General features: G+C 62.4%; 115 protein-coding genes and 3 tRNA genes (2 of these 118 only partly in view). 67 read left to right on the top strand and 51 right to left on the bottom strand.

Going from position 1 to position 111246, the window contains the following annotated elements; all coding sequences use genetic code 11:
* Window positions 1-228, bottom strand: the beginning of a protein-coding gene (locus NKI18_RS15430) for an MFS transporter (RefSeq protein WP_352621029.1). Its footprint begins 1194 nt before the window's first position; the window shows 228 of its 1422 coding nt (coding positions 1-228); the start codon lies at window positions 226-228; its stop codon lies beyond the left edge, outside the window.
* Window positions 229-523: 295 nt separating this feature from the next.
* On the opposite strand from NKI18_RS15430, the gene guaB reads away from it, so the two are divergent.
* From guaB to NKI18_RS15415, 3 genes are read left to right on the top strand one after another with little or no spacing between them, the layout of a single operon-like run.
* Window positions 524-2026 carry an IMP dehydrogenase gene (guaB, locus tag NKI18_RS15425; RefSeq protein WP_352458563.1) on the top strand — a complete coding sequence of 501 codons (1503 nt, stop codon included), beginning with the start codon at window positions 524-526 and terminating at the stop codon, window positions 2024-2026.
* 31 nt (window positions 2027-2057) lie between these two features.
* Complete coding sequence (locus tag NKI18_RS15420) at window positions 2058-2597, top strand: hypothetical protein (protein ID WP_352621079.1); 540 nt, start codon at window positions 2058-2060, stop codon at window positions 2595-2597.
* A 28-nt stretch (window positions 2598-2625) separates the two neighbouring features.
* Window positions 2626-3045 carry an MAPEG family protein gene (locus NKI18_RS15415; protein WP_352621031.1) on the top strand — a complete coding sequence of 140 codons (420 nt, stop codon included), beginning with the start codon at window positions 2626-2628 and terminating at the stop codon, window positions 3043-3045.
* 12 nt (window positions 3046-3057) lie between these two features.
* Here NKI18_RS15415 and rnd read toward each other — a convergent pair whose 3' ends face one another.
* Both rnd and NKI18_RS15405 read right to left on the bottom strand, forming a co-directional pair.
* Window positions 3058-4209, bottom strand: a complete 1152-nt coding sequence (rnd, locus tag NKI18_RS15410) for a ribonuclease D (protein WP_023674454.1) — start codon at window positions 4207-4209, stop codon at window positions 3058-3060.
* 73 nt (window positions 4210-4282) lie between these two features.
* Window positions 4283-5530: an MFS transporter gene (locus NKI18_RS15405; RefSeq protein WP_352621034.1), complete on the bottom strand. Its 1248-nt coding sequence runs from the start codon at window positions 5528-5530 to the stop codon at window positions 4283-4285.
* 391 nt (window positions 5531-5921) lie between these two features.
* Between NKI18_RS15405 and NKI18_RS15400 the strand changes: the two genes are divergently transcribed.
* From NKI18_RS15400 to aspS, 4 genes are all read left to right on the top strand, one after another.
* Window positions 5922-7190, top strand: a complete 1269-nt coding sequence (locus NKI18_RS15400; protein ID WP_352906901.1) for an ABC transporter substrate-binding protein — start codon at window positions 5922-5924, stop codon at window positions 7188-7190.
* 68 nt (window positions 7191-7258) lie between these two features.
* Complete coding sequence (locus NKI18_RS15395; RefSeq protein WP_352621081.1) at window positions 7259-8131, top strand: carbohydrate ABC transporter permease; 873 nt, start codon at window positions 7259-7261, stop codon at window positions 8129-8131.
* Window positions 8132-8150: 19 nt separating this feature from the next.
* The gene (locus NKI18_RS15390; protein ID WP_353019978.1) at window positions 8151-8975 is read left to right on the top strand and encodes a carbohydrate ABC transporter permease; all 825 of its coding nucleotides are present in this window, start codon (window positions 8151-8153) and stop codon (window positions 8973-8975) included.
* A gap of 214 nt (window positions 8976-9189) precedes the next feature.
* Window positions 9190-10980, top strand: a complete 1791-nt coding sequence (aspS, locus tag NKI18_RS15385) for an aspartate--tRNA ligase (RefSeq protein WP_352621083.1) — start codon at window positions 9190-9192, stop codon at window positions 10978-10980.
* 74 nt (window positions 10981-11054) lie between these two features.
* On the opposite strand, the gene NKI18_RS15380 is transcribed toward aspS, so the two are convergent.
* The gene (locus tag NKI18_RS15380; protein WP_352621039.1) at window positions 11055-12269 is read right to left on the bottom strand and encodes an aq_1923 C-terminal domain; all 1215 of its coding nucleotides are present in this window, start codon (window positions 12267-12269) and stop codon (window positions 11055-11057) included.
* Window positions 12270-12640: 371 nt separating this feature from the next.
* Here NKI18_RS15380 and parC point away from each other — a divergent pair, with 371 nt between their 5' ends.
* Window positions 12641-14893, top strand: coding sequence for a DNA topoisomerase IV subunit A (gene parC, locus NKI18_RS15375; RefSeq protein WP_352621041.1), 2253 nt, complete (start codon window positions 12641-12643; stop codon window positions 14891-14893).
* 249 nt (window positions 14894-15142) lie between these two features.
* Window positions 15143-16363 (top strand): AI-2E family transporter, encoded by a 1221-nt coding sequence (locus tag NKI18_RS15370; RefSeq protein WP_352621043.1) that lies wholly within the window; start codon window positions 15143-15145, stop codon window positions 16361-16363.
* Here the strand turns inward: NKI18_RS15370 and NKI18_RS15365 are convergent.
* The 3 genes from NKI18_RS15365 to NKI18_RS15355 form a co-directional block, all read right to left on the bottom strand.
* Entirely contained in the window at window positions 16351-17247 is an 897-nt protein-coding gene (locus tag NKI18_RS15365; protein ID WP_352621045.1) for a DMT family transporter, read from the bottom strand. The two genes, NKI18_RS15370 and NKI18_RS15365, sit on opposite strands and share 13 nt — an antisense overlap.
* A gap of 122 nt (window positions 17248-17369) precedes the next feature.
* On the bottom strand, window positions 17370-18134 hold the full coding sequence (locus NKI18_RS15360; RefSeq protein ID WP_352621047.1) for an arginyltransferase: 765 nt from the start codon (window positions 18132-18134) through the stop codon (window positions 17370-17372).
* A 138-nt stretch (window positions 18135-18272) separates the two neighbouring features.
* Window positions 18273-18743: an RDD family protein gene (locus NKI18_RS15355; protein WP_352449281.1), complete on the bottom strand. Its 471-nt coding sequence runs from the start codon at window positions 18741-18743 to the stop codon at window positions 18273-18275.
* A gap of 211 nt (window positions 18744-18954) precedes the next feature.
* On the opposite strand from NKI18_RS15355, the gene sthA reads away from it, so the two are divergent.
* From sthA to NKI18_RS15340, 3 genes are all read left to right on the top strand, one after another.
* Entirely contained in the window at window positions 18955-20343 is a 1389-nt protein-coding gene (sthA, locus tag NKI18_RS15350; RefSeq protein ID WP_352456568.1) for a Si-specific NAD(P)(+) transhydrogenase, read from the top strand.
* A gap of 26 nt (window positions 20344-20369) precedes the next feature.
* On the top strand, window positions 20370-21701 hold the full coding sequence (locus NKI18_RS15345; RefSeq protein WP_353019975.1) for an MFS transporter: 1332 nt from the start codon (window positions 20370-20372) through the stop codon (window positions 21699-21701).
* Between the two features lie 72 nt (window positions 21702-21773).
* Complete coding sequence (locus NKI18_RS15340; protein ID WP_352621051.1) at window positions 21774-22151, top strand: VOC family protein; 378 nt, start codon at window positions 21774-21776, stop codon at window positions 22149-22151.
* A gap of 46 nt (window positions 22152-22197) precedes the next feature.
* Here the strand turns inward: NKI18_RS15340 and NKI18_RS15335 are convergent, their stop codons facing one another.
* On the bottom strand, window positions 22198-22854 hold the full coding sequence (locus NKI18_RS15335) for an alpha/beta hydrolase (protein WP_352621053.1): 657 nt from the start codon (window positions 22852-22854) through the stop codon (window positions 22198-22200).
* Window positions 22855-23069: 215 nt separating this feature from the next.
* Between NKI18_RS15335 and NKI18_RS15330 the strand changes: the two genes are divergently transcribed.
* Window positions 23070-24245: an OpgC family protein gene (locus tag NKI18_RS15330; protein ID WP_352621055.1), complete on the top strand. Its 1176-nt coding sequence runs from the start codon at window positions 23070-23072 to the stop codon at window positions 24243-24245.
* 22 nt (window positions 24246-24267) lie between these two features.
* Here the strand turns inward: NKI18_RS15330 and NKI18_RS15325 are convergent, their stop codons facing one another.
* A complete protein-coding gene (locus NKI18_RS15325) occupies window positions 24268-25347 on the bottom strand; it encodes a LacI family DNA-binding transcriptional regulator (RefSeq protein WP_352621057.1) in 1080 nt (359 codons plus the stop codon).
* A 371-nt stretch (window positions 25348-25718) separates the two neighbouring features.
* Here NKI18_RS15325 and NKI18_RS15320 point away from each other — a divergent pair, with 371 nt between their 5' ends.
* Window positions 25719-25862: a hypothetical protein gene (locus tag NKI18_RS15320; protein WP_023674473.1), complete on the top strand. Its 144-nt coding sequence runs from the start codon at window positions 25719-25721 to the stop codon at window positions 25860-25862.
* A gap of 69 nt (window positions 25863-25931) precedes the next feature.
* Here the strand turns inward: NKI18_RS15320 and NKI18_RS15315 are convergent, their stop codons facing one another.
* Together NKI18_RS15315 and NKI18_RS15310 are read right to left on the bottom strand one after the other, a co-directional pair.
* The gene (locus tag NKI18_RS15315; protein ID WP_023674474.1) at window positions 25932-26303 is read right to left on the bottom strand and encodes a DUF423 domain-containing protein; all 372 of its coding nucleotides are present in this window, start codon (window positions 26301-26303) and stop codon (window positions 25932-25934) included.
* A gap of 53 nt (window positions 26304-26356) precedes the next feature.
* Window positions 26357-27616, bottom strand: a complete 1260-nt coding sequence (locus tag NKI18_RS15310; protein WP_352621059.1) for a multidrug efflux MFS transporter — start codon at window positions 27614-27616, stop codon at window positions 26357-26359.
* 197 nt (window positions 27617-27813) lie between these two features.
* Between NKI18_RS15310 and NKI18_RS15305 the strand changes: the two genes are divergently transcribed.
* Together NKI18_RS15305 and NKI18_RS15300 are read left to right on the top strand one after the other, a co-directional pair.
* Window positions 27814-28476 (top strand): GntR family transcriptional regulator, encoded by a 663-nt coding sequence (locus NKI18_RS15305; protein ID WP_352571474.1) that lies wholly within the window; start codon window positions 27814-27816, stop codon window positions 28474-28476.
* A gap of 123 nt (window positions 28477-28599) precedes the next feature.
* Window positions 28600-28830: a DUF982 domain-containing protein gene (locus NKI18_RS15300; protein ID WP_502900703.1), complete on the top strand. Its 231-nt coding sequence runs from the start codon at window positions 28600-28602 to the stop codon at window positions 28828-28830.
* A gap of 51 nt (window positions 28831-28881) precedes the next feature.
* Here NKI18_RS15300 and NKI18_RS15295 read toward each other — a convergent pair whose 3' ends face one another.
* A complete protein-coding gene (locus NKI18_RS15295) occupies window positions 28882-29040 on the bottom strand; it encodes a hypothetical protein (RefSeq protein ID WP_352621063.1) in 159 nt (52 codons plus the stop codon).
* A gap of 113 nt (window positions 29041-29153) precedes the next feature.
* Complete coding sequence (locus tag NKI18_RS15290; protein ID WP_352621065.1) at window positions 29154-30197, bottom strand: aldo/keto reductase; 1044 nt, start codon at window positions 30195-30197, stop codon at window positions 29154-29156.
* Window positions 30198-30515: 318 nt separating this feature from the next.
* On the opposite strand from NKI18_RS15290, the gene ppk2 reads away from it, so the two are divergent.
* A complete protein-coding gene (ppk2, locus tag NKI18_RS15285; protein WP_352621085.1) occupies window positions 30516-31397 on the top strand; it encodes a polyphosphate kinase 2 in 882 nt (293 codons plus the stop codon).
* Between the two features lie 49 nt (window positions 31398-31446).
* Here ppk2 and NKI18_RS15280 read toward each other — a convergent pair whose 3' ends face one another.
* The 4 genes from NKI18_RS15280 to NKI18_RS33395 form a co-directional block, all read right to left on the bottom strand.
* Complete coding sequence (locus NKI18_RS15280; RefSeq protein ID WP_352621067.1) at window positions 31447-32094, bottom strand: dihydrofolate reductase family protein; 648 nt, start codon at window positions 32092-32094, stop codon at window positions 31447-31449.
* Window positions 32095-32494: 400 nt separating this feature from the next.
* On the bottom strand, window positions 32495-33526 hold the full coding sequence (gene hemB / locus NKI18_RS15275; RefSeq protein WP_352501508.1) for a porphobilinogen synthase: 1032 nt from the start codon (window positions 33524-33526) through the stop codon (window positions 32495-32497).
* 87 nt (window positions 33527-33613) lie between these two features.
* A complete protein-coding gene (locus NKI18_RS33400; protein ID WP_502900702.1) occupies window positions 33614-33952 on the bottom strand; it encodes a hypothetical protein in 339 nt (112 codons plus the stop codon).
* Window positions 33953-33978: 26 nt separating this feature from the next.
* A complete protein-coding gene (locus tag NKI18_RS33395; RefSeq protein WP_502900701.1) occupies window positions 33979-34437 on the bottom strand; it encodes a DUF8605 domain-containing protein in 459 nt (152 codons plus the stop codon).
* A gap of 145 nt (window positions 34438-34582) precedes the next feature.
* Between NKI18_RS33395 and NKI18_RS15265 the strand changes: the two genes are divergently transcribed.
* From NKI18_RS15265 to NKI18_RS15250, 4 genes are all read left to right on the top strand, one after another.
* Window positions 34583-35626 carry an enoyl-CoA hydratase/isomerase family protein gene (locus tag NKI18_RS15265; protein ID WP_352621069.1) on the top strand — a complete coding sequence of 348 codons (1044 nt, stop codon included), beginning with the start codon at window positions 34583-34585 and terminating at the stop codon, window positions 35624-35626.
* Window positions 35623-36045 (top strand): DUF6163 family protein, encoded by a 423-nt coding sequence (locus tag NKI18_RS15260; protein ID WP_352621071.1) that lies wholly within the window; start codon window positions 35623-35625, stop codon window positions 36043-36045. Before NKI18_RS15265 ends, NKI18_RS15260 begins: the two co-directional genes overlap by 4 nt.
* A 202-nt stretch (window positions 36046-36247) precedes the next feature.
* Complete coding sequence (gene ldtR / locus NKI18_RS15255; RefSeq protein ID WP_023674486.1) at window positions 36248-36763, top strand: transcriptional regulator LdtR; 516 nt, start codon at window positions 36248-36250, stop codon at window positions 36761-36763.
* A 329-nt stretch (window positions 36764-37092) separates the two neighbouring features.
* On the top strand, window positions 37093-38346 hold the full coding sequence (locus tag NKI18_RS15250) for a L,D-transpeptidase family protein (protein ID WP_352621073.1): 1254 nt from the start codon (window positions 37093-37095) through the stop codon (window positions 38344-38346).
* Here NKI18_RS15250 and NKI18_RS15245 read toward each other — a convergent pair.
* Window positions 38343-38480 (bottom strand): hypothetical protein, encoded by a 138-nt coding sequence (locus tag NKI18_RS15245; RefSeq protein ID WP_352621075.1) that lies wholly within the window; start codon window positions 38478-38480, stop codon window positions 38343-38345. The two genes, NKI18_RS15250 and NKI18_RS15245, sit on opposite strands and share 4 nt — an antisense overlap.
* Here NKI18_RS15245 and NKI18_RS15240 point away from each other — a divergent pair.
* The 13 genes from NKI18_RS15240 (at window position 38475) to NKI18_RS15180 (ending at window position 50979) form a co-directional block, all read left to right on the top strand.
* Window positions 38475-40121 (top strand): Na+/H+ antiporter, encoded by a 1647-nt coding sequence (locus NKI18_RS15240; RefSeq protein WP_353019969.1) that lies wholly within the window; start codon window positions 38475-38477, stop codon window positions 40119-40121. The genes NKI18_RS15245 and NKI18_RS15240 overlap by 6 nt on opposite strands.
* A gap of 116 nt (window positions 40122-40237) precedes the next feature.
* On the top strand, window positions 40238-41551 hold the full coding sequence (gene glyA / locus NKI18_RS15235) for a serine hydroxymethyltransferase (protein ID WP_352449301.1): 1314 nt from the start codon (window positions 40238-40240) through the stop codon (window positions 41549-41551).
* A 72-nt stretch (window positions 41552-41623) separates the two neighbouring features.
* Window positions 41624-42208: an invasion associated locus B family protein gene (locus tag NKI18_RS15230; RefSeq protein WP_352456579.1), complete on the top strand. Its 585-nt coding sequence runs from the start codon at window positions 41624-41626 to the stop codon at window positions 42206-42208.
* Window positions 42209-42360: 152 nt separating this feature from the next.
* A complete protein-coding gene (gene nrdR, locus NKI18_RS15225; RefSeq protein ID WP_023674492.1) occupies window positions 42361-42870 on the top strand; it encodes a transcriptional regulator NrdR in 510 nt (169 codons plus the stop codon).
* 2 nt (window positions 42871-42872) lie between these two features.
* Window positions 42873-44003, top strand: coding sequence for a bifunctional diaminohydroxyphosphoribosylaminopyrimidine deaminase/5-amino-6-(5-phosphoribosylamino)uracil reductase RibD (gene ribD, locus NKI18_RS15220; protein WP_352619238.1), 1131 nt, complete (start codon window positions 42873-42875; stop codon window positions 44001-44003).
* Window positions 44004-44033: 30 nt separating this feature from the next.
* Window positions 44034-44651: a riboflavin synthase gene (locus NKI18_RS15215; RefSeq protein WP_352619236.1), complete on the top strand. Its 618-nt coding sequence runs from the start codon at window positions 44034-44036 to the stop codon at window positions 44649-44651.
* A gap of 130 nt (window positions 44652-44781) precedes the next feature.
* A complete protein-coding gene (ribH, locus tag NKI18_RS15210) occupies window positions 44782-45276 on the top strand; it encodes a 6,7-dimethyl-8-ribityllumazine synthase (RefSeq protein ID WP_352619234.1) in 495 nt (164 codons plus the stop codon).
* Entirely contained in the window at window positions 45273-45773 is a 501-nt protein-coding gene (nusB, locus tag NKI18_RS15205; RefSeq protein WP_352449306.1) for a transcription antitermination factor NusB, read from the top strand. Before ribH ends, nusB begins: the two co-directional genes overlap by 4 nt.
* Entirely contained in the window at window positions 45770-47008 is a 1239-nt protein-coding gene (locus NKI18_RS15200; RefSeq protein ID WP_353019966.1) for an MFS transporter, read from the top strand. Before nusB ends, NKI18_RS15200 begins: the two co-directional genes overlap by 4 nt.
* 159 nt (window positions 47009-47167) lie before the next feature.
* On the top strand, window positions 47168-48079 hold the full coding sequence (gene osmF, locus NKI18_RS15195) for a glycine betaine ABC transporter substrate-binding protein OsmF (protein WP_352575899.1): 912 nt from the start codon (window positions 47168-47170) through the stop codon (window positions 48077-48079).
* Between the two features lie 43 nt (window positions 48080-48122).
* Window positions 48123-49298, top strand: a complete 1176-nt coding sequence (locus tag NKI18_RS15190; protein WP_352575901.1) for an ABC transporter permease — start codon at window positions 48123-48125, stop codon at window positions 49296-49298.
* A complete protein-coding gene (locus NKI18_RS15185; RefSeq protein WP_023674500.1) occupies window positions 49295-50233 on the top strand; it encodes an ABC transporter ATP-binding protein in 939 nt (312 codons plus the stop codon). The genes NKI18_RS15190 and NKI18_RS15185 overlap by 4 nt, the downstream gene beginning before the upstream one ends.
* Window positions 50230-50979: an ABC transporter permease gene (locus NKI18_RS15180; protein ID WP_352575903.1), complete on the top strand. Its 750-nt coding sequence runs from the start codon at window positions 50230-50232 to the stop codon at window positions 50977-50979. Before NKI18_RS15185 ends, NKI18_RS15180 begins: the two co-directional genes overlap by 4 nt.
* A 27-nt stretch (window positions 50980-51006) precedes the next feature.
* Here NKI18_RS15180 and NKI18_RS15175 read toward each other — a convergent pair whose 3' ends face one another.
* Window positions 51007-51240: a hypothetical protein gene (locus NKI18_RS15175; RefSeq protein ID WP_352575904.1), complete on the bottom strand. Its 234-nt coding sequence runs from the start codon at window positions 51238-51240 to the stop codon at window positions 51007-51009.
* 79 nt (window positions 51241-51319) lie between these two features.
* On the opposite strand from NKI18_RS15175, the gene NKI18_RS15170 reads away from it, so the two are divergent.
* Window positions 51320-51820, top strand: a complete 501-nt coding sequence (locus tag NKI18_RS15170) for a DUF2165 family protein (protein ID WP_352575906.1) — start codon at window positions 51320-51322, stop codon at window positions 51818-51820.
* 254 nt (window positions 51821-52074) lie between these two features.
* Window positions 52075-54216, top strand: coding sequence for a sodium-translocating pyrophosphatase (locus NKI18_RS15165; protein ID WP_352575908.1), 2142 nt, complete (start codon window positions 52075-52077; stop codon window positions 54214-54216).
* A 124-nt stretch (window positions 54217-54340) separates the two neighbouring features.
* Here the strand turns inward: NKI18_RS15165 and NKI18_RS15160 are convergent, their stop codons facing one another.
* A complete protein-coding gene (locus NKI18_RS15160) occupies window positions 54341-54874 on the bottom strand; it encodes an outer membrane protein assembly factor BamE (RefSeq protein ID WP_023674505.1) in 534 nt (177 codons plus the stop codon).
* Window positions 54875-54988: 114 nt separating this feature from the next.
* On the opposite strand from NKI18_RS15160, the gene NKI18_RS15155 reads away from it, so the two are divergent.
* The 7 genes from NKI18_RS15155 to NKI18_RS15125 all read left to right on the top strand — a co-directional run bounded on the left by NKI18_RS15155 (window position 54989) and on the right by NKI18_RS15125 (window position 59923).
* Window positions 54989-55528, top strand: coding sequence for a ubiquinol-cytochrome C chaperone family protein (locus NKI18_RS15155; protein WP_023674506.1), 540 nt, complete (start codon window positions 54989-54991; stop codon window positions 55526-55528).
* A gap of 40 nt (window positions 55529-55568) precedes the next feature.
* Window positions 55569-56117, top strand: a complete 549-nt coding sequence (locus tag NKI18_RS15150) for a YceD family protein (RefSeq protein WP_352619228.1) — start codon at window positions 55569-55571, stop codon at window positions 56115-56117.
* Window positions 56118-56240: 123 nt separating this feature from the next.
* Window positions 56241-57311, top strand: a complete 1071-nt coding sequence (plsX, locus tag NKI18_RS15145; RefSeq protein WP_352449317.1) for a phosphate acyltransferase PlsX — start codon at window positions 56241-56243, stop codon at window positions 57309-57311.
* A 9-nt stretch (window positions 57312-57320) separates the two neighbouring features.
* On the top strand, window positions 57321-58292 hold the full coding sequence (locus tag NKI18_RS15140) for a beta-ketoacyl-ACP synthase III (protein ID WP_023674509.1): 972 nt from the start codon (window positions 57321-57323) through the stop codon (window positions 58290-58292).
* Window positions 58293-58395: 103 nt separating this feature from the next.
* Window positions 58396-58719, top strand: coding sequence for an integration host factor subunit alpha (locus NKI18_RS15135; RefSeq protein ID WP_352525270.1), 324 nt, complete (start codon window positions 58396-58398; stop codon window positions 58717-58719).
* 245 nt (window positions 58720-58964) lie between these two features.
* Window positions 58965-59507, top strand: a complete 543-nt coding sequence (locus tag NKI18_RS15130) for a MerR family transcriptional regulator (protein WP_023674511.1) — start codon at window positions 58965-58967, stop codon at window positions 59505-59507.
* Window positions 59508-59581: 74 nt separating this feature from the next.
* On the top strand, window positions 59582-59923 hold the full coding sequence (locus NKI18_RS15125; RefSeq protein WP_353019962.1) for a hypothetical protein: 342 nt from the start codon (window positions 59582-59584) through the stop codon (window positions 59921-59923).
* 126 nt (window positions 59924-60049) lie between these two features.
* Here the strand turns inward: NKI18_RS15125 and NKI18_RS15120 are convergent, their stop codons facing one another.
* On the bottom strand, window positions 60050-60241 hold the full coding sequence (locus NKI18_RS15120; RefSeq protein WP_023674514.1) for a hypothetical protein: 192 nt from the start codon (window positions 60239-60241) through the stop codon (window positions 60050-60052).
* Between the two features lie 317 nt (window positions 60242-60558).
* Between NKI18_RS15120 and NKI18_RS15115 the strand changes: the two genes are divergently transcribed.
* Both NKI18_RS15115 and NKI18_RS15110 read left to right on the top strand, forming a co-directional pair.
* Complete coding sequence (locus tag NKI18_RS15115; RefSeq protein WP_023674515.1) at window positions 60559-60837, top strand: helix-turn-helix domain-containing protein; 279 nt, start codon at window positions 60559-60561, stop codon at window positions 60835-60837.
* Between the two features lie 119 nt (window positions 60838-60956).
* On the top strand, window positions 60957-61415 hold the full coding sequence (locus NKI18_RS15110; RefSeq protein ID WP_352681610.1) for a YbaK/EbsC family protein: 459 nt from the start codon (window positions 60957-60959) through the stop codon (window positions 61413-61415).
* 38 nt (window positions 61416-61453) lie between these two features.
* Here the strand turns inward: NKI18_RS15110 and NKI18_RS15105 are convergent, their stop codons facing one another.
* From NKI18_RS15105 to NKI18_RS15075, 7 genes are all read right to left on the bottom strand, one after another.
* The gene (locus NKI18_RS15105) at window positions 61454-61648 is read right to left on the bottom strand and encodes a hypothetical protein (RefSeq protein ID WP_023674517.1); all 195 of its coding nucleotides are present in this window, start codon (window positions 61646-61648) and stop codon (window positions 61454-61456) included.
* A gap of 148 nt (window positions 61649-61796) precedes the next feature.
* Window positions 61797-62030 carry a hypothetical protein gene (locus tag NKI18_RS15100; RefSeq protein ID WP_352449320.1) on the bottom strand — a complete coding sequence of 78 codons (234 nt, stop codon included), beginning with the start codon at window positions 62028-62030 and terminating at the stop codon, window positions 61797-61799.
* A 790-nt stretch (window positions 62031-62820) separates the two neighbouring features.
* Window positions 62821-62897 (bottom strand) — tRNA-Pro (locus tag NKI18_RS15095).
* Between the two features lie 36 nt (window positions 62898-62933).
* Window positions 62934-64223 carry an O-antigen ligase family protein gene (locus NKI18_RS15090; protein ID WP_353019960.1) on the bottom strand — a complete coding sequence of 430 codons (1290 nt, stop codon included), beginning with the start codon at window positions 64221-64223 and terminating at the stop codon, window positions 62934-62936.
* Window positions 64220-65755 (bottom strand): undecaprenyl-phosphate glucose phosphotransferase, encoded by a 1536-nt coding sequence (locus NKI18_RS15085; RefSeq protein WP_352575920.1) that lies wholly within the window; start codon window positions 65753-65755, stop codon window positions 64220-64222. The genes NKI18_RS15090 and NKI18_RS15085 overlap by 4 nt, the downstream gene beginning before the upstream one ends.
* Window positions 65756-65871: 116 nt before the next feature.
* Complete coding sequence (locus tag NKI18_RS15080; protein WP_352619215.1) at window positions 65872-66996, bottom strand: glycosyltransferase family 4 protein; 1125 nt, start codon at window positions 66994-66996, stop codon at window positions 65872-65874.
* A 12-nt stretch (window positions 66997-67008) separates the two neighbouring features.
* Window positions 67009-67572, bottom strand: a complete 564-nt coding sequence (locus tag NKI18_RS15075) for a polysaccharide biosynthesis/export family protein (RefSeq protein ID WP_254817578.1) — start codon at window positions 67570-67572, stop codon at window positions 67009-67011.
* Window positions 67573-67827: 255 nt separating this feature from the next.
* On the opposite strand from NKI18_RS15075, the gene NKI18_RS15070 reads away from it, so the two are divergent.
* Window positions 67828-70077 carry a GumC family protein gene (locus tag NKI18_RS15070; RefSeq protein WP_353019957.1) on the top strand — a complete coding sequence of 750 codons (2250 nt, stop codon included), beginning with the start codon at window positions 67828-67830 and terminating at the stop codon, window positions 70075-70077.
* Window positions 70078-70100: 23 nt separating this feature from the next.
* Here the strand turns inward: NKI18_RS15070 and NKI18_RS15065 are convergent, their stop codons facing one another.
* Window positions 70101-71330 carry a GNAT family N-acetyltransferase gene (locus tag NKI18_RS15065; protein ID WP_352619211.1) on the bottom strand — a complete coding sequence of 410 codons (1230 nt, stop codon included), beginning with the start codon at window positions 71328-71330 and terminating at the stop codon, window positions 70101-70103.
* A gap of 90 nt (window positions 71331-71420) precedes the next feature.
* Between NKI18_RS15065 and NKI18_RS15060 the strand changes: the two genes are divergently transcribed.
* Window positions 71421-72479 carry a polysaccharide deacetylase family protein gene (locus tag NKI18_RS15060; protein WP_352619209.1) on the top strand — a complete coding sequence of 353 codons (1059 nt, stop codon included), beginning with the start codon at window positions 71421-71423 and terminating at the stop codon, window positions 72477-72479.
* On the opposite strand, the gene NKI18_RS15055 is transcribed toward NKI18_RS15060, so the two are convergent.
* The gene (locus NKI18_RS15055) at window positions 72476-72703 is read right to left on the bottom strand and encodes a DUF2842 domain-containing protein (protein ID WP_023674629.1); all 228 of its coding nucleotides are present in this window, start codon (window positions 72701-72703) and stop codon (window positions 72476-72478) included. The genes NKI18_RS15060 and NKI18_RS15055 overlap by 4 nt on opposite strands.
* A gap of 151 nt (window positions 72704-72854) precedes the next feature.
* Between NKI18_RS15055 and NKI18_RS15050 the strand changes: the two genes are divergently transcribed.
* On the top strand, window positions 72855-73949 hold the full coding sequence (locus NKI18_RS15050) for a COX15/CtaA family protein (protein WP_352491886.1): 1095 nt from the start codon (window positions 72855-72857) through the stop codon (window positions 73947-73949).
* On the opposite strand, the gene NKI18_RS15045 is transcribed toward NKI18_RS15050, so the two are convergent.
* Genes NKI18_RS15045 through speB form a run of 3 tightly spaced genes read right to left on the bottom strand, consistent with a single transcriptional unit; the run spans window position 73939 to window position 76742 of the window.
* Entirely contained in the window at window positions 73939-74778 is an 840-nt protein-coding gene (locus tag NKI18_RS15045) for an aminoglycoside phosphotransferase family protein (RefSeq protein WP_352619206.1), read from the bottom strand. The genes NKI18_RS15050 and NKI18_RS15045 overlap by 11 nt on opposite strands.
* Window positions 74779-75705, bottom strand: a complete 927-nt coding sequence (gene argC, locus NKI18_RS15040; protein ID WP_352619204.1) for an N-acetyl-gamma-glutamyl-phosphate reductase — start codon at window positions 75703-75705, stop codon at window positions 74779-74781.
* A gap of 29 nt (window positions 75706-75734) precedes the next feature.
* On the bottom strand, window positions 75735-76742 hold the full coding sequence (speB, locus tag NKI18_RS15035) for an agmatinase (protein ID WP_352619202.1): 1008 nt from the start codon (window positions 76740-76742) through the stop codon (window positions 75735-75737).
* A 287-nt stretch (window positions 76743-77029) separates the two neighbouring features.
* On the opposite strand from speB, the gene NKI18_RS15030 reads away from it, so the two are divergent.
* On the top strand, window positions 77030-78088 hold the full coding sequence (locus NKI18_RS15030) for a glycerophosphodiester phosphodiesterase family protein (protein WP_352619200.1): 1059 nt from the start codon (window positions 77030-77032) through the stop codon (window positions 78086-78088).
* A gap of 355 nt (window positions 78089-78443) precedes the next feature.
* On the opposite strand, the gene NKI18_RS15025 is transcribed toward NKI18_RS15030, so the two are convergent.
* Complete coding sequence (locus NKI18_RS15025; RefSeq protein WP_352619198.1) at window positions 78444-79322, bottom strand: aldo/keto reductase family oxidoreductase; 879 nt, start codon at window positions 79320-79322, stop codon at window positions 78444-78446.
* A 94-nt stretch (window positions 79323-79416) separates the two neighbouring features.
* Here NKI18_RS15025 and NKI18_RS15020 point away from each other — a divergent pair, with 94 nt between their 5' ends.
* Complete coding sequence (locus NKI18_RS15020; RefSeq protein WP_352614137.1) at window positions 79417-80325, top strand: LysR family transcriptional regulator; 909 nt, start codon at window positions 79417-79419, stop codon at window positions 80323-80325.
* An 88-nt stretch (window positions 80326-80413) separates the two neighbouring features.
* Here NKI18_RS15020 and NKI18_RS15015 read toward each other — a convergent pair whose 3' ends face one another.
* The 4 genes from NKI18_RS15015 to NKI18_RS15000 form a co-directional block, all read right to left on the bottom strand.
* Entirely contained in the window at window positions 80414-80944 is a 531-nt protein-coding gene (locus NKI18_RS15015; protein ID WP_352619195.1) for a hypothetical protein, read from the bottom strand.
* 224 nt (window positions 80945-81168) lie between these two features.
* The gene (rpsI, locus tag NKI18_RS15010; RefSeq protein WP_023674644.1) at window positions 81169-81651 is read right to left on the bottom strand and encodes a 30S ribosomal protein S9; all 483 of its coding nucleotides are present in this window, start codon (window positions 81649-81651) and stop codon (window positions 81169-81171) included.
* 1 nt (window position 81652) lies between these two features.
* A complete protein-coding gene (rplM, locus tag NKI18_RS15005; protein ID WP_023674645.1) occupies window positions 81653-82117 on the bottom strand; it encodes a 50S ribosomal protein L13 in 465 nt (154 codons plus the stop codon).
* Window positions 82118-82331: 214 nt separating this feature from the next.
* Window positions 82332-82796 carry a PaaI family thioesterase gene (locus tag NKI18_RS15000; protein WP_352619193.1) on the bottom strand — a complete coding sequence of 155 codons (465 nt, stop codon included), beginning with the start codon at window positions 82794-82796 and terminating at the stop codon, window positions 82332-82334.
* Window positions 82797-82947: 151 nt separating this feature from the next.
* Here NKI18_RS15000 and NKI18_RS14995 point away from each other — a divergent pair, with 151 nt between their 5' ends.
* From NKI18_RS14995 to NKI18_RS14975, 5 genes are all read left to right on the top strand, one after another.
* Window positions 82948-83769, top strand: coding sequence for an enoyl-CoA hydratase (locus NKI18_RS14995; protein ID WP_352619191.1), 822 nt, complete (start codon window positions 82948-82950; stop codon window positions 83767-83769).
* Window positions 83770-83778: 9 nt separating this feature from the next.
* A complete protein-coding gene (locus NKI18_RS14990) occupies window positions 83779-84201 on the top strand; it encodes a VOC family protein (RefSeq protein ID WP_352619189.1) in 423 nt (140 codons plus the stop codon).
* 74 nt (window positions 84202-84275) lie between these two features.
* Complete coding sequence (locus NKI18_RS14985; protein WP_352619187.1) at window positions 84276-84797, top strand: CoA-binding protein; 522 nt, start codon at window positions 84276-84278, stop codon at window positions 84795-84797.
* A gap of 151 nt (window positions 84798-84948) precedes the next feature.
* Window positions 84949-86229, top strand: coding sequence for an O-acetylhomoserine aminocarboxypropyltransferase (locus NKI18_RS14980; protein WP_023674650.1), 1281 nt, complete (start codon window positions 84949-84951; stop codon window positions 86227-86229).
* Between the two features lie 5 nt (window positions 86230-86234).
* Window positions 86235-86585 (top strand): cupin domain-containing protein, encoded by a 351-nt coding sequence (locus NKI18_RS14975; RefSeq protein WP_352619185.1) that lies wholly within the window; start codon window positions 86235-86237, stop codon window positions 86583-86585.
* Between the two features lie 139 nt (window positions 86586-86724).
* Here NKI18_RS14975 and NKI18_RS14970 read toward each other — a convergent pair whose 3' ends face one another.
* Window positions 86725-87972 carry a cytochrome P450 gene (locus tag NKI18_RS14970; RefSeq protein ID WP_352619183.1) on the bottom strand — a complete coding sequence of 416 codons (1248 nt, stop codon included), beginning with the start codon at window positions 87970-87972 and terminating at the stop codon, window positions 86725-86727.
* Window positions 87973-88069: 97 nt separating this feature from the next.
* On the opposite strand from NKI18_RS14970, the gene NKI18_RS14965 reads away from it, so the two are divergent.
* A complete protein-coding gene (locus NKI18_RS14965) occupies window positions 88070-89173 on the top strand; it encodes an NAD(P)/FAD-dependent oxidoreductase (protein ID WP_352619181.1) in 1104 nt (367 codons plus the stop codon).
* Window positions 89174-89177: 4 nt separating this feature from the next.
* Here NKI18_RS14965 and NKI18_RS14960 read toward each other — a convergent pair whose 3' ends face one another.
* A complete protein-coding gene (locus NKI18_RS14960; protein ID WP_352619179.1) occupies window positions 89178-89768 on the bottom strand; it encodes a hypothetical protein in 591 nt (196 codons plus the stop codon).
* A 347-nt stretch (window positions 89769-90115) separates the two neighbouring features.
* Here NKI18_RS14960 and NKI18_RS14955 point away from each other — a divergent pair, with 347 nt between their 5' ends.
* From NKI18_RS14955 to NKI18_RS14940, 4 genes are all read left to right on the top strand, one after another.
* Window positions 90116-90745 (top strand): ATP-dependent Clp protease proteolytic subunit, encoded by a 630-nt coding sequence (locus NKI18_RS14955; protein ID WP_023674655.1) that lies wholly within the window; start codon window positions 90116-90118, stop codon window positions 90743-90745.
* A 304-nt stretch (window positions 90746-91049) separates the two neighbouring features.
* Window positions 91050-92324, top strand: a complete 1275-nt coding sequence (gene clpX / locus NKI18_RS14950; protein ID WP_006332719.1) for an ATP-dependent Clp protease ATP-binding subunit ClpX — start codon at window positions 91050-91052, stop codon at window positions 92322-92324.
* A gap of 280 nt (window positions 92325-92604) precedes the next feature.
* Complete coding sequence (lon, locus tag NKI18_RS14945; protein ID WP_352619243.1) at window positions 92605-95016, top strand: endopeptidase La; 2412 nt, start codon at window positions 92605-92607, stop codon at window positions 95014-95016.
* A gap of 196 nt (window positions 95017-95212) precedes the next feature.
* Window positions 95213-95485 carry an HU family DNA-binding protein gene (locus tag NKI18_RS14940; protein WP_023674657.1) on the top strand — a complete coding sequence of 91 codons (273 nt, stop codon included), beginning with the start codon at window positions 95213-95215 and terminating at the stop codon, window positions 95483-95485.
* Window positions 95486-95572: 87 nt separating this feature from the next.
* On the opposite strand, the gene NKI18_RS14935 is transcribed toward NKI18_RS14940, so the two are convergent.
* A complete protein-coding gene (locus NKI18_RS14935) occupies window positions 95573-96595 on the bottom strand; it encodes an aldo/keto reductase (protein ID WP_352465572.1) in 1023 nt (340 codons plus the stop codon).
* Window positions 96596-96778: 183 nt separating this feature from the next.
* Between NKI18_RS14935 and hxlB the strand changes: the two genes are divergently transcribed.
* Together hxlB and NKI18_RS14925 are read left to right on the top strand one after the other, a co-directional pair.
* A complete protein-coding gene (gene hxlB, locus NKI18_RS14930) occupies window positions 96779-97345 on the top strand; it encodes a 6-phospho-3-hexuloisomerase (protein ID WP_353019951.1) in 567 nt (188 codons plus the stop codon).
* Window positions 97346-97350: 5 nt separating this feature from the next.
* Window positions 97351-98094 carry a creatininase family protein gene (locus NKI18_RS14925; protein WP_352619176.1) on the top strand — a complete coding sequence of 248 codons (744 nt, stop codon included), beginning with the start codon at window positions 97351-97353 and terminating at the stop codon, window positions 98092-98094.
* Window positions 98095-98144: 50 nt separating this feature from the next.
* On the opposite strand, the gene NKI18_RS14920 is transcribed toward NKI18_RS14925, so the two are convergent.
* The 3 genes from NKI18_RS14920 to NKI18_RS14910 all read right to left on the bottom strand — a co-directional run bounded on the left by NKI18_RS14920 (window position 98145) and on the right by NKI18_RS14910 (window position 101990).
* On the bottom strand, window positions 98145-99062 hold the full coding sequence (locus NKI18_RS14920) for a carbohydrate ABC transporter permease (RefSeq protein WP_352449354.1): 918 nt from the start codon (window positions 99060-99062) through the stop codon (window positions 98145-98147).
* A 13-nt stretch (window positions 99063-99075) separates the two neighbouring features.
* On the bottom strand, window positions 99076-100197 hold the full coding sequence (locus NKI18_RS14915) for a carbohydrate ABC transporter permease (protein ID WP_292654234.1): 1122 nt from the start codon (window positions 100195-100197) through the stop codon (window positions 99076-99078).
* Window positions 100198-100325: 128 nt separating this feature from the next.
* On the bottom strand, window positions 100326-101990 hold the full coding sequence (locus NKI18_RS14910) for an ABC transporter substrate-binding protein (RefSeq protein WP_352619174.1): 1665 nt from the start codon (window positions 101988-101990) through the stop codon (window positions 100326-100328).
* A 293-nt stretch (window positions 101991-102283) separates the two neighbouring features.
* Here NKI18_RS14910 and NKI18_RS14905 point away from each other — a divergent pair, with 293 nt between their 5' ends.
* Genes NKI18_RS14905 through rbsK form a run of 3 tightly spaced genes read left to right on the top strand, consistent with a single transcriptional unit; the run spans window position 102284 to window position 104772 of the window.
* Window positions 102284-103342 carry an ABC transporter ATP-binding protein gene (locus tag NKI18_RS14905; protein ID WP_352456634.1) on the top strand — a complete coding sequence of 353 codons (1059 nt, stop codon included), beginning with the start codon at window positions 102284-102286 and terminating at the stop codon, window positions 103340-103342.
* A gap of 31 nt (window positions 103343-103373) precedes the next feature.
* Window positions 103374-103826, top strand: a complete 453-nt coding sequence (locus NKI18_RS14900; RefSeq protein ID WP_352495329.1) for an RbsD/FucU family protein — start codon at window positions 103374-103376, stop codon at window positions 103824-103826.
* Window positions 103827-103830: 4 nt separating this feature from the next.
* On the top strand, window positions 103831-104772 hold the full coding sequence (gene rbsK / locus NKI18_RS14895) for a ribokinase (protein ID WP_352619171.1): 942 nt from the start codon (window positions 103831-103833) through the stop codon (window positions 104770-104772).
* A 235-nt stretch (window positions 104773-105007) separates the two neighbouring features.
* Here rbsK and NKI18_RS14890 read toward each other — a convergent pair.
* Window positions 105008-105084: transfer RNA gene (locus NKI18_RS14890), tRNA-Asp, on the bottom strand.
* Between the two features lie 214 nt (window positions 105085-105298).
* Between NKI18_RS14890 and NKI18_RS14885 the strand changes: the two genes are divergently transcribed.
* Window positions 105299-105374: transfer RNA gene (locus NKI18_RS14885), tRNA-Val, on the top strand.
* Window positions 105375-105679: 305 nt separating this feature from the next.
* Window positions 105680-106006 (top strand): hypothetical protein, encoded by a 327-nt coding sequence (locus NKI18_RS14880; RefSeq protein ID WP_352619169.1) that lies wholly within the window; start codon window positions 105680-105682, stop codon window positions 106004-106006.
* Between the two features lie 195 nt (window positions 106007-106201).
* Here the strand turns inward: NKI18_RS14880 and NKI18_RS14875 are convergent, their stop codons facing one another.
* From NKI18_RS14875 to NKI18_RS14850, 6 genes are all read right to left on the bottom strand, one after another.
* Window positions 106202-106858 (bottom strand): GNAT family N-acetyltransferase, encoded by a 657-nt coding sequence (locus NKI18_RS14875; RefSeq protein ID WP_352619167.1) that lies wholly within the window; start codon window positions 106856-106858, stop codon window positions 106202-106204.
* Complete coding sequence (locus NKI18_RS14870; protein WP_352619165.1) at window positions 106855-107634, bottom strand: SDR family NAD(P)-dependent oxidoreductase; 780 nt, start codon at window positions 107632-107634, stop codon at window positions 106855-106857. Before NKI18_RS14870 ends, NKI18_RS14875 begins: the two co-directional genes overlap by 4 nt.
* The gene (locus NKI18_RS14865; RefSeq protein ID WP_352449360.1) at window positions 107631-108626 is read right to left on the bottom strand and encodes an ABC transporter permease; all 996 of its coding nucleotides are present in this window, start codon (window positions 108624-108626) and stop codon (window positions 107631-107633) included. Before NKI18_RS14865 ends, NKI18_RS14870 begins: the two co-directional genes overlap by 4 nt.
* A 162-nt stretch (window positions 108627-108788) precedes the next feature.
* Complete coding sequence (locus NKI18_RS14860) at window positions 108789-109829, bottom strand: sugar ABC transporter substrate-binding protein (RefSeq protein ID WP_352449361.1); 1041 nt, start codon at window positions 109827-109829, stop codon at window positions 108789-108791.
* Between the two features lie 39 nt (window positions 109830-109868).
* On the bottom strand, window positions 109869-110633 hold the full coding sequence (locus tag NKI18_RS14855) for an ATP-binding cassette domain-containing protein (RefSeq protein ID WP_023717343.1): 765 nt from the start codon (window positions 110631-110633) through the stop codon (window positions 109869-109871).
* A protein-coding gene (locus tag NKI18_RS14850) for an ROK family transcriptional regulator (RefSeq protein WP_352619162.1) crosses the window boundary here: on the bottom strand, window positions 110630-111246 show its 3' portion. The gene runs 550 nt beyond the window's last position; 617 of the gene's 1167 nt are visible here — the last part of the coding sequence; its start codon lies off the right edge, out of view; the stop codon is at window positions 110630-110632. The genes NKI18_RS14855 and NKI18_RS14850 overlap by 4 nt, the downstream gene beginning before the upstream one ends.

The following is a 111246-nucleotide window of genomic DNA, read 5'->3' as shown; positions in this document are numbered from 1 at the left end:
GATCGCGGCACGGAAGACATTCTTGGCGCCGAAGCGGTCGGCCATCCAGCCGCTGATCGGAATGAAAATCGCCAGCGATACAAGATAGGCGGTCAGCGCCAGCTTGAGCGCGATCGGGCTGGTGTGGATGTCGATGGCGATCGCCGGCAACGATGTCGCAATGACGGTCGAATCCATGTTTTCCATGAATAGAGCGACCGCCAGGATAAGCGGAATGGTGCGGTTCACGATGGATCCGGCCTTGAAATATGCGTCGCGATTGCTTGCCGGCCCTGGGGGCCAAACCGACAGGTAGGGCGGTTATCATGGCTTGGCCCGGATGTCGCATTAATTTGCTGTCACGTTTGTGCGACCGCAAGTCTCGCAGCCCCTGGGGCAAAATGCAGCTTCGCCACTACACAACCATCGGCTTTTCAACGGCGACGGGACGTGTTACGAGCCAGCGCCAATCCTGAAAGGGAAGAAGACGAGTCGGCGCTGTCCATCCAGGGCGAGCGCCTTTCCTGCATTCCGAGGGCTGGCCATGGCAAAAATCATCGAGACGTCCACCGGCGCATTGGCGCTGACCTTTGACGACGTGCTGCTGCAGCCGGGTCATTCCGAGGTCATGCCCGGCGAGACCGACATCCGCACCCGCATCGCCGGCGACATCGACCTCAACGTGCCGATCCTGTCGGCCGCCATGGACACGGTCACAGAGGCGCGGCTCGCCATCGCCATGGCCCAGGCCGGCGGCATTGGCGTCATCCACCGCAATTTCTCGCCGGCCGAACAGGCCGAGCAGGTGCGGCAGGTGAAGAAGTTCGAGTCCGGCATGGTGGTCAACCCGGTCACCATCGGTCCCGAGGCGACGCTTGCCGATGCGCTGGGTCTGATGCGCACCTACAGCATTTCGGGCATTCCGGTGGTCGAGAACGGCGGCACCGGCGGCCACACGGTCGGCCGGCTCGTCGGCATCCTGACTAACCGCGACGTCCGCTTCGCGTCCGATCCGGCGCAAAAGGTCTATGAGCTGATGACCCGCGAGAACCTGATCACGGTCAAGGAGAACGTCGATCAGGACGAGGCCAAGCGGCTGCTCCATCAGCACCGCATCGAGAAGCTTGTTGTGGTCGATCGGGACGGCAATTGCGTCGGGCTGATCACGGTCAAGGACATCGAGAAGTCGCAGCTCAACCCGCACGCCACCAAGGATGCGCAGGGGCGCTTGCGCGCCGCCGCCGCCACCAGCGTCGGCGATGACGGTTTCGAACGGGCCGAGCGCCTCATCGACGCCGGCGTCGACCTTCTCGTGATCGACACCGCGCACGGTCATTCGCAGCGCGTTCTGGATGCGGTGACGCGGGCCAAGAAGCTGTCCAACTCGGTTCGCATCCTGGCCGGCAACGTCGCCACCGCGGAAGGCACCTTGGCGCTGATCGATGCCGGCGCCGACGCGGTCAAGGTCGGCATCGGACCAGGCTCCATCTGCACCACCCGCATCGTCGCCGGCGTCGGCGTGCCGCAGCTCTCGGCGATCATGTCGGCGGTCGAGACGGCGCAGAAATCCGGCGTTTCGGTTATTGCCGATGGCGGCATCAAATATTCGGGCGATCTCGCCAAGGCACTGGCCGCCGGCGCAAGTGCTGCGATGATCGGCTCGCTGCTGGCCGGCACGGACGAGAGCCCGGGCGAGGTCTATCTGCACCAGGGCCGCTCCTTCAAAGCCTATCGCGGCATGGGCTCGGTCGGCGCCATGGCACGCGGCTCCGCCGATCGTTACTTCCAGGCCGAGGTGCGCGACACGCTGAAACTGGTCCCGGAAGGCATTGAAGGGCAGGTGCCGTACAAAGGACCTGTGTCTGGCGTGCTGCACCAGCTTGCAGGCGGCCTGAAAGCCGCTATGGGTTATGTCGGTGGCCGCGACCTTGCCGATTTCCGCGAGCGCGCCACTTTTGTGCGGATATCCAATGCCGGACTTCGTGAAAGCCACGCCCATGACGTCACGATTACCCGCGAAAGCCCGAATTATCCTGGCGGAGCCTGATCGCCATGCGCTTTGGCGCAATCTGGCGGCAATGATCCTGCGGCTGTCGCGCCACGCGGCCGCACTCTGTGTCGTCACCGTGGCGGTTTTCATCATCATGACGGCGATGGAGTTCCTCTATTTTCGCCAATTGAGCGGCGGTCTGCCGTCGCTCGACATGCGCTATACCGGTTTCACCCCGGATGAGGGCATGGCCTGGCTAACAGCCCTCGGCCGGCGCGGCAGCGAAATTATTCTCGTCTGGCATTACCTGACCTTCGACCTGCTTTTTCCGGCGCTGCTATCGCTGACGATGGTCAGCCTGATCCTGGCCACGGGCCGGCGGCTGAAGAATTTCCGTGCACTGCCTGCGCAAACCCAGTCGATATTCGCGGTTGTGCTGGTGCTGCCCTACCTGCTTACCGACTATGCCCAGAATATCGCCGTGGCTCGTCTTTTGTCCGATTTTCTGTCGGCCAATCCGGATTCACTATCCTTCGCCTCGGCGCTGATCGTCACCAAATTCGCCCTACTGGCGATACCAGTGACTGTCATTGCGGCTTTCACTCTGATGGCTCAGAAACGGCCTTGAAGGCTGGGTGACAACGACAGGGGGCGTCTTGAACCAGACCGCGATCTTCTGGCCGATCCTGGCGCAGGTGCTGCTGGTCTATATCGTCTATATCGTAATGGGCCGGCGCCGCTATGGTGCGGTCAGGTCGGGCGAAGCCAAGACCGGCCAGTTCAAGACGCGCTCGACGGAGCCTGGGTCCAGTATCACCGTCGCCGACAATCTGAGCAACCAGTTCGAACTGCAGGTGCTTTTCTACGTCTTATGCTTGACGCTGCACGTGACCAATGGCGTCAATTATCTGACCTTGGCTCTGATGTGGATCTTTGTCGTCTCCCGCTATCTTCACGCGTCGGTCCACTTGACCAGGAATCGGCTAATCCTGCGCAGCAGGGCATTCTACCTGGGCGCGGTAGTTCTTGCACTTGGCTGGATATGGCTAGCGCTGCATCTGCTCGGCTTGGTCTGAGCAAGCTCAAGGCTACAAATCGAACACAGCGATCTTGCGCTTGTCGAACCTGATGGCGAGTTCACCGCGCACCAGCTTGAGCGCGGCCTCGCCGAAGACGGCGCGCCGCCAGCCTTGCAATGCCGGCACGTCGGCTTCCTCGCCCTCGGCAGCGATGCGGTCGATGTCGTCACTGGAGGCGAGTACCTTGGATGCGACGCCCTCCTTTTCGGCAACGATCCGCAGCAGCACCTTCAGCAACTCCGCCGCGGCGCTCGACCCCTCCGGCGGCTGGAAGCTCTTCGGCAGCTTCGGCATCTCTTCCCTGGGCAGGGCAAGGGCAGCGTTTACCGCGCCAAGCAGTGCCGTCGCCGTCGACGAGCGCTCCCAGCCCTTTGGCGTGGTACGCAGCTTGCTCAGCGCCGCAGCGTCGCGCGGCGCCTGCTGCGCCACTTCGTAGATCGCATCGTCCTTGAGCACCCGGCCGCGCGGCACGTCGCGCTCGCGCGCTTCGCGTTCGCGCCAGGCGGCCACCGCCTGCACGATCGCCAGTTCCTGCGGCTTGCGCAGCCGCATCTTGAGCCGCTTCCAGGCATCCTCGGGATGCGGATCGTAGGTCTCGCGCGAGGTCAGCACGTCCATCTCCTCGTTCAGCCAGTGGGCGCGGTTTTCCCGCACCAGCTCGGCGCTGAGATGCTTGTAGACCTCGATCAGGTGGGTGACGTCGGCGAGCGCGTAGTCGAGCTGCTTTTCGGACAGCGGACGGTGGCGCCAGTCGGTGAAGCGCGAGGACTTGTCGAGCCGCGCTCCGGTGATGCGCTGCACCAGCTGGTCGTAGGAGACGCTGTCGCCGAAGCCGCAGACCATTGCCGCGACCTGGGTGTCGAACACCGGATGCGGCACCAGATCGCCGAGATGCACGATGATTTCGATGTCCTGGCGCGCCGCATGGAAGACTTTGACGATCGCCTCGTTGGCCATCAGCCTGAAGAACGGTTTCAGGTCGATGTCGGGCGACAGCGGATCGATCAGCGCGGTCACCCCGGGCGCTGCCATCTGGATCAGGCACAGGATCGGCCAGAAGGTCGTTTCGCGAATGAATTCGGTATCGACGGTGACGAATTCCGCCTTTTCGAAAGCGGCAATAGCGGTCTCGAGTTCTTTCTGGGTGGTGATGACGTGCATCAAATCGCTTTTGGCAAGGGATAGGGTCTCTTTCAATTTCAGCCGCGCGCGCTTTCGTCAAGCGCAAGCACCTCTATCCAGGCTTTGCGGGTTCATCGGGATCGGCATTCCGCTTCGCCAACCGGGCAAAAACCGTCGAAGTGCGCAACAGCGCCGTAAAACGGCTGCGATGGGTGGCCGGCACGGCGGAGCGCGCCCGCATCCGGTAAAGGATGACGGCCACGAAGATCGCATAGACGGTGGCGCTGAACACGAACAGCGCGCTCGGCCCGAAAAATTGCATCACCGTCGAGGCTGCGAACGGCCCGCCGATGGCGCCGAAGGAATAAAACAGCATCAAGGCAGCGTTGATCAGCACGAACTCGCCCTTGTCGGCGCGGTCGTTGGAATGCGCCGCTGACAACGAATAGAGCGGCATGGCGAAGCAGCCGAAGATGAAGACGAGCAGGAAGTTGAGAAACGGGCTGCCGCCTGCCACGAATGCCAGCGCCAGTGCCGCCACCATCGCACAGCACGTCGTCATCAGCAGCACCGAGCGCCGGTCCCAGCGGTCGGAGAGATAGCCAAGCGGGTATTGGATGATGGCGCCGCCGAAAATGCCGACGCTGACGAAGGTGACGACGTCGGCGACCGACATGCCGATCTGCTCGGCATAGACCGGCGACAGGGTGCGGAAGGCGCTGTTTGTGACGCCGACGGCGATACAGCCGAAGCAGCCGAGCGGCGAGATCCGCCAGACGCGCGCCAAATCGAGCTTGACGTCTTCCGGCGGCGTCGGATTGGAGCGGTCGCCGAGCGAAACCGGCACCAGTGAAACGGTGATCATCATCGACATGATGGCGAAGATGGCAAAGCCGCCGGCGCCAAAGATCGGGATCAGGAACTGGGCGCCCGTCACCGAGCCGATGTCGACCATCCGGTAGATGGCAAGCACCCGCGCCCGGTCGGTGTTGGTGACGCCGGAATTCAGCCAGGCTTCCATGATGGTGAACAGGCCGGCAAAGCAGAACCCGCCGGCAAAGCGCACGGCGCACCACATCACCGGATCGATGACCAGCACCAGAAGCAGCGTTCCCGCCGAGGCGATCGCCGCGAGTGCCGAAAAGGCGCGCACATGGCCGACGGACTTCATGATGCGGGTCACGGCAAGGCAGCCGAGCAGGAAGCCGGCGAAATAGAACGTGCCCATCAGGCCGATCGAGGAAGCGGGAAAACCTTCCTGCGCACCACGCAGCGCAATCAACGTGCTCTGCAGGCCGTTGCCGCCGAGCAGGATGCCGGCGGCGATCAGGAGGGGGATCAGCGGGCGGATGGAGGACATGAAGGAAAGCCTGTCGTTGATCCTTCTTGAACCATCACCTTCGCCAATGCCAGCGGCAATTCCCGGCGGCGTTGGGGCCAGCCGGGGGCCTTAATGCATGTCGCGCAAAAGTGTGCAGCGGTTTTGCGATAACGACATGCATAAAAACAAGAACCTAAAGCGCGTCGCATGAGGCCGATCGAACGCGACACGCTTTAGGTGCATTACCGAGGGGGAACTTGCGCTACCGCGTGGCGCCGGACCCTCCGTGTTGGGAACCAAGGCGTATCTTTGTAGTTCAGTGCTGGTGGGCGAATACGCGTCTTGTGAGCTGCCGGTGTGCGGAGACGGTGTCAGGCATCGACGTCGTTTCTGCTGCCCGGCCTGAAGCTCCAAAGGGAGGTCCGCCATCATGAAATTTCATTCCGCATTTGCGGCATTTGCCGTGGCCGCAGTTCTGGCGGCCGGGCCGGCGCGGGCTGTCGACCTCGCCATGGTGTCCGGAGATACCGGCAACGGCCAGAGAATCCTTCGCGAGATCCTCGATCAATACGAGAAGAAGACCGGCAACAACGTTAGCGTCGTTCCGCTGCCTCCCTCGGCGACGGACCAGTTTGGCCAATACCGGCTCTGGCTTGCCGCCGGAAGCAGCGACGTCGACATCTATCAAACGGACATCATCTGGGCCCCCCAGCTTGCAAGGCAGTTCATCGACCTGACCGAAGCGACCAAGGATGTCGTTGGCGCCCATTTCCCATCGATCATCAAATCGCAGACCGTCGACGGCAAGCTCGTCGCCTTGCCGATATTCACCGACGCTCCGGCGCTCTACTACCGCAAGGATCTCCTCGACAAATACGGCGCCAGGGTCCCGGCCAGCTGGGCTGAACTTGCCGATACCGCCAAGCTTGTCATGGACAAGGAGCGCGCGGCCGGCAACAAGGACATGTGGGGTTTCGTTTTCCAGGGCAACGCCTATGAGGGGCTGACCTGCGATGCACTCGAATGGGTGAAGTCGAACGGCGGCGGCCAGATTATCGAGCCGGACGGCACGATCTCCATCAACAATCCGCAAGCAGCTGCGGCGCTGGAAATGGCGAGGAGCTGGGTGGGAACCATCTCGCCGCCCGGCGTTCTGGCCTACCAGGAAGAAGAGTCGCGCGGCGTCTGGCAGACCGGCAACGCCGTCTTCATGCGCAACTGGCCCTACGCCTACGCGCTTGGCAACAGCGAAAGCTCCCCCATCAAAGGCAAGTTCGAGGTGACCACGCTGCCGCCGGGGTCGGGCGAGGGCGCGCGCCCGGCAGCAACGCTTGGCGGCTGGAATCTCGCGGTTTCCAAATATTCGAAGAACCCGGATGCAGCGATCGAGCTGGTCAAATGGATCGCCTCGCCTCAGATGCAGAAGTACCGCGCCTTGAAGGGGGCATATCTGCCGACCATCCAGGCACTCTATGACGATGCCGACATCGCCAGCGCCCAGCCGGTGATTCCGCGCTGGAAGGAAGTCGTCCTCAACGCGGTGCCGCGTCCCTCGGCCCAAGCCAAGAGCCGGTACAATGAGGCATCGAGCGAGTTCTGGACCGCCGTCCACAATACCATTTCCGGCGAGGGCACAGCCGCCGACAACCTTGCCGATCTGGAGTTCTCCTTGACCAGGCTCAAAGGCACCGCCTGGTGACCTCGCCGCGCTCAGGCTCGCTGCTGGCGCGTCAGCGTACGCGCTCGGCATGGCTGCTGCTTGCCCCGATGCTCATCGTGCTCGCCGCCGTTGCCGCTTGGCCGTTGATGCGCACGATCTATTTCGGCTTCACCGATGCCTCGCTCGCCGACCTCGAAGCCCGCCGCTGGGTTGGCTTCGCCAACTATTTCTCCGTCCTGCAAATGCCGAGCGGCCGCGTCGTCTATGACGGGCTGCTCGCCGATCCGGTCTGGTGGCGCGCCGTCTGGAACACGGTGCGCTTCGCGGTGATTTCGGTGACCTGCGAGACGGTGCTCGGCATGATCGTCGCGCTGGTGCTCAACGCCAAGTTTCGCGGCCGCGGCATCGTGCGCGCCGCGATCCTCATCCCTTGGGCGATCCCGACGATCGTCTCGGCTAAAATGTGGCAGTGGATGCTCAACGACCAGTTCGGCATCATCAACGACGTCCTGCTCAAGCTCGGCCTGATCAGCACCAAGATCGCCTGGACGGCCAGCGCCGACACGGCGATGGTCGCCGTCCTTGTTGTCGACATCTGGAAGGCCACCCCCTTCATGGCGCTTCTCATTCTCGCCGGCCTCCAGATGCTTCCACAAGAAATCTACGAGGTCGCCAAGCTCGACGGCGTCGGCGCGTGGAGAATTTTCTGGAAGATCACCTTGCCGCTCATCCGACCGGCGTTGATGGTGGCCATGATCTTTCGCGGTCTCGATGCCCTGCGCATCTTCGATCTGATCTACGTGCTTACGCCAAACAACATACACACCAAGTCGATGTCGGTGTTTGCCCGCGAGAGCCTGTTTGAGTTCGACAAGTTCGCTTCCGGTTCCGCCGCCTCGACGCTTCTCTTCCTTATCCTCGCTCTGCTGACCATGCTCGTTCTTTGGCTCGGCCGGATAAGACTGGACAAGGACTATTGATCATGGGGGACTACTGACCATGTGGATCGTCAAGCGCACGGCTTTCTACCTCCTCGTCGCCGTTATCGTCGTCGTCGCGGTGTTCCCGTTCTACTACGCCATCATCACCAGCCTGAAATCGGGGACGGCGCTCTTCCAGATCGACTATTGGCCGAAGACGATTACCTTCAGCAACTACAGGACCGTGTTCACCGAGGGGACCTTCCTGCGCAACCTCGTGAACTCGCTGTTCATCTCGAGCGCCGTTGTCGTCATTTCGCTGTTCCTGGGCGTCACCGCCGCCTATGCGCTGGCGCGCATCCGCTTCCGCGGCCGCTCGGCTCTGCTCCTCACTATCCTGTCCGTTTCGATGTTCCCGCAATTGGCGGTGCTTGCCGGTCTTTTCGAGCTGATCCGCACCTTCGGCCTCTACAATTCGCCGTTCGCGCTGATCTTGTCCTACATGATCTTCACCTTGCCGTTCACCGTCTGGGTGCTCACCGCCTTCCTTCGCGACCTGCCGATCGAGCTGGAGGAAGCGGCGATCCTCGATGGCGCCACGCCCTGGATCATCATCAGCCGCGTCTTCCTGCCGCTGATGTGGCCGGCGCTGGCGACCACCGGGCTTCTCGCCTTCATCGGTGCTTGGAACGAGTTCCTGTTCGCCCTGACGTTTACTTCCAGCAACGAGCAGCGAACCGTGCCGGTCGCCATCGCCCTGCTCTCCGGCAGCTCTCAATTCGAGATTCCGTGGGGCAACATCATGGCCGCATCGGTGATCGTCACCGTGCCGCTCGTCATCCTTGTCCTGATCTTCCAGCGCAAGATCATCTCCGGCCTCACCGCGGGCGGGGTCAAGGGGTGAGTGCATAGTTGAACTGCCGGCACAGAGCAGCGAACTCAGATTGACGCCTCGAGCACAAATTGATGCCGGTGAGATAGGGGCGGGAAGAACGCGAACTCGACCCGGCTGCCGCTTGCCTTGACAAATGCACCCTCTCATGTGCTTTTCGCGCAAATTTTCAGGCTGGGCCATCATGCCTCGGCCGCAACCCAACATCCGGACTTTAAGAATGACAATGCATCGTTACCGCAGCCACACCTGTGCCCAGTTGAGGAAAAGCGACGTCGGCTCAGCCGTTCGCCTGTCGGGTTGGGTGCATCGCGTGCGCGACCATGGCGGCCTGCTGTTCATCGATTTGCGCGACCATTACGGCCTGACCCAGATCGTTGCCGACCCGGATTCGCCGGCCTTCAAGATCGCCGAGACCCTGCGCGGCGAATGGGTCGTCCGCGTCGACGGCGAGGTCAAGGCGCGCCTCGCCGACACCGTGAATCCCAATTTGCCGACCGGCGAGATCGAAATCTTCGCCCGCGAGATCGAGGTGCTGTCGGCGGCCAAGGAATTGCCGCTGCCGGTCTTCGGCGAGCCGGATTATCCGGAGGACATCCGCCTCAAATACCGCTTTCTCGACCTGCGCCGCGACACGCTGCACAAGAACATCGTCGCGCGGACGAAAATCATCGCCGAGATGCGCAAGCTGATGGGCGACGTGGGCTTCACCGAATTCTCGACGCCGATCCTGACCGCCTCGTCGCCGGAAGGGGCGCGCGACTTCCTGGTGCCGTCGCGCATCCACCCCGGCACTTTCTACGCGCTGCCGCAGGCACCGCAGATATATAAGCAGCTGATCATGGTGTCCGGCTTCGACCGCTACTTCCAGATTGCGCCCTGCTTCCGCGACGAGGACCCGCGCGCCGACCGTCTGCCGGGTGAATTCTACCAGCTCGACGTGGAGATGAGCTTCGTCGAGCAGGAGGATGTGTTCACCACCATGGAGCCGGTGATGCGGGGGGTGTTCGAGACCTTTGCCGCCGGCAAGCCGGTGACGGAGAAGTTTCCGCGCATCGCCTATGATGTCGCCATGCGCAAATACGGCACCGACAAGCCGGACCTGCGCAACCCGATCGAGATGCAGGCCGTCTCGGATCATTTTCGCGACTCTGGCTTCAAGGTATTTGCCAACATCCTTGCCAACGATCCGAAGGCCGAGGTCTGGGCCATTCCGGCCAAGACCGGCGGGTCTCGCGCCTTCTGCGACCGCATGAACTCATGGGCGCAAGGCGAGGGCCAGCCCGGCCTCGGCTACATCTTCTGGCGCAAGGAGGGCGAGAAGCTTGAAGGCGCCGGGCCGCTGGCCAAGAACATCGGCGAGGAGCGCACCGACGCGATCCGACAACAACTCGGCCTTGCCGATGGCGATGCCGCCTTCTTCGTCGCCGGCGATCCGAAGAAGTTCGTCTCCTTCGCGGGAGCGGCGCGCACCCGCGCCGGCGGGGAGCTCAACCTTGTCGACCGTGATCGCTTCGAATTGTGCTGGATCGTCGACTTCCCGTTCTTCGAATGGAACGAGGAGGAGAAGAAGATCGACTTCGCGCACAATCCGTTCTCGATGCCGCAAGGTGGCATCGATGCGCTTAACGGCGAGGATCTGCTAGGCATCAAGGCGTTCCAGTACGACATGGTCTGCAATGGTTTCGAGATCGCCTCAGGCGGCATCCGCAACCATCTGCCCGAAACCATGGTCAAGGCGTTCGAGACGGTCGGACTGGACCGCGCAACCGTCGAGGAACGATTCGGCGGCCTTTACCGTGCTTTCCAGTATGGCGCGCCGCCGCATGGCGGCATGGCGGCCGGCATCGACCGTGTCGTCATGCTTCTGGTCGGCGCCAGGAACCTGCGCGAAGTGACCATGTTCCCGATGAACCAGCAGGCCTACGACCTGTTGATGAACGCGCCGTCGGAAGCCAGCCCGCAGCAGCTTCGCGAATTGTCGCTGCGCGTCGTGGCGACGAAGAAAGAGGTTTAGGAACGCTCCGAACCAGTCCTGTGGATTCATAAAAAAGCCCGGCATCGCTGCCGGGCTTTTGCTTGGAAGCTCGATCAGTCTTCGTTCGCCGTAACCGTCACGCCGAGCGTTTTCGGCAGGTCGAGCGGGTTGGACATGGCGCCCGCCATGATCAGCGCGAACGGCACCGCTGCCGGCGGCTCGGCCGAGACCTCGATGCTTTGCGGGTCGTCGAGGAACTTGTTGACCGCGGCCGAAACCTGCGCCGTCAGTTCCGGATTGTTGAGCTGCGCCATGCCGAATGGCACGATCGCCTTGGCCTGGTTGGCGATGTCCTTGCCGGACATGCCTTGCTGCTTGCCGGCATAATCGAGCACCTTTTTGGTCAGCGAATCGTCGTCGAAGCGGATCGAGGCGCTGTTGAACGAAAGCTGCTGCAGCAGCCCGAGCATGGCCATGCCTTGCGCCGAATTGTCGGCGCCTTCGGGCTGCGCTGCCATCTTCTTCTGCATCTCCTGCAGTGATTTGATGACGTCCAGCGTGTAGCCGCCGAGATCGAAGGTCATGCCGAGCGTGCCGGCATTGTCGACCGATATTTCGTATTTCGACAAGTCCATCCTGCCGTCGGTAGGCTGCCAGGTGCCTTCCATCTCAAGATTGCCTGTTATGTTCTGGTAGCCGAGCGCGTTGATGACTTCCTTGGACTTCGGATCTTCGACCAGGGTCAGGTCGGCAGCGAATTTTTCCGTAGTGCCGGAAAACGCCATGGCCTTGCCGTCGGCCGGTGGCGTGATTGCGATGGCAAGCCCGTCCATCGAGAAAGCAGTTTTGTCAGCCACTTTGACTGTCAAGTTGTCGAGCTCGGCCGATTTGTACATCATCAGCGAGCCCAGCGGACCGGTTGCGCCTTCGGCTGGAACGGTCATGTCGTGGATGACGAAGGGGCTGAGATTGAGCGTGACGCCATCTTCGCTGTGTTCGAACGGCGACGTCGATACGGTCGCGATTTGATAGCCGCCATTGGCTTCGGTCACACCTTCGAGCTTGACGTCGCCGATCTTGAGCGCTTCCTTTTCGGCCGCCGGTTTGACCGCTACGCCTTGCAGAACCATGCTGGAGGTGTCGCCGGTTACTCCGGTCCAGGAGAGGTCGACACCCTGCGCGGCGAGGGCAGCCTTCAGCCGGTCGGCGACCGCGGTATCCTGCGCGAACGCCGCATTCAGCGGCAGCGTCAGCAAAAAGGTCGAAAAAGCCAGTCTCTTAATAAGTGTCGGGTGTCTGTTAATAAGCGTCGAGTGTCTGATCGTCATCGAGAGCTCCCCTGAGAGTGTCCTGAAATTCTTTTCAAATCGTCGCGTCGTCACCATTCGGTGACGAACTGGACCGGAAAAAGGCGGGCCTCGGCACAATGGTCGAAAATCGCGGCCAAAGGCAAACCCGATCCATCAGCCCTGCGATAGAAGCAGGATGTAACGGATTGATGTTGGCCGGCGTCGCGACGCTTCCAATTCCTGTTGCATAATGGATGTCGCGCAAAAATGCGCAACGGTTTTGCGATAACGACATGCATCAAAACAAGGACCTAAAGCGTCGCATGGGCCGGTCGAACGCGATGCGCTTTAGGAGCACGCATACCGGTGTGCCTCTTGCCGCGAATCACCCGCTCGGCTAGTGCCAGCCCATGGGAAAAAGGCTTTTGCCGCCCGAGAGTGGCGGCGGCGACAATATTGAGCCGGTCGATCTGAAGAAGGCGCTGGAAGAGCGCTATCTCGCCTACGCGCTGTCGACCATCATGCACCGGGCACTGCCAGACGTGCGCGACGGGCTGAAGCCGGTGCATCGTCGCATCATGCATGCCATGCGCCTGTTGCGGCTTAACCCCGACCAGGGCTTTGCCAAATGCGCCCGCATTGTCGGCGAGGTGATGGGCAAATTCCATCCGCATGGCGACCAGTCGATCTACGACGCGTTGGTGCGGTTGGCGCAGGATTTTTCGATGCGCTACCCGCTGGTCGACGGGCAGGGCAATTTCGGCAATATCGACGGCGATAACGCCGCCGCCATGCGCTACACCGAAGCGCGCATGACCGAAGTGTCGACGCTGCTGCTGGAAGGCATCACCGAGGACGCCGTCGATTTCCGCCCGACCTACAACGAGGAAGACGAGGAGCCGGCCGTGTTGCCCGGCGCCTTCCCGAACCTGCTCGCCAACGGCTCGTCCGGCATCGCCGTCGGCATGGCGACCTCGATCCCGCCGCACAATGCGGCCGAGCTTTGCGATGCCGCGCTTCACCTGATCGATCATCCGGATGCGCCCGTCACCAAGCTGATGGATTTCGTGCAAGGTCCGGATTTCCCGACCGGCGGCATCATCGTCGACAGCCGAGCCTCGATCCTCGAAGCCTACGAAACGGGTCGCGGCGGCTTTCGCGTCAGGGCGAAATGGAGCCAGGAGGACCAGGGCAGGGGCACCTGGAACATAGTCGTCACCGAAATCCCTTACGGCGTCCAGAAGGCCAGGCTGATCGAAAAGATCGCCGAGCTCTTGATGGCGCGCAAGCTGCCGCTGCTCGAGGATATCCGCGACGAGAGCGCCGAGGACATCCGCGTCGTGCTGGTGCCGAAGAGCCGCTCGGTCGATCCCGGCATCATGATGGAATCGCTGTTCAAGCTGACCGAGCTCGAAAGCCGCTTTCCGCTCAACATGAACGTGTTGTCGCGCGGCAAGGTGCCGAACGTGCTGTCGCTGAAAGGTGTGCTCAAGGAATGGCTGGAGCACCGCCGCGACGTCCTGATCCGCCGCTCCAAGCACCGCCTCGGCGAGATCGAAAGGCGGCTGGAGATCCTCGCCGGCTATTTGATCGCCTACCTCAACATCGACGAGGTGATCAGGATCATCCGCGAGGAGGACGAGCCCAAGCAGGTGATGATGGCGCGCTGGTCACTGACCGACACCCAGGCTGAAGCCATCCTCAACATGCGGCTGAGGGCGCTGCGCAAGCTCGAGGAATTCGAAATCCGCGAGGAATTCAATGGCCTGACCGGCGAGAAGAAGCAGATCGAGGCACTGCTTGCGTCCGACGCCAAGCAGTGGGCGACGATCAAGTGGGAAGTCGCCAACGTTCGCCAGAAATACGGGCCCGACACCGAGATCGGCAAGCGCCGCACCGAGTTCGCCGACGCACCCGAGCATGACCTGACCGATATCGCCCACGCCATGATCGAGCGCGAGCCGGTCACCGTGGTCGTTTCGGAAAAGGGCTGGCTGAGGGCCATGAAAGGTCATCTGATCGACCATTCGGCCCTGACCTTCAAGGAAGGCGACAGCCTCAAGCTCGCCTTCCACGCCCAGACGACCGACAAGGTGCTGGTCTTCACCACCGGCGGCAAGTTCTACACGATCGGCGCCGACCGGCTGCCGGGTGGGCGTGGCCATGGCGAGCCGATCCGCATCATCGTCGACATGGACAACGACCAGGATATCGTCACTGCCTTCGTCCACGATCCCAAGCGCAAGCTGCTGCTGGTGTCGCATGACGGCAACGGTTTCATCGTGCCGGAAGAAGAAGTCGTCGCCAACACCCGCAAGGGCAAGCAGGTGATGAACGTCAAGGCGCCCGACGAAGCCCAGCGCTGCATAAGCGTCGCCGGCGACCATCTCGCCATTGTCGGCGAGAACCGCAAGATGCTGGTATTCCCGCTGGCCGAGATCCCGGAGATGGGGCGCGGCAAGGGCGTGCGCCTGCAGAAATACAAAGATGGCGGCGTCCTCGACCTCAAGACCTTCACGCTGGCAAGCGGCCTGTCCTGGCAGGATTCGGCAGACCGCACCTTCACCAAATCGCGTGACGAGCTTGCCGAATGGATCGGCGCCCGCGCCTCGGCCGGCCGCATGGTGCCGAAGGGGTTCCCGCGCACGGGCAAGTTCGGGTGAAGCGGTAATCTCCCCCTTGAGGGGGAGATGTCGCCGAAGGCGACAGAGGGGGTCGGAACGTCCAGACGCGACCCTTATCGCAGACAGAGGAGACTGGCGTCTCACGCGCGGCGACCCCCTCTGGCCTGCCGGCCATCTCCTCCTCAAGGGGGGAGATTAGCAGCTCCACCCAAACATTTGGAATGTCGTCACGATTGCTGCACTATATCAGGGCATAAGCGATAAGATCGGCCAGGGAGAGATAGCCGCTTGAAGGAAGTCAGGATCCAGAAGCCGGAGCGGCAGCAGCGTCTGTTTGGCCTGTCGACGCCGCTCAGGGCCGCTGTCATTCCGCCGCTGTCGGCGGCGCGCTGGCTCCTGGTGCTGATCGTTGCCGCCGGTGTTTATTTCTTCCACGGCTTCCTGTTCCCGGTTCTTGCCGCCCTAGTTATCGCCTTCGCCAGCTGGCCGCTCTATCGGCGGCTGCTCGCCGGCGTCGGCGGCAACCGCACCATCGCTGCGACGCTTGCGATCTTGTTCATCCTGACCTTCCTGGTGGTGCCGATCGCGCTTGCCGGCACCTACGCCATCAATGAGGTGCGCGAGTGGGTCAACTGGGCGATAGAGACCAACCGCTACGGTGCGCCGACGCCGCACTGGATCGCCACCATGCCCGTGGTGGGCGAATGGCTCAATGAACAATGGACGGTCAACGTTGGCCACCCCGGCGGTATCGGCGAACTGATCCAGCTGATCAGTGGCGCCAATATCGGCAGCATCTATCGCGGCGTGCTTGCCGCCGGCGGCAGCGCCTTCGGCCTTTTGCTGACGCTGTTATTCATGATGATCGCGCTGTTCTTCGCCTATCGCGACGGCGAGCATTTCGCCGGACAGGTCGATCGCCTCGGCGAACGCATCCTGCCGGCCAGATGGGAACGGATCTCACGCGTGGTGCCTGCGACAATCTCCTCGACGGTGACCGGCATGACCGTTATCGCCATCGGCGAAGGGCTGGTGCTGGGTATCGCTTACTGGCTGGCCGGCGTGCCGTCGCCGGTGACGCTCGGCGCGCTGACCGGCATCATGGCGCTGATCCCCGGCGGCGCACCGCTGTCCTTCACGCTGGTGTCGATCTATCTCGCCGCCAGCGGCTCGCCGATGGCGGGGCTGGCGCTGTTCATCTGGGGCGCGGTCGAACTCTTCATCGTCGACAAGACATTGCGCCCGAAGCTGGTCGGCGGGCCGATAAAGCTGCCCTTCCTGCCAACCTTTTTCGGCCTGATTGGCGGCGTCAAGACAATGGGCTTTCTCGGCCTGTTCATCGGCCCGGTGCTGATGGCCCTGCTGGTCGCAATCTGGCGCGAATGGCTGCGCGAAGTGGAACTGACCGATGAGCTCGCTGCCGCCGAACCGGCGGAGCACGATGACGCACCGCCGCAGATCGAAATTGTCGCCGGACGCGCCGCCGCGAAAAAGAATCAGGCCGGGTGACTGACGGCGAACGTGGCGCGGCGCTTGCGCCCCTCGTGCAACTGCCAGAGCGAATGGCCGATCAAGGTCATGATGAGGATCGCGCCGCCGATCAGGCTGTTGCGCGACGGTGTTTCGGCGAAGATCATCCACACCCAGACCGGCGCCAGCACGGTTTCAAGCAGGTAGAACATCGCCACCTCCGGCCCGGAGATGTATTTCGGGCCGTTGGCGAGGCAGAAGAACGAGATCGGCATGATGACGGCACCGTTGAAGACGATCCACCATGGCGCGTTGACGTGAAAACCCACCTTGGAAACCATCAGGGTGGCGACGGCCAGCGGCAGGACCACTCCGATCAGCGCCGTGAAACCCATATCCTTGCCGCTGGCGCGCGAGATGGTGATGGCCGCGGCGATCATGAAAGCCGAGCATAGCGCCATCAGGTCGCCGAAGAGATGTCCGGTTCCAACGGAATCGCCGACAATGATCGTCACGCCGACGATCATCAGTGCCAGCGCTGCAAGCGTCAGCGGCCGTGGCCTCTCCTTCAGGAACAGCCATGACAAAAGGGCCGCGAACATGGTTGTGAACGCCAGGATGAAAACGAGGTTGGCTGTCGAGGTATTGTAGACACCGGTGATGAAGGCGATCGAGCCGAGCCCGTAGAGGCCGGCAACGATGAGCCCTGACCAGCCCGGCACAAGCTGCGGTGCCTTTGCGCTCAGCGAGCGCCAGACGGCCCAGATGATAAGCGTGGCGACGAAGGTCGTGCCGGTGCGCAACAGCAGGATCGTCCACGCCTCGCCGTCGGCGAGCCGGATCAGCGGAATGTCGACGGTCAGCGTCAGCCCGCCGATGGCGGTGATCAGAAGGCCTCTCTGGTGGTCGTTGTGGGAAGACATGCGGCAATTCTCGCGTAGGCTTGGAGGCGCAAAATTGACCCGCCCGGTTTTCCAGCCGATCGGCCGGAAGCCCAGCGGCATCCTCCTCGAAACAATTTAAGAGTGAATACCGAAAGCGAAGATCAGCGCAAAACCGCTTCGTGATTGTAGCGTTCCCAGCCTTTCGGGCCGAGATGCTCCTGCGGCTGGAAGCGCATCTTATAATTCATCTTGCGCGAGCCGTTGACCCAGTAACCCAGGTAGACATGGGGCAGGCCCATCGCCCTGGCGCGGGCGATGTGGTCGAGGATCATGAAGGTGCCGAGCGAACGGTCCTCGAAATCCGGATTGAAGTAGGAATAGACCATCGACAGGCCATCGGCCATCTTGTCGGTGAGCGCCACGGCGATCAGCTCGCCCTGGCCCTTGCCGGTGATGAAGCTGTCAGGTCCGCGGCGACGGTATTCGATGACCTTGGTGTCGACATGGGTATCCTCGACCATCATGGCGTAGTCGAGCACGGTCATGTCTGACATGCCGCCACGGCGGTGGCGGGCGTCGAGATAGCTGCGGAACAGCGAATACTGCTCGGTGGAGGGCTCGGCGTCGTGCATGGCGCCGACCAGATCCGAATTATGCTGTATGACCCGTTTCATGTTGCGGCTGGCGGTGAATTCCTGCGCCAGGATGCGCACCGACACACAGGCGCGGCAGGTCTCGCAGGCCGGCCTGTAGGCGATGTTCTGCGACCGCCTGAAACCGCCCTGCGTCAAGAGATCGTTCATCTCGGGGGCCTTGTCGCCGACCAGGTGTGTGAACACCTTGCGCTCGAACTGGCCCTCGAGATAGGGACATGGCGAGGGCGCGGTCAGAAAGAACTGCGGCGACTGGGTCGGGTGCTGCGTCATCGAGCCTTGGAAACACTCCTGCGAATCGCTCTACCTTTGGCGCGGACGCCGAAAAATTCAACAGGATTGTGAAAGCCTGGTTGATTGGACGTCTTCACATTTGTGCGCAAAGGCTGCGGCCGCGCTTCAAAAGTCTGCTCAGCGGCCGCTGCGGCTGACGACGGTGCCGAGCAGCAGGTCGTGCAGCGTGCGCTTGCGGTCGGAAAACAGGCTCACCAGCAGGACCAGCGGCGAAAGGATGACATTGCCGGCCCAAAACAGCACCGAATGCACGACGGCGGTCAGCCCGTCGATGCGGCTGCCGTCGAGCCGGTCGAGCCGGATGCCCATCATCTTCATGCCGGTGGTGGCCTGGTCTTTACTGCCGAGCGTGTTCCAGATGTAGAGGATGGCGACGGCCGGCACGAGAATGGAAAACAGCATCCAGCCGAGGCCGAGCGTCAACAGCCCGAACAAGAACACCAGGATCGCGAATGGAATGGTGAGCAGCGCGACGATGAAATAGTCGATGACGAAAGCGAGAATGCGCCGCGTGCGCACGCCCTCATAAGAGCGGACATCTTCGAGCCTGCTGGTGATGATTTCGCCATCGAGAACGCGAGCGTTCATGTCATTTCCTCGTAATCGAACCCGAGTTAAGCACGGGGCCGCTTCTTGGTGAAATGGTGAATGTTCGCGGCGGAATCAAGATCGAGCCTTTCGCCGCCGTGTAGATGGCGACGGAGCGCCTGGGGCCGTCTGACTTGTTGAATTCATGGCGCGGATAGCGTTAGTTTGCTGCGGCGCAACAAAGCGCGCCGAGCCGAGGGGACGGGGCGACATGGACTACGACATGCTGGTCATCGGCAGCGGCCCATCCGGGCGCCGCGCTGCGGTGCAGTCGGCCAAGCTCGGCAAGTCGGTGCTGGTGGTCGACAGAGGCCGGCGTCTCGGCGGCGTTTCGGTGCATACCGGGACCATACCGTCGAAGACGTTGCGCGAGACGGTGCTCAACCTCTCCGGCTGGCGTGAGCGCGGCTTTTATGGACGCGGCTACCGCGTCAAGCAGGACATTTCGGTCGGCGATCTGGTCGAGCGCCTGCACAAGACGCTCGACCATGAGGTCGAGGTGCTGCAGCACCAGTTCATGCGCAACACGGTCAAGAGTGCGCGCGCCGCGGTAAAATTCCTCGGCCCCAACAAGGTCAGCCTGACCACCGACACCGGCGACTACAGCGAAGTTGGCTTCGCCCATGCGCTGATCGCGGTCGGCACCCGGCCGCACCGGCCGCACGACGTGCCGTTCGACAAAACACGGATTTTCGACAGCGATGAGATGCTGGAGCTCGACCGCCTGCCGCGCACGCTGACGGTGATCGGCGCCGGTGTTATCGGTGTCGAGTATGCGACGATCTTTTCGGCGCTCGACGTGCCGGTGACGCTGGTCGAGCCGCGCAATACGATGTTGGATTTCGTCGACCGCGAGATCGTCGACGACTTCATCCATCAGATGCGCGACCGCGGCATGACCATCCGCTTGGGCAGCGCCGTCAAGGAGATCGCCTCCAAACCCGATTATGCCGAGGTGATGCTGGCCGACGGCCGCACCATACGTTCCGAGATCGTGCTTTATGCTGCAGGGCGTACCGGCAATGTCGGCAGCCTGGGCTTGGAAACGGTCGGCATCGAGTCCGATTCCAGAGGCCGCATCAAGGTCGATCCGCAGACCTTCCAGACCAGCGCGTCCAACATCTATGCCGCCGGCGACGTCATCGGTTTTCCGAGCCTGGCATCGACCTCGATGGAGCAGGGCAGGGTGGCCGCCTGCCATGCCTTCGGCGTGCCCTTGCCGCCGCCGCCCGAAACCTTTCCCTACGGCATCTACGCCGTGCCGGAAATCTCCACGGTCGGGCAATCCGAGGAGCAGGTGCGTGAGAGTGGTGCCGCCTACGAGGTCGGCGTGGCGCGGTTCCGCGAGACATCGCGCGGCCACATCATGGGCGTCAACACCGGCTTCCTGAAGCTTCTGTTCTCGATCGAAACACGCCGTCTGCTCGGCGCCCATATTGTCGGCGAGGGCGCGACCGAACTCATCCACATTGGCCAGGCGGTCATCAATCTCGGCGGCACCGTCGACTTCTTCGTCAACAACACCTTCAACTATCCGACGCTGGCCGAAGCCTACAAGATCGCTGGGCTGGACGCCTGGAACCGCATGGGGCGGGCGTAGACCATGATCCCGAATCGAAGGACCGCGTGGGCATCGGTTTTGCTGCGCGGACCTTCGGGATGGGGGCAGGACACTCAGCAGTGGCGCATTGCAACCGACATGGTAGCCGTTGCGTTTCAGCCAAACGGATTGCCGAACAGGGCAAAGCAATGACTGGGGCAGCGCCAAGGGAAACCTTCGCCTGGATTTCCCGAAACACGGTGCTTCTGGCGCTGGCGAGCCTGTTTGCCGACATTTCGACCGAGATGCTTTATCCGATCCTTCCGATCTTCCTAACCCAGACTCTGCACGCAAGCGGGAGCGTCGTCGGTCTGGTCGACGGAATCGCCCAGGCGACGCAGAACATCGTCCAAGGTTTTTCGGGCTGGCTCTCGGACAGGCTTCAGAAGCGGAAACCGATAGCCCTCATTGGCTATTTTCTGGCCTCTATCGCCAAACCGCTGATCGGCGTGGCCACAGTGTGGCCGATGGTCCTGGGCGCGCGGTTTGTGGATCGGCTCGGTGCAGGTTTCCGGTCCGCTCCGCGCGACGCGCTCCTTGCTTCGTCCGTGGCCGACGAGCACCGAGGCAAAGCATTCGGCCTAGAAGGCATTGGCGACAATCTGGGAGCGTTTCTGGGGCCACTGCTCGCGGTGCTGCTTCTCATCGCGCTCAAAGTCGATATCCGCTGGATCTTCTATCTCGCGCTCATTCCCGGTCTCCTCGCCTTCCTCATGGTGGTGTTGGTGCACGAGCAGCCACTGGCCGTAGCCGCAAAGGCCAAGATCGACGTCAATCTGCGGCAGTTTCCCAAAGCCTATTGGACCTATCTCTTGGTGACAGCTCTCTTCGGCATCGGCAATTCGAGCAATGCATTTCTGATTCTGCAAACACAGGATATCGGTGCCTCTTTGGAGGCAACCATTCTTATCTACGCAGGCTTCAATCTCGTTGCGGCGCTGATTTCCTATCCGGCCGGCTTTCTATCGGACCGCTTCGGCCGCAAGGGCGTGTTACTGTCGTCCTTCGTTATCTTCCTGATCGCCTATCTCGGCTTCGTCTTGACCCGGAACATCTATCTGATCGGGCTGCTTTTTGCCTTCTACGGGTTCTATCAAGGCATCTTCCGCTCAGTCGGCAAGGCATTCGCCTCGGACTTCGTGCCGCAAGAGCTGCGTGCCAGCGGCATCGGCTGGTACAGCACCACGGTCGGCCTGCTGGAACTCGCGGCAAGCGTTGTCGCCGGACAGCTCTGGGATCGTGTAAGCCATGAGGCGGTGTTCATCTACGGCGCTGTCTTCGCCGTGGTCGGCAGTGCTGGTCTGCTTGCCCTGATTCCCTGGCGAACCGACGGTCATAGTGTGTCGGCGGCGTCGTAGTGCTGCCGGGGCGTTGCCGATGATGAGCAGCCTTTAATAAAACGTTCTACTCAAACCGAAAGGTCCCCGGTCATGACGCCCGTCAGTGTTCGCTATATTGTCGACGATGTCGCCGCTTCCATCGATTTCTACGTGAAGCATCTGGGCTTTGCCATTGAACGGGATGCGCGGCCGGCTTTCTGCTCGGTTACGCGCGGCGATCTGCGGCTTCTGCTGAGCGGGCCGGAGAGCTCGGGCGCACGGGCGATGCCGGATGGTCGCCGGCCGGTGCCAGGAGGGTGGAACCGCATCCTGCTGGTGGTGCCGGATCTGAAGCAAGAGGTTGCGCGCCTGAAGGGCGCCGGGCTCGCCTTCCGCAACGATATCATCAACGGCGTCGGCGGCTCGCAGACCCTGCTCGAAGACCCGTCCGGCAATGTGATCGAGCTATTCCAGCCCGCCGCACACTGACATTCGATGGTCGGGCCCGCGTCGTGCGTGCGCTCAATCCGCTCGTTCAGCGGTTGCCTGACCCCGCCAGCCACTGCTTGACGATCTCGGCGTCCGGATCGCCGATTTCATGGCCGGAGGCAATGGGGTGGGTTTCGACCTTGGCGCCATGCGAGCTCAGTAGAGCGGCCAACGCCGGCGCGAATGGCGCGTAGGTCAGGTCGGCGGCGCCGGCGACGATCAGAGCCCGCGCCTTCGACAGGTCGGCCGGCGGCACCTCGTCGAGCACCGGCATAGGACGCAGCAATGCAGCGCGCTCGATGAGGCCCGGATGCAGCAGCATGACGCTTGAAACCAAATTGGCGCCGTTCGAATAGCCGAGAAAGGTCGCGTGGCGGAGATCGAGGCTGTGGCGCTTCGCGACGCCGGCGACGAAGGCCGCAAACGCATCTGCCTCCGCGCGGATGCTTGCCTGCTCGAATCGCGTCGGGGTGATTCGCGTGAACCAACGGAACCCGTCCTCCTGAGGGATGCGGCCACGGACTGCAACCAGCGCCGCATGCGGCGCGATTTGCCGACCAAGCGGCAGCAAGGTCGTCTCGTCGACACCCGATCCATGCAACAGGAACAGCCAGTCACCGGGTAAATTGGCGGATCGATGGAGCCGGTAGAAAAAGCCTGAATTCTCCTGCAAAATACCGTCTTCGAGGCTTTGCTCGGCCATAGTCACATCCTTTTGATTCCGCGTTACTTTCGTTAATTTGCCGGCTTCAAAACGGAATATTTTCAAGCTCCGCGAAAGTTGATTGAACCGGGCGCATTTCAGTCCGTTTCTTTGCCGATATAATCCCCGCGGGGGGATCGAAGCAGTGTGCGCCGGGTGGTCGCCCGAGGGATCGCATGCCGGGCATGAACAACCAGCTTTAAGGCCTTTTATCGATGACCATGCCAGTTTCGCCGGAACGCGATACGCGTATTGATGTGTTCCGGGCTCTCGCCCTCCTGACCATATTCGTCGACCACGTGCCGGGCACCGTGTTCGAAACCCTGACCTACAAGAATTTCGGGTTTTCAGATGCGGCCGAGGCCTTCGTGCTGATCTCCGGCATGTCCGTCGCTCTCGCCTACGGCACTAAGTTCCAGCCGGGAAACCGGCTGATTGCAACGCTGAAAATGTGGCGCCGCGCCGGCGTGCTCTATGTCACCCACATCGTCACGACGATGGTGGTCATGGCCATCTTCTGCGCGGCGGCGGTGTTTGCGAAACGGCCGGACCTTCTGACGCTGATCAACATCGAGCCGCTCGTCAGGAACCCGCCACAAGTCCTGGTTGGCATCGTCACGCTCGGCCATCAGCTCGGTTACAACAACATACTGCCGGTCTATGCGGCGCTGCTGTTGATGGCGCCGGTCTTCCTGCTGTTCATCAGCTACAGGCCACTGGCCGCGCTTGCAGTATCCGCAGCCCTTTGGCTGGTTGCCGGAATCTACCAGATCGCGCCGCCGAACTACCCGGAGCCCGGCTTCTGGTTCCTCAATCCGCTGTCATGGCAATTGCTGTTCAATATCGGCATGGCCAGCGTGTTGCATGTGCGGCGCGGCGGCACCATCCCTGTCAATCGCTGGCTGGTCGGCGCGGCCGCCGCCTATGTGCTGACGGCGCTCGTCTGGGTGCACAGCCCGCTGTGGGGGCATGTGTCGTGGCTCGACCTGCCGGTGGTGCTGACCGGTTTCGACAAGACGTTCCTGTCGTTGCCGCGGCTGCTGCACATCCTGGCGATAAGCTATCTGGTCGTCGCCTTGCCCTTCGTCTCGACCCTGTTCCGCACCGGCCGCGACAATCCGCTCGCCATATTGGGCAAACGCTCGCTGCCGGTTTTCATTGCCGGCACGGTGATTGCCATGGCGGCGCAGGTGATGAAGCTGGTCAACCCGGGCGGCTTTGCCTATGACAGTCTGCTGCTCGCCGCCGGCATCGCCATGCAGTTCGCGCTCGCCTTCTATCTGGAATGGCTGTCCGCCATCGGCTGGTCCGGCAAGGGCAAGCCGGTCCGCAACGAGGCGCCGCCTGTCCGTCCATCCTTTGGCATCGGTCCCATGGCGGCCAATAGATAAGATTTGGAGCCGATCTGCCCAGTCAGCCTGTACCTGGCGGCGGTCCGGAAGATGCCCTGACGACAAGTTCGACATCGAGCGTTTCTCGCCGCACCGTGCCGTCGAAGTCGAGGATTCTTCGCGCTGCCCGGCGGCCGATCTCGGCGATCGGCTGGGCGATGGTGGTGAGCGGAGGCTCGCAAATTGCGGCTTCAGGCACGCCGTCGAAGCCGACGACGGAAACATCGCGGGGAACCGCGATGCCCCGTGCGTTGAGCCATTCCAATGCGACCATCGCGATCCGGTCCGACATCGCCAGGATGGCGGTCGGCGGTTCCGCCGAGGCGAAGATGGTTTCGAGACCAGCCCTTGTGCTCGCCCTGTCGTTTTCGGTCTCGTAGACCGGCACTTTGGCGGTGTCGACACCAAACCGGGAAAGCTCTTCGAAATAGCCGAGGAGGCGGTCACGGGTCCCGGTATAGGACGCCGTCCGGACCTGCTCGGGCGAGACAAGACCAGTGCTGTCGTCGGCGAAGGCCAGCGACAACACGGCGAAGCGGCGATGTCCAAGTTCCGCCAGATGACGCGCCGCGAGCCGGCCGCCGGCAGCATTGTCGATACTGATAGCCGAGACCGTGTCGTCCTGCGAGCCGAGCTCGAGCGCGACGAAGGGGAGCTTGCGTTCGCGCGTCAGCTCGACGAGGCGCGGACCGCCCTCGATGCAGAACAGGATGAAGCCGTCGACCAGGGCGCTCTGGATATTCCAGGCAAGTTTTTCCTCGTTGCCGGCCGACACGAGGGCTATTCCCGCGCCGGTGGCGTCGCATGCCTCCGAGATGCCGGCCATCATCACGCGCGCAAAGGGGTCGTCGAAGAAATAGGACAGCGGCTCGGTTGTGGCGACGCCGATCGCATTGACCTTGCCGGCGCGCAGCAGGCGGCCCTTTGGATCGGGGCCGGCGTAGCCCAGCGCGTCGGCCGCCGCCTTGACCCGCTCGCGGACTTCCTCGCGGACGATTTCGGGACGGCTGAAGACATTGGAGGCAGTGCCGTGTGATACGCCCGCGGCTTTGGCGATGTCCGCCAGCCGGATGGGCCTCCTGCCTTCGGTGAGTGATGCCATTTGTTTGTCTCCGGGACTCTGGTCCAACAGTATCGCCGAATACCTAACACCTTCGTTGGATCGATTCAAATTTTTGCTTGACACTTGTGGTGCGATGCGTATTCTTTGAATCGATCCAAGAGCGTTTTTCGTCCCCAGATTGGATCGATACAAGAGGAGAGCGCCATGCACCCCGTCAATTATCTGTTCGAGGACATTTACCGGAACGACTGGAGCATCCGTTCGAGCGCGGAGGCCCGGAAGCGGCGAGACAGGACCGGTCCGTGGATTCGCGACCTGGGTTTCCTCGTAGGACGCAAGCGGAGCTGATCGGTGGCCTATTTTTATGCCCGCTGATTGGATCGATTCAAAAAACTAGAGGAGATTAAACCATGCACCCGATCAAGCATCTGTTCGAAGACATCTATCGCAATTATTGGGGCATCTCGCCGGCCACCGAACGGCCGGAGCGGCGGCGTGTAGTCAAGACGACCAACAGCGATGGCCAAGTCCGGCCCGAACGTCCGCGAGACTGAGCTGGCAAGACAGAGCTCGTGGATCGAGGGCGGCTGGCGAAGGAGCAGCGGCCGCCACTGGTTGCCGCATCAATGGCGGCGCGGGCGCACCAGCGCCGAGGCGGCCATCATCAGCCAGCCGCCGATGAGCAACGTGCCGCCGATCGGCGCCGACATCGGGAACAGCCGCGAGCCAAGGAAGTCGCGGGCCAAAAGATCTCCCGAGAATAGCAGAAGCCCAACGAGAAGGATGAGGCTTCCGGTTCGCAGGATGCTATTGCCACCGAGCAGCCCGACGGTAAGGAAGACCGGCGCATGCAAGAGCAGGAAGGATGCGGCCGTACCGACGAAAGCGCCGCCGAGATGTGCCGCCGCCGCCGAAAGCGCCACGCCGGTTGCGCCGCATAGGCCGCCGGCAAGAACCAGAATGCGGCCGCCTGCCGCGTGTTCATCCGTGCTCATTTCCACGCCTCCGTGATTCCTGGCGACCGCCTGAGATAGTGCCGCGAACCGTGTCAGGATTTGCCGGCTTCCGCCAGCATGTCGCGTTCGCGGCGCGACTGGACCAGCCAGTTATAGGCCGCTCCGCCCGCCATCAGAATGGATGTGCCGAGAAACACCGAGCGCATACCGAAATGGCCGCCGGCGAAGCCGCCGAGCAACGGTCCGGCGACCTGCCCGACATATTGCGCCGAGATCGACAAGCCCAGCACGTTGCCGCCGACCCCGTCGGGCACATTGTGGCGGATGACGCTGGTGATGCAGGGCAAAAGACCGCCAAGCGCCAGGCCCATCAGGAAACGCAGGCCGACGAGTTGCCAGCCCTGGGTAACGAAGGCCTGCGGGATCAGCAGCAGCGCCGAGACGGCGAGTGCGGCTACGATGACGTTCCAGTGGCCGATACGGTCGGCGAGCTTGCCGAGCCGCGACGCCGACAGAATGGCGCCGAGCGCTGCCGCGGACATGACGATGCCGGAGACCAGCGTGACCTGGCTCTGATCTTCGATGAGCTGCTGGACATAGACGGTGATGATCGGCTCGATCGACATGGTGGCGAAACTCAACAGCATGCCGGTCGCCAGCATGGCGACGACGGGGCGCTTGTCGGGAATCTGCGACCAGCCGTCTTTCACTTTTTCTTCTGACGCGGCCTTGGCGGCAACCGGGCGAGGGGCCTCCTTGATCAGCAAGGTGGTTGCCAGAAAAGCCAGGAAAATGACGCCGCCGGCGAGCAGGAATGTGGCGCGGATGCCAATCAGCGGCGGCAGCGCGCCGCCAAGCAGCGGACCGACCAGGGCACCGGCCGTGATTCCGGCCGACAGCACGCCCAGCGCCCAGCCGGAGCGATCCTTCGGCGTCTGCATGGCAACCAGGATGGTCGAGCCCGAAGAATAGCCGCCGGCAAAGCCGATCAGCAGGCGCAAGAGCACCAATTGCCAGACGGTCTGCACCATGCCGGTCAGCGACATACACAGCGCCATGCCGAAACTGGCTCGCACCAGCATCAGTTTGCGGCCGTAGCGGTCGCCTAGCCGCCCCCACAGGGGCGCGACCAGCGCGGCAGCAAGGAAGGTGGCGCCGTAGGCGATGCCCGACCACTGCACGATCGCCGCATGGCCCTCGGCGCCCAGCTGCTCGATGTAAAGCGGCAGGAAGGGCAACAGCAGCGTCATCGCTACAAGCGTGCTGAACGAGCCGGCAAAACACACGGCGAGATTGCGGCGCCAGTGGACGTTGTGCGTGCCTTGCATGGCGAGGGCGGCGTCTTGCGGCATGTCATGTCCTGTCCGGCCAGCTTGCATGAAACTTGCTACGGATACCAATTTGGGATACCAAGCTGGTATCTGTCATGAACGCAAGCCCCGTCGCTGTCAATGCGGGCCTCTCAAACATGATCGACAAAGGCCGGCGTGATCGGCCAACGCCGGCCAGTGATCCGATTGCCGGAACAAATGACCTGAACGGAACGCCAATGTCGCAGATGCAGAACGTCGAAAAGCAGCTTCGCGAGATGATCCTCGGGCTCGAGATCGGTCCCGGCGAGCGGCTGACGGAGCGCTGGGTCGAAAGCCGCTTCGGCGCATCGCGCACGCCGGTCAGGGCGGCATTGCTGCGGCTCGAGACTGAAGGCCTGATCTGCCGCGACGGCCGCGGCTGGACGGTCTCGCCAATCAATCTTGCCGAGCTGGAGCAGATCGCCGTCTATCGCGAGGCGGTCGAGGTCGCGGCACTTAGACTAACTTGCACCTTGCAGGACAGAAGTGCCGTCGAAATCATCGAGGCGATGCTCGATTCTTGCGACGACAAGACGCCGCGCGAGGAATGGCATCGCGTCGGCAGGGATTTTCATATCGAGTTGGCGCGTCTATCCGGCAACGAGTTCCTGTTCAGAGCGGTTCGCGACGTGATGACACGCCTGTCGCGCGCCCGCTGGCTCGAGGTTCGCGACGAGGCAGCGCTCGGCCGTGCCTGGGCCGAACACCATGCCATTCTGTCGGCGGTGCGGGCCGGCGATGCCGATAGCGCCGCCCGCCTGCTTTCGGCCCATATCATCGGCAGCCGCGACCGGCTGGTGACGTCGCTGCGCAACGACCGGCGCGGCCTGCGCGCCCGGGGATTTGCCGTCGTCGCTTGAGTGAGGGTCGGCTGCCATTGATCACGAAAAGCACAGATGAGCGAAGAATGCTACTTTCGGTCTCGCTTCGCAAATGCCGATGGCGTAAGAGCGGCGATGGAAAACAACCGATTTGACACACCCGTGACCGTCAAGGGCGCGGCGGGAAGCAATCTGCTCTTGCGTACGGCCCGCGAGGCTTCCGACTACCTCCTCAACAATTGGCCCGGCAAGCGCAGCCCCAAGCACCGCGAAGCGTTGCAAGCCTGTCATGATGCGCTGGCCGGCGACAAGCCGGCCATGACCGCAAGACGGGCCTTCATTGCCGCCGCTCGTGAAGTGAACGTCTTCGTTAGCGACAAGGCGCCCGCCTGAGGCATAGTGGGGTTTGACCGAGGCCCGGACCGCCTGACAGGCCGGGCGTCATCACTCGGTCGTTTCGGTTTTGGGTTGGGACTCGCTCTCGCCCTCGGGCTTCGATCGCTCCTTGGCTGCGACCTTGGCAGCCTGCTTTTCCGCCTTCTTGGCAGCCTTCTGCCGGTCGCGTTCCTTGCGTTCCTGACCGTAGTTCGGTGCTCGTGCCATATCGTTTCCTTTCATTGTGCTTGGCCTCTGCCTAGGAGCATTGGACCGCAAACACAACACCGCAAGGCACGATCGGGCTCCATATCTCGGCGCAGTCCGGAGAGCCCGGCTTTTCAGGCGCCGTCGCGGTCGAGGACGAGATCGGCCGGACCGAACCGGTCCTTTGCGGTGAACTGCTGGTGCCAGTAGGGATAGAGCACGGGCGGCCTGCTGACCGCATCGAGGCGTGTGCGCTCCTCATCGCCAAGCACCAGGCTTGCAGCGGCGATATTGTCTTTGAAATGCGCTTCGGTTCGTCCGCCGATCACCAGCGAACTGACAGCGGGCCGGCCGAGCAGCCAGGCAAGCGCCACTTGCGCTGCCGACACACCGTGGTTCTTGCCGATATCGATCAGCACGTCGACGATCCGCCACAGCCGGTCCTCGTCGCGGATCGGCGGTTCCGACCAGCCGCTGAGCTGGCGGGCGGTCGGCTGGTCACGGTGGTATTTGCCGGACAGCAACCCGCCGGCAAGCGGGCTCCAGACCAGCACGCCGAGCCCCTGGTCGACCGAGATCGGCAACAATTCATACTCGGCCTCGCGGGCTTCCAGCGTGTAGTGGATCTGCTGGGTGACGAAGCGCGGCTGGTGATGACGGTCGCTGATCCCCAGCCCCTTCATAACTTGCCAGCCGGAATAATTGGAGCAGCCGACATAACGGACCTTGCCCTGCGCGACCAGCGTGTCGAGCGCGGCGATGGTTTCCTCAAGCGGTGTCAGGCCATCCCACTCGTGCAGGAAATAGATGTCGATGACATCGGTCCTGAGGCGCTTCAGGCTTCTCTCGCATTCGCGGATCAGATGGTAGCGCGACAAGCCTTCATCGTTGGGGCCCTTGCCGATCCGCATGCGCGCCTTGGAGGCGATCAGCACGTCGCCCTTGCGCTTGCCGCCGAGCGCTTCGCCGATGATCTCTTCCGACACGCCGTTCGAATAGACGTTGGCGGTGTCGATGACATTGACGCCGGCATCGATGCAAAGGTCGATCATCCGGCGCGCCTCGTCGAGGTCGGTCTTGCCGACCGCCGAAAACGCGCCGCCGCCGCCGAACGTCATGGTGCCCATGGTCAGCGTCGAAACCTTCAGCCCGGAACGGCCGAGAGTGCGGTATTCCATGTCGTATCCTCACAATTTATCGGGAAAGGGCGTTGCAGACGACAGCCCTCAATGAACCGGCTATTTGTAGGATAATTCGTTCCGCTTGTCGCCCGTTCCGCAGGGCAAGCTCGATCACATCTTGCGGATTGAAACGCACAGCCAGCGCAGCAGTGGCTGCAATAAAACCGTCATTGCCGGCCTATACTAACATCGGTCCAGCGCTTCGATCTCCGGCCGCCGGGCCGGGCGGCAGAGCGCCTGACAGCGGCCGGCAAGGCCTGTAAGCGGAGCAGCGCAAATGACCGAGATAAACAGAATTCCCCGGCCAGGGACTGGCTGGAAGCGGAACTCGCCGACACGCTCGATGAAGACTATGAGCTGGAAATCTCGGAGCCGGCGCTGTCGATGGAGATCGCCAAGATCTACAAGAATGCGCATCCGCCATCGATCGACCGCCTGCAGTATTTTCGCAATCTCATCACGCTGCAATCCGAATTGATCAAGCTACAATCCTGGGTCGCCTATCACAAGAAGAAGCTCGTCGTGGTTTTCGAGGGCCGCGACTCGGCGGGCAAGGGTGGTGTTATCAAGCGCATCACCCAGAGGCTTAATCCGCGCATCTGCCGCGTCGCAGCCCTTCCGGCGCCGACCGAGCGCGAGAAGTCGCAATGGTATTTCCAGCGCTACGTTCCGCATCTGCCGGCCGGCGGCGAGATCGTGCTGTTCGACCGCTCCTGGTACAACCGCTCGGGCGTCGAGCGGGTGATGGACTTTGCCCAGCCGGATCAGGTCGAGGAGTTCTTCCGCGACGTTCCGGATTTCGAACGCATGCTGGTCCGCTCAGGCATTACGCTTGTCAAATACTGGTTTTCGATCACTGACGAGGAGCAGCAGATGCGCTTTTTGATGCGCATCCATGACCCGATGAAGCAATGGAAACTGTCGCCGATGGACCTCCAGTCGCGCGTGCGCTGGGAGCAGTACACCAAGGCCAAGGAAGAAACGTTCGCCCGCACCAATATTCCGGAAGCCCCGTGGTTCATCGTCGAGGGCAACGACAAGAAGCGGGCACGGCTGAACTGCATCGACCATCTGCTCAAGCAGATGCCCTATGAGGAGGTGCCGCACGAAGAGATCACACTGCCGGAGCGCGTCTTCAATCCCGAATACGAGCGCCAGGTACTGCCGCGCGAGCTGTATGTGCCGGAGAAATACTGAGTAAACGAGCGAGGAAGGCGCTGCCTCAGTGGCGGCCCCCTGCAACAAGCTAGGTGCGCTCGATGATGACATGCGTGGCCTTCGGCGTCGCGACCTGCTCGCTGCAGCGATAGCCGAGCTTGGGCATGTCGATGCCGGCAAAAAGGCTCTCGCCGGCTCCTAGCAGGACCGGTGAGATCGCCAGATGCATTTCGTCGATGAGCTTTTCCTTGAGATATTGCCGGATCGTGGAAACGCCGCCGCCCAGCCGTACATCCTTACCGTCAGCCACTGCCTTCGCCTTCTCCAGCGCTGAGTGGATGCCGCCGGTCACGAAATAGAAGGTCGTGCCGCCCTCCATGACAATGGGATCACGCGCATGGTGCGTGAGCACGAAGACCGGCACGTGGTAGGGTGGGTTGTCACCCCACCAGCCTTTCCAGCTGTCATCCGGCCATTCGCCGCGGATCGGCCCGAACATGTTGCGGCCGAGGATCCACGCGCCGATATTTTCGAAGCTGCGCGCAGCGAACGCCTCGTCAGTGTCCGTGGTCCCGCCATCCTTGCCGAGGACCATCTTGCGGAAGGTGCGGGTGCCGAACATCCATTCGTGCAGGGCTTCCCCGCCAACACCCAGCGGGTTCTTCAGGTCTTGGTCGGGACCGGCGCCGAAGCCGTCGATCGACAAGGTGAAAGCGCTGACGCGAAGTTTGGACATGAGAGCCTCCTCGATAACCAATTGTGAGATGCAAGCAGTTATTGGGGTAGCTTAACTGATTGCATTTTGCAAGCGGTATTTTGAATCGCCGGCGGGGCAATCGCTTCCAAATCATGTTGGAATAACCAATCTCAATGTCGGCGCCGCCCGTCATCCGCCTGCCGGCAGCTTCTCCCTGTATAGTGACGGGGAGAAGGGGCTGGCCGCAACGTCGATGTTTTTGCAACGCTGGAGATTGGTGAAATCTTTTACGAACGCGTCTTTCTCCCTGCCACTTTACGGGGAGAAATGCCCGGCAGGGCAACGAGGGGCAGCGTAAACTTGAAGCGATGTCCTGCGGCGTTCCATGTCGCGCTTTGGACGAACGAACACTGCTCGATGTAGACGCTACAAAGGCGCATCACCCCTTGAGCATCGCCGCCACTTCGGGCGCAAAGTAGGTGAGAATCCCGTCGCAGCCGGCGCGCTTGAAGGCGAGCAGCGATTCCAGCATCGCCTTTTCGCCGTCGATCCAGCCATTGGCGGCGGCGGCCTTGATCATCGAATATTCGCCCGAGACCTGATAGGCGAAGGTCGGCATCTGCAACTCGTCCTTCAGCCGGCGGATGATGTCGAGATAGGGCAGGCCGGGCTTGACCATCAGCATGTCGGCGCCCTCGGCTAGATCCTGCTCGGCCTCGCGCACCGCTTCGTCGGAATTGGCGTGATCGATATAATAGGTCTTCTTGTCGCCCTTGAGCAGGCCGGCGGTGCCGACCGCCTCACGATAGGGGCCGTAAAAAGCGGATGCGAACTTGGTCGCATAGGACATGATCGCAACATCCTGAAACCCATTGGCGTCGAGCGCATCGCGGATGGCACCGATACGGCCGTCCATCATGTCCGAGGGGGCAATGATGTCGGCCCCCGCCGCCGCCTGGATGACGGCCGCCGCCGTCACTTGCTCCACCGTTTCATCATTGACGATAATGCCTTCGCGCAAGATGCCGTCATGGCCATGCGAGGTGAACGGGTCAAGCGCGGCGTCGGTGATGATGCCGATCTCCGGCACTGCGTGCTTGATGGCGCGGGTGGCACGGTTGATGACGTTTTCCGGATCGAGGATGTGCGAACCGGTCTGATCGCGCAGGCCGAGCTCGACATTGGGGAAAGTGGCGATCGCCGGAATGCCAAGTTTGGCCGCGCGCTCAGCCTCCTTGACGGCGAGGTCGAGCGACAGGCGGAACACGCCGGGCATGGCGGCGATCGGTTCGCGCACTTGTCTGCCGTCGACGACAAAGATCGGCCAGATCAGATCGTCGACCGAGAGCCGGTTCTCCTGGACAAGGCGGCGCGACCAATCGGCCTTGCGCATGCGCCGCAGCCGCCGGCTGCCGGTGATCTCGTCGACGCTGCGCGCGCCGGCAGGCTTTGCAGGGGTGAATTTGTTCATCGCAAAAACTCCGGATCAGGCGGCTTTTACCACGAGCCTCCGCTGCTGACCAATGCGACACGATTGTGCCAGCGGTCCTGTCGGGCGCTATTCTGGTTGGCCATTGCCCGACAGGATCTGCGCAGCACCCCGCATGGCGACGCGGAATGCCTCGTCGAAGCTGACGCCGCGCACTTGCCAATTGTAGCTCTTGCCATTCAAGGCAAGCCGCCAGTCGGCTATCCAGCCCAGTTCCTTGTCGCTCCAGACGATACTGCCGGCGAGCGCCTGGTCGGCTCCGGCCTTCCTGGCAAGCTGGTCCAGCGTCGTGATATCGGCATGGCGCAGGGCCTGGTCGTTAAGCTTCGAGGCCGATAGCAGCGACGCTTCGGGAAACACAATCCGCATGACCAGCGGACCGGTGGCGTTGACGAACGATTCGCGCATCGCCGCCCCGCGCTCATCGTCGGCGGTCAGCGCGAACTGCCTTGTGCCTTGCTCCGCCGCCAGGAAAATTGCCAGGTGTGGCCGCTCGCCAAGCCATGGTTTGCTGCGAGCGCGGCAAGCACCGGATCGATAACGTCAGGCCTGTACAGACAAGTGAGATCGTGCGGCCGGTCATGGGTGCCCTGTTCGTCATGGACCGGAATGCCTTCGAGACGGTCGCGATAGCGGAATTCGGCAACGAAGCTGCCGGCCTTGTCGCGCAGCGCCGCCATCTCAGTTCTCTTCGGCAGCCGCTGATCGCCGGACACACGAACCAGCACCGCATCGAGGCAGGCCTTGAAACCGATCTGCCTGTTGACCTCGCCCTGGCCGGTGACGATGGTCTGCGATTGATAGAGCTCGTCGACGGTTTCGGCCGATACGGGAGGAGTGTTCGCAGCGATCAGGCCGACCACCACAACAGCAAGGCGCGGCAACCAAGGCATGGTTCAACCTTCCAGTTCAAAACGCCAGCATTAGCACTGGGTGACGCCGACGACCAAGCAGCGGATTGGCCGCCGCCATTGACGCGGCCATGCGCCACGCTTTAGCACTTCACTCCCGGCGGGACGCGGGAGGGATTCTCTGGCGATGGATTTTGGCGGAGGCGACGAGATTCGCTTCGAAAGATTGGGCAGGGCCGGCGTCGTCACGCTGACGCGGCCGCAGGCGCTCAATGCCGTAACCCACCGCATGGTCAAGGCGCTGGACAAGGCGCTGCGCAGTTGGGAGCGCGACGACGGCGTCGACGTTGTCGTCGTCAAGGCCGAGGGCAGGGCATTTTCGGCGGGCGGCGACATCCTCCACATCTACGAAGCCGGCCGCGCAGGAAGGCCTCCGGTCGATTTCTTCGCCGATGAATACCGGCTGAATGCCCGCATCGCCCGCTTCAAGAAACCCTATGTCGCGGTGATCGACGGCATCGTCATGGGCGGCGGCGTAGGTATCTCCTTCCATGGCTCGCAGCGAGTGCTGACCGAGAACGCCCAGTTTGCCATGCCCGAGGTCGGCATCGGCTTTTTCCCGGATGTCGGCGCCAGCCATCTGTTGCCGGATCTCGGCGGCAGCTTCGGCATGTATCTGGCGCTGACCGGCAACCGCATCCGCTATGGCGATGCTTTGTGGTCGGGCCTGGCCACCCATACGATCAAGGCGGAGGACCAGGCCGGCCTCCTCGACCGTCTGGCGGAAAGCGGCGACCCGGAATCGGTGCTGCGCGGCTGCTTCGTCCCGGCCAGGCGCGAGACCGACAGGCCGACGCTGGAAGCCATCGCCCGGCATTTCGCGCAGCCGTCGCTGGCCGATATCGTCGCCAGCCTGGAGCGGGCAGCCGCTGCCGACGAGTTCGCGGCAAAGACGCTGGCCACCATCCGCACACGTTCACCGACCAGCCTGCATGTTGCATGGCGCCAGATCAGCGCCGGGCAGACGTTGTCGATGGACGAGTGCATGAAAATGGAGTTCCGTATCCTCAACCGCATGCTTGCCGGGCACGACTTCTATGAAGGTATCCGCGCCGCCATCATCGACAAGGGCTCGACGCCGCAATGGCGGCCGGCAGGTATCGATAAGGTCCGCGCCGTCGATGTCGACGCCTATTTCGCACCGCTCGGCGAGCGGGAATTGAAGCTGTGAGCGACGTGGCCTCGAGACGCGTAGTGCTGCAGCCCTCGACGATCGAGGTCATCTTCGCCTGGTTCCAGCGCGTCATCGCCGGCTACTGTCTGCTGTTCGGCATCTTGTACTGGATCCGGCTGATCGGCTTTTACCCCGGCCCGTTGTGGCGCTTCGACCTGATGCCGGTGCACTGGCAGGTGGCGGCGGTGGTGCTGGCCGTGTTTTTTCCATTCGCTGCCGCCGGCCTCTGGATGCTGGCGTCCTGGGGGCCGGTGATCTGGTTCATCTGCGCGGTGACCGAGAGCGTCATGTATGCCGGCTTCCCTGAGCTGTTCGGCCACCGGCCGCTGATCGTCGCCTCGCACCTTGCGGTGGCGCTGCTCTACATAGTGTTCCGCGTGGTGATCTGGATCCAGAAGCGGCAAGCCCGGCGATAGCAATTCCGGCCAGGATCGTTGGCTAAATCTTTAGGTTAATTATCCTTGCTCGGGTGACCGTCCGTTAAGCCTCTTTCGAAACCCCTTACCGGTAAGCTCTTGTTAGCCTTGGCGTTTAAGTCGAATTTTATGAGTATTCGATAGTGTCGCGATCAAGGTGAAGAACAAAAAATCACCGGGCGACAAACGAGAGGCAAAGACAATGATCAATTCGCGTCCGGCGGCGAAGACCGCCAACGTATCCGATGACCGCCGCGAGGCGATCCGTTCGCTGTACATGGAATCGCTGCAGCTGGTCGAGCGGCTGCATCGCCGTCTGCTTGATGTGATCAAGGACGAATTCGACCGCAACGGTCGCTCCGACATCAACGCCATCCAGGCGCTGCTCCTGTTCAACATCGGCAATTCGGAGCTGACCGCCGGCGAACTGCGCTCGCGCGGCTATTATCTCGGCTCGAATGTCTCCTACAATCTGAAGAAGCTGGTCGATCTCGGCTTCATCAACCACCAGCGCTCGCGCATCGACCGCCGTTCGGTGCGGGTTTCGCTGACGCCGAAGGGCAATGAGGTGGCGGAAGTCGTCGCCGGCCTCTACGAGCGCCATGTCGGTTCGATCGAGCAGGTTGGCGGCATCAACACGGAGGAGTTCAAGCAGATGAACCGCGCCCTGCAGCGCCTGGATCGGTTCTGGAACGATACCATCGCCTACCGCATGTAATCGCATCTAGATCTGAAGCTGGACTACGGAAGTGCTGCCGCGGAGTGGACCAAAGGCCGGTGCCGAAAAGCACCGGTCTTGCCGTTTCGTCAGGCCGGCCGATCCAAATTCGAGCAACAGCCACGTTGCCGCCATATTCCAATGGAACCGAAGATGCGGGTGATGCTGGGGCCAAAGCCGTGCATTTGTCCTGTGCTCAAGTCACTTCCCATGTGGTTTTACACCGAAGTGATGCGGGCCATGGTTGGCTAATTGTTAAGAAGCCAACTCTAGAGTGCGGGCGAGACCGCCCGGTGGGTTGAATTGTAGCAAGAATGTCTGGAACGTCCATGAGAACCAGCCGCCGTTTCTTCCTTTCAGGAGCCTCCGCGCTCGCAGCCGCAATGGTCGCCGGCCGCGCCAGTGCGCAGGATGTGATCGGGGATATCCTGAAATCCTCGGCGCGCGGCAATTGGGACGACCAATTCGATGCGCGTGCCAGCGAAGGCGGCAAGGTTGCCTCGACGCTGCCGATCTTCAGCCTGCAGACGGTGTCCTTCACCGAGCAGGCGATCATGCAGTATCAGAATATCGTCGCGCAAGGCGGCTGGGAGCAGGTTCCAGACACCAAGAAGCTGCAGCTTGGCGTCGAGGATCCCGATGTGGTGCCGCTGCGCAGGCGCTTGATGATATCGGGCGATCTGGCGCAGAGCGCCGGGCTCTCGGAAGCGTTCGATTCTTACGTCGACTCGGCGCTCAAGCGCTTCCAGTTGCGTCACGGCTTGCCGGCCGACGGAACCACGGGCAAATATACTTTCGCGGCAATGAACGTGTCGGCGCCGGTTCGGCTCGGTCAGCTCCAGACCAATCTGCAACGGCTGCGTGAGCGGGCCGGCACGCTTGGCAACCGCTATGTGCTGGTCGACATCCCGGCGGCGCAGATCGAGGCTGTCGAGAACGACCGCGTTGTGCTGCGCCACACCGCAATCGTCGGCAAGATCGATCGCCAGACGCCGATCGTCGATTCCAAGATCAACGAAATCATCGTCAATCCGTACTGGAACGCGCCGGTCTCGATCGTGCGCAAGGACATCATTCCGCTGATGCGGAAGGACCCCAACTATCTCAAGGATAGCCATATCCGCCTGTTTGCGCCGGACGGCAGCGAGGTCGACCCGATGACGGTCGACTGGTCGACCGACGATGCCGCCAAATACCGCTTCCGCCAGGATCCCGGTTCCGGCAACGCGATGGCCTCGGTCAAGATCAATTTCCCCAGCCCGGACGGCGTCTACATGCACGACACGCCGCAGCAGAGCCTGTTCGGCAAGCTGATGCGCTTCGATTCCTCTGGCTGCGTGCGGGTTCAGAACGTGCGCGACCTCGTCACCTGGATTCTGCGCGACACACCGGGCTGGGATCGCCAGCATTTCGAGGCGGCGATCAAGACCGGGGAGAACACGCCGGTGCAGGTCACCAATCCGGTGCCGGTTTATTTTCTCTACGTCTCGGCTTGGTCGACAGGGCCGGGCGTGGTCCAGTTCCGTGACGACATTTACGGCCTCGACGGAGCCAACGAGCTGCAGATCACATCCGCGCTCTAAGCAGCTGAGCTCATTTGCAAAAGGCCGCCGGAAGGGCGGCCTTTTTCGTTGCCGAGTCTTTCGCGGCAAGCTTTGCTGGACTGATCGCCGGCAAAAGAACGCGCGGCGCCGTATTCGGAAATCGCATCATGCATGTCGCAATGTTCATTCTGGTCGTGCTCATCTTCGTCGCCGTTTCGGGCGCGCTGGTCCGGCCGGTGCGGGTGCCGCTGCCGGTACTGCAGATCGCCATCGGCGCGGCACTGGCTTGGCCGGTGCGCGGAATGCATGTCGAGATCGATCCCGAGCTGTTTCTGCTGGTGTTCATCCCACCGCTGCTGTTCAGCGACGCCTATGGTGCGCCCAAGCGCGAACTGATCGCGCTGCGCGGGCCGATCCTCGACCTCGCCATCGGGCTGGTCTTCTTCACCATTGTCGGCTTCGGCTACGCTTTGCACTGGCTGGTGCCGAGCATCCCGCTCGTCGTCGCTTTCGCACTTGCTGCGGTGCTGTCCCCGACGGATGCGGTGGCCGTCTCCTCGATCGTCGACAAGAGCCTGGTCCCGGCCCGGCTGATGCACATCCTGGAGGGCGAGGCGCTGCTCAACGATGCGTCGGGCCTCGTGATGTTCCGCTTTGCGGTGGCAGCTGCCTTGACCGGCAGCTTCTCCTTCGTCGCGGCGTCCGTGACTTTCCTCTATGCCGTCGTTGCCGGCATCCTGGCCGGCATGGCTGCCTTGTTCGTCGCCGCCAAGGTGCTGCAATTGCTGAACCGTATCGGCGGCGTGCCGGCCGAGGCGCAGGTGCTGGTCATGGTCCTGCTGCCGTTCATCGCCTATCTCGGCGCCGAGAATGTCGGCGCCTCGGGCATTCTGGCGGCGGTCACGGCCGGAGTGCTCACCGGCGGCTCCGGGATTTTCCGCTTTCTCGGCGTCTCGGCGCGCATACAGACCGTATCGCTGTGGACGACGCTATCCTTCGTCTTCAACGGCGCGCTGTTCATCCTGCTCGGGTTGCAGCTTCCCGAAATCATCGGCAACGTGCCGCCTGAGCTCGGCAGCCGCTATCCGGTCATCCAGCCAATCGCCACGGTGGTCGCGCTGACACTATGCCTGATCGGGCTGCGCTTCCTGTGGATCTGGGTCGGCGACATCGCGACGCGCGTCTCGGCGCGATTACGCGAGCAGAAGGCCGAGCCGTTCGGGCTGCGCGTCCGGATCGCCGGCTCTGTTGCCGGCGTGCGCGGCGCCATCACGCTGGCCGGCATCCTGTCGCTGCCGCTCGCCATGCCGAATGGTTCGCCCTTTCCGGCGCGCGACGTGGTGATCTTCCTCGCCGCAGGCGTCATCATCTGCTCATTGCTCATTGCCAGCCTTGCCTTGCCCAAGGTGGCACGGGGGCTGGTCGAGCCGGGCGAGGATCCTGGCGCTGCCGAGGAGCGTCTTGCGCGCGTGGGCGCGGCCAAGGCCGCCATCGCCCGCATCGAGAGCATGGCCGGCGCGACCGACGGCGATGAAGGGGAAATACCCGGCGCCCGGCTTGCCGCCGCCGACAGCATCGTCGCCGGCTACCGTCGCCGCATCGCTGCCTCCGACGAGGCCGACGAGGCGCGCGCCGAGGCCCGCGAGGCCGGACGGCTGGAGCTCGAATTGAGGCTGGCGGGCATTGAGGCCGAACGCGCAGCGGTTCGCGCAATGTTTCGCAGCGGCCAGATTAACGACCATACGATGCAGGCGCTGTTCACCGAGATCACGCTCACCGAGGCCCTGCTGAAGGGCCGGCAGGCAAGGAAATAGAGGCTGCCAGTCTCTCTGGCGCAATCCGGCCAGCAAATTTCGCGCTGCAAACGTGGCGGGCCGAAAGCAACTGTGTTAATGGCGCGACAGACCCCGAACCTTGAGGATTTCAACCCATGGCAACAGCAGCGGCAGTGTCGAACAAATTCGAATCCTTTTTCGAAACCACGCTTGCCGATGCCGACCCCGAGATTTTCGGCGCAATCCGCAACGAACTCGGCCGCCAGCGCCACGAGATCGAGCTGATTGCCTCGGAAAATATCGTCTCGCGTGCCGTGCTCGAGGCACAGGGGTCGATCATGACCAACAAATATGCCGAGGGCTATCCGGGCAAGCGCTACTATGGCGGCTGCCAATTCGTCGATGTCGCCGAGGAACTGGCCATCGAACGCGCGAAAAAGCTGTTCGGCTGCAACTTCGCCAACGTCCAGCCGAATTCCGGCAGCCAGATGAACCAGGCGGTGTTCCTGGCGTTGCTGCAGCCCGGCGACACCTTCATGGGCCTCGACCTCAATTCCGGCGGACACCTGACACATGGCTCGCCGGTCAATATGAGCGGCAAATGGTTCAAGGTCGTCTCCTATGGCGTGCGCCGGGACGATCATCTGCTCGACATGGATGCGATCGAGAAGACCGCCCATGAGACCAGGCCGAAATTGATCCTGGCCGGCGGCACAGCCTATTCACGTGTCTGGGACTGGAAGCGTTTTCGCGAGATCGCCGATTCGATCGGTGCCTATCTGATGGTCGACATGGCTCACATCGCCGGCCTGGTCGCCGGCGGCATGCATCCGTCGCCGCTGCCGCATGCCCATGTGGTCACCACCACGACGCACAAATCGCTGCGCGGGCCGCGCGGCGGAATGATCCTTTGCAATGACGAGGATATTGCCAAGAAGATGAATTCGGCCGTCTTCCCCGGCCTGCAGGGTGGACCGCTGATGCATGTGATCGCCGCCAAGGCGGTGGCTCTGGGCGAGGCGCTGAAGCCGAGCTTCAAGATCTATGCGGAGAGCGTCGTCGCCAATGCCAAGGCGCTGGCCTCCAGTCTGCAGGAAACCGGTCTCGACATCGTCTCCGGCGGCACCGACAACCATCTGATGTTGGTCGACCTGCGTCCCAAGAACGCCACCGGCAAGCGCGCCGAGGCTGCCCTTGGCCGCGCCAACATCACCTGCAACAAGAACGGCATCCCCTTCGATCCGGAAAAGCCTTTCGTGACATCGGGCGTTCGGCTCGGCACGCCGGCCGGCACCACGCGCGGCTTCGGTCAGGCCGAGTTCCGCGAGATCGGCAAGCTGATCGCCGAAGTGCTGGATGGACTGAAGGTCGCCAATTCCGACGAGGGCAATGCGGCCGTCGAGGCAACCGTGAAGGCCAAGGTGGCGGCATTGACGGATCGTTTTCCGCTTTACCCGTATCTTGGTTGACGCAGGGCGTCGTTCCCCCAACTGTGACGGCGCCGATCAACTGGGCGCACGGCTGCATCTCGGAGACGCTTGATGATGATGCGAATTTTCCGTTTCGCCGGTGTTGGCGCTGCCTTGCTCACCTTAGCCACCTCGCCGCTACTCGGCGCAGCCTTGGCGCAGACCGAGCCGACCCCGGCAACACCCAAGACAGAGACCTTCGGCAGGTGGTCCACCACGATGGACGAGGTCAACACCGGTGAGGATGTGCGCAAGACCTGCGCCGCCTCGACGGTCTTTTTCGACGCAAACGGCACCAGCGGCACCCTCACGCTGGCCATCTCGAATGGCGACGTACTGCCACCCGAGGGCTATCCGAGCCTCATCATCGCCGTGAGAAACAGTGACTTGCCCAAGGGGGACAACATCCCGGCGGTGTTCCGCGACGTCAACGACAAGATCAAGGCCGGTTTTCATGTTATCGCCGACGGACAGTGGATGATAGACAACAAGTCCGAGACCACGCTCGCGGTACTGCGCGCCATGCGCCGCACCAGCGCCCTCGATGTCAGCTTCGCCGACAAGCCGGTCGCGACCATATCGATGGACGGCTTCACCAAGGCCTATCGCTATCTCGGCACGTCTTGCGGCTTCCCGACCGGCGACGTCGCGCCCTGATTGGCGGACCGCTGTCAACTGATTGCCGCTCTCGCAATTTTCCTCGCGCCTCGCTATCTCTGAGGCGCAATCGGTCATCGGCCATACTTTGCCATCGTGGCAAAAACCTCTAAGCCGTTCGCACTACGAGAATCGCGAACCGAAGGCTCTCCATGCGCTGTCCCTACTGTCAGTCCGAAGATACGCAGGTGAAGGATTCGCGCCCTGCCGAAGACGGTGCAGCGATCCGCAGGCGGCGCGTCTGCCCGGATTGCGGCGGCCGCTTCACCACTTTCGAGCGGGTACAACTGCGCGACCTCGTCGTAGTGAAGAAGTCGGGACGCAAGGTGCCGTTCGACCGCGACAAGCTGCTGCGCTCGGTCGAGATTGCGGTACGCAAGCGCAACGTCGACCCGGAGCGCATCGACCGCGCGGTGACCGGCATCGTGCGCCAGCTCGAAAGCTCGGGCGAGACCGAGGTGGCCTCGGGGGAAGTCGGCCGGCTGGTCATGGAGGCGCTTAAGTCGCTCGATGATGTCGCCTATGTGCGCTTTGCCTCCGTCTACCGCAATTTCCGCGAGGCCAAGGATTTCCACGACGTGTTGGGCGAACTCAAAGGCGACGAGCTCAAAACCGACGAGCCCAGGGGCGAAGAGCTGAAGAGCGAAGAGGACGCCAGCTGAGCATGGCAGGGTCCGAACGCAGCACGGCTGAGCGAGAGGTCCTCGATCGCCGCTATATGGCGGCAGCCCTCAGGCTGTCGCGCAAGAATGCCGGGCGGACCTCGACCAACCCTTCCGTCGGCACGCTGATCGTGCGCGATGACGGCGACGGGCCGATGATCGTCGGCAGCGGCGTCACCGCCGTCGGCGGCCGGCCGCATGCCGAGACCGAGGCTTTGGCAGAGGCCGGCGAACTGGCGCGCGGCGCCACCGCCTATGTAACGCTGGAGCCCTGCGCCCATCACGGCCGCACGCCGCCTTGCGCCAATGCGCTGGTCAGTGCCGGCGTGGCGCGTGTGGTCGGCGCTGCCAGCGATCCGGACCCTCGTGTTTCCGGCAAGGGCTATGCAATCTTGCGTGCCGCCGGCGTCGAAGTGGTGGAAAAAGTGTTGGCGGCCGAGGCTGCGGAGCAGATGGCCGGCTATTTAATTCGATCTCTGAAAAAACGCCCGGAAGTGATCCTGAAACTTGCGCTTTCGAGCGACAACAAGATCGGCGTGAAAGGCGAGGGACAGGTCTCCATCACCGGCGATATTGCGCGGCGCGAAGTCTATCTGATGCGCGCCGAAGCCGATGGCATATTGATCGGCATCGGCACGGCATTGGAGGACGATCCGGCGCTGACGGTTCGGCTTCCGGGACTGGAGAGCCGTTCGCCGGCGCGCATCGTACTCGACCGTCAGATCAGGCTACCCGAGACTTCGAAACTGGTCGCCGGCGTCGACCGTGTGCCGCTCTATGTCGCTGCCTGCGCCGAGGCCGATCCGCACCGGCGCGCCGCGCTCGAACGCGCCGGCGTTCGCTTCATCGGTACTGAGACCTATGAAGGCGATATTGCGTTGCCGGAACTGCTCGAGGACCTGGCGGCGCTCGGCATGGCCAGCGTCCTGGTCGAGGGCGGCGCGAGGGTGGCCAAGGCGTTCCTCGACGAACAACTGGTCGATCGTATCGTGCTGTTTCAGGGGCCGGGCGCGATCAGCGGGGGCGGCATTGTATCGCCGATCGATGCCAACAATATCCCGCCGGGATTTCGCAAATTGCGCAACATGCGTTTCGGCGAAGATACATATGCGGAATGGATAAGAGACATCTAGGACCGAACTGATGTTCACGGGGCCAAACTAATGTTCACTGGAATCGTCACCGATGTCGGCACCGTCGCTGCCGTGAAGCCGCTCAGGGAAGGCGTCGGTTTGCGTATCGACACCGCCTACGATCCGCAGACCATTGCCATTGGTGCTTCCATTTCGTGCGGCGGCGTCTGCCTGACGGTAACGGGATTGCCGGAAGACTGCGCCAACGCACGTTGGTTCGAGGTCGAGGCCTGGGAAGAGGCCCTCAGGCTGACGACCGCGATGGGCTGGAAATCCGGCACGCGCATCAACCTGGAGCGGGCGCTGAAGATCGGCGACGAGCTTGGCGGCCATATCGTTTCAGGCCATATCGACGGAATGGCCGAGATCGTGGGGCGCAAGGAGGAAGGCGACGCCGTTCGCTTCACCCTGGAAGCACCGCGCGACCTTGCCAAATTCATCGCCCCCAAGGGTTCCGTCGCGCTCGACGGCACTTCGCTCACCGTCAACAAGGTCGAGGGCACCCGCTTCGACGTGCTGTTGATCCACCATTCGCTGACCGTCACCACCTGGGGCGAGCGACAGGTCGGCGACCGCGTCAACCTCGAGATCGACACCATGGCCCGCTACGCGGCGCGACTGGTGGAGGCGGCTAAAGAGGGGCTTTGAGGCGCTCGTCCATAAAGCCCATTCCCTGATGCGACCGCCGCCGAGTTGGCCTTGAAAGTTCCTTCGGCAATCTTCCGCTTGCGATCAAACCGGCTTCGGCCTAAGTCACCGGCGATCCCCGGAGACATCTATGGCAGGCACATCCCAACACGGCAAAGCGTTCATCCGTCCGAAGAAGAAGGCCCACCTTCTTGTCATCGAGGCGCGCTTTCACGACGACCTTGCCGAGGCGTTGCTCGAAGGCGCGACAAAGGCCCTCGAGGAAGCGGGCGCGACATACGATGTCGTCACTGTTCCGGGCTCGCTCGAAATCCCGGCGGTGATTTCCTTCGCGCTCGACGGTGCCTCCGAAGGCGGGACGAACTATGACGGCTTCGTCGCCCTCGGCACGGTGGTCCGCGGCGACACCTATCATTTCGATATCGTCGCCAATGAATCCAGCCGTGCCCTGATGGACCTGTCCGTGCAGGATGCGGTCTGCATCGGCAACGGCATCCTGACCACCGAAAATGACGAACAGGCCTGGACACGGGCCAGGCGTTCGGAAGGCGACAAGGGCGGCTTTGCGGCGCGTGCGGCGCTGACCATGATCGCTCTAAAGGAACAGCTGGGAGAGCGAACGTGAGCGAACCCGCTTCGCCCGGCCAGCCTGCGGTTCGCCATGCCAACAAGCGCGGTGCAGCCCGTCTGGCCGCTGTGCAGGCGCTCTACCAGATGGACGTCGCCGGCAGCGGCGTGTTCGAGATCACCGCCGAATACGAGGCGTTCAGGCTCGGCAAGGAAGTCGACGGCGCGCTCTATCGCGAAGCCGATGCGCAATGGTTTCGCGCCATTCTTGCCGGCGTCGTCGAGCACCAGAAGACCATCGATCCAGTCATCCGACAGGCGCTGACCGAGGACTGGCCTCTGTCGAGGCTCGATTCCACATTGCGCGCCATATTGCGCGCCGGCGTCTACGAGCTGATGCAGCGCGAGGACGTGCCGGTGGCGGTCATCGTCTCCGAATATGTCGACATCGCCAAGGCATTTTACGAGGAAGACGAGCCGAAACTGGTCAATGCGGTGCTTGATCGCGTGTCGCGCCGGGTGCGTGGCGAGGGCCGCGGCAAGGACGCCTCATGACTGCTATCGTCGCCGTAGAGGCGGGCAAGGAAGCGCGTCGCACTGCCTTCATCCTCGCAGCCTCGCAGGCGATCATCGGCTCGGCCGCACCCATCGCCATTTCCATGGGCGGATTGGCCGGGCAGTACCTGCTCGATGCTGACAAGTCGCTGGCAACCGCGCCGATCACCGGCTTCAATGTCGGCGTGGCGCTCGGTTCCCTGCCGGCCGCGGCGATCATCCGCCGGCTCGGCCAGCGCGACGGCTTCATGACCGGCACGGCGGTGACAGCGCTTGGCGGCCTGATCGCCACGCTGGCGCTGTTTCATGCCAGCTTCTGGCTGTTCGCTTTCGGCTTGGCCGTGATCGGGATCGGGGGCGCCTTCGTCCAGCAATTCCGCTTTGCCGCCGCCGACAATGCGCCGCCTGAATTCAAGGCGCGTGCCATCTCCTTCGTGCTGGCCGGCGGCATCGTCACCGCCATACTCGGGCCGCAGATCGTCATCTTCACCGGCGATCTGTTCTCGCCGGTGAAGTTTGCCGGTTCGTTTGCGTCCATCCTGGTGCTGGCGGCGGTCGGCGCCGCCATTCTCTCTTTGTTGCGCATCCCGGCCAAGGCAACCGACAAGGTGGAAATCGCCGACAGCGACGCCCGGCCGCTCTCGGAAATCGTCACCAGGCCGCGCTTCGTCGCGGCGCTGTTTTGCGCCGTCGGCAGCTACGCGCTGATGAGCTTCGTGATGACCGGCGCGCCGCTGGCCATGGTCGGCTGCGGCCTTTCGACCGACGACGCCACGCTCGGCATTTCCTGGCACGTGATGGCGATGTTCGCGCCGAGCTTCTTCACGGGGTCGCTGATCTATCGCTTCGGCGCTGAGCGGATCGTGGCCATCGGCCTGGTGCTGCTGATTGGCTGCGCCATAGTGGCGCTGTCAGGGTTGGCACTGTGGCAGTTCTGGACGGCGCTGATCCTGCTCGGCCTTGGCTGGAACTTCAGCTTCATCGGTGCCACCGCCATGGTGGCCGACAGCTACCAGTCATCCGAAAAAGGCAAGGTCCAGGGTTTTCACGATTTCGTCCTGTTCGGCTCCGTCGCCTTCGCCTCGCTGATGTCGGGGGCGGTCTACAATGCCTGGGGCTGGGAGATGTTGAACTGGATGATTTTCCCGGTCGTCGTGCTGTGCTTCGTGGCACTGGGCGTGTTGAAGATAACGGGTTTGCGCGCGGCCAACTCGGGTTTGCGCGCGGCCAACTGACGTCACGCGGTCGGGACGAGGCAACGGCGGAGTCACTCGCATCCGAACAAAATTATTGCGCCCATCCCCCTTCTTATGAAACCGTGTACCCCGACGGGGCATCGAAGCCATGCTCATATGCGGCAGCCGTATTCCGGTTCACAGCAAGGGATTTGTGAGATGTTTTCAATCAAGGTTCTGGCCGGCGCTGTACTAGCGCTCGGAATTGGGTTGGCCTCGGCGAGTGCCCAGGTGGTGGTGTCGTCGAAGATCGACACCGAGGGCGGCGTGCTCGGCAATATCATCCAGCTGGTGCTGAACGCCAATAATATCCAGACCACCGACCGGATCCAACTCGGCGGCACACCTGTGGTGCGCAAGGCGATTACAGCCGGCGAGATCGACATCTATCCGGAATACACCGGCAACGCCGCCTTCTTCTTCGAGAAGGCCGACGATCCGGTGTGGAAAGACGCCGCCAAGGCCTACGAGACTGCCAAGAAGCTCGACTACGACGCCAACAAGATCGTCTGGCTGTCACCGTCACCGGCCAACAACACCTGGGCGATCGCCCTACGCAAGGAGGTCGCCGATACCAATAAGCTCGTCACCCTTTCCGACTTCGGCAAATATGTCTCGGGCGCCGGCAAGGTGGTGCTGGCGGCCTCCGCCGAGTTCGTCAATTCGGCGGCCGCGCTGCCCGCTTTCCAGAAGACGTATGGCTTCACGCTGAAGCCGGACCAGTTGATCACGCTGTCCGGCGGCGACACGGCGGCCACCATTGCCGCCGCAGCCAACCAGACCAACGGCGCCAACGCCGCCATGGTCTATGGCACCGACGGCGGCATCGCGCCCTCCGGCCTCGTCGTGCTTGAGGACGACAAGGGTGTGCAGCCGGTCTACCAGCCGGCGCCGATCATCCGCGAGGCGGTGCTGAAGGAGCATCCCGAAATCGAGACGCTGCTGAAGCCGGTCTTCGCCAAGCTCGATCTCGTCACGCTGCAGGAGTTGAATGGCCGCGTGCAGGTTGGCGGCGAGCCGGTCAAGGGCGTCGCCGAGGACTTTTTGAAAAAGAACGGCTTCCTCAAGTAAGGCGATTCCGGCGCGCCGCTTTCGAGGTGCGCCGGATCGGCCGATGGGGGAGGGCGTGCGCATCCGGTTCGACAAGCTCGGCGTGGTCATCGCGGCGATATCAGCCTATGCGGCTTTTGCGGCACCATTCGCCACCTTCCGCGCCAATCGCATTGTACCCGGCGAGGCGCGCTCGATCCTCGAATCTTTGCCTGCGACGGTCGGTCCGCTGTTGATGGCGATTGTTGTCGCAGCGGCGCTCATTGCGCTGCTGAAAACGCCGCTTGTTCTGCGCCTCGCCGCCAGTGTGGTTGCGCTTGCAGCGCTGGCGCTGCTGATCGGCGTCGCCGGCAGTTTCCTGACACCTGCCGGCAACACCTTCGCCCGTATCTCGCCGGCTTCGGGCTTTTGGCTGCTTATCTTCGCCTTCACGCTTCTGCTCGCCGACGTGCTTACGCGGCTGAACCTGTCGCCGCAGGCACGGATCGGCGTGCTTGTTGTCGCCGCCGCGGCGATCGGCCTGCTGCTCGTCTCGGGAAGCTGGAACAGCCTGTCGATCCTCAAGGAATATTTCAATCGCTCCGATAGTTTTTGGGCGGAAGGCTCCAAGCATGTGACGCTGGCGCTGGGTTCGCTGGCGGCAGCGGTGATCATCGGCCTGCCGCTCGGCATCCTCTGCCACCGCGTCGCGAAATTGCGGGCCGGTGTGCTCAACGTGCTGAACATCATCCAGACCATTCCTTCGATTGCGCTGTTCGGCCTCTTGATCGCACCGCTCGGCTGGGTCGCTTCGCATGTGCCGGGAGCTGCCGCGCTCGGCATTCGCGGCATCGGCACGGCGCCGGCTTTCGTCGCTTTGTTCCTCTATTCGCTGCTGCCGGTAGTGGCCAACACCGTGGTCGGCCTCGCCGGTGTGCCGCGTGCCGCCAACGACGCAGCGCGCGGCATGGGCATGACCGACCGCCAGCGGCTGTTCGGCGTCGAGTTTCCGCTGGCTTTCCCGGTGATCCTCACCGGCATCCGCATCGTGCTGGTGCAGAATATCGGCCTCGCCACAATTGCCGCGTTGATCGGCGGCGGCGGCTTTGGCGTGTTCGTATTCCAGGGGGTCGGCCAGACGGCGATGGACCTGGTGCTGCTCGGTGCTGTTCCCACGGTGGTGCTGGCCTTCGCCGCTGCCATCATCCTCGATGCAGTGATCGAAATGAGCGCCAGCAAGCGCAGGGTTGAAACGGCATGATCGAGATCGAAGGCATCACCAAGCGCTACGGCGAGACGACAGTCGTCGACGACGTGTCGATAGTAATCGAGCCGCGCAGCATCGCCGTCATCGTCGGCACCTCCGGCTCCGGCAAGACGACGCTGCTTCGCATGATCAACCGGCTGGTCGAGCCGACATCGGGCGTGATCAAGCTCGACGGCGTCGACAACCGCTCGGTCCCGGATTATGAGCTGCGTCGCAGCATCGGCTATGCCATCCAGGGCCACGGCCTGTTTCCGCATCGCACGGTGGCGCAGAACATCGCCACTGTGCCGGTATTGCTCGGCTGGGGCGCCAACCGCATCAAGGCCCGCGTCGACGAGCTGATGACGCTATACCAGCTCGACCCGCAAGCCTACGGGCCACGCTATCCGCATGAGCTTTCCGGCGGCCAGCAGCAACGCGTCGGCGTCGCCCGGGCGCTTGCCGCGGAACCCAACGTGCTGTTGATGGATGAGCCGTTCGGCGCGCTCGACCCGATCATCCGCAACAAGGCGCAGGAGGATCTGCTGGCGATCCAGAAACGCTTCGGCACCACCATCATCCTCGTCACCCATGACATGGAAGAGGCCGTTCACATGGGCGATAAGATCGCGGTGATGGATGGCGGCAAAGTAGTGCAATATGCCGCGCCGGCCGAGATACTGGCGAAACCGGCCAGCGCGTTTGTCGAGACCCTGGTTGGCGCCAGTGAAAAACCGTTCCGGCTGTTGTCGCTTGGCCGGGTGCGCGACGCGGTGGAAAAAGGCACGGCCGAAGGCGAGGCGATCCCCGGTGACGCCAGCCAACGCGACGCGTTGGCCGAACTCCTGTGGTCGGGCCGCCCGGCACTTCCGGTGAAAGATTCTGACGGCAAATCGCTTGGCCGCGTCACTGTGGACGGGCTGGTTAAGCGTGCGGCGAGGCCGGCATGAAAGCCTGGCTTCCGTCGCTGCTCAGGCTGGCCTTGGTAGTAGTGCTTATTGCCTTCGTCACCAATCCCGGCTGGTTCGAACCGCTGCTGAAGCCGCTGACAGAGAACAACGCGCCGGTAATCTACAATCAGGGCAGCCTTTTGACGTTGACGCTGCTGCATCTGCGGACCGTGCTGATCGCGACGGTTGCCGCGACGATCGTTGCGGTCGCGCTCGCCATTCTGGTCACCAGGCCAGCCGGCGCCGAATTCCTGCCGCTGTCGCGCAGCCTGGTCAATATCGGCCAAACGTTTCCGCCGGTGGCGGTGCTGGCGCTTGCCGTGCCGGCAGTCGGCTTCGGCGAAAAGCCGACGCTGATTGCGCTGTTTCTCTACGGACTGCTGCCGATCTTTGAGAATGCGCTGACCGGCCTGACGACGCTGCCGGCCAACGTCGTCGAGGCGGCGCGTGGCGCCGGCATGACTGGCTGGCAAAGACTGATCAAGGTCGAGCTGCCGCTCAGCGCGCCGATCATTCTCGGTGGTATCCGGCTGTCGGTGGTGATCAGCCTCGCCACCGCGACCATCGGCTCGACGGTAGCGGCGAGGACACTGGGCGAGGTGATCATCGCAGGCCTGCTGTCGAACAACCTCGCCTTCATCCTGCAGGGTGGCCTGATCGTCGCCGCCCTTGCCGTGCTGATCTATGACGGGCTGTCGGCGGTCGAGCGCTATACCGCCCGGCGCATGGGACGCGAGCCCGAGTAGCGTCTCGGGGCGAAGTTCGCTCTTTTTTCAGTGGCCGGTCGACCGCGTCGGATGATCGAGCGTCAGTTCCAGCGTTGTGCCCGTCTCGCCGGTGATCCAGCGGCGGCGGATGATGGCGAAATCGTGGTGTGTGTCGGCTCTAACCACAGAGACCAAGTCGCCCACCGCGCAATCACTGTCGAGATCGAGGGCTTCGACAGTCTCGGCAATGTCTTGCTTGCCGGCATAATGTCTCGCAATGGCTGTGAGCACGATGATCACTGGCCCACCCGTTGCGCGATCTTCGGGACTCGGCGATTGATGAGTGCGATGCCCCGATCTTTCAGCAGGAGTTCTTGCCATGACCGCGCGTTTCTCCAAGATCGTCATGTGTTTGTGTCTGGCGGCTTTCGCCTTCCTCGTCGCCTTCGGCAACATCACCGATTACGGCTCAAACTTCGCCTTTGTCCAGCATGTGCTGAGCATGGACACGACCTTTCCCGGCAATGCACTGATGTACCGCTCGATCACCAACCCGTCGCTGTGGACGGCTGGCTACTGGCTGATCATCATTGGCGAGGCGCTGACCTGCCTGCTTTACCTAATCGCCGCCTGGCAACTCTGGCAGGCGCGCAAAGCCAGCGGACAGGCATTCAACGATGCCAAGAAGTTCGTCATCATAGCCGCCACCATGGGTTTCCTTGTTTGGTATTTCGGCTTCATGGTCATTGGCGGCGAGTGGTTCGCCATGTGGCAGTCTTCGATTTGGAATGGTCAGGAGGCGGCGTTCAAATTCTACATGACCATGCTGGTGGTGCTGGTCTTCGTCGTCCAGCCGGACGGCGACCCGCGTAAAGCCTGACCGCCGTTCGTCGATTTCAACCGATCTAACCGGATGGCAGTGTCGACAGGCGCACACTGCCGTCCAGCCTTTTGGACGAAACCCGGGATCTTTTGGGCGAAAGCCGGACAGGAACGGAACAATATCTTGACGTTCCGAGCCCTGTTTCGCATAAGCCGCTGCGAAGGGACGGATTCCGGTTGCGGAAAATTCGTCCCTGTCTCAACGGCCCGGGGAGGGGTTCTTTTGGGCCACCAATCGAGGAAAATTCGGCAATGACCATAATTTCAGCTGTCATCGCCTGCGGTCTGCTTTCAGTCCTTTACGCCATCTGGGCGACACGTTCGGTCCTCGCGGCCGATCAGGGCAATGCACGCATGCAGGAAATTTCCGCGGCCATCCGCGAAGGCGCGCAGGCCTATCTGGCGCGCCAGTACACCACTATCGCCATCGTCGGCGTCGTGGTCCTGCTGCTCGCCTGGTGGCTGCTTTCGATCACCGCCGCCATCGGCTTCCTGATCGGCGCCGTTCTATCGGGCGCCGCTGGCTTCATCGGTATGCACGTCTCGGTGCGCGCCAATGTGCGCACTGCGCAGGCGGCTTCCAACAGCCTCGCTGCCGGCCTCGAGATCGCCTTCAAGTCGGGCGCCATCACTGGCATGCTGGTTGCTGGCCTGGCCCTGCTCGGCGTCTCGATCTACTACCTGATCCTGACCCAGTTCATGGGTCTGCAGCCCGACGATCGCGTCGTCATCGACTCGCTTGTTTCGCTCGGCTTCGGCGCCTCGCTGATCTCGATCTTCGCCCGTCTCGGCGGCGGGATCTTCACCAAGGGCGCCGACGTCGGCGGCGATCTCGTCGGCAAGGTTGAAGCCGGCATTCCCGAAGACGATCCACGCAATCCGGCCACCATCGCCGACAATGTCGGCGACAATGTCGGCGATTGCGCCGGCATGGCCGCCGACCTGTTCGAGACCTATGCGGTGACCGTCGTCGCCACCATGGTCCTCGCCGCCATCTTCTTCGGTGGCACCGCCGTTCTCGGCGCGGCCATGCTCTATCCGCTGGCCATCTGCGGCGCCTGCATTCTCACCTCGATCGTCGGCACCTTCTTCGTCAAGCTCGGTTCCAGCGGCTCGATCATGGGCGCGCTCTACAAGGGCCTTATCGTCACCGGCTTGCTGTCGATTGTCGGCCTTGCCGTGGCCACCTCGGCATGCATCGGCTGGGGTGAGATCGGTACTGTCGCCGGCATGGCCATCACCGGCACGAACCTGTTCATCTGCGGCCTGGTCGGCCTTGTGGTGACCGGCCTCATCGTGGTGATCACCGAATACTATACCGGCACCAGCAAGCGTCCGGTGAACTCCATCGCCCAGGCCTCGGTCACCGGTCACGGCACCAACGTCATCCAGGGCCTCGCGGTCTCGCTGGAAGCGACGGCGTTGCCGGCGATCGTCATCGTCGGCGGCATCATCTCGACATACCAGCTCGCCGGTCTCTATGGCACGGCGATCGCGGTGACGACGATGCTTGGCCTCGCCGGCATGATCGTCGCGCTCGATGCCTTCGGCCCGGTCACCGACAATGCCGGCGGCATTGCCGAAATGGCCGGCCTGCCCAAAGAAGTGCGCCAGTCCACAGACGCGCTTGACGCTGTCGGCAACACCACCAAGGCGGTAACCAAGGGCTACGCCATCGGCTCGGCCGGCCTCGGCGCGCTGGTGCTGTTCGCGGCCTACTCTAACGACCTGAAGTTCTTTGCCGCCAATGGCGACAAATACCCGTACTTCCAGGGCATGGGCGACGTCTCCTTCGACCTCTCCAATCCTTACGTCGTCGCCGGCCTGATCTTCGGTGGCCTGATCCCGTATCTGTTCGGCGGCATCGCCATGACCGCCGTCGGCCGCGCCGCGGGTGCTATCGTCCAGGAGGTGCGCAAGCAGTTCCGCGAGGATCCGGGCATCATGGCCGGCACCTCGAAGCCGAACTATGCGCGCGCCGTCGACCTTCTGACCAAGGCAGCGATCCGGGAGATGATCGTTCCGTCATTGCTGCCGGTGCTGGCGCCGCTGGTGGTCTATTTCGGCGTCCTCCTGATCTCCGGTTCGAAGGCATCCGCCTTTGCCGCGCTCGGCGCCTCGCTGCTCGGCGTCATCGTCAACGGCCTGTTCGTTGCCATCTCGATGACCTCCGGCGGCGGCGCCTGGGACAACGCCAAGAAGTCGTTCGAAGACGGTTTCGTCGACAAGGACGGCCTCAAGCACCTCAAGGGCTCCGAAGCGCACAAGGCCTCGGTGACCGGCGACACGGTCGGCGATCCCTACAAGGATACTGCCGGCCCAGCGGTCAACCCGGCGATCAAGATCACCAACATCGTCGCGCTGCTGTTGCTGGCCGTTCTCGCGCACGGCTAAGCTCGGTCGCTATGGCCTTAAGACAAAAACCCGCGGGATCGCTCCCGCGGGTTTTTCATTGCCTGAGATATGCCGCTTACAGGGAAGCGAAAGGAACGGAAGGAAGCCGACACCCTCGGGTGGATCAGGTGCCGCCGAGCGTGCTGCCGCCGCTGGCGCCGGGAACACCAGGCGCCAGCTTGCTGGCGCCACTGATGATCTGGCTGAGGAAGTTCTGGTCCTTGCCGCCGGTCGGCGTGGTGCGCGAGATGAAGTCGAACACCTTGCCGTCCTTCAAGCCGTAATTGGCGATCTGGGTGACGCGCCCGTCATCGCCAAAATAGACCGCCAGCACATGTTGGTCGACCAGCCGCGGCTTGTCGAAGGCGACATAGCGCTTGCGCGTCTGAGAAATGTAATAAAAGGCCTCGTTATCGAAGGTCGCCTTCGTCGAGGGAGTGCCGAGCGCCAGCAGCACCTGTTCGCGGCTTGAGCCGACCGGCACCAGGTCGATCGCCTGCTGGTCGATGACGTAGCCTTGCGTCAGCGTCTCGCTCGGATTGAGATCGCCGATCATCTTGGACGAATTGCAGGCGGAAAGTGCCGCAGCGATCACCAGCAGCGAAACCGCACCGCCGGGCCTGGGCAGGAAAGTCGACTTGAATTTCAGCGCGCGCAACTACAACTCCATAAGCTGGCCGCAACTTGCGCTGGGCCGCAAAACCGGTAAACCAGCTTGCTTGCCGATGCAACAAGGCCACTTCAACAAACGGTCCCGGGAGACCACCCTCAAATGTTCCAGCGCCTCTTTGGCCGCGAACGACATGCCAACCGCGCCATCACCGAGGCGCTTTACGCACAAATCGTGGCGGCGGCGCGGCAAACGGTGTTTTATTCCGCCTGGAACGTCCCGGACACGCCGCTCGGCCGCTTCGAGATGCTGTCGTTGCACATGTTCCTGTTCCAGCACCGGTTGCGCGGCGAGGGCGGTGCTGCGGCAGAGGTTGCGCAGGTGCTGATCGACGAGTTCTTCATGGATGTCGAACATTCGTTGCGTGAATTGGGCATTGGCGACGTCGGCGTGCCGAAGCGAATGCGGAAACTGGCGAAGATGTTCTATGGCCGTACCGCCGCCTATGATGATGCGCTGCAACGAAATGACCATGATGCACTCGCCGCCGCCCTTGCCCGCAATGTCAGGCCGGATGCCGGCGCCTGGCCGCAAGCGTCGCAACTGGCACTCTATGCCGCCGATGCATCAAGGCAACTCGCGGAACAGCCGACCGAATCGATCGTTTCCGGAACGGTGGCATTTCCGGTGGCCAACGCTTGAGCGACGGCAGGCCGATGAAGGTGGCGAAGTGGAGGCGAAGATGAAACACCCTGATACCCACAGCCCGGTGTCATTCCTGGCAAATGTCGCCCGGCTGCCGCAAAAGGGGCTGCCGGTGGTGATCGATGCCGACGCTGGGCAGCGCGCCCTGCTGGCCGTCGAGCACGAGCTGCTTTCGGTCGAGAACTATCGCGCCGAACTCCTGGTCGAGCCCTGGAAGCGCAACGGGGTGAAAGTCAGCGGCCATGTCGAGGCCGATATAACGCAGGCCTGCATCGTCACCCTCGACCCGGTCGAGGCGCATATCGATGAGCCGGTCGAAGCGCTGTTCCTGCCGGAGCAATCCAAGCTCGGGCGGCAAGGTTTCGACGGCGGCGGTGAGATCCTGCTCGACGCCGAAGGCCCGGACAGCCCGGAAACCTTTTCCGGCGATGCGATCGACGTCGGGGCGCTTGCCGAGCAGTTCTTTGGCTTGGCGATCGATCCATATCCGCGCAAGCCGGGTGTATCGCTGGAGGCCGCCCGCGATGCCGAGCCTGTGGAGAATGAATTCCAGCAAAAGCTCAGATCACTGTTGGGAAAATCCTGATAGCTGACCCAATTTGAGAAAAGTTGGTTGTGCGGCAGCCCAAAACCGTTATTTTCGCCGAACCTTCGCGAGCCCCGCACCTTGGCAAGCCCGCTGGCCAAGCAACCGTGAGATGAACACCGCGTGATCAGGATTTCCATCGATGCCATGGGCGGCGATCACGGGCCAAGCGTGGTCATCCCGGCGCTCATGACTGTCGCCACCCGCCGTCCGGATATACGCTTCGTCATTTATGGGCGCGAAGAAGTGGTACGGCCCGAACTCGCCAAATTCCCCAAGCTGGCGGAAGTGAGCGAGTTCATCCACTGCGAGATCGCAGTGCGGATGGACGACAAGCCGAGCCAGGCGCTGCGCCATGGCCGCTGGAAGTCATCGATGTGGAAGGCCGTCGAGGCGGTCAAGGCAGGCACTGCCGACGCCTGCATCTCGGCCGGCAATACCGGCGCGCTGATGGCAATGTCCAGATTCTGCCTTCGCACCATGGCGACCATCGATCGCCCGGCAATCGCGGCGCTCTGGCCGACATTGCGCGGCGAGAGCGTGGTGCTGGACGTCGGCGCCACCATTGGCGCGGATGCGCATCAACTGGTTGATTTTGCCATTCTGGGCACCGGCATGGCGCGCTCGGTTTTCGGCATCGAACGGCCGAGCGTCGGCCTGCTCAATGTCGGCGTCGAGGAGATCAAGGGCCAGGAAGAGGTCAAGGAGGCGGGTCGTATGTTGCGCGAGGCCAACATGGCCTCGATGAACTACCATGGCTTTGTCGAGGGTGACGACATCGGCAAGGGCAGTGTCGACGTCGTCGTTACCGAAGGATTTGCCGGCAACATCGCGCTGAAGACGGCGGAAGGCACCGTCAGACAGATCGCCGGCTATCTGCGCGCGGCGATGAACCGGACGCTGATGGCCAGGATCGGCTATATCTTCGCCAAGACCGCCTTCGATCGCCTGCGCGAGAAGATGGATGTCGGCCGCTCCAATGGCGGCGTCTTCCTCGGATTGAACGGCATCGTGGTGAAAAGCCATGGCGGGGCTGATTCGGATGGCTTCGCGGCGGCGATCGAGCTTGGCTACGATATGGTGCGCAACAATCTGCTTGACCGCATCGAAGCCGATCTCGACCTGTTCCATGCCCGCAATCCGAATGCCCAGACAATCCGGAAATCCGACGTCGTCATCGACGCAAAGGAATAGGAAAGAGCATTGATCAGATCAGTCGTGCGCGGCACGGGCGCCGCGCTGCCCCGCCGCATTATGAAGAATGCCGATTTCGAAGGCATGGTCGAGACGTCGGACGAGTGGATCGTCCAGCGCACCGGCATTCGCCAGCGCCACATTGCGGCCGACGACGAGACGACGGCCTCGCTGGGCGAGGCGGCAGCGCGCGCAGCCCTCGACAGCGCCGGCCTGACGGCTGACGACATCGACCTGATCGTGCTGGCGACCTCGACGCCCAACAACACCTTTCCCGCGACCGCGGTCGAGATCCAGAACCGGCTCGGCATGCACCACGGTTTTGCCTTCGACCTGCAGGCGGTCTGCTCCGGCTTCGTCTATGCAGTGACGACCGCCGACCTCTATATCCGCGGCGGCTTGGCCAGACGGGTACTGGTGATCGGCTCGGAAACGTTTTCGCGTATTCTCGACTGGAACGACCGCTCGACCTGCGTTTTGTTCGGCGACGGCGCCGGCGCGATGGTGCTGGAAGCAGGCACGGGGGCAGGCGGCATCGCCGACCGAGGCGTTCTGGCGGCCAGCCTGCGCTCCGACGGCATCCACAAGGACAAGCTTTTCGTCGACGGTGGGCCGTCGACCACCGGAACCGTCGGGCACCTCAGGATGGAAGGCCGCGAAGTGTTCAAGCATGCGGTCGGCATGATCACCGACGTCATCGAGGCGACGTTCGCACAGGCCGGCATCGGCGCCGCCGATCTCGACTGGTTCGTGCCGCATCAAGCCAATAAACGAATTATTGACGCTTCGGCCAAAAAGCTCGGGATAGAGGAGCGGAAGGTGGTGGTGACCGTCGATTTGCACGGTAATACCTCGGCGGCTTCCGTGCCGCTGGCACTGTCCGCAGCCGTCGCCGACGGTCGCATCAAAAAGGGTGACCTGGTACTGCTCGAGGCGATGGGCGGCGGCTTCACCTGGGGTGCCGTCCTGCTCCGCTGGTAAGTGCCGAACTATCGGGTTCGGGTCCTTGACCTTGACGGATCAATTACTTAGGTTCTGCCGTTGCTTGTATGATTTATGTTTTTGAGCTGATGGGACGGTTCGTATGGGGGGAAAGACACTTACGCGCGCCGACCTCGCCGAAGCCGTTTACCGCAAGGTTGGGCTGTCACGTACTGAATCGGCCGAGCTTGTCGAGGCGGTGCTGAATGAGATCTGCGAGGCGATCGTTCGCGGCGAGACGGTGAAGCTGTCGTCCTTCGCGACCTTCCACGTCCGCTCCAAGAACGAGCGCATCGGGCGCAATCCCAAGACCGGTGAGGAAGTGCCGATCCTGCCGCGCCGGGTGATGACCTTCAAGTCGTCGAACGTGCTGAAGAACCGTATCCTGCGCTCCCATCAAACCAGCAAAGCCAAGGGCAGCAAGTAGCCGTCCAATCCCCCTTTGCCAAGAATCATGCTCCAGGCTTCGGTTGAAAAGCGAACCCTGCTTTTGCGCCGGGCTTGAATATTGTTTCATAAACCGCTGAAATAAGATGCGATTCGGTACGCCGGATCGGTATTTGGCTGTGATCCGTTCCGGCGGGACGGAAAGCTGCTCTCCTTGTTAAGTGTGATGTCGCCCGAACCCGGTTCCCGCCTTTCGCGATCATGCTCTAGCGTGAGGATTCGCCCATGGACAAGAGCCCTGATGCTTTCCGCACCATCAGCGAGGTCGCGGAGGATCTGGATTTGCCGCAGCACGTGCTGCGCTTCTGGGAGACGCGTTTCAACCAGATCAAGCCGATGAAGCGCGGCGGCGGCCGCCGCTACTACCGTCCGCAGGACGTAGAACTGATCAAGGGTATTCGTCATATGCTCTACGACCAGGGCTATACGATCAAGGGCGTGCAGAAGCTGTTGCGCGAGAACGGCAACCAGTTTCTGATCGCCGTCGGCAGTGGCGACATGGCAGCGGTCGAGGCGATCTCGCAGCGCCGACAGGCCGACACGGTACCGCTGACGCAAGCGGCGCAGCCGCGCGGCCCGGACGACGAAATGCTGGTTGGCCAGCCGAGGGTGAAACCCAGCCGTCGTTTTTTCGGTATAGGCAAGACCGACGAGGAAGGTCCGGTTCCGCCGGACACGTCAAAACTTTCCCGTGACAATCGCGCATTGCTGCAGGAGGCGCTGTTCGACCTCCTGGAATGCAAGCGCCTGCTCGATCAGGTTCGCTAGAGCCCGCCGGGCTGACCGGAACGGTCTTCAGGGTCATGCGTTAGGCTTCCTTCTACAGATGAAGGAAGCACGTCATGGCATCGCTTTCGAGCATCTCCGACACCGATCTGAACAAGCAGGTCGCGGCCTTGGCCAGGGAACTGGCCACCTTGAAGAAAGCCGTGTTGAAGCAGGGCGGCGCCCTTTACGAAGACGGGCGCGATACCGCGTCGGATTATTATTCGGATATCACTGAGCGCCTCGGCGACGCCTTGCCGGCAATCAGAAGGCAAGGCCGGGCGATCGAGAAGACCGCCCGAGATCACCCGGCGACGGCGGCCGCTGTCGGGCTGGTTCTGGTCGGGCTCGTCGCCAGTCTGTTCCTCGGCGGCCGGCAGCAACAAGCACCGCGAGCGCGTTCAAGATCGGCACGTTGAGATAAGCAAATGGCGGTGGTCAGCGGACCGCCGCCATTTTTCGCCGACACGGAAAGCCCGGCAAGCGCGCCGCCCTTGATCAAGCACCAGAACGCCTGATTGCGGGTTGTTCGCCCGAGGGTGTTTTCAGTACTTCTTCGCGACAACCTTCTTGTGATGGTGGCGGTAGTGGTGGACGCGGTGATGGTAGTGATGGCGGTGATGCTTCTTGACGGTGGTGTGCATCGTCGTTGCATTCGCGCTGCTTGCGCCGATGATCGGCATCGAGAGGGCAAGTGCGATTGCAAGTCCAAGGGCGGAGAGAAGAGGCTTCTTCATGACATCGTTTCCTTTTTGCGCAGGCGGAATTTGAGCGTCACTGATTCAGGTCGGTGACTCGAGCGCTGCGGTTGGGACTATCGCCTTGGAGTTTTTCGGCAGTTTTTCCGGCCTGTAGAATTTTGTTTCCGAAGTGTGTCTGCTGACGATCCGGCCAGATGTCGGCGCGCCGGCATCCGCCATTCATTCCGGCGTCGGTTCACGATGCCGTGACGCTATCTTTGATGCTTGGCAAATCACCGGCGAGCGGGCATTCTCCCGATCGTCTCAGGCAACAACATGATTTGATCTAACTCTTTCATCCCACGGAGTTGCCAATGCCCCAAATAGCAAAACGCGAACCTTACTCCGAACTGGCGGCGAGCGCGGTTACGCCTGAACGCAGTGCCGTCCGAACCGCCCGGGAAGCCCGTGGATACAGCATCGAAGAGCTGTCCCTGGCGTGCGGGCTGGCAGCCTATGAGATTGCCGACATTGAAAGCGGCAAGGATGCCGATCCCTCGAAACGTCGGCGTATTGCCTCCGCGCTTCAACTTCCGGAAAGCGCTCTGTTTGACGAAGCCGTGTTGCCTGCCAAAAGGCGATCCGTGTCGTAGCGACCTGCCATGCTTTTATTCCACGAGCTCGCCATGGGTTGCCCTGGCGGGCTTCGTTTTTTCGGCCACGTAGTGGACTTGCCGGCCGCCACGGCGACGCCAGACGGAAATTGCTGGAGATGAGCCTCGAATCCGTTCGCGCCTTTTTCGCCGCACACGCGCCCGACATTGAAGTCATCGTCACGGAGGCAAGCTCGGCGACGGTGCCTCTGGCCGCCGAAGCGCATGGCGTAGCGCCGGCGCAGATTGCCAAGACGATCTGCTTGCGCGCCGGCGACCAGACGATGCTGATCGTGGCCAGCGGGATCTCCAGGCTGGACAATCGCAAATTCAAGGACCGGTTTGGTGGCAAGGCGCGAATGCTGGACGCCGAGCAGGTGCTCGCCGCGACCGATCATCCCGTCGGTGGGGTGTGCCCGTTCGGCCTACCGGCGCCGCTCCCGGTCTACTGCGACATCTCGCTGCGCGCCTTTGACGAGGTCGTCCCGGCGGCAGGCGCGACGAATGCCGCCGTACGGCTCAGCCCGCAACGCCTGGCCGACCTCGTCGACGCCGAGTGGGTGGATGTGTGCCAGTAGCCATTTATCCGGGTCGTGGGATCCGCTGAGCGTTACCGCTACTCGGTCTTCTGTGGCTCTTCTTTCTTGATCGTCTGAGCGTCCGTGACAGTCGACATATCGGCCTTCTCGACGCTTGCTGTCTTCGTCTGCGTGTCGACCGATGCCTGGACCTTGGAATGCGCGGGGCAATCTGCAGAGGCAGCTGATATGGACATGGTCAGTGCCGCGGCTATTGCGAGGAATGTCTTCATGATCATTCTCCTCTTTCGTTCGATGGGTAAAGTTAGCCCGCCTGGCACCGACCGCAAAATCACATTTGTTCACAACGCGCTCCTGCGCACACGGAAGCCGACGCTGGGCCAGTAATTCAAATGGTTGCGCGGATAGCCGCTTGCCGTATCAAAGCCCACTGGCTCCGGCCGGAGGATTTTTGGCGTTAAAGATCTCGCCGCTCAGAGCCAGTCTCAAATCTTCGGCGCTGAGCTGACCACTTTCAAATAAATCCATCACCCTGCGGCCGAGCAGTTCTCTGCCTGGATCTCCATCAGCGAGGCCTAGTTCACGGCATCGGGCATCGAGTGCCTTGGTCAACATGGTCAGATCGGCAGGACAGGCAACCCCTTGAAGCGACATTGCATCTCTCCCGGAAAGGGCGAAAGCGCGTGGCATCTTCGAAGCGTCCGCTCGCCCTTACAACTGCGGACGACGGCAATTCAACTACAGCCAACCTTTTTCGAACTCAACATTCAAACGTACCAAAACGCCGCGCGCTCCAATGGGAGGATCCTGCTACAATACGGTATGGCCGTCCGAATAGCGGTTGTCCTCGCGCTTCTTTTCGCCTTCGCCTACGGTTTCGCAAAACTCGCGGAACATTATGGCAGCGTTGGCGACAGGCCCTCTCCGTGTGAAGAATTGCCCTATCCTGATTGTCCTGACCAAAAGGCTCCTCCCCGGGAAGAAACTGAGCCTTGAGCGCGCGCATGTTCAGGCCAGGCCAGCCGTCGGGATTGAATTAGTTCTTTCCAACCGACGGTTGGTGGACGCATTGCAGCTGATGCGCCTAGGGTTCACTACGATCCGCGCGCACCGGGCATGCCCAACCCCCGAGTCACCCCTGCCTGATGCAAGGCGCCTGATCGAGTCCCGCCGTTCTGGCATGTGCGGCGGGACCTTTTCTTGTTGAAGCTGGAATACGGGCTCACGATAAAGGTTGGCGTACGCAGCAAAGCTTGCCTAGCCATTACCGCGCGGTTTCTCGGTGGGCTTCTGGCTAGACGCCAGCCTCCGTGCCTCGCGCACGAGTGATGCGTGATCGATTCCTCGATGAGATCACGCGCCTGCGTATGTTGCGCCGGCTGCAGTGCGGCTATTGTCTGTACAGCCAGTTTGGGGGAAAACTGGCTAGGCCTTTGGATTTTAATGGTCGGAGTGGCCGGATTCGAACCGACGACCCCTTGACCCCCAGTCAAGTGCGCTACCGGGCTGCGCTACACTCCGGACCGGTCGCGATGTATCGTGATAGACCGGGTCCGGTCAACCGAATTCGGTTGCTGTCCTGCCTGAAGCAACCGCGACGGGGATTGCCGGTCGCTGCGCCGCCCGCAGCTGCCACTGGTGGCGGTATTCGAGCGCGATGGCACCCCAGATCAAGCCAAGCAGCAGGTAGACATGGCGCCAGTGGTCGATGTCGATGAAGGTGCCGAGCCCGATATTGCCGATGAAGGCGACGTAGGCGCATAGAAGATAAGGCTGCCACGGCCGGTCGCGCAGCAGAATGCGGAAGCCGGCGGCGATCGTCCAGCACGTCAGCGTCAGGAACGACACGAAGCCGAGCCAGCCGTAATCCATCAGCATCTTCAGCCAGATGTCGTGCGTGTCCTCGCCGAACATCTTGCCGAAGACGAGCGGGCCGATGCCGAACGGATGCTCCAGTGCCATCTGAAAGCCGATCGTATAGCGGGCGAAGCGGCCGAGCCGGGCGGTGTCGTAGCTTTGTTCGAGCTGTGCGCGGTTCGAGAACATCTCGGCGACGCCTGGCAGTTGCAGGATGACGATCATTGCGATGACCAGCAGTCCGACGGCGGCGATGGTCATGACGACGACGCGCAGCTTGAACTTGCCGCTGGCGCTCTGCAGGAACAAGGCACCGGTCAGCAGGATCGCCGAAACGGCGAACATGCCCCAGGCGCCGCGCGAAAAGGAAAAGAAGATGCCGGCGGTGATTATCAGCAACGGCACCGCCAATAGCGGCATGCGCGCGACCGAGCCGGTAAGCAGCAGGTAGAGCAGGTAGATGCCGGGCAGCACCAGGAACGGACCGAACACGTTCGGGTCCTGGAAGGCGCCGGCGGCACGGTCGTATTTGGTGAAGATCTCCGCTCCTGGAAAGGCATGGAAATAGCCGGCTATGCCGACCAGCGAAGTCAGCACTGCCGACGCCACATAGGCGACGAAGATCACCCGGTAGAGACTGGGCTGGACCGCCGTTACCGAAGCGAAGAAAACCGCGGTTAAGGCCAGGAACAGCGAGACGGCGAGATAGAGCGGCGTGCCGGCGAGGTCCGACATCTGCGTCATCGAGATCATACCGCCGATGTTCATGATTACCAGCAGCACCAGAAGTGGCACCGCCGCGCGCTGTATACGCATGCCGAACAAGGGCCACACCACGATCAGCCCGATCATATAGAGGTCGTATGGCGCCGGCTCGGCAATGACGAAACCGGACAGGAAGACGCCGAGGAAAACCGCCCCCGACGCAATCAGTGCGATGAGCTTGGCGTTGACCGCCGCCGCCGGCAATTCGTAGGCCGTCGCGCTCAATACGCGTTTTCCGTGTTGAGCAGGCGGATCGGCGTCAGGAACAGGATCCTCAGGTCGAACAACAGCGACCAGTTCTCGATGTAATAGAGGTCGTATTCCGTCCGCATGCGGATCTTCTCGTTGGTGTCCATCTCGCCGCGCCAGCCATTGATCTGCGCCCAGCCGGTCACACCGGGTTTGACCTTGTGGCGGGCGAAATAGCCGTCGACCACTTCATTGTAGAGGAGGTTGTGCGACTGCGCGGCAATGGCGTGCGGGCGCGGCCCGACCAGCGACAGCGAACCGAACAGCGAATTGAAGAACTGCGGCAGTTCGTCGATCGAGGTCTTGCGGATGAAGCGGCCGACGCGGGTGACGCGCGGATCGTTCTTGGTCACGGTCTGTTTGGCCGTCGGGTCCGCCTTGTCGGTATACATCGAACGGAACTTGTAGACGTCGATGATCTCGTTGTTGAAGCCGTGCCGCTTCTGATGGAACAGCACCGGCCCCTTGCTGTCGAGTTTGATCGCGATTGCGGTCGCCAGCATCACCGGCGAGAACACGATGATGCCGATGATCGAAAAGACGATGTCGAAGGCGCGCTTGGCGACCGAATCCCAGTCGTTGATCGGCTTGTCGAAGATATCGAGCATCGGCACCGAGCCGATGTAGGAATAGGCGCGCGGCCTGAACTGCAGCGCGTTCGAATGCGCCGATAGCCGGATGTCGACCGGCAGCACCCACAGCTTCTTCAATAACTGCAGCACGCGCGATTCGGCGGTCAGCGGCAGCGAAACGATCAGCATGTCGATGCGCGCGATGCGGGCAAATTCGATGAGCTCGGAAATCGTGCCGAGCTTGGGATAGCCGGCGACAACCGGCGGTGAACGCTTGTCACCACGGTCGTCGAAGATGCCGCAGATGCGGATGTCGTTGTAGGGCTGCCTTTCGACCGAGCGGATCAATACCTCCGCGGCCTTGCCGCCGCCCACGATGACGGCGCGGCGCTCCATCCGCCCGTCGCGCGCCCAGCGCCGGATCAGCTTCGAGATCACCAGGCGGAGACCCAGGATCAACACGAAACCGACGACGAACCACGTGCCGAAGAGCAGGCGCGAATAGTCTTCCGACATTTTCATGGTGAAGGCGGTGAGCGCCATCAAGGCGAATGTTCCGGCCCAGACCAGCAGGAGACGGCCGAAATTGGCGATCGGCCGCATCAGCGCGACGATCTGGTAGCGGTCGGTGACGTCGAACAGAACGACCGCGAGGAACGAAGTGGCGGCGATCGTCAGTGAGTATTGCCAGGCAAGATAGTTGAAAAAGCCGACATAATAGAAATAGACGGCAAGACCTGACACCAACAGCAGCGCGAATTCCACCATGCGCAGGACCCCGCTCACCATGATCGGCGACATCGTATCGCGCCGGTATTGCGAGGCGACCTGGCGGGCAACATCGTTCATGCCGCCGGCCGTATTGTTCTCGGCAGGGGCGTCGAATTTGCGCACCGCGTCTAGCGAAAAACGGCGCGCTGGGTCGATTTCGTTCATGGGGCGTCCGCAGGTTTCCCTCAGGTGAATAGCAAAAGAGAGCTAAGAAACCCTTGAAACAACAGATGGCTTTGGAGACGCTTTCACCAGGAGCAGCCCGGTGGAAACCCGTTGCTCTATTTTTTGAGCGCGGCGAAATAGGCCTTTTCGATTTCGGCGGCCATTACATCGGCGCCGAAGCGTGCCTTGAGGTCGGCGAGGCCGGGCATCAGGCCTTTGTAGGTGTCGAGATCGGCCAATGCGGCGCTTATCTTGTCGCCAAGTTCGCGCGGGTCGGGCCGGATCAGGACAGGTGAGCCGGTGTCGAAGATTTCCGGTATGCCGCCGACCGCCGTCGCGATGATCGGCTTGCCGGCGGCGAGCGCTTCCAGAACTATATAGGGCATGGCTTCCGCGCGCGAGGGAACGACGACCAGTTCGGCCAGCCTGAAGGCGAGCCTGGCCGGCATCGGCGCCAGGAAGCTGACCTCGAGGCCGAGCTGATTCACCTGGGCGCGATAGCGCGGCAGGTCGTCGCCGTCGCCGACCATCAGCGCTTTCAATGGGCGGCCGAGCCGTGTCGCGGCTAGCCCCAGCGCATCGATGAAGATGTCCGGGCCTTTGAGGTCTCGCATCATGCCGATATAGAGGAGGTCAACCGCATTGTGCTCGGCCCGCACCGGCTCGAACTCGGCGCCGCGCAGGCCGTTGTGGACGAGAGCGTTCGGAATGGGCGGCTCGCCGACCTTCCTGCGATAAGTCCGCCGCTCATAATCGGAAACAAACAGCAGGCAATCGGTGAAGCGAGCCATGAAGCGCTCGAGCGCGAAGAACAGCTTCCCCATGGCGGTGGTCTCGTCATAGTGAAGCGAGCCGCCATGCGGCGAATAAAGGCGGGCTACGCGAGACCTGGATACCCGCAACAATGAGCCGAACAGACGGGCATAGGCGCCACCTTTGGCGCCATGCCCGTGCAGCACGTCCGGCCGCAATTCTTTTATGATCCTATAGGTGCGCCGGGCCGAGGCGAGATCGCCTGGCCCGACATGCCGCTGCATCGGGGTGCGGTGAATGCCGAGCGCCAGGCTGCCTTTCATCTGTTCGAACAGCCGTTCCTCGAAATCGCCGCCCGTCGTCGAATCGCAGACGATGCCGACGGCATGGCCGGCGGCGACCTGAGCCTCGGTCAGGTCGCGCACATGCCGGAAGATGCCTCCGACCGGTGAGCGAAAGCAGTGGACGATCCTGAGTGTGTCCGCCACTTTGTCAGCACATCAAAACAGGCGTTCGCGAACATAGACTGTATCGCCGGGCAGTAGCGGGTCGGAGGTCACCACGCGTCCGGTTATCACCTTGCCGTTGATGTCGCGGGTAATGTCGACGCTTTCCTGGTTGGCGCGTGGCGTGAACCCGCCGGCGATGGCGACGGCTTTCTGCACGGTCAGGCCTGGAACGTAGGAATACTGCCCCGCCGCACCCACTTCACCCATGACGAAGATCGGCCGGTAGCGATCGATTTCGACCGAAACATCGGGATCCCGCAAATAACCCTGGCGCAGTTTCTCGGCGATCTCGCCCTCGAGCTGCTGGGCGGTGTGGCCGCGCGCCGGCACGTTGCCGACGAGCGGCAGCGAGAGATAGCCGGACTGGTCGACGCTGTAGGTATTGGTCAGTCCTTCCTGCTCGAACACGGTTACGCGGACGCGGTCGCCGGCGCCGAGGCGATAGGGCTGGTCGAGAACTTCATGGAATGCGGCCGGCGTCGGCCGGTAGCTGGAGCAGCCCGAAAGCATCGATACGGCAAGCAGCGCGCGGAAAAGGGGAGCAGTGCTTTTCATGAGCGGACACGTACCTTTGAATAGCCGGCGACTCTGCGGCAAACCTTAACGATCGAGCTCGGTTATCATCCTGTTAGGGTTAATGGCCGGTAAAGGCGCGCGGCCGATGCGGGCCGGATCGACAAATGCAGATGGTTTTCAGCCTCTTGTTTGCGGCTTGTTAGTAGAGCCTGACAGGTTCTTACCGCGATATTAACGGCTGAGTTACCATAGTTGTTTACGGTGCATGCTGACTCAGTACCGGAGCAGGGATGCATGTCCGTTCAATCCGCGGCCGCAGATGTCGACGTCGATCTCAGGCAGCTTTTCGCCAGCCTGGCGCGAAACTGGTTGCGCATCCTTGTCGTCGCACTGGTTGTAACCGGCCTGGCCTTTGCGCTCGCCTGGCTTGCAACGCCCGAATACAAGGCGGCAGCCAAGCTGGAGATCGGGCCTCGAGAATCGGAGTTCACGCGGCCAGCCGGGGCCAACGGCAACGAGCGGTCGATTCCCGACGAAGAGGCTGTGGCCACCGAGGTCCAGATCATCTCGTCCCCCGACATCCTCAAGCAGGTGGCGGCGAAGCTCAACCTGGCGAAATTGCCCGAATTCGACGAGGGGCTGAAGATGTCGGCGCTGAGCCGCGCCCTTGTCCTTGTTGGCTTGAAAAGCGATCCGTTCGAGATTCCGCTGGAAGAGCGCGTGCTGGACGCAATGCATGAGAAGCTCAACGTCTATGGCGTTGAAAAAACCCGCGCGATCGCAATCGAGTTCTCGTCAGAGGATCCAAAGCTTGCCGCCGCGATCCCGAACGCCATTGCAAACGCCTATATCGCCTCCAAGGGCAATGCCAAGCTCGAATCGAATTCCGCCGCCACCGACTTTCTGGCGCCGGAAATCGCGGATCTGCAGAACCGGGTGAAGGAGGCGGAAGCCAAGGTTGCCGCATTCCGTGCGCAGTCCGATCTTTTGATGGGCGGCAACAATTCGGTGCTTGCCACCCAGCAGCTGTCCGAATTGTCGAGCGAACTGTCACGCGTGCGCGCCAATCGCGCTTCGGCGGAAGCGACCGCTGACAGCGTGCGCAGGGCGTTGCGCAATGGCGGCTCGCTGGATGCCGTTCCGGAGGTGTTGTCTTCCGAACTGATCCAGCGCCTGCGCGAGCGGCAAGTCGAACTCAAGAACAACATCGCCGACCTTTCCACCACCTTGCTCGACAACCATCCGCGCATCCGCGCGCTGAAGTCGCAGCTCGCGGATCTCGACCGCCAGATCCGCAACGAAGCGGAAAAGATCATGAAAGGTCTGATGGCGCAGGCCGAGACGGCGAAGGCGCGAGAGGCTCAACTCGTGGCAGACGTCAACACGCTGAAGGCGGCGTCCGCCCGCGCCGGCGAAGAGCAGGTGGAACTCGATGCGCTGCAGCGTGATGCCGCGACCAAGCGTCAGCAGCTCGATCTCTATTCATCCAGCTATCTCCAGGCGGCCGCACGCAAGGATCGCAACTATCTGCCCGTCGACGCTCGCGTATTTTCGGACGCCCAGGTGCCGGCCGAACCTTATTTCCCCAAGATTGGTCCGATTGTCAGTGCGGCCTTTGTCGGCTCGTTGCTCATCATGGCGATCGTCACGCTGCTGCAGGAACTGTTTTCCGGCCGCGCCATGCGTCCGGCCGCCGGTGCCCATTTCGAGCGCATCGAGCAGGTTGCGATGCCGGCTGTCCAGGCCGAACGCGTGATGGCCGAGCCCGACCCGTCGGTTGGCCGGTCCGAACCGGCAGTCGTCGAGATCGATGAGGCCGACGACGACAATATCATTGAAAGCAAAGTGGAGCCGGAACCCGTCGCGGTGGCGGAAGCGGCTGCCGAGAAAATCGAACCGGAGTACTCTGAAATGGCCGCTGGAGACATTGAACCGGCACGTTCTATCCTCGGCGAGGTCGACATCGACAAGGCCGCGGAAAAACTGATCGCCACCGGTGCCGCCCGCGCCATATTCGTGTCGCCAGAAGGCGACGAGGCGGCCGCCTCGGCAGTGCTGGTGGCGCGCGCAGTCTCCGACGCCGGGCTACGCGTGCTGCTGCTTGATCTCACCGCTTCGGGTGCTGCCTCGCGGCCGATGCTGGACAGCGGGCTGTTTCCGGGCATCACCGATCTGCTCGCCTCACAAGCGCAGTTCAGCGATGTGATCCACCCCGATCTCTATTCGGACTGCCACGTTATTCCCGTCGGCACAGCCGATCCGGTCCGCGCCATGCGCGCCGCCGACCGGCTGCCGATCATCATGCAGTCGCTGACCACCGCCTATGATTTGGTCGTGGTCGAATGCGGACCGGCCGACGCGCAAGGCATCAGCCGCCTGGTGGGCGAGGGGACCGAGGTTTTGCTCTCCATGCTTGAGCCGGACGACGAGGTGACGCAGGCCGCGGTCGCGCTCATCGAGAGTGGCTATCCCGACCTGACGCTGGTCACGCCCATCGGCCATGTGGCGCCGGGCCCAATGCCGGGACGGCGCTCGGCCGCCTGAGGCAGTTTTCTCTCAACTCGAAATCAGCTGTCGTCTTCGCCTGCGGCCGGTGCTGTCCGCCCCACGGCTTTACGGCGCAGCAGCTTGGTCAGCTTCCAGACCATTGGGCTGTGCTTGATGAATGCCTTCAGGCTTGCGCCGTGCCTGAGCGCAAGCGCCAGCGCACGACCTTTCGGCGTCAGCGGAACCAGCACCTCGAAATGCTGCGTTTCGACATCGCACCACAATCGCTTGTAGGGTTCGTCGCCGACCGAGAAATCATAGATTTCGAAACCCGCCTCGCAGGCTTCCTGGATGTTCTCGAAGAACAGGAAGTCGCCCGGGCTGGTGTGTGCGAGGTCGTCCTCGGCAATCGCCCCGAACTCGCAGATCAGCCGCTTGCCCGAGCGGCTCGACCCGGTGACTGCACGAAGTTTGCCGGCGACTTCCAGCCCATGCAGGACGAAGGACGGATCTTCCTCTTGAAGCGCGTCGGCAAACAGCGAGCGGAAAAAAGCGCGCACCTCCGCCACACCGAAAACGTTGGCGATCCCCATCTTGCGGAAGCGGAATTCCTTCATCTCGAAAAAGGCATCGAGCAGCATGTGCACCTCGTCCGCAGTCCTCGCCTCGATGCGACGATAGCTGCCGACGGCCTCGAACTTGCGCGCCTGCGAGCGATGCTTCTTGCGCCTGCGCTTGCCGCTCACGCGGGCGAGCAGTGCGTCAAATCCTCCCACAAGACCGGCGGCCAGCGACAGATTGGGGCTCGAAAAATGCGGCAAGGCGGAGAGCGGGTTGGCAACGCCGTCGAGATCGGGCAGCAGCCGCTCCAGCGCAACAAGATCGATGTCGCGCCGCGCCTTGGCAATCGCAGCCAGCATCGAGCGGATCGCCGCGCTATCGGCATTCGCCAGCCATTGCGGGTCGACGGCGGCAAAATTGCCGTTTGCATGGCGGCCGCCCATGAACCGGGCGACGCGGAACGCTCCACTGCGAGTGACCTCCAGCGCCAGTGAGAAAACCGGCCTGTCCTCGGCGCGCAGCGTCGCAACGACAACGTCGGCGCCGGTATGTGTGGCCCAGTTCAGGATCCAGCCTGCGCTTTGCGCAGGGGCAAAAAGCGCCGAATGGCAGAATTCTGCGTACGCCGCCAACGCCGCACTATCGGCGACCGAGGTTGACAGGCCGGCCTTGCCGGCCGGCAAGGCACACGGCGACGCCTGGCTGCTTGCCAGCCGATTGCCGTCAAATGACGCGGTGGCGTCAACCATACCTCAATCCTTAGGGCGTATTCGTCGCGATTGGGGGTCCCGCGCAGGCGCATTCCATGCTTGATGAGCTTAGGCGCAAAAGGTGAATGAATGATCGACGGGGGCGAGGCAATCCGCAAACTGGCGCTCAATCTCGCCCGCTATTCCGGTCTCGCGCCGCTGGCCAAGCCGTTTATCGGCGGCCTTGGCGCCATCCTGATGCTGCATCGGGTTACCGCGACGCCGGAAAAGCCGAACGGCGTCAACCGCCACTTGAACATCGCGCCCGGGTTTCTCGACACCGTGATCGCCGACATGAAGGCGAACGGTTACAGTTTCGTCACGCTTGACGAGGCGATCGAGCGCATCAAGGCTGGCGACAAGGACGGCCAGTTTGCGACGATCACCGCCGACGACGCCTATCGAGACAACATGACCGAGGCGCTGCCGGTGCTGGAGAAACACGGCGCGCCGATCACCATCTACGTCGCGCCGGGGCTGATCGACGGCGCTGCCGATTTGTGGTGGGACGTGGTCGAGGACATCGTCAATGCGCGCGATCGCCTGACGCTGACGACGCCGGATGGCCCGGTGACAATCGACTGCTCGAGTCCGGGAAAAAAGGTCCAGGCCAATGCGCGCCTGCACGCTCATCTGACGCTGAAGGTGCGCGAGCAGGACCAGCGTGCGGTGTTGCGGGATCTGGCGCGCTCGAACGGCATCGAATTGGGTGGTCCGCGCCCGAGCACGCTGATGAACTGGGACGAGATCCGCACCACGGCCGCGCACCCGCTGGTGACGATCGGCGCGCATAGCATCAATCACTGCAATCTGAAGCGGCTTTCCGAGAGCGATGCGCGACATGAGATCGACGACGTCAAGCGCATATTGCAGGCCAAACTCGGCGAGGAGCCGCGCCATTTCGCCTATCCCTACGGTTATGCCAGTGCCGTCGGCCGCCGCGAAGTAGGCCTAGTCCGCGATGCCGGCTACGCCTCGGCGGTGACGACCCGCCACGGCATACTCCGCGCCGAGCATGCCGGCTTCCTGCACGCCCTGCCGCGCATTTCGGTCAATGGCCGCTATCAGAGCGTCGCCCACATCCGAACAATGTTGTCGGGCGTGACGACGCCGCTGGCCAATGCCGGCAAGACGGTGGTGACGATCTAACTGTTGCCTCGCCCCTTCGGCCGCGGCTCCAGGATCAGCCATTTGATGATGCCCATCGCCGGCAGCACCCACAAAAGCCCGCTGAGCAGGAAGAAGATGAAGTGCGCCAGCGGCCCGGACTGCGACAATTGGGCGACCGCCACGATCGAGGCGACCAGCGCATAGACTATGACCAGCACTACCAGCAGGAAGCTTCCGATCAGCTTTTTCAGGCGAATGGGCATGGCGCGATCTCGTTGATCGCTATCGCTTAGGCCGAACAGCCAATACGCGCAACCCGCCAGAAACGGCGCGACGGCGTGCCGCGCTGTCCGGTCTTGCAAGCCGGGTTGCGATGGTTCACCAATCCGCGACTTGAACCGCCGGGACAAATCCATGGCTGCTGCCATATCCGATGCCGCGCCTTTCGCCGCCCGCGATCGCGACCTTCGCAACCGCGCGCTGGTACGCGGTTGGCTCTACGTCGTGCTCCTGGTGCTGTTTGCGCTGGTACTAGTCGGCGGCGCTACAAGGCTCACCAATTCCGGCCTGTCGATCACCGAATGGCAGCCGATACACGGCGTCATCCCGCCGCTCAATGATGCCGAGTGGCAGGAGGAGTTCCTGCGCTACCAGCAGACCCCGCAATATGCCGAACTCAACAACGGCATGAGCATCGAGGCGTTCAAATCGATCTTCTGGTGGGAATGGGTGCACCGCATCCTGGCGCGTAGTGTCGGCGTGGTCTTCGCCCTGCCGCTGCTGTTCTTCTGGGCGACGCGCCGCATCGAGCGGGGCCTCGGCACGAAGTTGTCGGGCATCCTCCTTCTCGGCGCTCTGCAGGGCGCGATAGGCTGGTGGATGGTGGCGTCCGGGTTGGTTGACCGGGTTTCGGTCAGCCAATATCGGCTGGCGACGCATCTGACGCTGGCGGCGCTGATCTTCACGGCGACCATGGTGGTCGCGCGTGGGCTGGCGCCGCACTCGGAACCTGCCGCCGACCGCTCGACGCAACGTCTGGCCGGCTTTCTGGTGCTGCTGGCGCTGGTCCAGATCTATCTCGGCGGGCTGGTCGCAGGGCTAGACGCCGGCTTGAGCTACAACACCTGGCCGCTGATGGACGGCAAACTGGTTCCCGGCGACCTGCTGCTGCTCGAGCCGGCATGGCGCAATTTCTTCGAAAACCCGAAGACGGTGCAATTCGTCCACCGGGTCGGCGCCTACACGATCTTCGCGGTCGCGCTCTGGCACATGATTGCGACACGCCGGCGCCTGCCGGGCACGACGCATGCCCGACGTGCGACGCTGCTGTTCCTGATTGTCGTGGTGCAGGCGTCGATCGGCATCGGCACGCTATTGATGCAGGTGCCTCTGCACATGGCCCTGACGCATCAGGCATTCGCGCTGGTTCTGCTGGGCTTCGCCGCCGCGCATTGGCGCGGTACCAAGGGCGCTTACCCGCTGCCCCACGAGATCGCTCTCAGAGGCTGAGCCGCACCCGCCGGATTGCCGCGGCAATCGCCAGCTCGCGGTTTTCGTCGACGGCATTGCGATCTTCATGGTGCCATGCAGCCGACAGGCAGCCATAGGCGATGGCGTGGTCCAGTATGGCGGGCGGCGACTGGCCGAGCGTTGCGGCAAAGACATGCGCCATATGCGCGATCCGCCGCGGATCGATGCAAAGATCGTCTCGGTCGAGTGGGTTGTAGAACACATTGGCGGCATCGAAGCCGGGGTCGCCGAGAACGCCCTTCGGATCGATCGCCAGCCAGCCGCGCGGACCGTGCATGATGTTGTCGTGATGCAGGTCGCCATGCAGCGGCCGTACGTCGTGCGGATTGGACAACAGCCGTTCCGCGATTTCGGCAGCTTCGACATACAGGCTCTTTTCGCCGGCGGCGCGATCGGCCTTCGCCTTTTTGAACAGGCTGGAAAACCGGGTCCGCAACGGCTGAAGGTCCGGCGGGGCAGGGTGCTTCGACGGCGAGAACAGCTTGGCCATCACCTCCGCCGCGATCGCGGTGGCGGCATTGTCGCCGTGTTCGGCAAGATGGTGTGACAGCATCCTGTCGCCAGCATATTCGAGCAGCATGCAGTGGCCATCGCGGCCCAGCAGCCGCACCGCGCCTTCGCCGCGTCGCCAGGCGAGGAAATGCTCGCCGCGCAACTCGTCCTCGACATCGTCGAAAGGCTTTAGATCCTTGACGATTGCCGGTGAGCCGTCTTCGCGAGCAACCTTCCAGATGCGGCTGCTGAACGTTTCGGCGATGAGTTTGGGCGCGCCGACCTTCCAGCGCTTCGGAAATGCTGGCGCATCCATTCAGAGGCCGAGCATCAGATCCATGTTCTGCACGGCGGCGCCCGAGGCGCCCTTGCCGAGATTGTCATAGACCGCAAGCAGCAGCGCCTGCGCTCGATCGTCATTGGCGAAGACGTAGAGCTTCATCCGGTTGGTGCCATTATAGATCTCCGGATCGATGTCGGGCATGCGTTCCTGATGCAGATACGGCGCCACCTCGACCACGCCGCCATCGATGGAAGCGAAATGATCGGCGATCGCCGCGTGAAGCTCGGCGCCGGTCGGCACATGGTCGAGGCCGCCGAGTTGCAGCGGCACCACCGTGATCATGCCTTGCGCGAAATTGCCGACTGCCGGCTGCATGATCGGATCGTGCGAAAGCCTGGCATAGGTCCTGAGCTCCGGCACGTGCTTGTGCTGCAGCGTCAGTCCGTAGGGCAGGAATTCCGGCGCATCCTCGCCCTTGCCGACATAATCCTCGATCATTGGCCGGCCGCCGCCGGAATAGCCGGAAATGCCGTTGACGGTGACCGGAAAATCGGCCGGCAGCAGCCCCGCCGCAACCAGCGGCCGCAGCGTCGCGATCGGTCCTTGCGGCCAGCAGCCCGGATTGGCGACGCGCTTCGCCGAAGCGATCTTTTTCGCCTGGTCCTTGTCCATTTCGGCGAAACCATATTCCCACCCATCGGCGACTCGATGCGCCGTCGAGGCGTCGATCACCTTGGTGGTGTCATTGGCGATCAGCGAAACGCTTTCCTTGGCGGCTGCGTCCGGCAGACAGAGGATCGCGACATCGGCAGCGTTGAGGAACTCGGCGCGCGCTGCCGTTTCCTTGCGGCGCTCGGTCGGGATGGAGATGATTTCCAGGTCGCCACGCTCGGCAAGCAGCGCCCTTATCTGCAGACCGGTGGTGCCGTGCTCGCCGTCGATGAAGATTTTCGGTTTCATTGCTTGCCAAAATTCCTGTTATCTCGAAGCTATATGCCGCTTGCCTGATTCAATCCGGCAACGCCGTGATTGCCCTGGTTCATTTCTTCGAGTCGGGCCTTTCGTTCCGCCAACAGTCCAAGATAATGCATGGCCACCATCGACCCGGCAATTGCCGTTATATCGGCGTGATCATAGGCTGGCGCAACCTCGACGACGTCGGCGCCGACGATATCGAGCTGGTTGATCTGGCGCAGCACCGACAGGATCTTTGCCGAAGACGGGCCTCCCGCGACCGGCGTTCCGGTGCCGGGCGCAAAAGCCGGGTCCAGGCAATCGATGTCGAAAGTGACGTAGGTCTTCTTGCCGCCCGTACGGTCGACGATGGCATAGGCGATGTCGGACGCACGCATTTCCTCCACTTCATGGCCATACAGGATCTTGATACCGAACGTGTCGGGCGCATGGGTGCGGATGCCGATCTGGATCGACCGGTCGGGGTCGATGATGCCCTCCTTGACTGCACGGCCGACGAAGGAGCCGTGATCGATGCGCTTGCCGTCGTCGGGCCAGGTGTCCTGGTGTGCGTCGAACTGCACCAGAGCCAGCGGGCCATGGATGGCGGCATGCGCCTTGAGCAGCGGCCAGGTGACGAAGTGATCGCCACCGAGTGACAGCAGAAAGGCGCCGGATTTCAGGATCTTCGCCGCTTCGCGTTCGATCGTGGCAGGCGTCTTCTGGTGATTGCCGCTGTCGAGCAGGCAGTCGCCATAATCGATCACAGCAAGCTGTTCGAACAGGTCGCGCGAAAACGGATATTGCGGATCGTTGTCGAGGATGGCCGAGGCGCGGCGGATTGCCTGCGGTCCGAAACGGGCGCCCGGCCGATTGGTGACCGCAGCGTCGAAGGGAATGCCCCACACCACCGCATCGGCGTCCTTCACGTCCTTCGAATATTTGCGCCGCATGAACGACAGGGCGCCGGCATAGGTCGGCTCGAACGACGCACCCGTCCTGGAGCGGGTGGTGAAGGCGTGATCGATGGTTCTTGGCGGCATGAAGCGATCTCCTGTGCGTCGACGCGCAACCTTATTGGACATAATTCTCAGAATTGCGACCCCTGCGGAGGATCATGGCCATTCGATCCGGTCACAAATCCTTGCTCGCCAGGCGAACCCGGCATGGCCCGCCAGGAGATTGCCTGGCAAGCAACCGAAAGTAGCCGCGGACGACTGCTTCGGCCGGCGCTGACCTGATTTTCCGGCATTTTGCAAGCCGGCTTCGTTCACCTGCCTGTCACGGGCATCGCTTAACCGGGGTGCGATCCCGGTACGGAGCGATTCTCATGCGAACGATTTGGCTGAGCCTTCTGCTTTCCGCGGCGCTGGCGCTCTCCCTTGGCCAGGCATCGGCAGGCGAAACGCACGCCAGGCAGATTCTCGACCGCTTCGAGCACGCCAACCAATGGCGCGACCATGTGATAGTGGCCGCGCACCGCGCCGGCGGCATGCAATCCGACAAGACGCTCTATCCCGAAAATTCGATCGCCGCCGTCGAGGCGTCGATCGCAATGGGCGCCGAAATCGTCGAGGTCGATATCAGGCGCTCGAAGGACGGACAGTTCGTCGTCATGCATGACAGTTGGCTCGACCGCACGACGAATTGCAAGGGTGAGGTGGTCAACCGCACGATGGCCGAACTCAAGACTTGCCGGTTGGTGATCGAAGGCACCGGCGCCGTTACGGGCGAGACGGTCTCGACGTTGCGCGAGATGTTGATGGCGACCAGGGACAGGATCCTGATCAATCTCGACAACAAGCTCGATACCGAAAGCCTCGTCGGCATGGTCGCGGTTGCGCGCGACCTCGGCATGGCCGAACAGGTGATCGTCAAGGAGAACCTGTGGAATGCGGAGCGGATTGCCAGTGTCAAGGCCGCCATGGACGCGATCGGCAGCGGCTTCCAGTTCATGCCGATTATCGCCGATGACGCGGTTCGCGACGCCATGTTTGCCGAGAAAGTGAGCCGGGCCTTCCCGATGCGCGCGGTTGAGATGATCAACTGGCGCATGGGATCAGAGACACTGACCGAGACCGGCGGCCCGCTGTTCAGCCCGCGCATGCGCGCGATCGCCGTGAGGGGCGACTGGCACATCTGGGCCGACACCTATGCCATCGTCAACAAGCCGGGCGGCTTCCTCGCCGGCGGTCGCGGCGACGAGCTGGCGGTTGCGGCCAGCCTGCCGCGCGAGACTTATGGCTTCTGGGTCGAGCGCGGCGCCACCATCATCCAGACCGACGAACCGAAGGCCGCCATCGGTTGGCTGGCGGCGAACGGTTTTCGCGTGCCCTATGCCGGTGAGAAGCGCCCGGCCGAGCCGGCCAACACGGCCAGCATCAACTAGACCGGCGCGGCGAGAATTGGATCTCCCTCTTGTGGGGACGATGCCCGGCAGGGCAGAAGGGCGCTGTCCCGCCGACCCCAGGGCGGCAGCGCCAAACTTTCGAAGGAACCCAGGAACAGAAAACCCGCCTCTGTGGGCGGGTCGTTGGAACCAATTAGCACCATACCCAAATTAGTAGCATAGCTGCCGGCACAAAGCAAGAACAAAATGTGGCGTAGTGGCAGAAAAATGCGACGATCCTTCAGCGTCTCGGCTGTCCCGCCTGCAAGGTCGCGCGCCTTCGCTGTCCTGCCGGCAATCTCCCCCGCAAGGGAACCCACTTGGGGGAGATTGGCTCATCACTGCCTTCGGTAATCTACCCGCAGGCCGCCATTGCCACACCATCCAGCTCCTTGATGACATCGTCCGACAGTTCGAGGTCGGCAGCGGCGAGGTTCTCCCGCAGATGCGCGACGGAAGACGTGCCGGGAATCAGAAGAATGTTGGGCGCGCGGCGAAGCAGCCAGGCGAGCGCGACCTGCATGGGCGTGGCGCCGAGGCGTGCGGCGACCTTGGACAAGGTCGACGACTGCAACGGGTTGAAGCCGCCAAGTGGGAAGAACGGCACATAGGCGGTGCCGTCGCGGGCCAGATCGTCGATCGAGGCATCGTCGCCCCGATGCGCCAGATTGTACTCGTTCTGCACGCAGACGATCTTGCACATCCTGCGGCCTTCGGCGATCTGTGCAGCGGTGACGTTGCTCAGCCCGATGTGCCGCACGAGGCCCTGTCGCTGGAGCTCGGCAAGCGTCGCAAGCGGCGCCTCGATCGACCCTTCGGCGGGGCCATGCGCGTCGAACATGACCCGAAGGTTGACCACCTCCAGCACGTCGAGTCCGAGATTGTGCAGATTGTCGTGCACCGCCTGTGTCAGCTCTTCTGCCGAGAAGCCCGGCAGCCATGAGCCATCCGTGCCGCGTCGGGCACCGATCTTGGTGACAATAACGAGGTCGTCGGGATAGGGTGCGAGCGCTTCGCGGATCAACAGGTTGGTCACGTGCGGGCCATAGAAGTCGCTGGTGTCGATGTGGTTGACGCCTTGTGCAACGGCTTCGCGCAGTACGCCCAATGCCGCGTCGTGGTCCTTTGGTGGGCCGAAGACGCCTGGCCCTGCGAGCTGCATGGCGCCGTAGCCGAGCCGTCTCACCTTGCGGTCGCCGAGGATGAATGTGCCGGACTGGTCGACGCTGGACATGGTCTTTCTCCTTCAGGAACGGTGCACAGATAGACGCTGTCCGATCTCATGATAATTGGGTACAATTCGCACGGGCTGTGCGGAATGGCGAACAATGCAGATTGATCTCGGGGATTTGAACGCCTTCGTGGCCGTAGCGCGCGCCAAAGGTTTTCGGGATGCGGCACGCGCCAGCGGCGGCAGTGCGTCCGGCTTGAGCGAGGCGGTGCGGCGCCTGGAGACGCAGCTCGGTGTCAGGCTGCTCAACCGGACGACCCGCAGCGTTGTCCTGACGGAAGCCGGCGAAGGCCTGCTGGCGCGGCTCGGTCCTGCCTTGACCGAGGTGGAGTCGGCCCTCGACGTAGTGAACGGCTTTCGCGACAGGCCGGCAGGTACGTTGCGCCTCAATGTGCCGGTCAGCGCGGCGCGGCTGGTGCTGCCCAGCATCGTTCCGCCTTTTCTCGCCGCCTATCCAGGCATCCGGTTGGAGGTGATCTCGGAGGAGAGCTTCGTCGATGTGCTGGCGGCAGGGTGCGACGCCGGCATTCGCTATGAGGAGCGGCTGGAGCAGGACATGATCGCTGTGCCGATCGGACCGCGCGTGCAGCGCTTCGCCACCGCCGCCAGCCCGGCCTACCTGGATCGTCATGGCCGGCCGCAACACCCGCGCGACCTGCTCGGCCACGCCTGCCTGCGCGGCCGCTTTGCCAGCCGTGCGATGCCGCCGTGGGAATTCGAGCGCGACGGCGAGGTGGTGCGGGTCGACCCGACGGGGCCGCTTCTCGTGACCCTGGGCGGGGCGACTGACCTCAAAGTCGATGCAGCCATCGCCGGCACCGGCATCATCAGCCTGTTCGAGGATTGGCTACGCCCTCACTTCGAGAGCGGGGCGCTCGAACCGCTGCTTGAACCCTGGTGGCAGAGCTTCTCCGGGCCGTTCCTTTACTATCCCGGCCGGCGCCTCGTGCCGGCGCCGTTGCGGGCGTTCATTGACTTCATCAAGGCGTCCGCCGGCCAGCCCTGACACCCGGAAGAGCCGCGCCCGAAAATAAGCGCGGCTCCCTTCCCTCAGGGTGACCCGCCACTACGCTTCGCGGCAGGTCTTGCTTGATCTATTTGACTGGGATCATCAGGTGCGCGTAGGGCGTGTCGGGGAACATGACGTATGGCTGTGTGGGGTTCGGCTCGTGGGGATACAAGGCCATCATGTCTGGTGCGTTCATGACCATCACGTGCGGACCATCATGCAGCCATTCGGCCCCCTCCGGCGGCTTGGTTGCAAAGGGGTCGGTATTGCTGGCCGCATCGCCTCCTTTTAGCATGTAGGCGAAACCAACTTTTCCTGCCGGCGGCTCCTTCTTGGACATGATCGCGTGCATCCACGCCATCCCGTTCTCATCCGTGCACATTGGGTCGTCGGCGGGAGTGCCCGGGTCGTCCGGGATGCAAGTGAAACCGTTGGTGCCCTTCCTCAACGTTTTCATCTCCCAATTCACGACGGCGGCGTTTTTGCCGACAGCCGCCGGTGCCGCTGTAATCGCATTCTCGATCAGCTGCTCGTCGCTTTTGTCGGCCGCAGGCGCGGCGAATGCCCAAGTGGCGGCGACAGCTGCCAGAAACACACTGCTGGAATGGATGCGCATTGCCTCCTCCTTCGCGAGCGTCGGGTTACCGGCGCGTCGCAACGTGCACAGCTCCCGCTCTGTGGAGTTGGCTGCTGCCCTGGGATATAGAACGCGCCGGTAATTAAGATACTACTAATATTACGATAGGTCACCTGAAGATGCGGGACTGCTATGTCGACAAAGAAAAGGGGCTGCGAAATACGCAGCCCCTTTGAAAAAATCGATAGAAAACAGGTATCTGTTTAACGCTTCGAGAACTGGAAGGAGCGGCGGGCCTTCGCCTTGCCATACTTCTTGCGCTCGACGACGCGGCTGTCGCGGGTCAGGAAGCCGCCCTTCTTGAGTACGGCGCGCAGCGCCGGCTCGTAATAGGTCAGCGCCTTGGAGATGCCGTGGCGCACGGCACCGGCCTGGCCGGACAGGCCGCCGCCGATGACGGTGGCAACGATGTCGTACTGGCCGGCGCGATTGGCGGCGATGATCGGCTGGTTGAGGATCATCTGCAGCACCGGGCGCGCGAAATATTCGGCGAACACCTTGTCGTTGACGACGATCTTGCCGGAGCCGGGCTTCACCCAGACGCGGGCGATGGCGTTCTTGCGCTTGCCGGTGGCATAGGCGCGGCCCGACTTATCGAGTTTCTGGACGTGGACGGGTGCGGCCGGCTGGGTGTTGGTGTTGCCGGTGGCAGCTCCGAGTTCTGCGAGCGAGGAAAGCTCAGCCATCTTACGAAACCTTCTTGTTCTTGGCGTTCAGCTTTGCCACGTCGAGGACGACGGGCTGCTGGGCGACATGCGGATGTTCCGTGCCTGCATAGACGCGGAGGTTCTTCATCTGGCGACGGCCGAGCGGGCCACGCGGGATCATGCGTTCGACGGCCTTCTCGACGACACGTTCGGGGAAACGACCCTCGAGCAGCTGGCGCGCGGTGCGCTCCTTGACGCCGCCGGGGTGGCCGGTGTGCCAGTAATAGACCTTGTCGGTGAACTTCTTGCCGGTGAACACCACCTTGTCGGCATTGATGACGATGACGTTGTCGCCGTCGTCGACGTGCGGGGTGAAGGTGGGCTTGTGCTTGCCGCGAAGATGATTGGCGATGACAGTGGCGAGACGGCCGACGACGAGACCCTCGGCGTCGATCAGCACCCACTTCTTCACCACATCCGCAGGCTTCTGCGAAAAGGTTGCCATGGATTGTTGCTTTCGGTTCGGACCTTCAAAAGAAGGCGTTTCTTGTTGCTTGGATTGGCGAAAGGCGCTTGCCCGCCGCCAATAACAAAACGGCGGCCTTTGCGGGCCGCTGTTCCGTGAGGGCTTATAGGAGAGGACGGCGACTGCGTCAAGGCGCGGGAAAAACCATCTCTGGGGTAAAATCAAACAAAAACAATGATTTGACCATAAGGTATTATTTTACCGCATCTCCAATCCGCTTTGGCGGGATCGAATAGGTGCCCGTTGCGTGCGCTACCGTGTGTCCCTCCGGGCCGGCGACGATGTCGATATCGAACACCATCAGGCTCTTGCCGAGCTTGAGGATGCGGCAATGGCCGTCGATAGGACCACTCTCGGCCTTGCGGACGAAATTGATGTTGAGACTGGTGGTGACCGAAAGTGCATCCGGTCCGGCATGCGAGAGCACGCAGACATAGCCGCCTATGTCGGCCAGCGTGAACAGCGCCGAACCCGACACGGTGCCGCCGGGACGCAAATGGCGCTCGTCGGCATTGAGTCGCACGACACAGCCGCCTGGAAACACCTCCAACGCCTCATAGAAGGTGAACTGGTCGTTGAGTTGCGGGAAAACGGTCGCCATCAGCGCGTTGACATCAGCAGCCGTCAGCACCGGCTTGAGGTTGCTTTGGGCAGGCATGTCGGTCCCTCGTTTGCGCCTGCCGGTATGAGCGTAGCGTGCCGTTTCTGGCAACAGCCATTCATTATGGCAGAAGCGGGGTGTTGGACGAAGCGAGACCGGCATACTAGATTAGTCGATCACCGATCCGGAATCGCGGAGGAATGACCCCATGGCCGAAATCGTTGCCATCAAACCTGCCGTTGCCGAAGGGCCGGTCGTCTCCAGGCTGAACAACGGCGTGCTGCGCCTGACGCTCGCCAATCCGCCGGCCAATGCTCTTTCGCTTGCAGTGATGGCGGCGCTGATGGCGGAACTCGACCGCGCCAAGGCCGACAAATCCGTCCGCGTCATCATCCTTGGGGCGGCCGGCAAAGTGTTCTGCGCCGGGCACGACCTCAAGGAGTTGAGCACGCACCGTGCTGATGCCGATCGCGGCAGGGCCTTTTTCGAAAAGACCTTTTCCGCCTGCGCCGCGCTGATGCAGGCGATCGTTCGCCATCCTAAGCCGGTGATCGCCGAAGTCGACGGCCTGGCGACGGCGGCCGGATTGCAGTTGGTCGCCAGCTGCGATCTCGCCATCGCCTCGCACGAGGCGACCTTCTGCACGCCGGGTGTTAACATCGGACTGTTCTGCTCGACGCCGATGGTGGCGCTGTCGCGCAACGTCTCGCGCAAGCACGCCATGGAGATGCTTTTGACCGGCGAGACGATCGATGCGGCAACCGCCAAGGAATTCGGCTTGGTCAACCGGGTCGTGCCGCGCGAATATCTGAATCAGATTGTCACCAAATACGCGCAAACCATTGCGTCCAAATCCTCCCTGGTCGTCAAGATCGGCAAGGAAGCCTTCTACGAACAGGCAGAAATGGGGCTGGCCGAGGCCTATGATTACACCGGGCGCGTCATGGTCGAGAACATGCTGGCGCGCGATGCGGAAGAGGGCATTGGCGCCTTCATCGGAAAGCGCAAGCCGGAATGGCCGGAGGAATAGGAGGCGGATATGGAACCGCGCATCTCCATCATCACCATCGCCACCGACGATCTCGACCGTGCGACCCGCTTCTATGAGGCGATGGGGCTGACCCGCCATGCCGGGATCACCGACGGCGTTGCCTTCTTCCAGATGGGCGGCGCTATTCTTGGCTTGTTTCCGCGCCCAAGCGCCGAAGAGGATTCGGGCGTCAGCTTCTCGAAGGCGCCGTCGGCCGTCTACCTCGCCTACAACACCCGCTCTGACGCCGAGGTCGATGCAGTGCTGGCGATGGCCGAGAAAGCCGGCGGCCGTATCGTCAAGCCGGCTGGCCGCGCATTCTGGGGCGGTTGGTACGGCTATTTCGCCGATGCCGACGGGCACATCTGGGAAGTGGCGCACAATCCGGCTTTTCCGATCGCGGAAGACGGATCGATTTCGCTGCCCGGCTGACGGCCTTCCGTGGCCCATTGCAAGTCACTGACGCGGCTGTTGGCACCTCACTCCGAAGCGCTGTATGACGAGGCATGAACCACGACGCCTACGACAACGCCTATATCGCCGGCATCCTCAATTCGGTGAAGACCATCGCCATGGTCGGCGCATCGGCCAATGACGTGCGGCCGAGCTATTTCGTGCTGAAATATCTGCTCGGCAAAGGGTTTTCGGTGTTCCCGATCAATCCCGGCCAGGCTGGCAAGACGATTCTAGGCCAGATGACTTATGCCAGACTCGCCGACGTTCCAGGACCTGTCGATATGGTCGACGTGTTTCGCGCTTCCGCTGCCGTGCCGGGCATTGTCGACGAGGTGCTGCGGCTCGATCCGCTGCCGAAGGTCATCTGGATGCAGCTTGGCATACGCCATGACGAGGCGGCCGCACGCGCCGAAGCCGCCGGCATCAAGGTGGTGATGAACCGTTGCCCCAAGATCGAATATGGCAAGCTGTCCGGCGAGATCGGCTGGACCGGCGTCAATTCAGGCGTGCTGTCGTCGAAGAAGCCGCTGATGCGGCCGGGATTCCAGAGTTTCGGCGTTCGCCAGAAGTAGGTAGTGAATAGTGAATGGTGAATAGAAGGATTTTTCTGGAAGGCGGGCAAGGCGGCATATGAGCCGCTTGCAATCAGGGTGGGGCTGGCCGACTTTGCCATTCACCATTCACCATTCACCATTCACTATTCACCATTGAGGGAGGTTTTCGATGGCCCGCACGCCCGGTTTCAACACGCTCGCCGTCCATGCCGGCGCCAAGCCGGATCCGGCGACCGGCGCCCGAGCGACGCCGATCTACCAGACCACCTCCTTCGTCTTCGACGATGCCGACCATGCCGCCTCGCTGTTCGGGCTGAAGGCGTTCGGCAACATCTACACCCGCATCATGAACCCGACCCAGGCGGTGCTGGAAGAGCGCATCGCGGCACTCGAAGGCGGCACGGCAGGCCTTGCCGTCGCCTCCGGCCATGCCGCGCAGGTGCTGGTCTTCCACAATCTGATGCAGCCCGGCGACAATTTCGTTTCAGCGACAAAGCTTTACGGCGGCTCGATCAACCAATTCGGCCACGCCTTCAAGAATTTCGGTTGGCAGGTGCGCTGGGCCGACACCAATGACATCTCGACCTTCGAGAGCCAGATCGACGACAGGACCAAGGCAATCTTCATCGAGAGCCTGGCCAATCCGGGCGGCGTCTTCGTCGATATCGAGAAGATCGGCGACATTGCCCGCAAGCACGGCCTGCCGCTGATCGTCGACAACACGCTGGCCTCGCCCTATCTGCTGCGGCCGATCGAACATGGCGCCGACATCGTCGTGCATTCGCTGACCAAGTTCATCGGCGGTCACGGCAACTCGATCGGCGGCGCCATTGTCGACGGCGGCACCTTCGATTGGTCGAAGTCGGGCAAATATCCGATGCTGTCGGAGCCGCGCCCCGAATATGGCGGCCTCGTCCTGCACGAGACCTTCGGCAATTTCGCCTTCGCCATCGCTGCTCGCGTGCTCGGCCTGCGCGATATCGGCGCGGCGATTTCGCCGTTCAACGCTTTCCTGATCCTGACCGGTCTGGAAACCTTGCCGCTCAGGATGCAGCGCCACTGCGACAATGCGGCGGCGGTCGCCGGATGGCTTTCCAACCATCCCAAGGTCGCCTGGGTGTCCTATCCCGGCCTGCCCAGCGACAAGAACAATGCGCTGCAGAAGAAGTACTCGCCGCTCGGCGCCGGCGCGGTGTTCACCTTCGGGCTGAAGGGCGGCTATGCGGCGGGCATCAAGTTCGTCGAGGCGCTCGAGCTGTTCTCGCACCTGGCCAATGTCGGCGACACCAAGTCGCTGGTCATCCACCCGGCATCGACCACGCATCGCCAGCTTTCCGACGAGCAGAAGATCAACGCCGGGGCGGGGCCGGACACGGTCAGGCTTTCGGTCGGCATCGAGGACGTCAACGACATCGTCGCCGATCTGGAACAGGCTCTCGCCAAGGTTTGATCGCCATGACCACGCCGAAATTTCTTTCCGTCGGCGTCGACACCGTCGAACCGGAACTTGGCGCACCGGCGCCGGATCGCCTGATTTCAGGCGATCCGAAATTCCGCACCTGGAATGTCGAGGAACAGGACGGCGGCCTTTATGCCGGCGTCTGGGAAGCGACGCCAGGCAAATGGCGCATCGAATATGATGAGTGGGAGTTCTGCCGCATCCTGTCAGGGGTTTCGGTGATCGCCGAAGACGGCGGCGATGCGCGCACCGTCAGGGCAGGCGACAGCTTCGTGCTCAGGCCGGGCTTTAGAGGAAGCTGGGAAGTGCTTGAAACGACGCGCAAGGAGTATGTGATCAAGCTTTGATCATTCTAAGGTCTCCACGGCTTCGTCATCCTCGGGTCTGCGCCGTTCGCTTCGCTCCTGCTTCGCCCGAGGATGACGAACTCGAGGAGGCTTCGGCCAATCTCCAACGCAGGTTCCGAAGCCTTGTCGTAGGACGCCTTCAGAAGCTTACGGCAAGCGTTTCCAGCCCGTGGAAATGATACGTGTCACGGAAGCGCGGCTGTTCGACCATTTGGAGCCGCGGCAGGCGTTCGAACAAGGTTTTCAGCGACACCTGCAGTTCGAGCCGGGCGAGCGGCGCGCCGATGCAGAAATGGATGCCGGCGCCGAACGATACGTTCTTTTGGTCGGCACGGTCCGGCCTGAAGGCGAGGGGCTCGGCAAACGCAGTAGGGTCGCGATTGGCCATGCCGAGCAACAGCCCGATCGTCTCGCCCGGCTGGACGATGATCCCGGGCCCGGCCTCGACCTCCTGATAGGCGTAGCGCGTGAACATGTGCAGCGGCGCGTCGTAGCGCAGGCACTCTTCGACCGTCGCGGCTGTCGCTTCCGGCGAGGCGAAGAAGCGGCGCGGGTCGCCGCCTTGCGCAAGGATCGAGCGCACCGCATTGCCGGTCTGGTGGACAGTTGCCTCATGGCCGGCATTGAGCAAAAGGATGGCCGAGGATACCAGCTCGTCCTCCGACAGTTTCTGACCGTCCTCCTGTGCCCCAATCAGCAGCGACAGAAGATCCTCGCCCGGCCTCTTTCGCCGCTCGGCGACATAGCCGCGCAAAAAACTCGAAAAGTCGCGCGCGGCGCGATTGGCCGTGTCCTCCGTCTCGCGGGTGCGGCCATGCATGTACATGGCGACGATCCGATGCGACCAGTCGAGCAGCTGCGGCCCCATGTCGACCGGCACGCCGAGCATCTCGGCAATGATGGTGATCGGCAAGGGAGCGGCGAAAGCCGACAGCAAGTCGACCCGGTCCGGCTCGAAACGGTCGATCAGCTCGTTGGCCAGCGCTTCGACACGCGGCCTGAGCCGCTCGACCTGACGCGAGACGAAGGCGCGGTTGACCAGCGTTCTGAGCCGTGTGTGGACGGGCGGCTCCAGCTCCAGCATCGAATTGGCCTCGATGCCGTCGAAGGCGCTGAGGTGCGCGCGGTCCTGGCCGATGCCTCGGCTGTCCGGAATGCCGGCCGGGTTCTGCCGGCCGAAGCGGCGATCGCGCAGCAGACGGTTGACGTCGTCGAGGCCGCCAAAGCACCAGAAACCAAATTCTTCCCAGACGAAGGCGTTCGATGCGCCGTGCAGGAAGGCGTAAGCTTCGTAAGGGTCTTGGAAAAAAGCCGGCTCGTGCGGATCGAGCCGCAGGCGACGCGTGGCTGGATCAAAGGCAAGGTAGGGCGGCTTCAATTCGGTCATGCCAGATCATTAGCGCGGCTTGCCTGTCTGGTGCCAGACCGTATGTTGGCCCTCCCGTGAGGCGAGCCGCCGAAGCGGCTGCGGAAGGACGGTTTTTATGAATGTGATCGTGGTCGGTGCAGGCATTGCCGGGCTTTCCACGGCGTGGTCGCTGGTCAAGGCCGGGCACCTCGTCTCGATCGTCGAGCAGGGACCGATCCCCAATCCGCTCGCCGCCTCCGGCGACCATCATCGCATCATCCGCCGCGCCTACCGGGCCGGAACGGGCTACGGCCGGCTGATCACCGAAGCCTATGAAGCTTGGGATGAGATGTGGGCCGATCTCGGTGAAACCCATCTCGATCCGCGCGGCTTCATCTGCATTTCGCGCCAGCCGGGAGACGAGGCCGAGGAATACCGCGAAGGCATGGAAGCCGGGAACTACCCGTTCGAATTGTTCGAGCCGGACGCCGCGGTCGAACGCTGGCCGTTCCTAGAACCTGGTTCATTCCGCTATGCGTATTTTTCGCCGGACGGCGGCGCGCTGCACTGCCGCAAGATCGCTGCGGGCCTCGCCAGGTGGCTGCGCGCGAACGGCGCCAATGTCTATGAGAACAGCAAGGTGGTCGAGATCGACGCCGAGGCCGGGCATGTCGTGCTGGCGGGCGGCGAAACGATGCAGGCCGACCGGATCGTCGTCGCTGCCGGCGCCTGGGTGCTAAAACTGTTCCCGGAGCTGGATGGCGAGCTGAAAACCTGGCGCACCGCGCTCGCCTATGTCGAACCGCCGGCGGACCTGAAAGCGGTCTGGCAGGCAGCACCGGTCGTCCTCAACATCGGCGGCACTGTCGATGGCTACGCCATTCCGCCCTCGGGCGGGGCCGGCATGAAATTCGGCTCAGGCCTGCACAGGGTGCCGACCAGCGATGCCGACTGGAACCGCCAGCCGGTGCCGGGCGAGGGTGAGGCGATCCGCAACCTGTTTTCGCCGCCGATTGCCCGTATCGAGGAGTACAAGGTCACCGAAGTGGTCACCTGCGCCTACACCTTCACCGCCGACGAGAAATTTCTGGCCCACCGGAAAGGCAGATGCCTGGTCGTCTCGGCCTGCTCCGGCCACGGCTACAAGTTCGGCGCGGCAGTTGGCAGAAGGGTTGCGGCCTGCGTCGGCAATGGCGATGTCGACGGCCTGAAGAAATGGCTCAGGGCCGAGGCGGCCTGAGCGCCTAGTATCGGCAATGCCTCGGAATATGCACGCGCCGCCAGCTGGATGAGCCCTCCCTGACCACCACGCGGCGGGCCACTGTCTGATAAGACGCCGGAATGTCGATGATGCGCCGTTGCTCCGGCCGCACGAGAACCTCTTCGGCGACGCTCTCGTATTCGGCGGGGAGGACAACGCGCCGCCGGCGTTCCGGCTCAACCACGACGATCTCGGCCACGCGTTCATAGCGCGCCTTGTGCCTGACCTTGCACAGCACCTTGCGGCCATCGATGATGCGCCATTCCCAGGAATAGCCGCCGTCATCGACCCTCACGGACCGGTAGATGGTGCGGGTGATGGCGGGCACGATCTCGTAGCTGACGCGCGCCGGCGCGATCTGCACCACGCGCTCGCGGGTCCCGTAGATCGGCGCTTCATACTGCACCTGCTGGCCGGCTGGGCTGACGAGCACATCCTCGTAGACGGTGTCGTAGACGGCCGGCCGATTGACCTGCTCGTAGCATTCGACCGCGCGTCCGCCGGCAGCCGTTTCGGACGCCATGCCGAGAACGCTGATGCCGGTAAGGGCCAAGGAAGCAACTTTCTTGATCATCGCACTCCCCCTGTTTGAACTGCGTGAAGCGAGTTCAACGTTGAATTGTAGGGTAAGCCGTGGCCGGAAAAAGCGGTTTCACCACTTTTCGTTAAGCGATGGCGTTAAGAAACTGCTAAACAACGGCCAAGCATGAGCGCCCCTTCCCACGGCAGGAGAGGGGCTGCCGGCACGGCGACAGGCGAAACTGGTTTGGAAACCTTGATTCGACTTAACCGGATGGCTAGGAGAGGCGGCCTTGCGCTAGGGTGAGCCGGCATCCTATTTACACAATAACGATCCAGAACCGATTCTGCCCGATTGCAAATCTCCGGCGCCGGAATCCCATCCTCAAAAAGGGATAGTCCATGAAGAACCCCGTCGAAACCTACATGAACCTCGTTCCGATGGTGGTCGAACAGACCAATCGCGGCGAGCGGGCCTACGATATTTTCTCGCGGCTCCTCAAGGAGCGCATCATTTTCATCACCGGCCCGGTCGAGGATGGCATGGCGACGCTGGTCTGCGCGCAGCTGCTGTTCCTCGAGGCGGAGAATCCGAAGAAGGAAATCAACCTCTATATCAACTCGCCCGGCGGCGTCGTCACCTCCGGCATGGCGATCTACGACACCATGCAGTTCATCAAGCCTGCCGTGTCGACGCTCTGCATCGGTCAGGCCGCCTCGATGGGCTCGCTGCTCTTGACGGCGGGCCACAAGGACATGCGCTTTGCCACGCCGAACGCCCGCATCATGGTCCACCAGCCTTCCGGCGGCTTCCAGGGCCAGGCTTCCGACATCGAGCGCCATGCCCAGGACATCATCAAGCTGAAGCGTCGCCTCAACGAGGTTTACGTCAAGCACACCGGCAAGAGCTACGATGAGATTGAAAAAACCCTCGACCGTGACCATTTCATGACTGCCGACGAGGCCAGGGATTTCGGCCTCATCGACAAGGTCATTTCGTCACGTGAGCCGGTCGAAGGTATTGCCTTATAGGCCCGCGGTGGCCCTGCGGTGGCAATGAGTGGCGGGATCACGCGCTTTTGGCGCAGCTTGCGGCATTTCGGCCACAATTGGCTGTTCCCTCGACGGGTGCAATTGCCTACGTTAAGGCTATGTTGATTTTCGACGGCTTAGCTTTGCGTGGGGTTGTTCGAATCATTGCCCCGTTTTCCGATTTGTGTTTCGTACGGAATGCGTTGCGGGAGCCGGGGCACTGGCGGCAGCGGATTCCCGCGATAGATTGAATATGCGCCCTTTCAACCAGACCATCGGCGGGCGGCCATGAAAGGACAGGAAAATGAGCAAGGTCGGCAACAACAGCGGTGATTCCAAGAACACGCTTTATTGCTCGTTTTGCGGCAAAAGCCAGCACGAAGTGCGCAAGCTGATCGCCGGGCCGACGGTGTTCATCTGCGACGAATGCGTCGAACTGTGCATGGACATCATCCGCGAGGAGAACAAGACCTCGATGGTGAAGTCGCGCGAGGGCGTGCCGACCCCGCAGGAAATCCTCAAGGTTCTCGACGACTACGTCATCGGCCAGCCCTACGCCAAGCGCGTGCTGTCGGTGGCCGTCCACAACCACTACAAGCGCCTCGCCCATGCCGGCAAGAACAACGACGTCGAACTGGCGAAGTCTAACATCCTGCTGATCGGCCCGACCGGTTGCGGCAAGACGCTGCTGGCGCAGACGCTGGCCCGCATCATCGACGTCCCCTTCACCATGGCCGACGCGACGACGTTGACCGAGGCCGGCTATGTCGGCGAGGATGTCGAGAACATCATTCTGAAGCTGTTGCAGTCGGCCGACTACAATGTCGAGCGCGCCCAGCGCGGCATCGTCTATATCGACGAGATCGACAAGATCTCGCGCAAGTCGGACAATCCCTCGATCACCCGCGACGTCTCGGGCGAGGGCGTGCAGCAGGCACTTTTGAAGATCATGGAAGGCACTGTCGCCTCCGTGCCGCCGCAGGGCGGCAGGAAGCATCCGCAGCAGGAATTCCTGCAGGTCGACACCGCCAACATCCTGTTCATCTGCGGTGGCGCTTTCGCCGGCCTGGACAAGATCATCTCGGATCGCGGCAGGAAGACCTCGATCGGTTTCGGCGCCATCGTCGCTTCGCCCGAGGATCGCCGCACCGGCGATGTTTTCCGCCTGGTCGAGCCTGAGGATCTCTTGAAGTTCGGCCTCATTCCAGAGTTCGTCGGCCGTCTGCCTGTTCTGGCGACGCTGGAGGACCTCGACGAGCCGGCGCTGATCCAGATCCTGACCGAGCCGAAGAACGCGCTGGTCAAGCAGTATCAGCGGCTGTTCGAGATGGAGAATGTCGACCTGACCTTCCACGAGAACGCGCTGTCGGCGATCGCCAAGCGCGCCATCGAGCGCAAGACCGGCGCGCGCGGCCTGCGTTCGATCATGGAAGCGATCCTGCTCGACACCATGTTCGAGCTGCCGGCGCTGGAAGGCGTGCGCGAAGTCGTTATTTCGGAAGAGGTGGTGTCAGGCAACGCCAGGCCGCTCTACATCTATTCCGAGCAGAAGGAAAAGAAGGGCAACGTCAGCGCCTGACGTGAGCCGGCAATGGATTTTTCCGAAACGGCGCCGCAGGGCGCCGTTTTGCTGTCGCACACCGCGTACGGCGCCGCCTAATGGCTGCGGATTGGAGGGACGGACCGTGTTGACCCTTGATCTTTACCCGCCGTGCCTCCAACTAAAGGCAGAAGGCCGTGGTGCCGAATTCTGTGCTGTAAAACTCCCGTCACAAACGGTGGTAGGCGGAACGATCCCCGGTCGTTAATATGAGATTCGCGGTTGGCCGATTGGCGGCCGCGACATGAAAGGTTGGACAATGGCCAAATTATCCAAGGCTCCCAGCGACGGCGTCTTCGCAGTCCTCCCACTGCGCGACATCGTGGTGTTCCCGCACATGATCGTTCCGCTCTTCGTCGGGCGTGAAAAGTCGATCAAGGCGCTGGAAGAAGTGATGGGTCAGGAAAAGCAGATCCTGCTTGCGACCCAGATGAATGCCGCCGACGACGATCCGGAGCCCGATGCCATCTTTGACATCGGCACGCTTGCCAATGTGCTGCAATTGCTGAAACTGCCGGACGGCACCGTGAAGGTGCTGGTCGAAGGCGCCTCGCGCGCGAAAATCGTCGCGTTCACCGACCGTCCCGATTTCCATGAAGCCCGTGCTGCGGCGCTGGTCGAACCGGATGAGGAAGAGGTCGAGGTCGAGGCGCTGGCGCGTTCCGTGGTCACCGACTTCGAGAACTACGTCAAGCTGAACAAGAAGATCTCGCCCGAAGTGGTGGGTGCCGCCAGCCAGATCGACGACTATTCCAAGCTCGCCGACACGGTCGCTTCGCACCTTGCCATCAAGATCCCCGAGAAGCAGGAGATGCTCGCCACGCTGTCCGTCAAGGAACGGCTGGAAAAGGCGATGGGCTTCATGGAAGCCGAAATCTCGGTGCTGCAGGTGGAGAAGCGTATCCGCTCGCGCGTCAAGCGCCAGATGGAGAAGACGCAGCGCGAATACTACCTCAACGAGCAGATGAAGGCGATCCAGAAGGAGCTCGGCGAGGGCGAGGACGGCCGCGACGAGGCCGCCGAGATCGAGGCGCGCATCAAGAAGACCAAGCTTTCCAAGGAGGCCCGCGAAAAAGCGGAAGCCGAACTGAAGAAGCTGCGGACGATGTCGCCGATGTCGGCTGAATCGACCGTCGTGCGCAACTATCTCGACTGGCTGCTGTCGATACCGTGGGGCAGGAACTCCAAGGTCAAGCAGGATCTGGCCTTTGCCCAGAACGTGCTCGATACCGACCATTTCGGCCTCGACAAGGTCAAGGACCGCATCGTCGAATACCTCGCCGTGCAGAGCCGTCAGAAGAAGCTGAAGGGGCCGATCCTGTGCCTCGTCGGACCTCCCGGCGTCGGCAAGACCTCGCTCGGCAAGTCGATCGCCAAGGCGACCGGCCGCGAGTTCATCCGCATGGCGCTGGGCGGCGTGCGCGACGAGGCCGAGATCCGTGGTCACCGCCGCACCTATATCGGCTCGATGCCCGGCAAGGTCATCCAGTCGATGAAGAAGGCGAAGAAATCCAACCCGCTCTTCCTGCTCGACGAGATCGACAAGATGGGCCAGGATTTCCGCGGCGATCCGTCATCGGCTTTGCTCGAGGTGCTCGATCCCGAGCAGAACTCGACGTTCATGGACCATTACCTCGAGGTCGAATACGACCTGTCGAGCGTGATGTTCGTGACGACGGCGAACACGCTGAACATCCCTGCGCCCTTGATGGATCGCATGGAGATCATCCGTATCGCCGGTTACACCGAGGACGAGAAGATCGAGATCGCCAAGCGTCACCTGATGCCCAAGGTGATCCGCGACCACGCGTTGCAGCCGAAGGAATTCTCCGTCGGTGAGGACGCGATCCGCGGCATCATCCAGACCTACACCCGTGAAGCGGGCGTCAGGAGCCTGGAGCGCGAGCTGATGAAGCTCGGGCGCAAGGCCGTGACCGAGATCCTGAAGACGAAGAAGAAGACGATCAACATCACGGCGGATAATCTTGCCGATTATCTTGGTGTTCCGCGCTTCCGCTTCGGCCAGGTCGAGAGCGACGATCAGGTCGGCGTGGTCACCGGGCTCGCCTGGACGGAAGTCGGCGGCGAGCTGTTGACGGTGGAAGGTGTCATGATGCCCGGCAAGGGCCGCATGACCGTGACCGGCAATCTGCGCGACGTGATGAAGGAATCGATTTCGGCGGCGGCGTCCTACGTCCGCTCGCGGGCCATCGATTTCGGCGTCGAGCCGCCGCTGTTCGACAAGCGCGATATCCACGTCCACGTGCCGGAAGGCGCAACGCCCAAGGACGGACCGTCGGCTGGCGTGGCGATGGCGACGGCGATCGTCTCGGTGCTGACCGGAATCCCGGTCAAGGCCGATGTGGCGATGACCGGCGAGATCACGCTGCGCGGCAGGGTGCTGCCGATCGGCGGCCTCAAGGAGAAGCTGCTTGCCGCACTTCGCGGCGGCATCAAGAAGGTGCTGATCCCGGAAGAGAACGCCAAGGATCTGGCGGAGATTCCGGAGAACGTGAAGAGCGGCATGGAGATCATTCCGGTCTCACGGGTTGGCGAAGTGTTGCGCCATGCGCTGGTGCGCATGCCGGAACCGATCCAGTGGGTTGAACCCGTCAATGCGCCGGCCGTGGTCGATGTCGGGGACGAAGCTGGTAAATCGCTGGCGCATTAGCTCTTGCTAAAGTTGCAATGCACAAAGAGAGAGCCGGGCCTTGAGCCCGGCTTTTTCATGTGAAGAACCCCGGATTTCCGGGCTTTTTTCGACTTTCCCGGCGCTTTTCGACTTGGTTGCCGGAGCGCTTCTTTCTAAAGTCCGTTTCCTGCCGGATGAGTCGAGCGTTCCGGTTTTCTCATGGAAGGGAATTTTTATGAACAAGAACGAACTGGTGTCCGCTGTCGCCGATGCCGCGAGTATTTCGAAGGGTGACGCGCAGTCGGCGGTTGATGCGGTGTTTTCCGTCATCACCGGCGAACTGAAAAAGGGCGGCGATGTCCGGCTTGTCGGCTTCGGAAATTTCACCGTGTCACAACGCGCTGCGTCGACCGGCCGCAATCCGCAGACCGGTGCGGAAGTGAAGATCCCGGCGCGCACCGTGCCGAAGTTTTCGGCCGGCAAGGGCCTCAAGGACGCGGTCAACTAAGCGCCTCCTTAAGTCTTTCAGAGAAAAGAAAAGCCGGTATATCCGGTTTTTCTTTTCTGTGCCCGCAGCGTCGTTGGAAAGGCGGCGCTATGCCGTCGGCGCGTCAGTGCGCATCAAGCCTTCCTTCTTGAGATCGGCCCACAGCGCCGATGGCGGTTTCGCGTCGAGCAGCGAGCGATTGCTTTCGACTTCGCCCGGCCGCTGGCCGCCGGGGATTACCGAGACGACGGAAGGATGCAGCAGCGGGAACTGCAGCGCCGCCTCGATCAGGCGCACGCCGTGGCGCTTGCAGACGGCCTCGATGCGGGTGACGCGGTCGATGATGTCCTGCGGCGCCTCCGAATAATTGTAGTAGGCGCCGGGCTTCGGCCCGGTTGCCAGGATGCCGGAATTGTAAGGCCCGCCGAGAACGATGCCGATGCCGCGTTGCTGGCATAGCGGCAGGAAAGACTGCAGCGCTTCCTGCTCCAGCAGCGTGTAACGCCCGGCAAGCAGGAACAGATCGAAATCGCCGCGCTCGGCCAGCGTCTGGGCAACCGGCCACTCGTTGATGCCGCCGCCGAACGCCTTGATCACGCCTTGGTCGCGCAATGCCAGCAATCCGTAGTAGCCGGAGCTCATGAATTCCTGGATGCGCTGGTCCGAGGCTTCCTTGCTGCCATGGGTGAAGATGTCGACATCATGCACGAAGAGGATGTCGATGCGGTCGACGCCGAGCCGTTCCAGCGAGGCTTCGAAGGAGCGCATGACCCCGTCATAGCTGTAATCGTAGACCTCGCGGCGCGATGGCGTGTCGAAGAATTTGCCGATGCCGGTGCGCTGTTCCGGCGGGCAGGCGCGCATGATGCGCCCGACTTTGCTGGACAGCACGTAGTCGTCACGCTTCTTCGAACGCAGGAACGGATTGAGCCGCGTTTCGGCAAGGCCCAGCCCATAGAGCGGCGCGGTGTCGTAGTAGCGGCAGCCGACCCGCCATGCCGCCTCCAGCGTAGCATTGGCATCCTCGTCGGAGACGGCGCGGTAGAGATTGCCGAGCGGCGCAGTGCCGAAGCCGAGCTCGGTGAAGGTGATGCCGCCATTACCGATGCGGTCGAAATGCCGTGTCTTCATATGCTGTCGTTTCCTCATTTGGATTTGCCGTGACACTATCACGGCTGTAGCGCATCAAAAGCACTGCGTGTCGTTGGACACCGATTTTCGCGGTGATAGCATGAGTGAAAACAAGCTGTTCGGGGCAGATGTGACTGAGATATTCAAATGGTTCTCCGGCACCTGCAAGCTGGTGCAAATGTCATGACGGCTGCCGGCGAAACCCTGTTTGGGATTGCGCTGAGCGAGCTTGGCACCGTGCTGGAGCGCATCGACGAAAGCCGCATCGACGCCGCTTGCGCCATCTTGGCCGGCGCGAAAAAGATCGTCACCTATGGCTGCGGCCGCGAGGCGCTGCAGGTCAAGGGTTTTGCCATGCGGCTCTACCATCTCGGTCTGCCGGTGTCGGTCGTCGGCGACATGACCACGCCGCCGCAGGGCGAGGGCGATGTCTTCCTCGCCAGTTCCGGCCCGGGTGAGACGTCGACGGTGCTGACCTTGATGCAGGTCGCGCGCGAGGCCGGTGCCACAGTCCTGCTGCTCACCGCGCAAGCCGACAGCACTGCCGCGAAGCTGGCCGATTTCACACTGCTTATCCCGGCTCAGACCATGGCCGACGACCAGGGCCCCGAAAAGACATCCGTCCTGCCGATGGGCTCGGTTTTCGAAGGCGCGCTGTTCGTCCTCTTCGAAGTGATGGTGCTGAAGCTCAGGGATCTGACCGGCGTCTCGGCGGAAGCGATGCGCGCCCGCCACACCAATATGGAGTAGGTGTCATGCGCTACGAATTGATGCTGCCGCACCAGATCCGCAAGGCGATCGCCGAGAACCGGCCGGTCGTGTTGCCGCTCGGTGTGCTCGAATATCACGGCGAGCACATGGCCGTCGGAATGGACACGCTGGCGGTGGTCAAGAGCCTGGAACTGTTCGAAAAAGAAGCCGAGATCGTCATTCTGCCACCCTTCCATTACGGCGCGGCGAGCTATGCTGTTGCAGCACCGGAAGGCAGTGGTTCGGTGCAGGTCGGTGGGAATGTGCTGGCGCCATTTGCGGAAGAACTGTTCTACAGCCTGCTGCGCATCGGCTTCCGCAACATCCACGCCATCATTCACCACCAGACCGAAAATTTTGCCGCCGGCATGCCGACCGATCTCGCCTTCAAGGCCGCCGGCCGGCAGGCGATCTTCCGCTTCCTGGAGAAAGAACGTGGCGAAGGCTGGTGGGGCTCTCCGGCGATGGCCGACTATTATGCCGAGCACGCCGAGGGCAGCAATTTCTTCAACTGGGTGCAGGTGCATCCGCTGATGCCGGCTTCAATGCACAGCCGGTACCCGTTCGACCATGCCGGCACCGGCGAGACGTCACTGATGCTGGCGCTGTGCCCGGAAGCGGTCGATGCCGGCCGCTTCGCCGACAACACCGGCTGGTACACGGCAAGTGCGCCCGAAGCCTCGGCGGAATTGGGGCAAAAAGGGGTGGCCATGATCCTCGAGCATTTGCGGGCAACACTTTCGGGTTAGCGCGCTTTTCCCTTCTCCCACAACAAGGGGAGAAGGGAGAGCCGGCGCAGTTATTTCACCGCGCCCGCCGTCATGCCCATGATCAGGTAACGCTCGAGCGCGATGCCGATGACGGCGAGCGGTGTGATGGCGGCGGTGGCAAGCGCTGCCATCGACCACCAGTTGATGCCTTGTGAGCCGGTCTGGCTGGCCACCATGACAGGAATGGTCTTTGCGTCGGTCGAGGTCAAAAGCGCGGCGAAGAAATACTCGTTCCAGCACAGCACCATCGCCAGGATGAAGGCGGCGACCATGCCCGGCAGCGCGATTGGCATGACGATGCGCAAGAAGGCGCCCCAGATCGACAGGCCGTCGACGAGTGCTGCCTCCTCCAACTCCACCGGGATGGAGTTGAACTGGTCGCGCATGATCCAGATGACGATCGGCAGCACCATCAGCGTGTAGAGCAGGATCAGCCCGACGCGCGTGTCGAGCAGGCCGACCTCCCGGTAAAGCACGAGGAAGGGCAGGGCCAAAACCACCGGCGGCAGGATCAGCTGTGACAGGAAGAAGAAGGAAATATCCTCGTTCCTGAACCAGGCGAACTTGTAACGATAGCGGGTCAGCCCGTAGGCGGCGAGGCTGCCGATGACGATGGCGAGGGTCGACGCGCCGACCGAAGTGATGACCGAATTCATGAAACGCTTGATGAATTCGTCGCGCACCGTCGACGTCCGAAAGATCGAGTCCGGCGACAGGCCGAGCGACCGCCAGCCTTTCCAGTCGGGCTGGAAGTCGACGAACGGGATCAGATGGCCCTGGGTGACGTCGACCGCGGTCTTGAACGAAGTGGTTATCGTCCAATAGATCGGGAACAGGCAGATGAAAGCCCAGAAGATGAGCGCGCCGTAGATGAACACGCGGTTGGCGACGAAGCTCGCCGGCGAGCGGATTTCGGAGGCGGCATAGTCGGTGGTTTGAACGCTCATCTTGCCAGCCCGATCAGTTGACGTTGCGCACGAAGCGGCTGGCGAATTTCAGCAGCCAGGTCACGAACACGATGATGATGATCAAATAGGCCATCGCCAGCATCGTGCCGTAGCCGACGTTCGAGCGGTCGCGATATTCGCGGTAGATGAAACTGGACACCGAATCGGTCGCGCCGCCCGGCCCGCCGGAGGTGACGGTGATGATGATGTCGGCGAGCTTCAGCTTGAAGATGATGCGCAGGATGACCGCTGTCACCGACACCGGCAGCATCAGCGGGAAGGTGACCTGCCAGAAGGTCTGCCAGGCGGTGGCGCCATCGACACGCGCTGCCTCGAGCACCTCTCGCGACATCGCCTGCAGGCCGGCGAGCAGCATGATCATCATGAACGGGATGAACGTCCACGCGTCGAGCACCATGATCGAGATGCGGGCGGTGATCGGGTTGGAGAAGAAGGCCGGATTTTCCCAGCCGAGATGCCGCGCCAGCGTCGCGGCCGGCCCGAAGCGGTATTCCATCAGCGACTTGCCGATCATCCACGACACCGCCACCGGCGACAGCATCAGCGGCATGAGAAACACGACGCGGAAGAATTTTCGCGCCCGGATCTGCGCGTTGAGCAGCAGCGCCAGGCCAAAGGCGATGACATATTCGACGAACACCGCCAGCACGTAGAGCACCATGTTGAACAGCGCGTTGCGATAATAGGCGTCGTTCAGCATCTGCCAGAAATTGTCGAGCCCGTTGAACTGCCGTCCGCTGAAGGAACTGAGGTTCCAGTCGGTCAGCGCGATGTAGAAGCCGAACAGCGTCGGGAAGATCACCATGGCAATGGTAAACAGCAGCGCCGGCAGCAGGAACAGCGCGCGCTGGCCGTCCTCGCCGCGCGTCAGTACCTGGCCGATGCCGAGTGCGACACCCCACAGCACATAGGCGTAGACCACCGGCCGCCAGGTTTCGAAGCCGATAGCGTCGACATCGCTCTTGTAAAGGATCTGCAGCGCAATCACCGCCAGAAGGCCGAGCGTTGCAGCAGCCATCAGCGCCCAGCCAAGCCGTTTGCGGCTCCGCGGTATCAGGTCGGATGGCACGGCGCCTGCCGGCCATTCACTTGTCGACAAAGTCTGGTCAGCCAGGGTCCGGTCAGCCACGCGTCTTGCCTGTTCACAGGAGGCTCGATGACCGGCCGAGCCGATCGAGGCTAGGCCGGTCAAGCGGATGTCCGGCGGCTGTGCGCCGCCGGACCAGGTTTCACGATCTCAGCCTACATGCCGAGCGAGGCCTTGTAGAGCTTGACCTGGTTGTCGCGGCCGATCTGGTCGGTCAGCTTCTCCCAGGCGGCTGCGATGGCGTCGGCGCCTTCCTGCGCCTTCATCTTGCCGGCAAAGGTGTTGGCCAAAATGTCCTCGGCAGCGCTGTAGTACTGGAAGATGCCGGGGATGCGCGGCTCGATCGCCGCGTTGGGATGGTTGTAGCTGTCGGCTTCCGACTTCAGATACGAGGTGATGAACGCCTCGTCGTAGCCCGCCGCCACCCATTCCGGAATGTTGAAATGGGAGTTGCGATAGGGCTGGAAACCCGACGGATAGGCCGCGCACCAGAGCGACAGGTCCTTGCCGCCGAGATGGGCGGCGGCCGACCATGCCGCCTTCTTCTTCTTTTCGTCGCTGTCGACACGGGCCATGACATAAACGCCCCAGCCGAGATAGGCGCAGTTTGGCGCATGGTTCGGCCCGCTGGCGAGCTTGTCCCACTGCCCGGTCTTCGAGTTGTAGACGTCGTCCGAGCCCGGCAGGATCGAAAAGCCGGTGATGTCGCCGACGACCGAGGAATCGTTGGTCTTGACGTTCGAACCGACGTCGCCCCACCAGGTAACCATCGAACCGGTGCCTGCCAAGAATTGCTGGAAGGCGGTGGTGTTCGGGTCGGCATTGATCTGGTCGGCGGGTTCGGAGGGCAGGGCATCGATGACGTCCTGGATCGCCCGCACCCATGCCGGATTGTTGACGCGCGGCTTCATCGTGTCGGCATCGAACAGCCAGGCCTTGTCATCGGGATGCTTGGCGTAGGCGCTGGCGCGGCTGCCGAGGAAATAGAAGCCGAAACCGCCCCAGGGCTTGGGCGCATCGAGGTAGCCAAAGACATCCTGGCCCTTCACCTGCTTGCCCTTGAGGAATTTCGTCACCGTCTGCACCTGCTGCCAGGTCTTCGGCACGCCCCATTCGCCTTCTCCGCCGCCGTCCTTCCAGGCCTTGGCGAGGTCGGCATCGGCAAACACGTCGGTGCGGTAGTTGAAATTATGTGCGTCGCCATCAACGGTCACGCGATATTGCTTGCCGTCCCATGTGCCCACCGGCGGCTGCAGATAGGCCACGACATCCTTCATGTCGATCTGGTCCTTGACCCAGTCCGGCATCTCGGAGGTGAGACCCTTGCCGCAGACGTCGCCTTCGAACGGTGCCCCCATTTCGATGATGTCGAAATCGACGGTGCCGGTCGCGATCGACTGCTGCAGGCGGGCGTTGTAGTCAGCCTGCGCCAGGTCGATCCAATTGATCTTGGCGCCGGTATAGGTCTCCCACGGCTTCAGGAAGCCGCGAAACAGCACATTGTGCAGGTTCTGGTTGTTGAGGCCCATGAAGGTGAGTTCGACACCGGCGAATTCGCCTTCCTTGACATTGGCCTTGGTGGCGCCAAGGCAAAGCTCGCCGACCTGCTGGAAGTCGGCATCGGTCGGCTGACCCTTGCCGACACCCGGGATCTGCAGGATCTGCGCACGCAGGTCGTCGGCGGCCGCAGCCGTGCGCGTCAGCGCACCAAGTCCGGCGCTTGAGGCCGCCGCGAGGGCGGCCATGCTGGCCGCTCCCTTCAGCACGTCGCGGCGGGTGGCCCCGGCGCGGACAAGTTGGTTATAAAGGCTGACTTTCATTTCGTTCCTCCCAGAAGGTCAATTGTGAATTGGTTCAGATGGTGGAGCGCCGATAATGTTCCCCAACGACAGCCACTCCCGTAAATAGCGGCCCGAATTCTCCCTCCCGCGACGCTTGGCATTCAGTGCCGGACAAGCGTACCGGTGCGCCCGGAACAGGGTCATAAGCCGGACACTGTCACTATTCGCACAACGAAGTGCGGTGTCAACGTGAATGGGTTTTTTATCTATAAGAGACTGACTTGCCCTCGCCGTTTGCGTTGTTTAGCTTCACGGCAACTGAAGGGGGAATGATGGCTCAAGTCGCGATCCGCAATGTGGCCAAGGCGTTCGGAACCGTCAAGGTTCTGCACGATGTCAGCGTCGACATCGCCGACGGGCAGTTCGTGGTGCTGGTCGGGCCTTCCGGCTGCGGCAAGTCCACGCTGCTGAGGATGGTGGCCGGGCTGGAAACGGTCTCCGGCGGCACCATCGCCATCGGCGAGCGCGTCGTCAACCATCTGCCGCCGGCCAAGCGCGACATCGCCATGGTGTTCCAGAACTACGCGCTCTATCCGCACAAGACGGTCGAGCAGAACATGGCCTTTGCTCTCAAGCTGCGCAAAACCGACCCGGCGGTGGTCACTGAGCGGGTCAAGCGCGCCGCCGACATCCTCGACCTCAATCCCTACCTCAAGCGCTATCCGCGCCAGCTCTCTGGCGGCCAGCGTCAGCGCGTCGCCATGGGCCGCGCCATCGTGCGCAACCCGCAGGTGTTCCTCTTCGACGAGCCGCTCTCCAATCTCGACGCCAAGCTGCGTGTCCAGATGCGCACCGAGATCAAGGAACTGCACCAGCGGCTGAAGACCACCACCATCTACGTCACCCACGACCAGATCGAGGCCATGACCATGGCCGACAAGATCGTGGTGATGCGCGACGGTCGCATCGAACAGGTCGGCGCGCCGCTGGAATTATTCGACCGGCCGGCCAACCTGTTTGTCGCCGGCTTCATCGGCTCGCCCTCGATGAACCTGCTCAAGGGCGTCGTGCGCAAGGGCGACAAGCCCGTCGTCGAGATCGCCGGGACGCCGTTCCCGATTGCGGCGACCAGTGCCGTCGAGGATGGCCGTAATGTCGTCTACGGCGTGCGGCCCGAGCATCTCGAAATCCATCCCGATGGTGTTCCGGCGAAGATTTCGGTGGTCGAGCCGACCGGTTCCGAGACTTTGGTGTTCCTGCGCTTCGGCGAGGGCGAGATGGTGGCGCTGTTCCGTGAGCGCCACGACTTCAAGCCGGGCGACACACTGCACCTGAAACCGCGGCTCGACCAGGTGCATCTCTTCGACGCAGAGACCGGCAAGCGTCTCTGATTTCGCCCCAGCAAACTTCGCGAGGAATGCCATGCTCAAAGGAATCAATCCGCTGCTCAATGCCGATGTGCTGCAGGCGCTGCGGGCGATGGGCCACGGTGACGATCTGATTATCGCCGACACCAATTTCCCGTCCGATTCGGTGGCGCGCCAGACCGTGCTTGGCCGGCTGCTGCGCATCGATGCGTCGGCGGCCGACGTGGTCAAGGCGGTACTGTCGCTTTATCCGCTGGACACCTTCGTCGACGACGCGGCCGCGCGCATGGAGATCGTCGGCAAGCCGGACGATATTCCCGCCGTGCAGCAGGAAGTGCAAAAAGAGATCGATGCCGCCGAGAGCAAGGCCTGGCCGATGATCTCGGTCGAGCGCTACGCCTTCTACGAACGCGCCAAGAAGGCCTATTGCGTCATCCAGACCGGCGAGCGCCGCTTCTATGGCTGTTTTGCGTTCCGCAAGGGCGTCGTACCACCGGACGCGGAGTAGGGGCATGCCGGCGAAACCGATCGTCATGAAGCCGGTTGTCATATTGGGCGTCTTCGTCGCCGATACGGCCTACCGCGCCGCCCGCCAGCCGCGCATGGGCGAGACGATCCTGGGCACGTCCTTCACGCTCGGCCCAGGCGGCAAGGGCTCGAACCAGGCGGTGGCAGCCGGCCGGCTCGGCGCCGATGTCACCTTCCTTACCCGCCTCGGCGTCGATCCCTTTGCCGATATGGCGAGACAGACCTGGTCGCACGCCGGCGTGAAGAGCGCCGTCATCGACACGCCGGAAAGCTACACCGGTGCCGCCTATATCTTCATCGAGGAGACGAGCGGCAACAACGCGATCATCGTCAGCCCTGGTGCGGCGATGCTGATCTCGCCCGCCGATATCGAGGCAAATGCCGGCCTGATCCGCGCGGCCGGCGTTTTCGTCACCCAGCTCGAACAGCCGATCGAGGCGGCGCTGCGGGCGCTGGAGATCGCGCGCGGGGCAGGGGTGACCACCATCCTCAACCCGGCGCCGGCGGCCAAGCTTCCGGACCGTATCTACACGCTTTGCGACTATGTCACGCCGAACGAGACTGAGGCCGAGGAACTGACCGGCATCAAGGTATCCTCCATCGACGATGCCCGCCGTGCCGCCGACAGCCTGCTCGAGAAGGGCGTGGGCGCTGTCATCGTGACGCTCGGCGAAAACGGCGCGCTGCTGCACACGGCCGACCGTTCCGAGCATGTCGCAGCGGTCGCCGCCGGCCCCGTCATCGAGACCACGGGTGCGGGCGACGCCTTCAATGGCGGCCTGGCTGCGGCGCTGTCGAGGGGGATGGAACCCCTGCAGGCGGTGCGCTTCGCTTGCGCCGTCGCCGGCATTTCGGTGACGCGCCCGGGCACCGCGCCGTCCATGCCGACGCTGCAGGAGGTCGAGGCGCTGCTCGCCGAGAGGTGAAGCCCGGCACTGCGGGATGAGACTGTAAGCGGGAGCGAATGGGTTAGACCCGACTCTTGTCCGAGAAGCTATTGTCTTCTGGCTCGACCACAAACAGGCGGGCAGGTCGATGGATGAGGATCAATGCCAGAATTCGAAAGGAATGGACCTAGACTGGGTCACGAAAGAAGATGATTTTTGACAATCAACGTCGACATTTCTCCGACATCAAGGGGACGTGACCCCGAAGGAGAAATGGCGCGAGTGACGGGGCTCGAACCCGCGACCTCCGGCGTGACAGGCCGGCACTCTAACCAACTGAGCTACACCCGCGCATGGACGAGCACGTGTCAGCCGTGTTCGTCGTTGGGGCGGTGGATAAGGGGTAAGCCACCGGGTGTCAAGCGGACCCGGACAGCATAACAGCAAACAGGAGAAGGTTTTTTGACAAGCCGAACTTTGTTGCCGAAACCGGCTCCCGGCCAAGCCACTCGCCGCTCATTTGGCCTTGCGAAGCCGGTCCTAACTGCTTAAAGGTCCGGCCCGGGGGCGATTAGCTCAGTTGGTAGAGCGCTTCGTTTACACCGAAGATGTCGGCGGTTCGAGCCCGTCATCGCCCACCACTTTCCTCCCCATCATTTGTGCCAATCGGCGTGCACCGGGCTACACCCCTCAAGCTGACTGTCCCGGCGCAACCTCCGATCGCAACCAATGGTTTCGTCGTTGTTGCGGTAATTTCGCTCCCAAACGCTTCACGGTCCGGGGTGGAGCGGATAAGTACTAGGACTTTGGTCTGATCAAACGGTCTTTCCCGTTGGACCTAAGTCTGATCTGCTGCCTCCTTAGGTGGCAAACGATTGCCGAAAGCTAAAACTTGCAGTAATTTAAGGGAGCACAAAAGAAAGTTAAATCTTACTTGCACATGGGCATGGGCGGGCGCGAAAATATTCCTGGATGGCTTACGAGTCATCTTCCGGACGATCCCGTGATCGCAGGAGATCTCGCGGATAAGATATCGAAGGAAGCTGAAAAAAACCGGCTTCCAGGCGAACGGGTTGTGAAGACTACCCGTAACGAAGAAGACACCTTCAAGAAAGAACAAGTCGAAGCTTATCCCGACGCCGCGGTTGCAGGAGTCTTTGCCAGCGGTTCATTCCTCGCCCTGTTGGTATTAGCCATTTATCTGCTTTATGTGCTCTCGATTGTGGCCGGGGGAACGGTCGCGGATGTTCCCCTGCCGCCCATACTGAACTAGTAGACGCTCCGCCAACACTCGGATTAGCCCGCACCGTGTTGATGCTAGTGACTTTCGTGTCTGCGGTGGAGCACGCGACGAAGGTTTCGTTCCCGCGGCAAAGGTGTTCACGCGGGGCAACTGGCTGCTGCAGAACGGCAGCTTTTCCATAGGCCTCCCGGTTCTTTGCAACTTGGGCGATTGGCTTGTCGCAGATCAGCCTGCAATCGCCGGAGCGTGCGCAGTCCGTTTCGCCACATAAACACAACGCTTCGATGAATCAGCGTCCTGCACCACCTCAAATCCAATCGCCTTATAGAACTTCAGCGCACCATCGTTCTCCGGCATGACTTCGAGGTGGATGCCGGTCGAGCCGCTCGCGGCAAGCCCCTGCTCGAGGAAGGCCATCGCGCGCCTGCCGATGCCTTTCCCGCGCGCTTGCGGCAACAGGTCGATATGGCCATGCGACGGGTAGGCCGCCAGCGCAGGCGGAACAGCGAAATCGGGATGATGGACCCGATGCCGCGCCCAGTCGCTGCCGCGCCAGCGCGAGCTGTCGGGTCCCGGGTCTGCCATGCGCCGCTGCAGGTCCGGATACCAGTCTGATGCCAGGCTGGCATTGAAAGCGCCCGTATCGGCCGCGCCAAGCAGGTAGCCGGCCGCACCTGCGGGACTATCGATAATGAAGGCCAGATAGGGTTCGAGCACCTGGTAGGGAATGGTGTAGAGGAGGCCGAGCAGGTCCGGGTCGTCCTCGCGGCCGCTGGCGTCCTTGCCGGCATCGCCGGTCTTGAGACAGATCATCGCAAGCGCTGCATGATCGGCGGTGGTCGCCCGGCGCAGGAAGAAACCGCCGCCGAAATCGAGGATCATGGCGGCAGCAGCCGGAAATCCTTGCCCTCGGGCAAAAGCTGCCCGCCGTCGACGATGATGGTCGTGCCCGTGATGTAGCTGGCATCGTCAGAGGCCAGGAACAGGAAGGCGTTGGCCACGTCGCGCGGGCTGCCGAGCCGGCCGAGCGGGATGGCGTCTTCCATGTTCTTGATGAAGGCCGCACCGCGATGCTGCTCTATGCCTTCGGTCAGGATGTTGCCGGGCTCGACGCCGTTGACCGTAATGCCGTAGCCCGAGAATTCGAGGGCAGCCGAACGGATCAGCCCGTTGATGCCGGCCTTGGTCGCTGAATAATGGCCGTGGCCGGGGCTGGTGACATGCGGGCCGGTGATCGAGGAGGTGAACAGCATGCGGCCAAAATGCTGTGACTTCATCGGCACCAGCGCCGCGCGTGCGGCGATGAAGCTGCCGCGCAAGTTCACCGCCATGACCCGGTCCCAATCGTCGGGACTGGTGTTTTCCAGCAATTGCCAGGGATAGATGCCGGCATTCTGCACCATGATGTCGAGCCGGCCGTGACGGTCGAGGGCCAGCGCCACGGCGGCTTCCGCATCGGCCATCTGCGAAATGTCGGTATGAATGAAGTGGGCGCCGACCTCATCTGCCGTTGCTCGTCCGGCTTCGGTCTCGGTATCGGCCAGCACGAGCTTTGCGCCTTCCTCGGCAAAGCGCTGCGCGATCGCCTTGCCAATGCCGCGGGCAGCACCGACGATCAGCGCCACCTTGCCGGCAAGCCTTCCGAGATCGCTGTTCATGCCAGCCTCTGGCGGATGGTTTGCTTGAAGGCGTCGAGCAGCACGGCGGCAAGCACCAGCAGGCCGTGGATCACCTGGGTGAAGTTGGCCGGCAGGCCCATCAAATTGATCGCCGTGTTGATGGCCGAGAGCAGCAGCACGCCGGCATAGACGCCGGGCAAGGTGCCGACGCCGCCCTTCAGGCTGACGCCGCCGATGACGACCGCCGCGAAGGCATTGAACAACAGGCCGACGCCGAGATTAGCCGTCGCGCCGGAGGTGCGGATCGCCAGCAGCCAGCCGGCAAGGCCGGCGATGGCGCCGGCGAGAACGAAGGCTATGACCAGGTTGCGGTTGACGCGGATGCCGGCGCGAAAGGTCGCCGTCTCGTTGCCGCCGATCATGACCAGGTGCCTGCCGAAGGGCGTCTTGGCCATGATCAGCGAGAACACCACGAAGCACGCAATGGCGATCCAGGCAGTCAGCGGCAGGCCGCCCAGACGCTGGATGCCGAACCAGCGGATTGCCGGCGCAAGGTCCTGCGCCGAGCGGCCGCCGGAGATGACCAGCACGAGGCCGCGCACCCAGATGTAGGAGGCCAGCGTGATGATGAAGGCGCTCATCTTCACCTTGACCACCAGGTAGCCGTTGATGGCGCCGATGAGGCCGCCGACGGCAAGCGCGATGAGCAGCGAAACGGGAACCATCAGCCATTGCGGCTGCAACTGGATGCCAAGGCCGATGCCCGACGAGCAGAACAGGATGCCGACCGCCATGGCGCTGAGCGCCGCCACCGATTCGACCGACAGGTCCATGTGGCCGGCGATGATGACCAGCGCCAGGCCGATCGACATGACGCCGAGCACGCTCGAGGCCTCGATAATGTTGGCGAAGATGCCGAGCTGAAAATAGTTGGGGATGAGGATGGAAAAGACCACCAGCACGAAGACCAGCATGAACCAGACGAGATTGTCGAGGATGAACTCGAGGGTTTGGCGCGTGCGGGGGTTCATCTCAGGATCCGGTTGGCGCCGACCCCGAAAACCATTCGTTCTTCGGAAAGATCAGGCGCGGCTGAAAATTGCTGCAGCATACCCGCGCGCGTCCGTTTGAACGCACCAGGGCTGCAGGGCTGGGCTCCGGGCCGGCATGGCCCGGAGCTTCTGGCGAGTTCGCTATTCGACCGGCTTTATGGTTTCGGTCGGCGGCTTCATGTTGCCCCAGAAGGCCGGGTTATCGACATTTTCCTTGGTGATCGCAGCGCCGGGGATCTTGATGTTCGGTCCCCATGCTTCCTTGGTCACCGTCGACTTCAGGCCGAGCACGTCGTATTCGCCTGGCTTGATCTCCTGCTTGTTGACCACCTTGTCCATGAACATCGCGACCGCCGCAGCCTGGGCGTAGAGCGGCTGCTCGACTTCGACATTGAGCCAGCCCTTGCGGATCAGGTCGAGGCCGACCGGAGCGCCGTTCGAGCTCATCAGCATGACGTCGCCCGGTTTCTTGCCGGCGGCCTCGAGCGAGGCGACGGCGGCGACCGAAAGGTGCGCGGCATGGCTGAAGATCAGGTCGATGTCGGGGTTGGCGAGCATCTGGTCGGCAACGATGGTGCCGGCGTTGCTGGCCTCCCATTGCATGGCCGGCAGCGAGATGATCTTGACGTCCGGGAACGCCTTCATTTTCTCCTCGAAACCCTTCTGGATGTCGAGCGTGTAGGGATCGCCCGGATCGCCGAGCACCTGCAGGATCTTGCCCTTCACCGAGCCGTTCTTCGCGGTCAGGAGCTTTTGTGCCTGGTCGGCGGCGACGTAGCCGATCTCGACGGTTCCGGCCACCGAGGTGAAGTCGGACGGGGTCGAGGTGATCTGGCGGTCGAACTCGACGACCGGGATGCCGGCGGCGCGGGCGGCCTCGATCGACGGTTTCAGCGCATTGAAATCGACGGCGGCAAGAATGATCGCCGAAGGCTTCAGCGCGATGACGTCGTTCATCTGCGATTGCTGAGCGTCGGTCTTGTTGTCGGCGTTCAGCGTCTTCATCTCGTAGCCGACCTGCTTCAGGAACAATTCCAGCGCGCTCACCGAGCCGGTCTGGAACTCATCGAGCAATGTCGGCACCATGTAGTAGACGGTGCCCTTGGACTGGGCGAATGCCGGCGTGAGCGTGGCAAAGGCCAGTGCCAGGATACCGAAGACGGAAAGAAGTATTTTCTTCATGTCGTTCGCTCCTCTTGCGCCGGACCCCTCATCTGTCCCTCAGCTTGCCGGTCCGGCACCGGCGAGCGTCTCTCCGGTGATCATGTTGATCACCGCGTCGGGACTTGTTTTGTTGCGTGCGACGTCGCCCGCCACGACGCCTTGCCGGATCACCACGATCCGGTCGGCGACCTGGAAGGCCTGTTGCATGATATGGGTGATGATGACGACGCCGATGCCCTGGCTCGCCACCTGGCGGATCATGTCGAGGCCGCGCCGCGTCTGTTCGACGCCGAGTGCCGCGAACGGCTCGTCGAGAAGCACCAGCTTGCCGCCGAAATGCACGAATCGGTTGAGCTCGATGGCCTGTCGCTGACCGCCCGAGAGGTGCTCGACATTGGTGCGAAGCGAGGGAATGCGGGTGCCGGCGCTTGCCAAGGCTTTTTGCACCACCTGCTCCATGGCGCGCTCGTCGAGCACTGGAATGCCGAGAACCTTCCTGGTGATCTCGCGGCCCATGAAGAAATTGGCGACCACGTCGACATTGGTGCAAAGCGACAGGTCCTGGTAGACCGTCTCGATCCCCGCGGCCTTGGCCTCGGCGGGAGATTTGGCGAGGAATTCCTTGCCTTCGAACAGCATGCGGCCGGAGGTCGGCTCGAGGCCGCCGGCAATGATCTTGACCAGCGTCGATTTGCCGGCGCCGTTGTCGCCCAGAAGCGCCACCACTTCGCCCTTGCCGATCGAAAAGCTGATGCCTTTCAGCGCTTCGATGGCGCCGTAATTCTTGGCGACGTTGTCGAGCACCAGCAGCGGTTCGCTCATGCCGCGATCCCCTTGTTATGCAAGAGATCTCGTCCGCGTTCGCGCTCGGCGGTGAAGATCTGGCCGAAGCGCGGCGAAAGCACCCCCGAAACGGCAAGTGCGGCGGCGCCGCGCAACACCGCATGCTGGCCGCCGCGTGCGACGCTGACGCGGGGCGTCGTGCGATCGCTTCGCGCCGAGACCGAATTGGGCAGGTGCGCGGCCGCGCCGGCAAGCCTTTCGAGCAGGTCGGTGGACGCCAGCCCGCCGAGGATGATGGTTTCGGGGTCGAACAGGTTTTCGATGATGGTGACGGCGTTGCGGAAGATCGGCGCAATCTCGCTCACCCACTCGGCGTCGGCGATGTTGCGCCGCCGCAGCGCCTCGAGCGAGAGATACCGTTCGAGGCAGCCGCGATTGCCGCACGGGCAGGGCTCGCCGCCCGGCACCGCGGGAATGTGGCCGATTTCACCGGCGTTTCCCCACGCGCCGCGCAATGCCGCCCCGTCATGCACCATGACGCCTCCGAGACCGACGCCGAAATAAAGATAGTAATACTCGGAATATGCCGTTCCGAGGCCGTAGAGGCGCTCGCCGATGGCAGCCGCCGCCATATCGGTTTCGAAAAAGGCCG

The organism is Mesorhizobium sp. M0800 (assembly GCF_040320095.1).
Classification (GTDB): Bacteria; Pseudomonadota; Alphaproteobacteria; order Rhizobiales; family Rhizobiaceae; genus Mesorhizobium.
This window is presented reverse-complemented; position numbering and strand designations above follow the sequence as displayed.

Excerpts from the sequence above, each read along its gene's own strand:
- guaB (WP_352458563.1), top strand. The coding sequence starts at position 524 with ATGGCAAAAATCATCGAGACGTCCACCGGCGCATTGGCGCTGACCTTT.
- NKI18_RS15420 (WP_352621079.1), top strand. The coding sequence starts at position 2,058 with ATGATCCTGCGGCTGTCGCGCCACGCGGCCGCACTCTGTGTCGTCACC.
- rnd (WP_023674454.1), bottom strand. The coding sequence starts at position 4,209 with ATGCACGTCATCACCACCCAGAAAGAACTCGAGACCGCTATTGCCGCT.
- NKI18_RS15405 (WP_352621034.1), bottom strand. The coding sequence starts at position 5,530 with ATGTCCTCCATCCGCCCGCTGATCCCCCTCCTGATCGCCGCCGGCATC.
- NKI18_RS15400 (WP_352906901.1), top strand. The coding sequence starts at position 5,922 with ATGAAATTTCATTCCGCATTTGCGGCATTTGCCGTGGCCGCAGTTCTG.
- NKI18_RS15395 (WP_352621081.1), top strand. The coding sequence starts at position 7,259 with ATGCTCATCGTGCTCGCCGCCGTTGCCGCTTGGCCGTTGATGCGCACG.
- NKI18_RS15390 (WP_353019978.1), top strand. The coding sequence starts at position 8,151 with ATGTGGATCGTCAAGCGCACGGCTTTCTACCTCCTCGTCGCCGTTATC.
- aspS (WP_352621083.1), top strand. The coding sequence starts at position 9,190 with ATGCATCGTTACCGCAGCCACACCTGTGCCCAGTTGAGGAAAAGCGAC.
- NKI18_RS15380 (WP_352621039.1), bottom strand. The coding sequence starts at position 12,269 with ATGACGATCAGACACTCGACGCTTATTAACAGACACCCGACACTTATT.
- parC (WP_352621041.1), top strand. The coding sequence starts at position 12,641 with ATGGGAAAAAGGCTTTTGCCGCCCGAGAGTGGCGGCGGCGACAATATT.
- NKI18_RS15365 (WP_352621045.1), bottom strand. The coding sequence starts at position 17,247 with ATGTCTTCCCACAACGACCACCAGAGAGGCCTTCTGATCACCGCCATC.
- NKI18_RS15360 (WP_352621047.1), bottom strand. The coding sequence starts at position 18,134 with ATGACGCAGCACCCGACCCAGTCGCCGCAGTTCTTTCTGACCGCGCCC.
- NKI18_RS15355 (WP_352449281.1), bottom strand. The coding sequence starts at position 18,743 with ATGAACGCTCGCGTTCTCGATGGCGAAATCATCACCAGCAGGCTCGAA.
- sthA (WP_352456568.1), top strand. The coding sequence starts at position 18,955 with ATGGACTACGACATGCTGGTCATCGGCAGCGGCCCATCCGGGCGCCGC.
- NKI18_RS15340 (WP_352621051.1), top strand. The coding sequence starts at position 21,774 with ATGACGCCCGTCAGTGTTCGCTATATTGTCGACGATGTCGCCGCTTCC.
- NKI18_RS15335 (WP_352621053.1), bottom strand. The coding sequence starts at position 22,854 with ATGGCCGAGCAAAGCCTCGAAGACGGTATTTTGCAGGAGAATTCAGGC.
- NKI18_RS15330 (WP_352621055.1), top strand. The coding sequence starts at position 23,070 with ATGACCATGCCAGTTTCGCCGGAACGCGATACGCGTATTGATGTGTTC.
- NKI18_RS15325 (WP_352621057.1), bottom strand. The coding sequence starts at position 25,347 with ATGGCATCACTCACCGAAGGCAGGAGGCCCATCCGGCTGGCGGACATC.
- NKI18_RS15320 (WP_023674473.1), top strand. The coding sequence starts at position 25,719 with ATGCACCCGATCAAGCATCTGTTCGAAGACATCTATCGCAATTATTGG.
- NKI18_RS15315 (WP_023674474.1), bottom strand. The coding sequence starts at position 26,303 with ATGAGCACGGATGAACACGCGGCAGGCGGCCGCATTCTGGTTCTTGCC.
- NKI18_RS15310 (WP_352621059.1), bottom strand. The coding sequence starts at position 27,616 with ATGCCGCAAGACGCCGCCCTCGCCATGCAAGGCACGCACAACGTCCAC.
- NKI18_RS15305 (WP_352571474.1), top strand. The coding sequence starts at position 27,814 with ATGTCGCAGATGCAGAACGTCGAAAAGCAGCTTCGCGAGATGATCCTC.
- NKI18_RS15295 (WP_352621063.1), bottom strand. The coding sequence starts at position 29,040 with ATGGCACGAGCACCGAACTACGGTCAGGAACGCAAGGAACGCGACCGG.
- NKI18_RS15290 (WP_352621065.1), bottom strand. The coding sequence starts at position 30,197 with ATGGAATACCGCACTCTCGGCCGTTCCGGGCTGAAGGTTTCGACGCTG.
- NKI18_RS15280 (WP_352621067.1), bottom strand. The coding sequence starts at position 32,094 with ATGTCCAAACTTCGCGTCAGCGCTTTCACCTTGTCGATCGACGGCTTC.
- hemB (WP_352501508.1), bottom strand. The coding sequence starts at position 33,526 with ATGAACAAATTCACCCCTGCAAAGCCTGCCGGCGCGCGCAGCGTCGAC.
- NKI18_RS33400 (WP_502900702.1), bottom strand. The coding sequence starts at position 33,952 with ATGCGCGAATCGTTCGTCAACGCCACCGGTCCGCTGGTCATGCGGATT.
- NKI18_RS33395 (WP_502900701.1), bottom strand. The coding sequence starts at position 34,437 with ATGCCTTGGTTGCCGCGCCTTGCTGTTGTGGTGGTCGGCCTGATCGCT.
- NKI18_RS15265 (WP_352621069.1), top strand. The coding sequence starts at position 34,583 with ATGGATTTTGGCGGAGGCGACGAGATTCGCTTCGAAAGATTGGGCAGG.
- ldtR (WP_023674486.1), top strand. The coding sequence starts at position 36,248 with ATGATCAATTCGCGTCCGGCGGCGAAGACCGCCAACGTATCCGATGAC.
- NKI18_RS15250 (WP_352621073.1), top strand. The coding sequence starts at position 37,093 with ATGAGAACCAGCCGCCGTTTCTTCCTTTCAGGAGCCTCCGCGCTCGCA.
- NKI18_RS15240 (WP_353019969.1), top strand. The coding sequence starts at position 38,475 with ATGCATGTCGCAATGTTCATTCTGGTCGTGCTCATCTTCGTCGCCGTT.
- NKI18_RS15245 (WP_352621075.1), bottom strand. The coding sequence starts at position 38,480 with ATGCATGATGCGATTTCCGAATACGGCGCCGCGCGTTCTTTTGCCGGC.
- glyA (WP_352449301.1), top strand. The coding sequence starts at position 40,238 with ATGGCAACAGCAGCGGCAGTGTCGAACAAATTCGAATCCTTTTTCGAA.
- NKI18_RS15230 (WP_352456579.1), top strand. The coding sequence starts at position 41,624 with ATGATGATGCGAATTTTCCGTTTCGCCGGTGTTGGCGCTGCCTTGCTC.
- nrdR (WP_023674492.1), top strand. The coding sequence starts at position 42,361 with ATGCGCTGTCCCTACTGTCAGTCCGAAGATACGCAGGTGAAGGATTCG.
- ribD (WP_352619238.1), top strand. The coding sequence starts at position 42,873 with ATGGCAGGGTCCGAACGCAGCACGGCTGAGCGAGAGGTCCTCGATCGC.
- NKI18_RS15215 (WP_352619236.1), top strand. The coding sequence starts at position 44,034 with ATGTTCACTGGAATCGTCACCGATGTCGGCACCGTCGCTGCCGTGAAG.
- ribH (WP_352619234.1), top strand. The coding sequence starts at position 44,782 with ATGGCAGGCACATCCCAACACGGCAAAGCGTTCATCCGTCCGAAGAAG.
- NKI18_RS15200 (WP_353019966.1), top strand. The coding sequence starts at position 45,770 with ATGACTGCTATCGTCGCCGTAGAGGCGGGCAAGGAAGCGCGTCGCACT.
- osmF (WP_352575899.1), top strand. The coding sequence starts at position 47,168 with ATGTTTTCAATCAAGGTTCTGGCCGGCGCTGTACTAGCGCTCGGAATT.
- NKI18_RS15190 (WP_352575901.1), top strand. The coding sequence starts at position 48,123 with ATGGGGGAGGGCGTGCGCATCCGGTTCGACAAGCTCGGCGTGGTCATC.
- NKI18_RS15185 (WP_023674500.1), top strand. The coding sequence starts at position 49,295 with ATGATCGAGATCGAAGGCATCACCAAGCGCTACGGCGAGACGACAGTC.
- NKI18_RS15180 (WP_352575903.1), top strand. The coding sequence starts at position 50,230 with ATGAAAGCCTGGCTTCCGTCGCTGCTCAGGCTGGCCTTGGTAGTAGTG.
- NKI18_RS15170 (WP_352575906.1), top strand. The coding sequence starts at position 51,320 with ATGACCGCGCGTTTCTCCAAGATCGTCATGTGTTTGTGTCTGGCGGCT.
- NKI18_RS15165 (WP_352575908.1), top strand. The coding sequence starts at position 52,075 with ATGACCATAATTTCAGCTGTCATCGCCTGCGGTCTGCTTTCAGTCCTT.
- NKI18_RS15155 (WP_023674506.1), top strand. The coding sequence starts at position 54,989 with ATGTTCCAGCGCCTCTTTGGCCGCGAACGACATGCCAACCGCGCCATC.
- NKI18_RS15150 (WP_352619228.1), top strand. The coding sequence starts at position 55,569 with ATGAAACACCCTGATACCCACAGCCCGGTGTCATTCCTGGCAAATGTC.
- NKI18_RS15135 (WP_352525270.1), top strand. The coding sequence starts at position 58,396 with ATGGGGGGAAAGACACTTACGCGCGCCGACCTCGCCGAAGCCGTTTAC.
- NKI18_RS15130 (WP_023674511.1), top strand. The coding sequence starts at position 58,965 with ATGGACAAGAGCCCTGATGCTTTCCGCACCATCAGCGAGGTCGCGGAG.
- NKI18_RS15125 (WP_353019962.1), top strand. The coding sequence starts at position 59,582 with ATGGCATCGCTTTCGAGCATCTCCGACACCGATCTGAACAAGCAGGTC.
- NKI18_RS15120 (WP_023674514.1), bottom strand. The coding sequence starts at position 60,241 with ATGAAGAAGCCTCTTCTCTCCGCCCTTGGACTTGCAATCGCACTTGCC.
- NKI18_RS15115 (WP_023674515.1), top strand. The coding sequence starts at position 60,559 with ATGCCCCAAATAGCAAAACGCGAACCTTACTCCGAACTGGCGGCGAGC.
- NKI18_RS15110 (WP_352681610.1), top strand. The coding sequence starts at position 60,957 with ATGAGCCTCGAATCCGTTCGCGCCTTTTTCGCCGCACACGCGCCCGAC.
- NKI18_RS15105 (WP_023674517.1), bottom strand. The coding sequence starts at position 61,648 with ATGAAGACATTCCTCGCAATAGCCGCGGCACTGACCATGTCCATATCA.
- NKI18_RS15100 (WP_352449320.1), bottom strand. The coding sequence starts at position 62,030 with ATGTCGCTTCAAGGGGTTGCCTGTCCTGCCGATCTGACCATGTTGACC.
- NKI18_RS15085 (WP_352575920.1), bottom strand. The coding sequence starts at position 65,755 with ATGAACGAAATCGACCCAGCGCGCCGTTTTTCGCTAGACGCGGTGCGC.
- NKI18_RS15075 (WP_254817578.1), bottom strand. The coding sequence starts at position 67,572 with ATGAAAAGCACTGCTCCCCTTTTCCGCGCGCTGCTTGCCGTATCGATG.
- NKI18_RS15070 (WP_353019957.1), top strand. The coding sequence starts at position 67,828 with ATGTCCGTTCAATCCGCGGCCGCAGATGTCGACGTCGATCTCAGGCAG.
- NKI18_RS15065 (WP_352619211.1), bottom strand. The coding sequence starts at position 71,330 with ATGGTTGACGCCACCGCGTCATTTGACGGCAATCGGCTGGCAAGCAGC.
- NKI18_RS15060 (WP_352619209.1), top strand. The coding sequence starts at position 71,421 with ATGATCGACGGGGGCGAGGCAATCCGCAAACTGGCGCTCAATCTCGCC.
- NKI18_RS15055 (WP_023674629.1), bottom strand. The coding sequence starts at position 72,703 with ATGCCCATTCGCCTGAAAAAGCTGATCGGAAGCTTCCTGCTGGTAGTG.
- NKI18_RS15050 (WP_352491886.1), top strand. The coding sequence starts at position 72,855 with ATGGCTGCTGCCATATCCGATGCCGCGCCTTTCGCCGCCCGCGATCGC.
- NKI18_RS15045 (WP_352619206.1), bottom strand. The coding sequence starts at position 74,778 with ATGGATGCGCCAGCATTTCCGAAGCGCTGGAAGGTCGGCGCGCCCAAA.
- argC (WP_352619204.1), bottom strand. The coding sequence starts at position 75,705 with ATGAAACCGAAAATCTTCATCGACGGCGAGCACGGCACCACCGGTCTG.
- speB (WP_352619202.1), bottom strand. The coding sequence starts at position 76,742 with ATGCCGCCAAGAACCATCGATCACGCCTTCACCACCCGCTCCAGGACG.
- NKI18_RS15030 (WP_352619200.1), top strand. The coding sequence starts at position 77,030 with ATGCGAACGATTTGGCTGAGCCTTCTGCTTTCCGCGGCGCTGGCGCTC.
- NKI18_RS15025 (WP_352619198.1), bottom strand. The coding sequence starts at position 79,322 with ATGTCCAGCGTCGACCAGTCCGGCACATTCATCCTCGGCGACCGCAAG.
- NKI18_RS15020 (WP_352614137.1), top strand. The coding sequence starts at position 79,417 with ATGCAGATTGATCTCGGGGATTTGAACGCCTTCGTGGCCGTAGCGCGC.
- NKI18_RS15015 (WP_352619195.1), bottom strand. The coding sequence starts at position 80,944 with ATGCGCATCCATTCCAGCAGTGTGTTTCTGGCAGCTGTCGCCGCCACT.
- rpsI (WP_023674644.1), bottom strand. The coding sequence starts at position 81,651 with ATGGCTGAGCTTTCCTCGCTCGCAGAACTCGGAGCTGCCACCGGCAAC.
- rplM (WP_023674645.1), bottom strand. The coding sequence starts at position 82,117 with ATGGCAACCTTTTCGCAGAAGCCTGCGGATGTGGTGAAGAAGTGGGTG.
- NKI18_RS15000 (WP_352619193.1), bottom strand. The coding sequence starts at position 82,796 with ATGCCTGCCCAAAGCAACCTCAAGCCGGTGCTGACGGCTGCTGATGTC.
- NKI18_RS14995 (WP_352619191.1), top strand. The coding sequence starts at position 82,948 with ATGGCCGAAATCGTTGCCATCAAACCTGCCGTTGCCGAAGGGCCGGTC.
- NKI18_RS14990 (WP_352619189.1), top strand. The coding sequence starts at position 83,779 with ATGGAACCGCGCATCTCCATCATCACCATCGCCACCGACGATCTCGAC.
- NKI18_RS14985 (WP_352619187.1), top strand. The coding sequence starts at position 84,276 with ATGAACCACGACGCCTACGACAACGCCTATATCGCCGGCATCCTCAAT.
- NKI18_RS14980 (WP_023674650.1), top strand. The coding sequence starts at position 84,949 with ATGGCCCGCACGCCCGGTTTCAACACGCTCGCCGTCCATGCCGGCGCC.
- NKI18_RS14975 (WP_352619185.1), top strand. The coding sequence starts at position 86,235 with ATGACCACGCCGAAATTTCTTTCCGTCGGCGTCGACACCGTCGAACCG.
- NKI18_RS14970 (WP_352619183.1), bottom strand. The coding sequence starts at position 87,972 with ATGACCGAATTGAAGCCGCCCTACCTTGCCTTTGATCCAGCCACGCGT.
- NKI18_RS14965 (WP_352619181.1), top strand. The coding sequence starts at position 88,070 with ATGAATGTGATCGTGGTCGGTGCAGGCATTGCCGGGCTTTCCACGGCG.
- NKI18_RS14960 (WP_352619179.1), bottom strand. The coding sequence starts at position 89,768 with ATGATCAAGAAAGTTGCTTCCTTGGCCCTTACCGGCATCAGCGTTCTC.
- NKI18_RS14955 (WP_023674655.1), top strand. The coding sequence starts at position 90,116 with ATGAAGAACCCCGTCGAAACCTACATGAACCTCGTTCCGATGGTGGTC.
- clpX (WP_006332719.1), top strand. The coding sequence starts at position 91,050 with ATGAGCAAGGTCGGCAACAACAGCGGTGATTCCAAGAACACGCTTTAT.
- lon (WP_352619243.1), top strand. The coding sequence starts at position 92,605 with ATGGCCAAATTATCCAAGGCTCCCAGCGACGGCGTCTTCGCAGTCCTC.
- NKI18_RS14940 (WP_023674657.1), top strand. The coding sequence starts at position 95,213 with ATGAACAAGAACGAACTGGTGTCCGCTGTCGCCGATGCCGCGAGTATT.
- NKI18_RS14935 (WP_352465572.1), bottom strand. The coding sequence starts at position 96,595 with ATGAAGACACGGCATTTCGACCGCATCGGTAATGGCGGCATCACCTTC.
- hxlB (WP_353019951.1), top strand. The coding sequence starts at position 96,779 with ATGACGGCTGCCGGCGAAACCCTGTTTGGGATTGCGCTGAGCGAGCTT.
- NKI18_RS14925 (WP_352619176.1), top strand. The coding sequence starts at position 97,351 with ATGCGCTACGAATTGATGCTGCCGCACCAGATCCGCAAGGCGATCGCC.
- NKI18_RS14920 (WP_352449354.1), bottom strand. The coding sequence starts at position 99,062 with ATGAGCGTTCAAACCACCGACTATGCCGCCTCCGAAATCCGCTCGCCG.
- NKI18_RS14910 (WP_352619174.1), bottom strand. The coding sequence starts at position 101,990 with ATGAAAGTCAGCCTTTATAACCAACTTGTCCGCGCCGGGGCCACCCGC.
- NKI18_RS14905 (WP_352456634.1), top strand. The coding sequence starts at position 102,284 with ATGGCTCAAGTCGCGATCCGCAATGTGGCCAAGGCGTTCGGAACCGTC.
- NKI18_RS14900 (WP_352495329.1), top strand. The coding sequence starts at position 103,374 with ATGCTCAAAGGAATCAATCCGCTGCTCAATGCCGATGTGCTGCAGGCG.
- rbsK (WP_352619171.1), top strand. The coding sequence starts at position 103,831 with ATGCCGGCGAAACCGATCGTCATGAAGCCGGTTGTCATATTGGGCGTC.
- NKI18_RS14880 (WP_352619169.1), top strand. The coding sequence starts at position 105,680 with ATGGGCGGGCGCGAAAATATTCCTGGATGGCTTACGAGTCATCTTCCG.
- NKI18_RS14875 (WP_352619167.1), bottom strand. The coding sequence starts at position 106,858 with ATGATCCTCGATTTCGGCGGCGGTTTCTTCCTGCGCCGGGCGACCACC.
- NKI18_RS14870 (WP_352619165.1), bottom strand. The coding sequence starts at position 107,634 with ATGAACAGCGATCTCGGAAGGCTTGCCGGCAAGGTGGCGCTGATCGTC.
- NKI18_RS14865 (WP_352449360.1), bottom strand. The coding sequence starts at position 108,626 with ATGAACCCCCGCACGCGCCAAACCCTCGAGTTCATCCTCGACAATCTC.
- NKI18_RS14860 (WP_352449361.1), bottom strand. The coding sequence starts at position 109,829 with ATGAAGAAAATACTTCTTTCCGTCTTCGGTATCCTGGCACTGGCCTTT.
- NKI18_RS14855 (WP_023717343.1), bottom strand. The coding sequence starts at position 110,633 with ATGAGCGAACCGCTGCTGGTGCTCGACAACGTCGCCAAGAATTACGGC.